We start from the raw sequence: 114,112 nt of genomic DNA, 5'->3' as shown, positions 1-114,112 counted from the left end.
GATACCAGCGGAAGTCGCGTGAATCGAGGTCGCGGTTGCCGCGCTTGATCAGGTGGCGCACGACGATTTCCTGACCCTCCGGCACCTGAAAGCCGGCTTCCCGCGCGGCCTGGGCGGTCATGGTCTCCGAGCGTGCGAGTTCGCCCATCACCCCCCGGGGCTCGCTGTCATCCGCGGGCTGGTATTCGAACTCGATGACCTCGGACGGCCAGAAGAACGACAGGCCATTCACCGCGATCATGGTGATCAGCCCGAAGACCATCACCAGTGAGGCGGCGATTGCCCCGGCATTCAGCCAGATCCACGGGGTGCCGGACTGGAACCAGTGTTTCATCGTTGTTCCTTACAGGGTGCTGTATTTGTTCCGCAGGCGCTGGCGCACGATCTCGGCGATGGTGTTCACCGTGAAGGTGAGGGCGAACAGGACCAGCGCGGCCAGGAACAGGATGCGGTAATGGGTGCCGCCCACCGCGGTCTCGGGCATCTCCACCGCGATGTTCGCGGAGAGCGTGCGCATGCCCTCGAAGATGTTGAAATTGACGACCGGGGAGTTGCCGGTCGCCATCAGCACGATCATGGTCTCGCCGACGGCGCGGCCGAAGCCGATCATCACCGCCGAGAAGATCCCCGGGCTGGCGGTCAGCAGCACCACGCGTACCACCGTCTGCCACGGGGTGGCGCCCAGTGCGAGCGAGCCCTGGGTGAGGTGCCTGGGCACGTTGAATACCGCATCCTCGGAGATCGAGTAGATGGTCGGGATCACCGCGAAACCCATCGCGATCCCGATCACCAGGGCGTTGCGCTGGTCGTAGGTGTAGCCGGCGTCGGTCAGCCACTGACGGGCATCCCCGTTGAACATCCAGATTTCCAGATGCGGGCTGATGAACACCGCGAACCAGCCCACCAGCAGGATCACCGGGATCAGGATCGCGGCTTCCCAGCCTGCGGGGATCGCACGGCGTACGCCCTCCGGCAGGACCCGCGTCCAGATATAGGCCATCACCAGCATGGCCAGCGGGAGCAGAATCAGGATGCTGGCTACCGCGGGCAGATTGGCCTCGATGAACGGGGCCAGCCACAGGCCCGCCAGAAAGCCCAGGATGACGGTCGGCAGGGCCTCCATCAGTTCGATGCTGGGCTTGGTCAGGCTGCGCATGCGGCTCGACATGAAATACGCGCTGTAGATCGCCCCCATGATGGCCAGCGGGGTGGCGAACAGCATGGCGTAGAAGGCGGCCTTGACCGTTCCGAGGGTCAGCGGCACCAGCGAGAACTTGGGTTCGAATTCGTCGGTGGCGGATGACGACTGCCACACGTAGTCGCCGCCGGAACGGCCCTCGTACCAGACCTTTTGCCACAGCACGTGGAAGGAGACTTCCGGGTGCGGGTTGGACAGGTCGTTCACGAACCAGCTCTCGGCGTCGTCGATCGCGATCAGCATGCGATTGCGCGGGTCGATGTACGCGCGGTAGAGGGGACGGTCGCTGATCGTTTGCTGGAGCAGGGTGCGCTGCGAGGTCGGGTAATGGACCGCCAGGGCGCCCGAGGCATCGGTGGTGGCGAACCCCTTGCGGATGTATTCCGGCTGGGTGTTGGTGACCGCATCGGTATGTTGCGGGAAGTCGCGGACGCGGGTGATGCGGTTTACGTTGTCTTCGTCGCGCACCAGCATGTACTGGGCGACCGAGCCATCCGAGCCCCCGACCACGACGGAAACCGTCCCCAGGATGTATTCCAGCGAGGTCACCTCGGCATCGTCCCCGCGCACCACGCGCTGGCTGTCGACGAGCCGGGCGTCGCGGGGAGTGCTGATGTCGTAGAAATGCAGCCGGCCCCGGTCGTCGCCCACCATCAGGTTGCGTCCGGTAATGTCGACCAGGATGCGGGTCGGTGTCGCGTCCCCGGGCAGGGAGGGCAGGTCGTGGGCCGAACGGGTGACCTCGGTCTCGCCGGTCATCATCGAGGTGCGTTCCTCGAAGTTGACCAGTCGCAGGTCACCGTCCTCGGTGGCCGCGGCCACCCGCACGCCGCTGGAGCCTCGCTGGATGCCGACCACGTCGATGGCCCGGCCCTCGGAATCCACGTCCAGCAGCGCCGAATCCTCGTCTCCCAGGGGGTACACCAGGCCCGGATCGTATTCGCGACCCTGCGGCGTGAAGCGTTCGTTGTATTCGTATTCGATGGCCAGCACCTGGCCGTTGTCCAGGCCGGCCGCGACCAGGCGCGTGCGCGGTTCGGCCATGCTGAAACTGGTGACCCGTACGTCATCCGGGATCGGCAGCGGCTGTTCGCTTACCACCTCGCCGCTGTACGGGCGGAAGAAGACCGCCCGACGGTCCTCGGTCAGGCGCACGGCCATTTCGCGATGCCGATTGACCGCCAGGTGGATGGTCCCGGTGCCAGCCCCGCCGGGTGCATCGTAGGCCGCGCGTTCCTCCAGCGAGGCGCCCTGGAACATCGGCAGGGTTTCGCTCAGGAGGTAGACGAACATCAGGGTCAGGGCGCCGATCACGGCCAGCCCGAAAAATCCGATCAGGTAGCGGGCCGAGGTGTCCTTGGCGCGGCGCCAGCGCTGGAAGCGGTCGAGAGTGGTGTTCGCGATGGTGCCGGGCATTCGGTTCCCCTGAAATATCGACGGGCGCGTGACGGTCGTTGGCATGGATCCTAAGGGCGCGTTGTGACAGTCCGATGACACTGCGGTGACAGGCATTTGAACGCGCAGCCGGCCGGGCGCAGGCGCATAAACGAAAAAAGGCCCGGACATTGTCCGGGCCCTGATGCCTCCCCATTGCGGGAGATGCACCGGTTATTCGAGGCCGAGGGCCTCGCGCTGGCGCTTGGCGACCGTCTCGGGCAGCGGGACGAAGCCGTCGCGCACCACGACGTCCTGGCCTTCCTTCGACAGCACCATCTTCAGGAACTCCGCCTGGCGCGGGGCGAGGCCGTCTTCCGGGTGGTTGTTGACCGCGACGTAGAGGAAGCGCGACAGGGGGTAGTCGCCGGAAGCGGCGTTCTCGGCAGTCGGCTCGTACAGGGCATCCTCGCTCTCGCCGAGGGCGATGGCGCGCACCCCGGAGGTGTTGTAGCCGATGCCGGAATAGCCGATGCCGTTGAGGGACTCGGCGACACCCTGGACGACCGAGGCGGAACCCGGCTGCTCGTTCACGGCATTCTTGAAGTCACCGTCGCACAGGGCGTGCTGGCGGAAGTACCCGTAGGTGCCGGAGACCGCGTTACGCCCGTAGATGGTGATGTCGCGGTTGGCCCAGGAGCCTTCCAGGCCGAGCTGGCCCCAGCGGTTGATGTCCTCGGCACCGCCGCAGCGGCGGGTGGACGAGAACGCCGCGTCCACCTGTTCGATCGACATCCCCTCGATCGGATTGTCGCGGTTCACGAACACCGCGATGGAGTCGATGGCCACCGGCACCAGGGTCATCTCGTAGCCGTGGCGCTGCTCGAACGAGGCCTGCTCGCTGTCGCGCGGCTGGCGCGACATCGGACCGAAGTCGGCCGTGCCCTCGGTCAGGGTGGGCGGGGCGGTGGAGGTGCCGGCACCCTGGATCTGGATGTTGACGTTGGGGTAGAAGTCCTGGAACTCCTCGGCCCACAGCGCCATCAGGTTGTTCAGGGTGTCCGAGCCTTCGCTGGACAGGTTGCCGGAGACGCCGCTGACGGTCTGGTAGGCCGGCAGATCCGGGTCGACATCGGCCATCGCCGGTGTGACGGCAAGGGCGGCGGCCGCGGCGGCGGCCAGAACACTACGCTTGAACAGCATGGGTCACTCCCTCGTGCTTGCTTGACGGTGCGTCGGACCGGTGGGTCCTTGATGCCGGATTATCGGGAGCCATGCTTGCAGTTTGGTGACGGCGACGTGACAGAAGCATGACAGGGGGCTGTAACGGGATTGTCATCGGCGCTTCATACAGTGCACCCATGAAAGCTGATCGTCCCCTTCGCGTCTGGCCCCTGGCCGCCCGTGTCCTGGTGCGTCCGGGACCGGTGCTGCGCTCGCTCGCCGGTCACGGTCCGCTGCCTTCGTGGCAGGCCGTGTTCCTGCGTTTCTCGCTGCCCCTGGTGCTGACCAGCGTCATCCTCAGTCAATGGCTTTACGGGCTGATGCCGCCCGCGCTGCCTCCCGAGTCCGTTCCGGATCCGGTGGGCTTCGGCGTCTACAGCGTGCTGGCGATGACGGTGGGGGTCGCGGGGCTGACCCTGTCGGCTCACTATCTGGTGGAGCTGTTCCAGGGGCCGGCGGGTCCCGAGCGGGCCGCCATGGCCGTGACTCTGGGGCTGGTTCCGGCGTGGCTCGGCAACGTTGTCGCGGCGTTCCCCTGGCCCTGGGGCAACGGCCTCGCGCTGGTCCTGATCCTGTACAGCCTTGCGCTGCTGTATGTGGCACTGCGCGAACTGCTGGGACTGAAACGCGGCAACCGGATCGGCCTGTGGGCGGCCACGCTGTTCTCCGGGGCGTTCATCACGCTGGTCTTTGGCTGGGCGTTGATGGACCTGATCCCCGGGGCTGCCCCGGAGCTGCGTCTCGGCACGACCTGGTTGATCTGAGTTCAGTTTTCGCAGCGCCGCACCGCATGCGGCGGGAAATGGCAACTGAAGCGGCTGCCGACGCCGAGTTCGCTGTCGATCTGCAGCTGTCCCTGGTGGCGCAGCAGCACATGCTTGACGATGGCCAGACCCAGGCCGGTGCCGCCGCGATCCTGGCTGCGGGCGTCATCCACGCGGTAGAAGCGCTCGGTCAGCCTCTCCAGATGGTGGCTGGCGATGCCGGGCCCGTTGTCGTCCACGGCGAGGGTGGCGCCGCCGTCGTCGGTTGCGGACCAGCTCAGGGTGACCCGGGTGCCTGCCGGAGTGTACTTGATCGCATTGAACAGCAGGTTGGCAAAGGCCGATCGCAACTCGGTCTCGGTGCCGAGGATCTCCAGATCGGGCTCGGCATCCAGTGCCAGGTGGTGGCCGCGGTCGCCGGACAGCAGTTCGGCCTCGTCGATCAGGCTGCGCAGCATCTTGGTCGGGTTGAACCAGGTCTGCTCGCCCTGTTCCGATCCGGTCTCCAGCCGCGAGAGCATCAGCAGGTCGTCCACCAGCAGTTTCATGCGCTCGGACTGTTCGCGCAGCAGGCGTACCGAGTCCATCAGTTCCGGGTGGTCGACCAGTTCGTCCTCGAGGGTTTCGGCCACGCCGTAGAGCACGGTCAGCGGGGTGCGCAGTTCATGGGACACGTTGGCGATGAAATCCCGGCGCATCACCTCCAGACGGTGCAGGTGCGTGGTGTCGCGCGCCAGCAGCAGGTACTGGTGCTCGCCATAGGGCACCAGACGGATCTCCAGCCGCCGGTTCGCATCCAGCGGCGACGGCATGTTGAGGCTCTCCTGTGGCGGGCTGGCGGGGTCCATGAAACGCAGGAAATCCGGATGGCGCACCAGGTGGGTGATGCGGCGACCCTCGTCGGCCGGCCATTCCAGGGCCAGCAGGCGCGCGGCGGTGGGGTTCGCCCATTCGATCCGGTGCTCGGGGTTGAGTACCACCACCGCGTCGGGAAGGGCGCTGGCCGAGTCGCGGTAGCGTTCCAGCGTGCGCCGCAGACCGGCCACCCGGCGCAGTCGCCGCTGGCGGCGCTGGTGCAGGTTGGTGAAGATCTCGCCCCATATGCCGCGGGCATCCGGGGGCTCGCTGCGGCCGCCGCGACGGGCCCAGTTTTCCAGACGGTAGAGCTGCAGGAGGTTCCAGCCCAGCGCGGCGGTCAGCAGGGCCGTCGCGGTGATCCACGGGTAGCCGAGGGCCCATCCGGTGCCGAGAATGATCAGGCCGGCGAGCAGGTTGCGGGCAATAACCCGTGGCCAGGGATTGAAGGGGGGCTGCAAGGGGCGGGTCCGGTCAGGGCTGGTCGGAGAAACGGTAACCGGAGCCGCGCACCGTCTGCACCAGGTCGTCGTGTCCGGTTTCGGCCAGGGCCTTGCGCAGGCGACGGATATGCACATCCACGGTGCGTTCCTCCACGTAGACGTTGGTGCCCCAGACCTTGTCCAGCAGCTGCTCGCGGGTGAAGACCCGGTCGGGGTGGGTCATGAAGAAATGCAGCAGGTTGTATTCGGTGGGGCCCAGACTGACCGGTTGCCCGTTGCCGCTGACCCGGTGCGAGACCGGATCGAGCGCCAGACCGCGGACCTCCACCGGCTCCTCCGAGCTGGTGGGTGTGGTGCGCCGGAGCACGGCCTTGATCCGCGCCACCAGCTCGCGCGGCGAAAACGGTTTGACGATGTAGTCATCGGCGCCGACGTCCAGCCCGCGGACGCGGTCTTCCTCCTCGCCGCGCGCGGTCAGCATGATCACCGGGATGTCCTTGGTGACGGGGCTGGCCTTGAGTTCCCGGGCCCAGTCGAGCCCGCTGATGTCCGGCAGCATCCAGTCCAGCAGGACCAGATCGGGCGGGTCCTGGAGCAGGTCGGTACGCGCGCTGCGGACGTCGCCTGCCTCGCGCAGATCGTAGCCGGCCCGGTTGAGGGGCAGGCGGAGCATCTCGCGGATGGCGAGGTCATCCTCCACAAGCAGGATCGAAACAGCCATGTCGGCCTCCGGTTGCGTGATGACCGCATTGCATAACAGGTGTGTTACAGACGGTCGTCGCCGTGGCTGGCGGTGATGCGCGCGTGCATGCGGCGCAGGGCATACCACACGCCGCCGATCACCACCGGGACCGATGCGCCGATGGCGATGTTGACCGGGATCGGCAGGGTGCCGGCATCGTCCATCCCGCGCAGGAAATAGGCCAGCAGGCTGGTCAGATAATAGGAGATCACCACCACTGAAAGCCCTTCGACGGTCTCCTGCAGGCGCAGCTGCAGATGGGCGCGCCGGTTCATGGAGCGCAGCAGGTCCCGGTTCTGGTTTTCCACGGCGACGTCCACGCGGGTCCGCAGCATGGAGGTGGTGCGGTGAATCCGGGTCGCGAGGTTGTTGAGCCTTTCGTCCTGCGAGCGGCAGGTGCGCATGGCCGGGTCAAGGCGGCGGCCGAGGTATTCGCACAGGGTCTGCAGGCCCGGGATACGCACCGGGCGCAGTTCCTCGGCGCGCTTGTCCACCATGGAGGCGTAGGCGCGTGCGGCGTGGAAGCGGGTCGCCGTGTGGCTGCCCATGCGCTCGACATCGGCGGCCAGGTCGGACAGCGCGGCCAGCAGCCGCTGTTCGCGGTCCGTGCCGTGGAAATATTCGGAGATCCCGGCCATTTCGTCGTTGATGTCGTTGAGGCGGCCTTCCAGTTCGTTGAGCTCGGGCATCAGTTCGCGTGCCAGCGGCAGTGCCAGCAGGGCCATCAGGCGATAGGTCTCCAGTTCGAGGACGCGCTGCACCAGGCGCCCGGCCTGACGGCGGGAGAGGTCCACGTCGCGTACCAGGAAGCGCTCGAAGCCGTCCTCGCGCACACGAAAATCGCTGAACACCCGACCGTCGCCGCCGGAGACGCCGTTGCCGGCGAACGAGTAGGGGGCGAACAGTTCGCCCAGCTCCTGCATGCTGCGCACCGGAGCCTCGCGCGGCTCCAGCTCCAGGTGGATGGCGGCAATGGTCTCCCCCGGCAGGCCGGTCAGCCAGTCGATGGGCACCCGATGGATGGCGGGATGGGTAAACGGTTCCTGCCGGGGTTCGTTCACAACGAAGAACGCCCAGGTGGAGAATTCGTTGTGGCGTTCCCAGCGCAGGCGGAACTCGCCCAGGTCCACGGCTACGAAGTTCTCGCCGTTCAGCGGGGGCTCGATTCCGTGCCGCCGGCACAGATCGGCGACACATTCACGTTCCCGGTCGATGGCTTCGCGCGGGCTCAGCAGGGTCAGCCAGGAGACCCGTGCCGGCGGATCCAGGGGCTCGTAGAAACGGGTATGGATCTCTTCCTGGATGGACTCGCGCAGGGGGTGGTTGCCGGGCAGCAGCGGGTTGGTTTGCATGTCAGTAGTCGGGTGATCGTTCGGAGTCGGAGTCGGAGTCGGAGTCGGAGTCGGAGTCGGGATCGGGTCGGGGTGGACGTTCAGGCACCGCGTCCCCGTCGGCGCGGCCGCAGACTGTGCCACAGGGCCACCGCCATATCGCGCGCGCCCAGGCGGGGGCGGGCGAAGGCATCGTTCTCCTGGCGCAGGCGCCAGAGCACGCGCGCGCCGCCATTGACGATGGCACGGATCTCGAGACCGAGCCGCCCGCCCAGGGTTCCGCCCAGCGGCGCGCCGGCGCGCAGCAGGCGGTCGGCGCGGGCGTACTGGAACTGCATCAGGTTCTGCAGGGGCAGGGTGTTGAGCCGCTCGCGCAGCATCACCTCGGTCACGCCGTAGCGGGCCATCTCGTCCTGCGGGAGATAGATGCGGTCGTTCTCGCTGATGTCCTGGTGCAGATCCTGGTAGAAGTTGATCAGCTGCAGGGCGGTGCAGATGGCATCCGACTGGCCCAGCATGGCGTCATCGGGTTCGCCCTGCAGGTGCAGGATCAGGCGGCCGACAGGGTTGGCCGAACGTCGGCAGTACTCCATGACCTCGCCGATGTCCGCATAGCGGGTCTTTTCCAGATCCTGGATGAACGCGTCCGCGAGGTCGACGAAGGGCTCGGCGGGAAGGTCGAAACGCTTCTTCGCGTCCGCCAGCGCGATCCATTCGGGGGTGCTCTCCGCGGCCGGGTCGTCCAGTGCCCGAATGTGCTCCTGCATCGCCTGCAGATCGGCGCGGCGGACCTCGGGCGCGCGCGGATCCTCGTCGGCGAGGTCGTCAGCGTCGCGCGCGTAGCAGTAGATCGCGGCCACCGGGTCGCGCATCGGGCGCGGCAGCAGGCGCGACGCGACCGGGAAGTTCTCGTAGTGCGACCGGGCACGCTGGCGGCAATGCCGATAGGCAGCGGCGATGTCGGGGCGGGCCATGTCAGCTCCAGTCGGGGATCTTGGTGCACCCATTATGCCGGTTTTGTCCCTGTGGGAGGCCGGCCCTCCCGCCGATCGGACGGGCGGCGAGCGATCGCCGGGGACTCGGCTCCCGCAAGGCGGTGCCGGTTTCTCAGCCGGCGGCGCGGGTGAACGTCTCGCGCCAGCCCCAGAAGTCGTCGGGCTGGTGCAGGACACCGTCGGCGCCCCAGCCGTCGGTGTTCTGACCGGCGTCAATGTAGCCCCAGGCGGCGATCAGCGTGCTCATGCCGGCGGCACGGCCGGCAGCGATGTCGCGTTCTGCATCGCCCCAGTAGCAGTGGTGTGCGGGCTCGAGCCCGGTCTGGCGGGCGGCCAGCCACATGGGGTCGGGGTCCGGCTTGCGCCGATTGAGGCTGTCGCCGGAGACGATCGCGCTCATGCGCGGGGCGAGGCCCAGGGCCTCCAGCAGCGGTTCGGTCAGCCACGCGGGCTTGTTGGTGACCACGCCCCAGCGCCAGCCGCGCGCCTCGATCTCGTTCAGCAGGGCGTCCATGCCCGGGAACAGCGCGGTGGCGATGCACAGGTCGCGCGCGTAGATCTCGAGGTAACGCTTTTTCAGGGCCTCGGTCCGGTCTTCCGGCGCGTCGGGGAAGGCCAGGGTGACCAGGGCGTGCGAGCCGTGCGAGACATGGTTGCGCACGGCATCGAAGGGCAGGGGCGCGCGGTCGTTCTCGGCCAGCAGCCGGTTGAGAGCGGCATGCATGTCGGGTGCGGTGTCGAGGAGGGTCCCGTCCAGATCGAACAGGACCGCGCCCGGTTCGTGGCTCATGCGCGTGCGGCCATCAGGTAGTTGACGTCGGTGTTCGGGGTCAGGCGGTAGCGCCCGGACAGCGGCGACCAGGTGAGCCCGGTCAGGTCGGCCACCTCCACGTGATGCCGGCGCAGCTGCGCGGCCAGCTCCGAGGGGCGGATGAAACGGCCGTACTCGTGGGTGCCAGCCGGCAGCAGGCGCATCACGTATTCGGCGCCCACGATGGCCTCGGCAAACGCGCGCGGGGTGCGGTTGATGGTGGAGAGGAAGATCCAGCCGCCGGGCCGGACCAGTCGGCACAGGGCGTCGATCACGTTCTCCGGGTCCGGCACGTGTTCCAGCATTTCCAGGCAGGTGACCACGTCGTATTCGCCGGGGTGCTTTTCCGCGTGCTCCTCGGCCGTTACGTGCAGATAACGCACGGAAACACCGCTGTCGTGGGCGTGCTCGCGAGCGACTTCCAGGTGTTCGGCACCGGCGTCGAGCCCGGTGACCTCGGCCCCGCGCACGGCCATCGCTTCGGACAGGATTCCGGCGCCGCAGCCGACGTCCAGCACCTTCTTGCCGGCCAGGTCGGCATGGCCGTCGATCCATTCCAGGCGCAGCGGGTTGATCGCGTGCAGGGTGGCAAAGGCCCCGTTGGGGTCCCACCATTCATGCGCGCGATCGGTGAATTTGTGGATCTCGGCCTGATCGACGTTGGAATGGATCTGGGTCATGGGCGGTTCAGCTCTCGCAGGCTTGCAGGGTCTCGGCCACGCGGCCCTGCCACCGGACGGCGCTGGCGTGGATGGCCTCAAGGTCCAGCGTAAGCAGTTCGCGGTCGGCGAGCAACGCCCGGCCGTCCACCCATACGTCGCGCACGGCCTCGCGGGTGGCGGCATAGACGATGCGTGCGTGCGGATCGTGTTCGGGCTGCAGCTCCGGGGAGGTCAGGTCGAGGCTGATCAGATCGGCGCGCTTGCCCGCTTCCAGCGAGCCGATCTCGTGGTCCAGCCCCAGGGCGCGGGCGCTGCCCAGGGTCGCCATCTCCAGCACGCGCTCGGCCGGCAGCGCGGCCGCATCGCCGCTCACGCCCTTGGCCAGCAGGGCCGCGGTGCGCATCTCGCCGATCATGTCGAGGTCGTTGTTGGAGGCGGTCCCGTCGGTGCCCAGCGCGAGGTTGATCCCGGCCTGGTCCAGGCGTGCCACCGGGCAGAAGCCGGACGCCAGTTTGAGGTTCGATTCGGGGCAGTGCGTGATCGACACCGGCCGGCCTTCCAGCAGGGCCAGGTCCTCGTCGCTGACCTGGGTCATGTGGACGGCCATGAACGGCTGGTCCAGCAGGCCCAGACGGGCGAGCCGGGCCAGCGGGCGTTCACCGCCGTTGCTCACCGCCTCGTCCACCTCGCCGGCGGTCTCGTGGACGTGGGTGTGCACCGGCACGCCCAGCTCGCGGGCGCGCTCGCCCACCCGCTGCATGCTCTCGTCACCGACGGTGTAAGGCGCGTGAGGAGCGACGGTGAAACGGATGCGGGGGTGATCACCCCAGGTCTCCACCACCTCGCGGCCGCGCTGGAAGTATTCGTCCGGGGTCTGCGCCCAGGGGGTGGGAAAGTCGAACACCGTCAGGCCCATCACCCCGCGGATGCCGCTGGCATCGACCGCGGCGGCGGCGTCCCCCACGAACAGATACATGTCGGAGAAGCAGGTGGTGCCGCCGCGCAGCATTTCCGCGGCAGCCAGCCGGGTGCCGTCGTTGACGAACTCCGGCGACAGCAGCCGGCCCTCCACCGGCCATACGTAGCGCTTCAGCCACTCCATCAGCGGCTGGTCGCTGCCGATGCCGCGCAACAGGGTCATCCCGGCGTGGGTGTGGGCGTTCACCAGCCCCGGCATCAGGGCGTGCCCCTCGCGATGTTCGTGGCGGGCCTCGGGATGCTCGGCGAGGGCCTGCTGGCGTGGCTTGACGGCCAGGATCGCACCGTCGCGAACGACTACCGCATGGTCTTCCAGGACGGCCCCCCGTGGAACCACGGGCAGCACCCAGGAGGCGCTCAGGATCAGCGTGGCTGCTTCGGACATCGGTACTCCGCGGTGACGGTTTGAAGATCGGGTTTCGGAATCCGCGCATGGTAAGGAAACGTGGATCAATGTACACGTTCGCGGTCCGGCTGAGGGACCGCTCCGATACTCGGAAAGGATGGGGCCGGAACTGTGGAACATGCCCGCACCGAGCTGTATCCTTGCGGCCTTCAGAGATCGCCAAACCCGGGTGCAGTTGCCAATGATCGCAGCAGGAAGCTGGAAAACCGCGGTGCCTCTCGTGGTCGCCGTCGCCCTGTCGGGCTGCGGGTTTGCGCCGGGTGGTTTCATTCAGGAGCGCGCCGAGAGCGAACCACTGCACGACATGGTGGAAGTGAAGCCGATCACCCGCGGTCTGGTTCGTCAGGAGGCCGAGGATCCCGTCCAGCCGGATCTGGAACAGGCACGCGAGGAGCTCGAGGCGGATGACACGCGGTACGACTACCGGATCGGTCGCGGCGACGTGCTCAGCATCATCGTTTATGACCATCCCGAACTGACGATCCCGGCCGGTTCGGAACGCTCGGCGGCCGAATCCGGCAATACGGTGCATTCCGACGGGACCATCTTCTATCCGTTCGTCGGCCGTGTGGAGGTCGAGGGTCGAACGGTAGCCGAAGTGCGGGACATCCTCGCGGAAGAACTCGCCGCGGTCATCAATGACCCGCAGGTAGAAGTGCTGGTGGCGGATTACCGCTCGCAGCAGGTACACGTGACCGGCGAGGTGCGCGAACCGGGGCGCCAGCCGGTGACCAACGTTCCGCTGACGGTGCTGGACGCGATCAATGATGCCGGTGGACTGACCGAGGAGGCGAACTGGCACAACGTACGTCTGACACGCGATGGTGAAGAAGTGCCGCTGTCGATGTACGCGATGCTGAGCGAGGGCGATCTGTCCGAGAACCGCGTGCTCCGGGATGGCGACGTGCTGCACGTGCCGGACACCACAGACCAGAAGGCGTATGTGCTGGGCGAGGTGGGCGAACCGCGCAGTATCCCGATGGGACGCGGACGGATCTCGCTGACCGACGCACTTACCGATTCCGGTGGCTTCAACGAGGCGACGGCGGATGCCAGCGGCATCTTTGTGGTCCGTCAGGCGCCGCCGGACAGTGACCTGCTGGCGACGGTTTACCAGCTGGACGCCCGGGATGCCACGGCCCTGGTGCTGGGGACGGAGTTCGAGCTCGAACCCATGGATATCGTCTATGTGACGACGACACCCCTGGGGCGCTGGAACCGTGTGATCAATCAGTTGCTGCCGACTGTTAACGCTGTTTATCGTGCCTCCCAGGCGACGCGCGACGTGCGCGAGCTGCGCGACGACTTCTGACCGGGCAGGGTGGAACGGATGTTTGAACGGATCCTGGTGGTATGTACGGGCAACATCTGTCGCAGTCCGGTGGCCGAGGCGATGCTGCGCCGGCATGCCCCGGAGCGCAGCATTGGCTCGGCCGGTCTGGGCGCGCTGGTCGGCGAGGGTGTCGCGCCGCAGGCCCGGGCACTGGCGGAGGCCGATGGCCTGGACGTGTCCGGTCACCAGGCCCGGCAACTGACCACCGGCATGCTCGAGCAATCGGATCTGGTGCTGGTGATGAGCGACGGGCAGCGCCAGGCAATCGGTCGCAACCACCCCCGTGCCCTGGGCAAGACCATGCGTTTCGGCCACTGGCTGGATGACGGTCGCGGGCGCGATATTCCCGATCCCTATGGCAAGAGCGACGAGGCATTTCGGCAAGTGCACGCGCTGCTGACCGAAGCCGCACAGAGCTGGGCGGAGCGACTGGGCTGATCTCCCGGCCGCGCCACGACAGGAACAGGTAACCCATGACGCAGACCCCCGCTTCCCCGCCGCCGGCGGATGACGAGATCGACCTTGGCCGGCTGCTCGGACTGCTGCTCGATCACAAGTGGTGGATCGTCGGCATCACCTTCCTGTTCATGCTGGGCGGTGGGGCGTATGCGACCCTCTCGACGCCGGTCTACCAGGCGGATGCGCTGGTCCAGGTGGAGGATACCGGCGGTGTCAGTGCACCACTGAACGACATGCGCGAGATGCTGGGGCGCGAGCCGCGTGCATCGGCGGAACTGGAGATTCTGCGTTCGCGCATGGTGCTGGGTCAGGCGGTGGATCGCGAGCGCCTGGACCTGATCGTGCGTCCGGTGCGCCTGCCGGTCATCGGAGATTTTCTGGTCCGCCGGGACTGGGACCGGAGCCGGGCCGCCGTGTTGGGCGGCGTCGCCGAGCGCTATGCGTGGTCCGGAGAATCGCTGACGGTGGGCGATCTGCGGGTCACGCCCGCGATGGAAGGGGAAACCCTCACACTGCAGGTCACCGGCGAGGATCAGTTCCGCCTGTCCCACGACGATCGGGTCCTCGGAGAAGGCCGAACCGGGGAGGAGGCGAGCTTCCTCGACGGGCAGATCATCCTGTTTGTGGAGGACATCTCGGCCGGGGCCGGGGCCCGCTTCGAACTCCAGCGCCGCGCTCGGCTGGCCGCGATACGCGATCTGCGCAACCGTTTCCAGGCCACGGAACAGGGCAATGAGAGCGGTGTCTTCAGCCTGACGTTCACCCATACCGATTCGGAACAGGCTCGGCGCGCCCTGAACGCGATCAGTGACATCTATCGCCGCCAGAATGTCGAACGGCAGGCCGCGGAGGCGGAACAGAGTCTGGAGTTCCTGGAAGAACAGGTACCCCAGGTGCGAGCACGGCTGCGGGAAGCGGAAGACGCCCTGAACGAGTATCAGGTGGAGCAGGAAAGCGTCGATATGTCGATGGAGACGCAGGCGGTCCTCGACCGGCTGGTGGATCTGGAGCGCCAGATCACCGAGCTGGAATTCGAGGAGGCGGAGATCTCCCGTCGGTACACGCAGAACCATCCCACCTACGTCACCCTGCTGGAAAAGCGCGAGCAACTGGAGAACGAGCGCCGGGAACTGCAGCAGGAGATCGGTGGGCTGCCGGAAACCCAGCAGCAGGTGCTCCGCCTGCAGCGCGATGTCGAAGTGAACCAGGAAGTCTATGTCCAGCTGCTCAATCGGATGCAGGAGATGGACATCACGCGAGCCAGCACGGTGGGGAATGTTCGCATCCTGGACGATGCCGCCGTTCTGCCGTCACCGGTGGAGCCACAGCGGGGGCTGATCGTGGCGCTGGCCACGGTCCTTGGCGGCATGCTTTCGGTGGCGCTGGTGCTGCTGCGCGGGATGCTCAACCGGGGCGTTGAATCACAAGAGCAGATCGAGGAACTGGATTTACCGGTCTATGCGACCGTACCGCTGTCGGACGTGCAGCAGAAACTCGTCAAGCGGCTGCGTCGGCGGCGTGATCTGAAAAGCGGGCGTCGACGCGGGGCCGCCGCGGAAAAAGGAATCGTGACGGGGGTGCTGGCCTCGTATTCCCCGACGGACGGGGCCATCGAGGCGCTGCGTGGGCTGCGCAGCAGCCTGCATTTCGCGATGCTCGAGGCGGCGGACAACCGGCTGGTAATCACCGGTCCGAGTCCGGGTGTCGGCAAGAGTTTCATCTCGGTGAACCTGGCGGCCGTGTGTGCGCAGGCAGGCCAGAAAGTCCTGGTGGTCGACGCCGACATGCGCAAGGGCCACGTCCACCATGCATTCGGCGAGGGCAGCGCGGGCGGGCTGTCCGATCTGTTGTCGGAGAAGCTGACGCCGGGAGAAGCCATCCGGGAGACCGATATCGAGGGGCTGGACTACATGGCCAGGGGCTCGGCACCCCCGAATCCCGCCGAGCTGCTGATGAACGAGCGTTTTACCCGGTTCCTCGATCAGGCGAGCGGGCAGTACGACCTGGTGCTGATCGATACGCCGCCGATCCTCGCGGTGACGGACGCCTCCGTGGTGGCGCGCCACTGCTCGACCACCCTTATGGTGGTGCGTTTCCAGCTCAACCCGCCGCGCGAGATCGAGGCGGCGCGGCGTCGTCTGGAGAGTGCGGGCGTGGAGACGCGGGGTGCGATCCTGAATTCCATGGAAGCCACCGCCAGTGCCAGTTACGGCTACGGCTACTACCACTACTCGTACAAGTAACGGAAGCCCCGGTTCACCCGGCGGGACGATATTCGGGAACGATCTCCCGCAGACATGCGCGGGTCGCCGCGGCATCCATGGCCTGGTCGGCGCGTTCCAGAGCCTCCAGTGCCTCGCTCAGGGCATCCGCCGGTGCCCGGTCTTCGCGGGCCTGCATGATGCGGGGGTGGCGCGTGCTCTCTACGTTGTCGCCAATGAGCAGTTCTTCGTAGAGCTTTTCGCCCGGGCGCAGCCCGGTGAACTGGATGGCAATGCCGTCGGGCGGGTTGCCGTTGTCATCCCGGACCTGGCGGCCGTGCAGGCGGATCATGCGTCGGGCGAGATCCTGGATTCGTACGGGCTCGCCCATGTCCAGAACAAAGACCTCACCGCCGCCGGCCATGGTGCCGGCCTGGATCACCAGCTCGGCGGCCTCCGGGATGGACATGAAGTAGCGCGTGATCTCGGGGTGGGTCACCGTGACGGGGCCGCCCTCCCGGATCTGGCGATGGAACAGGGGCACTACGGAACCTGACGATCCGAGGACGTTGCCAAAGCGCACCATGGAGAACAGGGTAGCCGGGGCGCCGGCTGCCCGGTCCTGCAGGATCATTTCCGCCAGCCGCTTGCTCGCGCCCATGACGTTGGTGGGGCGCACGGCCTTGTCGGTACTGATGAGGATGAATCGTTCCACGCCGGCCGCGATCGCGGCGTCGGCCAGCACCCGCGTGCCGAGGACATTGTTGCGCACTCCCTCGACGGCATTCTCCTCGACGATGGGTACGTGCTTGTAGGCGGCCGCATGGTAAAGGGTCTGGATTCGGTGCCGGTCGAGGACGGATTCCACCCGCCGGGGCAGGGTGACCGACCCCAGAACGGCATGGATCGGGCAGTCCACGCCGAGCTCGTCGCGCAGGGCCTGCATTTCCTGTTCGATACGGTAGAGCGCGAATTCGTTGCGTTCGAACAGGACGAGTTCGGCCGGTCCCTGGCGGAGGATGCGCCGGCACAGCTCCGAGCCGATGGAGCCGCCGGCACCGGTGACCATTACGCGGCGATCCACAATGCTGCATTGCAGCAGGTCCGGCTGAGGCGGGACCGGGTCGCGTCCCAGGAGATCCGCCACGTCGATATCTTCGAGCTGGTCCAGGCGCGCCTGGCCGGAGACGACGGCCTCCATGGAGGGTACCGACTGTACGTGCAGGGGATAGGGCTCCAGGCGCTCCAGGATGGCCTTGCGCGCCGAGCGGGAGGCCGAGGGAACGGCCAGCAGGATGCGCCGGATGCCGTACTGGTGCATCAGCGTCCCGATCATCCGCGGGGGGTGGACCCGAATGCCGTTGATCGCCTGCCCCTGCAGGGCCGGGTTGTCGTCGATGAAGGCGACGATGCGGAACTGCCCGGTGGTGCCAAGGCCGGCCGCGAGCTGCATCCCGGCGGCTCCGGCGCCATAGACCAGTACGGGTTCCGCGTGGCGGCGCAGTTCGTTCACGTTCTGGTACCAGCTGCGCACGAGAAAACGGCTGCCGCCCACGTAGATGAAGGCCAGGAGGGCGAAGGCCACCGGGACCAGGCGAGGGAAGTCGTCCAGCCGGCCAATCGCCGCGGCCGCCCACAGGAATCCGGCGAGCAGGATGACCCCGGTGGCCACGGACCATACCGCGCGGGTTCCCATGAAACGAACCACGGCACGGTAGAGGCCCAGCCGGGCGAAGATGAAAACACCGACCACCGGCAGCAGGGGAAACAGCCACCAGGCATTGATCAGGGCTTCGGGCAGGGGTTCGGCCAGACGGAGGGCGAAGGCCGTCCACAGGGCGAGCGGGAGCATGACCACATCGGCCGCGACCATCAGCCAGCGCTTGGTTCGGCGCGGCAGGTTGACGAGGGAGCCCAGCCAGCGGGTGCGGTGGTCGCCCGGTTGATCCTTGGGGTTGCCCATTCTTCGCTGGTCCCGGCGCGGGGTGCGCGCCATACGCGGAGCCGATGTAAAAAAGGGCCGCGAGGGCCCTTTTTTGCCGAGTTCCGGCGTTGCCCGCTGCGGGCGCCGGAATACCCCCTGAAATCTGGCGGAGAGGGAGGGATTACTCGCCACGCTGTGGCTCGCCCTCCGGGCCATCGCCTGCGGCGATGTTCGGGTGCCGCGGTGCGGCACCCGTCGAACCCGGCTTGTCCGATTCCTCGGGTTCGAATCCCTCGTCCGACCGGGATTTACATGGAATCAGGGGCCCGGTTGCCCCTTGATTCTGAAATCTGGCGGAGAGGGAGGGATTCGAACCCTCGATACGGGGTTACCGTATACACACTTTCCAGGCGTGCGCCTTCGACCGCTCGGCCACCTCTCCGTAAGCTGCGAAAGGTTAAACGACATCGGCGCCGTGTGCAATCGACGAAACCGCTCGGTCCCGAAGGCAGGCCCCCGCCGGAGTGTGCCGGCATTACTCGTTGATCTGCATCACGAACTCGCTTTGTGCCGACGCTACACTCGAACTGTCCGCTTTCTGCGGTGGTGGTCGCCGGCAGGCTCTCTGCCCCGGGCCGGGCACCGTCAAGTGGTGTATGTCGCGTGTTGGCCCCTTCAGGACGAAGGGGCCTTTTTTGTGTCCCCTTCCTGTGTGGGCGTTTTGCGACGCAGGCGGCGTTCCGCGTCACGCTGTAGCTATGGTCGGTGTCCGGACGGAATAACGGATGTCGGGCCGACGTCTTTTGGTTCACCAGGGCGTCTGTCGGCGCGATCCGGCAGACAGCTTTCTTCATTCAGGTCCTAACACTCAGGAGTGGTATATGAACCTCACGCGGAGGGAATTCCTCGAAGTCATGGTGGCCGCCAGCGCGGCCGGCCTCGCCACCAATGCCTGGGCGGGCGAGAGCATCGACTGGCAGCGCGCGCCGTCGGATTTCTACGACATTTCTCCGTTCGGGAACGTGTCTCTGCTGCACTACACCGACTGCCACGCGCAGCTGCGCCCGGTCTATTTCCGTGAGCCGGACGTGAACATCGGCGTGGGGGACATGCAGGGCAAGCCGCCGGTGCTGGCCGGCGAGGCGCTGCTTGACCACTTCGGGGTCGAAAAGGGCACGCCCGAGGCCCATGCGCTGACCTTCCTCGATTTCGCCGAGGCGGCCGAGAAATACGGTCGGGTCGGCGGCTTCTCGCATCTGTCGACGCTGGTGAAGCGCCTGCGTGCGGACCGGCCGAACTCCCTCCTGCTGGACGGTGGCGACACCTGGCAGGGTTCGGCGACCTCGCTGTGGACCGGCGGGCAGGACATGGTCGACGCGCAGAAGCTGCTGGGCGTGGACGTGATGACCGGTCACTGGGAGTTCACCTTCGGTGACGAGCGGGTCAAGGAAGTCATCGAGAACGACTTCAAGCCCAACGGCATCGACTTCGTCGCGCAGAACGTCGAGGATCGCGACTGGGGTGACCGGATCTTCGAGCCCTACACCATCCGCGAGATGAACGGCGTCCCGGTGGCCGTGATCGGACAGGCCTTCCCGTACACCTCGGTGGCCAATCCGGATTACATGTTCCCGGAATGGTCGTTCGGCATCCGTGACGACAAGATGCAGCAGATGATCGACGAGGTGCGTCAGAAGGGCGCAAAGGTCGTGGCGATCCTGTCGCACAACGGCATGGTGACGGACATCGAAATGGCCCGCCGGCTGCGCGACGTCGACGTGATCATGGGCGGCCACACCCACGACGCGATCCCGGGTGCGCTGGAGATCGAGAACGCCGCGGGCGAGCGCACGCTGGTGACCAACGCCGGTTCCAACGGCAAATTCCTGGGTGTGCTGGATCTGGATGTGAACGACAGCGGTATCAAGGACTACCGCTTCAAGATGCTGCCGGTGTTCGCCAACATGCTGGACGCGGATCCGGAGATGGAGGCGCACATCGAAGAGGTGCGCAAGCCGTTCGAGGACCAGCTGCGGGAAGAACTGGCGGTGACCGACGATGTCCTCTACCGCCGCGGCAACTTCAACGGTACCTTCGACGAGGTCATCGTGCAGGCGATGATGGAAGAGATGGACGCCGAAGTCGCGCTGTCGCCGGGTTTCCGCTGGGGCGTGAGCGTGCTGCCGGGCCAGCCGATTACTTTCGAAGAGCTGATGACCCAGACCGCAACGACGTACTCCGAGACCACGCGCAACGAGATGACCGGCGCGGATCTCAAGCACGCGATGGAAGACGTGGCCAACTCGATCTTCAACGAAGATCCGTATCGTCATCGCGGTGGCGACATGGTGCGCACCGGCGGTATCCGCTACACCATTGACCCGCACAAGCCGATGGGCGAGCGCATCACCGACATGGAGATCAATGGCGAACCCATGGATCCGGAACGGCGCTATGTAGTGGCGGGCTGGGCCGACGTGCATCAGCCGCATGACACGCCCCCGGTCTGGGAAGTGGTGGGTAACTGGCTGCGCAACCAGGATACGGTCAACGTGGGCGAGCCCTACCTGCCGAAGCTGAAGAATGTGGAGGGCGATCCCGGCCTGGCTCGATAAGGCCGCCAGTTGCTTCGGATCCTTGCGATCCGGAGCCGTATTGTGAAGGGCCGTCCCGCGAGGGGCGGCCTTTTTTGTTGCCCTTGAGAGGCTCCGAGTGAGAGGTCCCGGAAAGGCTCCCGGGGTGGCTTCGAGGTACCCTTGGTGGGAGCGTGCTTGCACGCGAACAACGCGGGGTGTCGACTGGCGCCGCGATTCGCGGACAGGGCCGCTCCACAGGGCGCCGAAGGGGCGCGTAGTTACTTGGGGAGGATCATGGAAGAACTGCTTTTTTATTGCCGGGCGGGGTTCGAAAAGGACCTGGCCGGCGAGCTGGCCGCGGAAGCCGCGCGGAAAGGTCTGGCCGTCTATCCACGGTTCGCTGAAGGGGCGGCCTTCGTCCGCCTGTTGCCGGCCGATGGCGATCCGGCACAGCTGCGCGACGCGTTTCCCCTGGATGAGCGGATCTTCGCGCGCCAGCGCCTCCCGGCGCTGCATCCGCTGGAGGGCCTGTCACGCGAAGATCGGGTGAGCCCTGTCGTGGAACGGATCCGCGCGAGCGGTTGGTCGTTTGAGGCCATCTGGCACGAGACACCGGATACCAACGAGGGCAAGGAGCTGCACCGCCTGGGAAAGGCACTGGAGCGCCCGCTGGCCTCGGCGTTGCGCAAGGCGGGCGCGCTGCGCGGACAGGGTGAGGCACAGGGTTGTCGTCTTCATTGTTTCTGGACGGCCGGGGACCGTGTGCAACCGGGCCTGGCCGCGCCGGCGAGCAGCAGCGACCGTCCGGGGGGCATCCTGCGCCTGAAGGCCCCGCGCGCGGCACCCAGCCGTTCCGCACTGAAACTCGAGGAAGCCTGGCACCAGTTCCTGACACCGGAGGAGCGCGAACAGCGACTGGCGGAGGGCATGACGGCGGTGGATCTGGGGGCGGCGCCGGGGGGCTGGACCTGGCAGCTGGTGCGGCACGGCCTGCATGTCCAGGCCGTGGATAACGGTCCGATGGATGCCGACCTGATGGCCGGGGGCCAGGTGGAGCATGTCCGCGAGGATGCGTTTACCTGGATGCCGTCGCGTCCGGTGCACTGGCTGGTGTGCGACATCGTGGACCGGCCCGGGCGCGTCGCGGACCGCATCGGCGACTGGCTGGAAGCGGGCTGGGCGGAAGAGGCAATCTTTAACCTCAAGCTGCCAATGAAGAAGCGCTACGAGACCGTGCGTGAATGTCTTGATCGACTGGAGGGCCGGCTGGCCGGGCACGGATTTCGCCTGCGCGCGCGCCAGCTGTATCACGATCGCGAGGAAATCACCGTGCACGCCCGTCCGGCCCGTGGTGCGGCCGGCTGAAGAAAACCGGGTTATTCGCCCTGCACGGTCACGGTGATACGACGGTCGTGTCCGGCGTAACGGTGCTCCCAGAGGAAGACCCCCTGCCAGGTACCCAGAGCGGGGCGGCCGCGGGTGACCGGGAGAGTGAGGTCATTGTGGGTGAGCATGGCGCGGGCATGGGCGGCCATGTCGTCGTCGCCTTCCATGTCGTGGCGGTAGGCGGGGTCGCCGTCGGGCGCCAGCCGGGCCAGTATCGTCTCCAGATCGCGCCGGACGTCCGGGTCGGCGTTCTCGGTGATCAGCAGCGACGCACTGGTGTGGTGCTGGAAGACGTGGCAGGTGCCGGTGGTGATGCCGGAATCGCCGATGATTCGGGCAACCTCGCGGGTGATGTCCAGGCTCTGGCGCCCGCAAGTGTGGAAGGTCAGTGGCTGCTGGTACACGGGCATCCCGATCTCCTTGCAAGGGTTACCTGGGCGGGGGTGGGGTGTTTATACCGCATGCGGGACCATGATCCTACCGGGACGGCGCAACGCTCGGGTGCTCCCTTTCGTGGAAGACCGGAAGCCGGGCATGATTGGCAAGGGGATGCCGAGGGAACCGGCAGAAACCATTATTGGTCAATGGGAACAGGGTTCAATCCAGCAACCGACAAGGAAGCATGACATGGACTCAGTGACACGTGACGCCGACCCATCCACGGTCGCCGGGGAGCTGGAACGGGTCTCCTCCGGCGTTCCCGGCCTGGACCAGGTTCTTGACGGAGGGCTGATCGCCCGCCGCGGCTACCTTCTGCGTGGTGGTCCCGGGCTGGGCAAGACCACCATTGGTCTGAGTTTTCTCCTCGCGGCGGAGGAGGAAGAGCGAACACTTTTCATCGGTTTTCAGGAGCCGGAGGCGGAGCTTCAGGCGAATGCGGCCAGGGTCGGTCTCGATACCCGCCGCATCGAGTTCCTGAGCCTGGCCCCATCCGAGGAATTTTTTACCGGCGCCGAGACCTACGATGTCTTCGCTGCCTCCGATGTCGAGCAGGCCCCGATGATCGATACGGTGGTCGAGGCGGTCGAACGCATCCAGCCGCAACGGGTTTTCATCGACTCGCTGACCCACCTGCGGCTCATGTCCGCCGACCGCTACCAGTTCCGCCAGCAGGTGGTTTCATTGCTGCGGTTTCTCGTCGATCGGGGCGCCACCGCGATGTTTACCTCGGAGTTTTCGGCGGAGAGCCCCGATGACGACCTCCAGTTTCTGGCGGACGGTGTCATCACCCTGGACCCGGGCATCTCCAGCCCCACGGTCGAGGTGTCGAAGCTGCGCGGCTCGCAGACCCGTCGGGGGCCGCACCAGTACCGGGTGGACGAGAGTGGCGTGCAGGTGTTTCCGCGCATCCTGCCGCCAATGCGACGGCTGACGAACGGCGCGGGCAGCGTGCAGTTCCGCAGCGGGAATGGCGGTCTGGACGAGATGCTCCATGGCGGCCTCGAGAGTGGCACCATCACACTGATCACCGGCCCCAGTGGTGTCGGAAAGTCGACCGTGGCGGCCATGATCGCGGCCGTGGCGGCCCGGGACGGTCATCGCGCCAGCGTGTTCCAGTTCGAGGAGGAGCTGGATGGCTATCTACGGCGGCTGCGGAACCTGGAAATCGACGTGGACGGTCCGCTGGAATCGGAGAACCTGCGGGTGGAACAGATCGAACCGCTGCGATATCTCGCCGAGGAGTTCATGGCAGACCTGCTGCAGCGGATTGAGGAGGAAAACATCGATCTTGTGGTGATCGACAGTGTTACCGGCTTCGACATGGCCCTGAACCCGGACGAGGCCGTTCACCGCCCGCTGCACACGCTCGCCAAGTCGCTGTCGAGGCGCGGCATTACGGTGCTCCTGGTCAACGAGAACCATGCCTTCGGCGAAGATTTCCAGATTTCGTCGCGCGACATCAGCCATCTGGCGGACAACGTGATCTTTTTCCGTTATGTCCATGGGGGCGACACCCTGGAAAAGCTGATCGGGATCCTGAAGAAACGGATGTCCAATTTTGAACGGGTTCAGCGCCGCTTCGAGATCGCTCCGGGTGGTTTCCGGGTCGGGCAGCCGGCCAGTGCGGTACTTCAGGGCGATGTTGGCCGGAAGAACAAGGCATGACCGCGGAAACCCCGCTCGGCGTGATCCTGATCGTGTATCAGCCGGGCAATGCACGCGTGCTGGCCCGGGCCGCCGAGGAAGCGGGCATGGCGGCAGCCCGGGCATCCACGGCGGACGAACTGCGGGCACTGCTGAATCAACGGGAAGGCCACTGGGTTGCGCTGGTCGATCCATCGGGCTTCGGCGAGACGGTCTGGCCGATGTGTCAGCGACTGCAGGACCATGGCATCCCGTTCGTCGTCCTTTCCACCAATCGCCATCGTGATGCCGGGACCCGTTCGCTGCAGTACGGGGCGGCCAGTGTGTTGTACAAGCCGGTCGCCAAGGAGGCATTGCTGAATCTGCTCCGGAGCCTGCAGCCGGGGACGGGATCCACCAGGGAGGACGCGGATGACGGACAGGCCTGATCCGGGTGATTCGGGGACGAATGTCCCGCCCCCCGCCGCCTGGCGGCCGGTGGCCTCGCAGGCCTCGGCCACTGACGTCGGGAAGCCCCCCCGCATCCTCTCGCTGATGGACGGACGCGGCAATCGCCAGCAGGTGGAGAATCTGTTGTCGGCGCGTTACCAGGTGGTCCATCCAGACAATATTGAACTGCCGTCAGACGGCTTTGACCTGGCCATCGGCGACGGCCCGGGGCTGGTGCGCTGGCATGATGCGCTGTACGAGGCGAAGAGCGCCCAGCAACCGGTGTTCCTGCCCGTGATGCTGATGCTCCCGCGTGCCGACCTGCGCAGCCGGGCAGGCCGCCTGCGTTCCATCGTCGACGAGTTTGTCATCAGCCCTGTCGACCGCTCCGAATTCCTCGAACGCGTGGAACTCCTGCTGAGTGCCCGCCATCAGGCTCAGACCCGGCACGAGGAGCTCGTGCGCATCGTGAACTATGACCGCGTGACGGGCCTGCCCAACCGCCTGCTATTCCATGAAAGGGTGCGCAGCGAGCTGGAAAGGGCAAGGGGAGAGGGCGTATCGGTTCACGTGGTGGTGATCCACACGCCGTTCACCAGTGTGCTCGAGACTTTCGGTCATCGCGGCCTTGACCGTGCCGCGGTCGCCTGTACCGAACGATTCGGGCATCTGTTGGAGGAAGGGATGGAGCTCGCCCGGCTGGATACCGAGGACTGGGGTGTTCTGGTTGTCGACGATACGTTGCCCATGGACCGGGTGATGCCGCTGTGCAGCCACCTCGGGCAGATGGAGCGTCGGCCGATCCGGATCGCCGGCGAGTCGGTCCACCTCAGGGCCCGCATTGGCATTGCCAGTTACCCCGAAGACGGCAGCGACGCCGAAAGTGTGATCAACGCGGCGATGATGGCCGCGGCACAGGCGGGCGAGGGCGAGCCGGCGTTCTATTCGGAGAACCGGCGCGAGGCCATGCTGCATCATCTGCGCACCGAGGCGGCGCTGCATGATGCACTGGCCGAAGACCAGTTCGAGCTGTGGCTGCAGCCCAAGCTATCGCTCACGGACAACCGGATTGCCGGTGCCGAGGCCCTGATCCGTTGGCGTCTGCCTTCCGGCGAGCTGGTGCCGCCAGGGCGGTTCATCCCGGTCGCCGAATCCAGCGGTTTCATCCGCCGGATCACGCCCTGGGTCCTCGCCACTGCCTTTCGCATCGCCGCGGAGCTGCGCGACGGCCGGGAAGGCAGGTTCGTGCTGGCGGTGAACATCACGCCGGCGGATCTCGCCGATACGGATTTCGTCAATCAGATGCGAGCCCTGTGCGCCGAGCACGGACTGCCACCCGAAGCGATCGAGATCGAACTCACCGAGACCATGCTGTGCGAGACCGGCACCGATACCATCGGGCGCCTGCAGTCGCTGCGCGAGGCCGGGTTCCGGGTTGCCATCGACGACTTCGGCACCGGTTATTCCTCGCTCGGCTACCTGCAGCAGTTGCCGGTGGACACCCTCAAGATCGACAAGCAGTTTGTCGACGGCGTACCCGGCGAGGCGGGCAGCGATACGGTGATACGCGCAATCATTCACCTCGCGCATGACTTCGGCCTCAAGACCGTTGCCGAAGGCATCGAGAACGAGGACCAGCTCGCTTACCTGCGGGATGCCGGCGTGGCCCTCGGGCAGGGCTTCCACATCGCCCGACCAATGCCCACCGGCGAGTTCGCCGGATGGCTGGAGCAGTGGAACAGCTGAAGCCCCCGTGAATTCACGGAATAAGCGCAACCCCTGAACCCGTATGGGGTGGCCAGCTGCCGCTTCAGGGCCCCATGCCTCGTTTCCCGAACGGAGGGATTGAGGCAGATCATGTCCGAGCCAGTGCATCCGCGTTTCCGCGCCTCCCGGGCTTGTTCGGGCTCGAGAAATGTGAAAGCTTCAATAGGAAGGCATGTTACCGGTATATGCAAGGGGCTGCCGGGCCGGTTCCTGGAAGCACCCGGGAGGGGGAATAATGAAGGGTATCGTTTTCACGGAATTCCTGGAAATGGTGGAGGACGTCTTTTCGCCCGACGTGGCCGACGCCATTATCGAACACGCGAATCTCCCCAGCGGCGGGGTCTACACTGCCGTCGGGACCTACGACCACTCCGAGATGGTGCGGCTGGTGACCGCTCTTTCGCGCGAGACCGGAACGGAAGTGGACGACCTTCTGGAAGTATTCGGGAAATACCTCTTTGGGCGATTCAGGGCACTCTACCCCGACTTTTTCACCGGGGTAGACAGTGCCTTTGGTTTTCTGGAAAACGTAGAGGACTACATCCACGTGGAAGTGCGGAAGTTGTATCCCGATGCGGAATTGCCCACATTTGACACCAGACGTCTTGATAGCGAAAGGCTGGTCATGGAGTACTCCTCGGCGCGGCCTTTTGCCCATCTGGCCAATGGACTCATTCACGGATGTCTGGAGTCTTTTGGTGAGACGGCCGAAGTCGACTTTGAGGATCTTTCCCATGGGGAAGATACCCACACGCGGTTCACGCTGCGGCTAGTCGACAATGGATGACGGGAGCACCCTGCAACGCAGGCTGGATCGTGAACGGGCGGCGCGCAAGCAGGCCGAACGTATAGCCGAAGAAAAGACACGAGAGATTTTCGAATCCAATCGTGAACTGCGCAGGCTGAATGAAAACCTGGAGAACGAGGTCGCCAATCGGACGGCCGAACTTCAGGCGGCCCGTGACGAGGCGGTGGAAGCGAATCAGGCCAAGAGTCTCTTTCTGGCCAACATGAGCCATGAGCTGCGTACTCCGCTGAATGCCATTATCGGTTACAGCGAGATCCTGCTGGAGGAGGCGGGGGATGACGGGGCGAACGAGCTCCTTACGGATTTGCACCGGATTCTCTCGGCAGGCAAACATTTGCTCAGCCTCATCAATGACATCCTTGATCTGTCCAAGATCGAAGCCGGAAAGATGGACATTCATCTCGAAAGCTTCGTGGTTGGCGAACAATTGCGTGAGGTGATGGCCACGGTGGAGCCGCTGGCGGAGAAAAACGGTAACCGGCTGGCGCTGGACGTGGATCCGGGCATTGAAGCGATGACCATGCATTCGGATCTGACCAAGTGGCGCCAGGGTGTTTTCAATCTTCTCTCCAATGCCTGCAAATTCACGGAACAAGGGGTGGTCACACTCTCGGTTTTCCATGAGCCAGATTCCTCCGGGGGACAGTTGCGGTTCTCGGTGAACGATACGGGGATCGGCATGACTCCGGATCAGATGAAGCGGCTCTTCCAGGCGTTCTCCCAGGCAGATGCCTCCACTACCCGCAAATTCGGCGGTACAGGGCTGGGACTGGCCATCACGCGGCATTTCTGTCAGATGCTTGGTGGCGAAATCCGTGTGGTCAGTGAATACGGGGAAGGTTCTACGTTCACGATGGAGTTGCCGGTGACAACGCCGTCCGGCGAGACCCCTCCGGAGGTTCGGGGCGGTGAGTCGGCGACCGGCAATGCCACGCACGGGACGACCATACTTGTGGTGGATGACGACCCCTCCGTACGCGATCTTCTGACCCGGCAGTTGCGCAGCGAGGGGTACTGTGTCGAGGTCGCGACGGACGGCGAACAGGCGCTGCAGAAGGCCAGGGAAATCCGTCCGGTGGCGATCACGCTGGATGTAATGATGCCGCAGATGGACGGCTGGGCGGTGCTGAGCCGGATCAAGCGCGATAGTGTTCTGACCGATATACCCGTGGTGATGGTCACGATCATGGATCAGAAGACCACAGGATTTGCGCTGGGGGCGACGGACTATGTCACCAAGCCAGTGGATCGAAAGCGACTTGCCACCGTGCTCTCGAAATTGACGACGTCCGAGCCGCGTAACCGGATTCTAGTGGTGGAAGACGACGCCGGGACACGGGATGTTCTGCAGCGTACTCTGCAACGGGACGGGTGGATGGTTTCTCTGGCCAGCGATGGAGTCGAAGGCCTGGAGCGCCTTCGGTCCGAGCCGCCAGCTGCAATCCTCCTGGACCTGATGATGCCCCGTATGGATGGTTTCGATTTCCTGGAAGAGATTCGTCGAAACCCCGACTGGAAGGACATCCCGGTTATCGTGGTGACAGCCAAGGAGTTGTCGAATGCCGAGGTTGAACGCCTCCACGGCCGCGTCAGTGAGGTAATCGGGAAAAAGCCTCGCGAGCTGGAAGAGCTCTTTGGGCACATCCGCTCCGTGATCAGCGAACACCAGGCGGCAGACTGAAGACATCCCCGCTCACACGCGAAAGCGGCTCGAGGTCGCACGTGTGGCTTGATCGGCGTTTCCCTGTCTCATCGTGATTGGGCAGGTGCTGAAGCACAAGAAAAAGGCACCCGCAGGTGCCTGATTTTACAGCTTAACTGGTGGAGGCGGCGGGAATCGAACCCGCGTCCGCAGGCCCTCCGCCCTCGGCTCTACATGCTTATCCTGTCTTTGCGTTTAACCAGCCGCTACCCGACAGGCAGGGAAGACGTCTGGCGATCCCGGTTCAGTTTTAACGGATCCGCGCCGGGCACGCTTCACCGCGAGCTTGTGAGAGTCGACGCCCGATACTGGACGCACAAGCACGGCTCCAGTCGGACGGCACCCTACCGGGTTTTAAGCGGCGAGTGCGTAGTTGTCGTCGTTGGCAACTATTTTTTTGCAGTGATTTTTACGAGGCTCACTACATCCTCGGCATGCACCTCAGGTTTCGCGACCCGCGTCGAATCCAGGTCGCCCCCTTTGCAACTACTGGGACAGGGTACCGCAGTCGGAGTTCCCGTGCACCTCCGACATTCTCCCGGAGGTGGCGGTGCTCCGGTACAATGCGCGGCTCGAAACAGGTCCAACCACGGCACACCGGGTGAAGATGATGCGGGTTTTTGAAGGCGGCACGGCGGTTTCCTCCTTTCGACTGCGGACGCTGGAAACGGCGCTGGAGGAGCGCACCGGGGTGCCGGTCCGTCTGGCGGCGCGTCATCTGTATTTCGTGCAGTTGCACCGCCGGCTCCATGCGGGCGAGGAGAAGCGTCTGGCTGCGCTGCTGGACGAAGGCGAGGCCTGGTCCGCTCCGGCATTCGAGCCGGTGCGCGAACCCGTGGTGATCCCGCGCCCGGGCACCATCAGCGCCTGGTCATCCAAGGCCACCGAGATTGCCCGTCATGCGGGGCTGGAATCCGCCGTGGAGCGGATCGAACGGGGTACCCACTGGTATGTGGGTGGTGAGCTTCCGCAGGGGCTGAACCTTGTGGACATGGCTGCGCCGCTGTTCGACCGCATGACCGAGGCGGTCATCGAGGATCCCGCGGACGCGGGCGCCCTGTTCCGCGCGGAGACGCCGCGTTCGCTGCAACGGGTGAGCCTGGAGCCGGATGCCCGGAGCGCGCTGGCGCGCGCCAACGGGGAGCTGGGGCTGGCGCTGTCGGAAGAGGAGATCGATTACCTGGCCGAAGGCTATCGAGCGCTGGGGCGGGCCCCGACCGATGCCGAGCTGATGATGTTCGCACAGGCGAACTCCGAACACTGCCGGCACAAGATCTTCAACGCCCGCTGGGTGGTGGATGGCGAGGAGCAGGACCGTACGCTGTTCGGGATGATCCGCGAGACCCATCGGCTCCATCCGGACGGGGTGCTGTCCGCCTACAGCGACAATGCCTCGGTGATCGAAGGCCACCGAGGGGTGCGGCTGATGCCCGGGCCCGATGGCGAGTACCGTCGCGAGGACCTGGATCTTCCGGTGCTGATGAAGGTGGAAACCCACAACCATCCGACCGCGATCTCGCCGTGGCCGGGGGCGGCCACCGGCTCCGGTGGCGAGATCCGGGACGAGGGCGCCACCGGGCGCGGGTCGAAACCCAAGGCCGGGCTGACCGGTTTTACCGTGTCCAACCTGCGCATCCCGGCGCATCCACAGCCTTGGGAGCGGGATTTCGGACGGCCCGATCGGATCGAGAGCGCGCTGAACATCATGCTGGAGGGGCCGATCGGTGCCGCGGCCTTCAACAACGAATTCGGACGACCGGCGCTGTGCGGGTATTTCCGCACGCTGGAGTCCGCGTTGCCGCAGCCGGACGGTGGAGAGGTCCTGTACGGTTACCACAAGCCCGTGATGCTGGCAGGCGGCGTGGGGTCGATACGCGCCGAGCACGTGCACAAGGGCGAGGTGCCCGCACAGACGCCGATCGTGGTGCTGGGCGGTCCCGCCATGCTGATCGGACTGGGCGGTGGGGCCGCGTCGTCGATGGCCAGCGGCTCGAGCAGCGAGGCCCTGGATTATGCCTCGGTGCAGCGTGGCAACCCCGAGATCCAGCGGCGCTGCCAGGAGGTGATCGATCGCTGCGCCGCGCTGGGCGAGGACAATCCCATCCGTTCCATCCACGACGTCGGGGCCGGCGGACTGTCCAATGCGATCCCGGAGATCCTGGATGATGCCGGTCGCGGCGGGCGCATGGAACTGCGCGAAGTGCCCACCGCCGAGCCGGGCCTGTCGCCGATGGAACTGTGGTGCAACGAGGCGCAGGAGCGCTACGTTCTGGCGGTGGACGCCGCGGCCCTCGAGACCTTCCGCGCGATCTGCGAGCGCGAGCGCGCGCCGTTCGCGGTGGTGGGGCAGGCGACCGATGACGGCCACCTGCGAGTGGATGACCGGCTGTTCAACGAGCCGGCGGTGGACATGCCGATGGGCATGCTGCTGGGCGCCACGCCGAAGATGACGCGCGAGGACGCGCGCCGGGCCGCGCCGGTCACGACGCTGGAGACGGCCGGTACGGATCTGGTCGAGGCGCTGGAGCGAGTCCTCAATCTGCCGGCGGTGGCCGCCAAGCACTTCCTGATCAGCATCGGTGACCGTTCGGTGGGCGGCCTGGTGGCGCGGGATCCCATGGTCGGCCCCTGGCAGGTGCCGGTGGCCGACTGCGCCGTGACGCTGACCGACTTCGACGGATATACCGGCGAGGCCATGGCCATGGGTGAACGTTCGCCGGTGGCGATCCTCTCGGGGCCGGCCTCCGGACGCATGGCGATCGGCGAGGTGGTGACCAACCTGGCCGCCGCGGACATCGAAGGCACCCGGACGATCCGCCTGTCGGCGAACTGGATGGCCGCTGCGGGGGTGTCGGGCGAGGAGGCCGCACTGTTCGATACCGTTCGGGCGGTTGCCGAAGATCTGTGCCCGCAGCTCGGCATCAGCATCCCGGTAGGCAAGGACTCGCTGTCGATGCGCACGGTCTGGCAGGACGCCGACGGTCACGAGCGCCACATGCATGCGCCGGTAACCCTGGTGGTATCGGGCTTCGCGCCGGTGACGGACGCGCGCCGGACCCTGACCCCGGAGCCGGATGCCCGCGAGGGGGGCAGCCTGTGGTTCGTGGATCTGGCGGCCGGCCGGATGCGGCTGGGCGGCTCGGCCCTGGCGCAGACGGCGGGTGGCATCGGTGAAGTGCCCCCGGATGTGGAAGATCCGGCGGCGCTGCGCGCATTCGTGGACGCGGTCGGCCACCTGCGCCGCGAGGGGCTGCTGTGTGCCTACCACGACCGCTCGGACGGAGGCCTGATCACGACCCTGCTGGAGATGGGCTTTGCCGGGCGTCTCGGCCTGGACATCGACGTGCCGGCGGGGATGGACCCGGCTGCCTGGCTGTTCAACGAGGAACTGGGGGCGGTCCTGCAGGTGCGGGCCGGGGCGGAGGAGGCCCTGCGCGAGGCGATGCAACAGGCCGGTCTCGGCGCGCATCTGCACGAGGTGGCCCGTCTGCGCAGGGACGAGACGGTCACGGTCGCGCAGGCCGGGCAGAACCTGCTGGAGTCGACGCGCGCCGGGCTCCAGCGCCAGTGGCAGGCGACCACCCGACACATGCAGCGGTTGCGCGACAATCCCGAATGCGCCGACGAGGAATACGCACGTATCGAGGCCGATGACGGACTTACCGAACGCCTGCATTTCGATCCCTCGGAAGATATCGCGGCGTCGTTCATCGCGACCGGGGCGCGTCCGCGCGTGGCGATCCTGCGCGAGCAGGGTGTCAACGGTCAGCTGGAGATGGCGGCGGCCTTCGAACGGGCGGGCTTCCAGCCGGTGGACGTGCACATGACGGACCTGCTCGAGGGCCGGCGGGATCTGGCCGACATGCAGGGCCTGGCCGCCTGTGGCGGGTTCTCCTATGGCGACGTACTGGGGGCCGGTGGCGGCTGGGCCCGCACCATCCTCAATCACGATGGCTTGCGGTCGCGGTTCGCGGCGTTTTTCGAGCGACCGGAGACCTTCAGTCTGGGAGTATGCAACGGCTGCCAGATGCTTTCGCGTCTGGCCCCGTTGATCCCCGGAGCCGGGCACTGGCCGCGTTTCGTACGCAACCGTTCGGAACAGTTCGAGGCACGGCTTTCGCTGGTACGCGTGGAACCGGGTCCGTCGGTTCTGCTGGATGGCATGGGCGGCTCGGTGCTGCCGGTCGTGGTGTCGCACGGCGAGGGGCGCGTGGAGTACCCCGGTGAAACGCCGGTGTACGATCAGGCGGCACTGCGCTTCGTGGAGGCCGACGATTCGCCGGCGGAAGCGTATCCCGCCAATCCGAACGGTTCGCCGCGCGGCGCTACCGCCTTTACCAGCGAGGACGGACGGGCGACGATCATGATGCCCCACCCCGAACGCGTATTCCGCACGGTGCAGCACAGCTGGCATCCGGCCGAGTGGGGCGAGGACGGTCCGTGGATGCGGCTTTTCCGCAATGCACGGGTGTTCGTCGGTTGAGCCTGATCAGGAATCGAGCGGGGGAGTGACACCATGAGTGAACGGGACTGGAGTGACTGGCTGGGCGAGACCCTGACGGTTAGTACGTCGCTGGCGGTCGGGCCAACCATGCGTCCCGTCACCCACGGCGAGCTGGCCGCGCGACTGGTGGACGGAATCGAGCTGTTCGAGGCCAGTGGCAGCCGCAACCACCCCGCACACGGTGCGGCGGACGAGACCGCGCTGGAACTGCAGCGCCTGGAGCGCAAGCTGGACCTGCTCGTTCACCTGCTGGCCGAATCCCTGGATCCGGAACGGCCACCGGTTCGGCAGGTGGTCATCAGCCGCGGTGGCGTGGTACTCCCGGCGGGCACGCTGCCTGATGATGCCGATCGCCTGGCGTTGTATTTGAGCGACTTTCTGCCGCAGCCGCTGGTGCTGGGTGTGGAACCTCCGACACGTCATGACGAGGCCCAGTTGATCCACTGGAGCCCGCATGATGACCGCATGCACGACGCCCTGGGGCGCTGGATTTTTCGTCTGCATCGACGCGACGTCGCGGAGAAACGACAGAAAGTTGACGGGGGTGGGTGATCGCTATAATACTGTGATCGGCTTCACGCATGAGGCCACTCATACTCCGACCCGGGCCTTACAGCATGGCGACATCCGCGGACGACGAACACGGACTCCACATCGCCCTGGGCGGCGAACCCGAAGCTGCCCGTGATACACGGGCCATCCTGGCCTCCATGGGCTGCGAGGCCGAGACCCGCATTGACGCACACGGCCTGACCGACAGTACCCGCGAACCCGCCGCGATCTGGCTCTGCGGCCCGGCAACGGCGGTTGCGGCGCAGGCCGCCGTCGCCCCGGACAACCTGCCGGTGGTGGCCCAGCCGACCGATGGCGGAAAGGTGGAGCACCAGGCGGTCGACTGGGTGGTGGAACACCCGTTATCGGTATCGCGGGTTACGCAGATTCTGCAGTGGCTGCGCTTCGGCGGGGAGCGCGTCCACGACGACGTACCGGGTCTGGTCGGGCACCACCCGACGATGGTTGGCGTGAAGCGGCTCGTAGCGCAGGTGGCGCGCACGGATGCCACCGCACTGATCCTCGGCGAGACCGGCTCGGGCAAGGAAGTGGTCGCGCAGGCCATCCATGACGCGTCGGACCGTGCCGACAAGCCGTTCGTTGCGGTCAACTGCGGCGCGATCCCCCCGGATCTGCTGGAAAGCGAGCTTTTCGGTCACGAGAAGGGTGCGTTCACCGGAGCCTTCACCGCCCGCACCGGACGCTTCGAACTGGCGCAGGACGGCACGCTGTTCCTCGACGAAATCGGCGATATGCCCCTGCCCATGCAGGTCAAGCTGCTGCGGGTGTTGCAGGAACGCGTTTTCGAACGGGTCGGGTCGAACAAGTCCATCACCACCCACGCGCGCATCATTGCGGCGACCCATCGCAACCTCGACGAGGCCGTGGCGGAGGGGAATTTCCGTCAGGACCTGTTCTTCCGTCTCAATGTCTTCCCCATTGAGCTGCCGCCATTGCGCGAACGCGCCAGTGACATTCCGCAGCTGATCACGGCGCTGGAGGAGCGGCTGCGCGAACAGGGGGGCAGCCCCGCGCACCTGACACCGGCGGTGGTGGCTCACCTGGAACGTCTGGACTGGACCGGCAACATCCGCGAACTGGGCAATCTGCTGGAACAGCTGTCCATCATGTACCCCGATCTGCCGGTGGACCTGGGTCAGCTGCCGCCGCGCGTGCGCCCGGAAGGGGTGGAGGATCGCAGCGGTGCGGCGGCGGAACCGGGCGGGGCATCGGCCGGGTCGTCGGCATCGGCCACCGGCCCGAACATGCCGGGACCGGATGGCCTGCCACCGGAAGGCGTCGATCTGCGTGATTATCTCAACGACCTGGAACGCTCGATGATCGAAGCGGCGCTGGCCGATACCGGTCATGTGGTGGCGCGGGCCGCGCGGCGGCTCGGCATGCGGCGGACGACGCTGGTTGAGCGCATGCGCAAGTTCGGGCTGGGACGGGATTCTGACGGCTGAGCCTCCGTGGCAAGGCCTTGCCGCTGTCGAGATCCCGACGAAAACCGGCAACCTTGTTTGCAGGTCCCTGAATAAAAGGGATTTATTCATAGTGGCACACTAACTGCTTGAGGCAGTCCGAATCCCATCGACAGGACTGCACCGATGCCTCGAGCGACCCTTCTTCTGGTCAATGCCGACGCCGCCATGCGTGAACGCGTGGTGCAGGTGCTGGCCACCATCCCGCGGGTTCGCCTCCAGGACTGCACCGACGGAGAGCTCGAGCGCTCCCTGGAAGCGCAGCGCCCCGAGGTCGTCCTGATCGCCCATCCCGCGACCGCCGCGCTGCGTGAACGGATCCCGGCACGGTTGCCGGTCGCGGTGATCAGTCCGGATGCGACCCATGACAACGAGATCGCCGCCATGCGCGCCGGCGTGGATGCCCATTTCGGCCTCCCGGACATGGCGGCGCCGCTGGCGCAGTGGCTGCGCGATCAGCTCCCCGGCCCCGGCACCCGAGCCCGGATCCCGGAAATGGTGGCGCACAGCGAGCGCATGCGTTCGCTGGATGCCTTTGCCGAACGGATCGCGCAAACCGCTGCGACGGTCTTCATTACGGGCGAGTCGGGGGTCGGCAAGGAGGTGCTGGCGCGGCAGATCCATGCGCGCTCGGCCCGTGCGCAGGGGCCGTTCGAGGCGATCAACTGCGCTGCTCTGCCCGAGGCCATGCTGGAGGCCCTGCTGTTCGGGCACGCGAAGGGGGCCTTTACCGGTGCGATCGAGGCGCGGCCCGGCAAGTTCGTACAGGCGGACGGGGGCACGCTGCTGCTGGATGAGGTGACGGAAATCCCCGTCCATCTGCAGCCCAAGCTGCTGCGCGTGCTGCAGGAACGGGAAGTGGAACCGCTGGGCGGGCGGCGCACCCGTCCCGTCGACGTGCGGGTGATCGCAACCTCCAATCGTGATCTGCGCGAGGCGGTGGCCGAGGGGGTACTCCGCGAGGACCTGTATTACCGCCTGAGCGTGTTCCCGGTGCGGATCCCGCCGCTGCGCGAGCGGCCGGAGGACATCCCGTCGCTGGCGCGGGCGCTGCTGACCCGCGCCAGCCAGGGCCGGCTGGTGGAACTGGCACCGGAGGCCGAATCGCGGCTGATGGGGCATGACTGGCCCGGGAATGCCCGCGAGCTGGCCAACGTGATGGAGCGGGCGGCCACCCTGGCCGGCGAGCGTAGCGACGGTCGGGTCACCGCCGAGTCCATCTGGCTGGATGCCGACATGCTGGAGCACGGCGAAGGTGTCAGTGCTGCTGGCGCTCGCTGCGCTCCCACGGCTTCGGATGACGACATCCCGTCGGCCCCTCTGCTGGAACAGACCCTGCAGACCCAGGAAAGCCGGGTGATCCTCAACGTGCTGCGAGAAGCGGGAGGGCGCCGCAAGGAGGCCGCGGAGCGGCTGGGAATCAGTCCGCGCACCCTGCGCTACAAGCTCGCGCGACTGCGCGAATCGGGCATCCAGGTCCCCCGCACCGGAGTGGTCTGAGAACTGGCCCGGAATTTGCTTGGGATTGGGTTGAGCGGGGGCGAGGCACCGTCGTCCCGTGTGGAAGCCGGAGGTAACGCATGAGTGAAATGCAGATCCAGAACGTGTTACAGCAGATGCGGCAGCTCTCGGAAAGCGGGAGCGTCGAGGCTCCTGCGTCCGGAGGTGGAACCGGTCAGGCCGGTGGCGCCGACTTCCAGAACGTCCTGCGTGACTCGCTGCGCAACGTGAACGAGGTGCAGCAGGAGGCGACCGATCTGCAGACCCGTTTTGAACTGGGCGATGAAAACGTGTCCCTGCCGCAGGTGATGGTGGCGATGAACAAGTCCAGCCTGGCGTTCGAGGCCACCAATCAGGTGCGCAACCGCCTGCTGGATGCCTATCAGGAAATCATGCGGATGCAGGTGTAGGCCTGTAATCCCTCCGGAGAGACGTGATCATGGCCGCAGCACAGCAAAGTCTGCCCGCCGTCGTCAGCGGCGGCATCAAGGATTTCGGCACCATGCCGGCCGGCCGACAGCTGGCCCTGATCGGCATGCTGGCCGGTGCGCTGGCCGTGATTGCGGGGATCGTATTCTGGGCGATGAGCCCCACCTTCGTCCCGCTGTATTCGTCGCTCGACCAGGACGAGGCCGCGGAGGTGGTGACCGCGCTGGACGGGGCCGGCATCCGCTACCGTATTGATACGAATACCGGTCAGATCAAGGTGCCGCGCGGCGATGTGGGTGAAGCCCGCCTGCATCTGGCCGGTGAAGGGCTGCCGCGTTCCGGGGATGTCGGCTTCGAGCTCCTGCAGGAGGACACCGGGATCGGCACCAGCCGGATGATGGAAAGCGCGCGCCATCGCCGGGCGATGGAAGGCGAGCTGGGCCGTACCGTCTCTTCGCTGGACGCGGTCGAGCGTGCCCGCGTGCACATCGCCGAAGGACAGGATTCGGTCTTCGTGCGTGAACGCACCCCGGCGACCGCCTCGGTAACCGTGCACCTGCACGGGGGCCGCTCCCTGAGCGAATCGCAGGTCCGGGCCATCGTCCACATGGTGGCCTCCAGTACCTCGGACCTGTCGCCCGAAAACGTGACCGTGGTCGACCAGCAGGGCCGGCTGCTGACCGAGGACGGAATGGAAGAGGGCGGCATGCGCAGCAGTGGCGACCGTCTGTCGTTCCAGGGCCAGGTGGAGCGCCGTTATGCCGAGGCGATCCGGGACCTGCTGTCGCCGCTCGTTGGCGGCGACCGCGTGCGGGTGCAGGTGTCGGCGGACATCGATTTTTCCGAAATCGAACGTACCGAAGAACTCTACGACCCCGACACGATCGCGCTGCGTTCGGAGCAGATCTCCGAAGATGTTCGCGGGGACGCCGGCGAAGGGCCGATGGGCGTGCCGGGCGCGCTGACCAATCAGCCGCCCGCCGGGGGCGCCGTGGGCGAAGAAGAAGGCGAAGGCGCGGAAAATGGTGAGAATGGGGCGGCCGGTCAGCGCTCGGGGTCCGCGACGCGCAACTACGAGGTGGATCGTCGCATCGCCCACATCCGCGAAATGCCCGGCGGCGTCGAGCGGCTGTCGACCGCCGTGGTGGTCGATTTCCGCGAGGAAGTGGGCGAGGATGGCGAGGTCCAGCGCGTCGCACGCGACGCCGAGGAGATCGAGCGTCTGGAGAACCTGGTCCGCCAGGCGGTGGGCTTCAGCGAGCAGCGCGGGGATTCGATCAACGTGGTCAGTGCTCCGTTCGAGGCGCCGGTGGAGGAAGAAATCGTCGAGGCAGAACGCCCGTTCTGGACCCAGGCCTGGTTCATGGAGCTGGCCAAGCTCATCGGGGCGCTGCTGCTGGCCCTGATCATCCTGCTGACCGTGATCCGTCCGGCCCTGAAACATCTGATGAGCGGTGCAACCGCGCGCCCGGCGCAGCAGCCGCAGGCGGAGTCGGACGAGAATCTCGCCCTGACCGACCAGAGCGGGGAATCCGCGGCCGGTGGTGGCGGTCCCAGCGGTGAGGGCTCCGCGGTGGCTTCGCTGACCGGGCCGGAAGAGGATCAGCAGGAGATGGACCTCGAGGCCGTGCGGGGGATGGTGAAGGAAGATCCCAAACGCGTGGCGCAGGTAATGAAGACCTGGTTGAACGAAGATGGCCGATAGCAAGAAGTCCAAACTGGATGGCGCGGAACGGGCGGCCGTGTTCATGATGAGCCTCGGTGAGGATTCCGCCGCCGAGGTCATGCGCCACATGGGGCCCAAGGAGGTCCAGAAGATCGGCGCGGCCATGGCCAACATGGAGCGCATCTCGCGCACCGACGTGAACGCGGTGCTGGAGGACTTCTCCGGGCACGTGCGCGAGCAGACCGCGCTGGGTATCGGCGCCGACGATTACGTGCGCAGCGTGCTGCAGAACGCGCTGGGCGAGGACAAGGCCGAGGGCCTGATCGACCGTATCCTGCTGGGACGCAACTCCAAGGGGATCGATGCCCTGAAGTGGCTGGACCCGCGCGCGATTGCCGACATGCTGCGCAACGAGCACCCGCAGATCGTCGCCATCGTGATGTCGCACGTGGACGCGGATCAGGCCGCCGAGACCCTCAGCTATCTGCCCAAGCGGGTACAGTCCGACGTGGTGATGCGCATCGCGACCCTGGACGGGGTGCAGCCCTCGGCACTGCAGGAGCTGGATGACATCCTCGACCGTCAGCTGTCCGGCAACAACACCGCCAAGACCTCGATGGTCGGCGGCGTAAAGACGGCTGCGGACATCATGAACCTGATGGACGGGTCGCGCGAGGCGGAGATCATGGATACGGTCAGCGAGATGGACCAGGATCTGGCCGGCCGTATCGAGGAGCTGATGTTCGTCTTCGACAACCTGATCGACGTCGACGACCGCGGGATCCAGACCCTGCTGCGGGAGGTGTCCACCGAATCCCTGGTGCTGGCGATGAAGGGTGCCGACGACGACCTGAAAGACAAGATCTTCAGCAACATGTCCAAACGCGCCGCCGAAATGCTGCGCGAGGATCTGGAAGCCAAGGGGCCGGTGCGCGTGTCCGAGGTCGAGGGGGCGCAGAAGGAGATCCTGCAGGTCGCTCGCCGCCTGGCGGAGAACGGTGAAATCGTGCTTGGCGGCAAGGGCGGGGAGCAGATGCTGTGAGCGTGCACGACGCCGGGTCCGCCAGTGCCGCCTCCCTGTGGGAGCCGCCGGAGTTCGACGAGAACGGCAACGAGCCGGAACAGCGGCGCCTGCCCACCGCCGCCGAGATCGAGGCGATCGAGGAAGAGGCGCGCCAGAACGGTTTCGAGCGGGGCTACGCCGAGGGCCATGAACTGGGCAAGCAGGAGGCCGAAAAGGCGGCGCGGGCGCGCGAGGAAAAGAAGCTGCGCGAGGCCGTGGCGGCCCTGGAGTCGGTGGGTCAGGGGCTCAGCGATCCGCTGGCCGATGCCGCGGATTCCCTGGAACCGGAACTCCTGGCGCTGGTGACCGCGCTGGCGCGCCAGGTGATCCGGGTGGAGCTGCAGACCCGTCCGGAGATCATCCGCGAGGTACTGGATGAGGCGATGCGGCAGTTGCCGGGGCGCAACCGCAGCGTGCGGGTGCACCTGCATCCCGAAGATCAGGCCCTGGTGGAGCAATGGGGGTCCGCGCAGGCGGGCGAGATCACCTGGATCCCGGACCCGGAACTGGCGCGCGGTGGCTGTCGGGTTGAGGCGGGTGCGTCCGAAGTGGATGCCAGTCTGGAGCGCCGTCTGCGGCAGGCCGTGGAGGCCATCTGGGACGGCCACGCGAACGTGCCGGACACGGATCCGGAGCCGCGCGAGCCGGTCGCGACCCCGGCGCATGACAGGGCGGCCCCGGAGAAGCGAGAGGAACCCGGGGACGATGCGTCGGCCCCTGATGAGGAGGATCCGGCATGACCGCCAGTATTCGCGATGCCCATACACGCCAGCGCGACGGGCTCACCGCGGGCCTGCGCGAACGGCTGGAGCAGTCGCGCGGGCGGGTCGAACGGGTGGCAGCCCCGCAGTCGCAGGGGATCCTGTCGCGAGTGACCGGGCTGACTCTGGAGGCCGAAGGGTTGCGCCTGCCGCTGGGTGGGCGCGCGCTGATTCATGGCGAACGGGGTGAAACCGTGCCGGCCGAGGTGGTGGGTTTTCAGAATGACCGCACGTTTCTGATGCCGGAGGAGGCCGCCGCGGGGCTGGTCCCGGGGGCGCGTATCGAACCGGTGGAAACCCAGCGTTCGATTCCCGTGGGCGACGGGCTGCTGGGGCGGGTGATCGACGCCCGGGGCGAGCCGCTGGACGGCCTCGGTCCGATCCGTACGCATGACCATGCGACCCTGAACGGTCGGCCGATCAATCCGCTGTCACGCGCACCGGTGCGCGAGCCGCTGGATACCGGCGTGCGGGCGATCAACGCCCTGCTGTCCGTCGGGCGCGGCCAGCGGCTGGGGTTGTTCGCCGGTTCCGGCGTGGGCAAGAGCGTGTTGCTGGGGATGATGACCCGGCACACCAGCGCCGACGTGATCGTGGTCGGGCTGATCGGTGAACGCGGGCGCGAGGTCAACGACTTCATCCACGAGATCCTTGACGAGGAATCCCGCCAGCGTACGGTGGTGGTGGCGGTCCCGGCCGATCAATCGCCGCTGCTGCGCCAGCACGGGGCCTGGGTGGCGACCACGGTGGCGGAACAGTTCCGTGACCAGGGGCTGAACGTGCTGCTGCTGATGGACTCGCTGACCCGCTTCGCCCAGGGCGCGCGCGAGATCGCGATGGCCATCGGCGAACCGCCGGCCTCCAAGGGGTATGCGGCCTCGGTGTTCGCGCGCCTGCCGCAGCTGGTGGAGCGTGCCGGCAATGGTGACGTGGGCGGGGGCTCGATCACCGGATTTTATACGGTGCTGGCCGAGGGGGATGACCCCAACGATCCGATCGTGGACGCTGCGCGCGCGATCCTTGACGGGCATGTAGTGCTCTCGCGCGAGATCGCCGAGACCGGTCGCTACCCGGCCATCGATGTCGGTGCATCGATCTCGCGCGTGATGAGTGCGCTGACGACGCCCGAGCACGAGAAGGCGGCACGGCGGTTCCGTGATCTGGCCGCCACCTATCAGCGCAACCGCGACCTGATCTCGGTGGGGGCCTACCGCAAGGGTGCCGATCCACACCTCGACCAGGCCGTGGCGATGCATGACCGGCTGGAGCAGTTCCTGGCACAGGGCACGACCGAGGCGGTGGATTTTGCCACCGCGCGGGATCAGCTGGTCGCACTCACCGGGGGCGGGGCATGAATCCTCAGCGCATCGAACGGCTGTTGCGCATCCGCCAGATCGGCGAGACCGAGGCGACTCGCGAACTGGGCGAACGCATTGCTCAGCTGAACGCCGCCGAGGCCCAGCGCGAGCAGCTGGAAACCTTCCAGCAGGAATACCTGGCGGCCTCCATGCCGCAGGACCCCAACACCCTCAAGTGGCTGGCCGGCATGCGGCAGAAGCTGCGCGAGGCGCTGGAACAGCAGGCCCTGCGCATCCAGGCGGCCGAAAGCCAGGTGGAGACGGCTCGCGAGCAATGGCTGGAACACCATCGCGACTGCATGTCGCTGGAAAAGCTGCTGGAACGCACGCGAGCCGAAGACCAGCGTCATCAGGCCCGGCGGCAGCAGGTGGAGCAGGACATGTGGGCGACCCGCCAGGCCTTCGCACGGGAACCGGAATCCGGTGAACGTACGGTGAACTGGCAGGAATCTTGAAAGGCACGAGTACGCAGCCCCCGCAGGGGCGGACGCGCGCGGTGCGCGCAACAGGCGAGGACGGGACATGATCGCAGCACAGGCATCGGGACAGGGGCTGGGAGCGCTGGCGCAGCTGCTCGACGGCGGCGAGGGTATGGATCGGCTCAAGGAATTGAAAGACAAGGGAAAAGGCGGGGAAGACGGTTTCCTGAAGGCACTCCGCCCGCAGCTGGAAGCGATGCTGGGCGCGCTCGGGGTGGATGATTCCGAGCTGGCCGAGCTGGATCTGGAAGGACTGATCCAGCGGTTCCAGGATCTCCTGCAGGGGCAGGATCTGACCGCTGTGGACGGCATGCAATTGCCGCCCGGCTGGCTCACCGGCGAGGAAAGTGACGGAGAGATCGACGGCCGCGAGCTGCGCAGTCTGCTGGAAGACGGGCCCGAGTCCGGAGCGGCGGGCGACGGCATCCCGGTTTCCCTGATGCGCCTGTTCCTGCAGGCCGGCCCGGAAGGGCAGAACCCGGGGTCGCGGCTGCAGGAACTTGCTCCGGGGGCGCTGACCGGCGGTGGCTCGCGTGAAGGGACCACCGAGGTCCTGGCCCAGTGGCTGACGCAGGCCTCGGAATCGGCGCGCAGCGGCCGTGAGAATGCGCAGGCACTGGCCCAGCCGGCGACCCAGGCCTCCGATGCCGAGGGCGCGCGGGGCGGCGGGATGCGGCTGGATCTGACCCGTCTGCTGCAGACTTCGGGCGATCGCCAGCTTGCGGAGCAGATCCAGATGATGGCGCAGGCCCGTGGCGGGCGCACCGAGATGAAACTGCATCCGCCTCAGCTGGGGGTCCTGGATGTGCGGGTCAGCATGGAGGGGGATCGTGCCAGCGTACAGTTCTTCAGTACCAACCCCGTGACCCGCGAGGTGCTGGAAGCGGCAATGCCGCGCCTGCGTGACAGTCTGGCCGACAGCGGGCTCGAGCTCGCCGATGCCTCGGTGTCGGATGAACCGCCGGAGGATTCCGCGGATACCGAGATGGCCGGCGACGGTTACGGCGGCGGGGATGAGCCCGGTGTCGCCACGGGTGCGGATGGCGAAGGGAGCGATGAAGAAGAAGGCCCCGTCGCCCCCGGCAGCACCCTTTCCTTCCTCAACCGTCGGGTGGACCTCTTTGCCTGAGGCCCGTTCCGGCAGACCGCCCGCCAGAATTTCGACGCGTCGCTCGGACGAACAACCGGTTCGTTGACGCATGAATCGGGCGGCGCCTTGACCCCGCGGGGTATCTTTTCCACTGAAAAGACCACAACCTGCTGTTTCTAAAATAATCTTTGTTCATGGCACCGCGCTTGCTTGGGTTCGGGCAGCGAATCCACGCAACGCGGGTGTGTCATGGCGGAGAAGGAAGTCGAACTCGAGAACAAGGGGGGCGGCGGCAAGAAATGGATGATCATCATCCTCCTGGTCGTCGCCGTTCTGCTCGCCGGCGGCGGAGGCGCGGCCGCCTGGTTTCTGCTGTCTCAGGAGGCTGACGAAACGGCGGAAGATCTGCCGCCCGAGCGCCACTATTCATCGCTCGATCCCATGACGGTGAACATCGATGCCCCGGGAAGCGTGCAGTTCCTGCGCGTGCAGATCGGTCTGGTGTCCACCGACCCGGCGGTCCTGGAAGCCGTGGAGGATCATCTTCCCGTAGTCCGCAACGACATCCTCGGCGTCCTCTCGGATCAGGAATATACCGAGCTGAACACGCGGGAAGGCAAGGAAGCGCTGGCGGAGGACCTGACGGCCACCGTCCGTGTGATCCTGGAGTCGCGCGAAGCGCCCTTCGATCTGGAGCGCGTGGTGTTCACCGAACTGGTCATGCAGTAAGGCGCGCGTCATGGCACAGCAAACCGACATCCTGAGCCAGGACGAGATCGACGCGCTGCTGCACGGCGTCGATGCCGGTGACGTCGAGACCGAGGAGGAAGAGTTCCCCAGCGACGGTCAGGCGCGCGAATTCAACTTTGCTACCCAGGACCGGATCGTGCGCGGGCGCATGCCCACGCTCGAGATGATCAACGAGCGCTTTGCCCGGCATCTGCGCGTGCGGCTGTTCAACATGCTGCGGCGTTCGGCCGAGATCTCGGTCAGCGGCACCCGGCTGACCAAGTTTTCCGAGTACATGCACTCGCTGTTCGTGCCCACCAGCCTGAACCTGGTGCGCGCGCATCCACTGCATGGCACCGGACTGTTCGTGTTCGATCCCAAGCTGGTGTTCATCCTGGTGGACAACTTCTTCGGCGGCGACGGGCGCTTCTACACCCGCATCGAGGGCCGTGACTTCACCCCGATGGAAATGCGGGTGGTGCACAGCATCCTCGAGGGCGCGTTCGAGGACATGACCAAGGCCTGGGAGCCGGTCATGGACATCGACTTCGAGTTCCTCAACTCCGAGGTCAATCCCCAGTTCGCGAACATCGTGAGCCCCACCGAGATCGTGGTGATCAACGAATTCCACATCGAGCTGGATGGCGGCGGCGGCAATCTCCACGTGACGCTGCCGTATTCGATGATCGAACCGATCCGCGAGCAGCTGGATACCGGTATCCAGTCGGATCGCTCCGATGTCGATCAGCGCTGGATGAACGCCCTGCGGGAAGAGGTTCAGGACGCGGACGTGGAGATCGCCTCGGTGCTCACCGAGGCGGAGGTCACCGTGCAGGAGCTGCTGGACATCAAGCCGGGCGACATCATTCCGGTGGACATCCCCGAAGAAGTCACTCTGAAGGTCGAGGACATCCCGCTGCTGCGCGGCAAGTTCGGGGTTTCGAATGGCCAGAACGCGATCAAGATCACCGGTCGCGTACAACGATAGGCAAGAGGACAGGACGATGGCAGACGACGACAAGCGTCCGGATCAGGAAACCGAACAGGGCGACGGCGAGGAGTCGGTGGATCAGGATGCCCTGGCCGATGAATGGGCTGCGGCCCTGGCGGAGCAGGATGACAGCTCCGGGGGCGAGGCGGAGGACCCCGACGCGCTGCTGGCCCAGGCGCAGTCCAATTCGCACGAGAGCGATGCGGCCAACGCCGCCTCCACTGGCACCGGCGGCCGCAGCAAGGCGGCTGCCGGGGGCGAGCGGGAACGCAAGCACAAGCCGGATCCGAATGCGCAGCCGCTGGAACCGGATGAACTCACCGATTCCGGGGGCGGCGAAGAAGAAGACGTGAATCTGGACATGGTGCTGGACGTGCCGGTGACCATCTCCATGGAGATCGGCCGCACCCGCATCCCGATTCGTAATCTGCTCCAGCTCAACCAGGGTTCGGTGGTGGAACTGGAACGCCTGGCCGGGGAGCCGCTTGACGTGCTGGTCAACGGGACCCTGATCGCGCACGGCGAGGTCGTGGTGGTGAACGAGAAATTCGGGATCCGCCTGACCGACGTGATCAGCCCCAGCGAACGCATCCGGAAGCTGAAATAGTCATGTGCTCGCGTGTTCTTTCCGGATCGCTCTGGCTGCTGGCGTGGCTGCCGGCCGGCGCCCTGGCCGACGAGGACGGCGGCGCAATGAACGCCGCAGCCTACCTGACGCAGCTGATTGGCGGGCTGATGATCGTGATCGTGGCGATCGTGGTGCTGGCCTGGGTGCTCCGGCGCACCCAGGGGAGCGTGGGCCACGGTCGGCAGATGATCGATGTCCAGTCGGTCCGCTCGGTGGGTGCCCGTGAACGGCTGATGCTGGTTCGCGTGGGTGATGAACAGGTGCTGATCGGCGTGGCGCCCTCGGGGATCCGTACGCTGCACACCATGGAGACGCCGGTCGAGGTGCCCGCCGGCGGCGAAGGCCCCGACTTTTCCGGCGTGCTGAAGCGCGCGGTACGTTCGCGCCGCGCCAGCGGGGGAGGACAGGAGTCGTGAGTCTGCGGAGCTTTTTGCCCTGGCTGCTGCCGGGGTTGTGGCTGCTGCCCGGCCTGGCGGGCGCTCAGGTGGGGCAGGGCATCGAGGCGGTGACCATCACCACGGACGAGGACGGCGGCGAGACCTGGTCGGTGACCCTGCAGATCCTCGTGCTGATGACGCTGCTGACCCTGCTGCCGGCAGCGCTGATCATGATGACCGCCTTCACCCGGATCCTGATCGTGCTGGCGATCCTGCGCCAGGGCCTGGGCACGTCCCAGACACCGTCCAACCAGATCCTGATCGGCCTGGCGTTCTTTCTCACGCTGTTCGTGATGGCGCCGGTGTTCGAAGAGATCCACGAGGTGGCGGTGGAGCCCTACCTGGCCGAGGAGATCGGCACCGAAGAGGCCCTGGAAACGGGTATCCAGCCGCTGCGGGGTTTCATGCTGGAGCAGACCCGCGAAAGCGATCTGCGCATGTTCGCGGAGATCAATGGCATCGACGGCTTCGAGGATCCCGACGACATCCCGCTGTCGCTGCTGGTGCCGTCGTTCGTGACCAGTGAGCTGAAGACGGCGTTCCAGATCGGCTTCCTGATCCTGATCCCGTTCCTGATCATCGACCTGGTGGTGGCCTCGGTGCTGATGTCGATGGGCATGGTGATGCTGTCGCCGCTGATCATCTCGCTGCCGTTCAAGGTGATGCTGTTCGTGCTGGTGGACGGCTGGGCCCTGCTGATGAACACGCTGGCAACCAGCTTTTTTGTTTAGGAGAGGCGGATGACACCCGAAACGGTCGTGGATATCGGGCGCGAGACGCTGATGGTGGTGGTGCTGCTGGCGGCGCCGCCGCTGCTGACGGCGCTGGCCGTGGGCCTGGCGATCGGCATGCTGCAGGCGGCGACCCAGATCCAGGAAATGACCCTGTCGTTCATTCCCAAGCTGCTGGCCATGTTCGCCGCGTTGCTGATCAGTGGGCACTGGATGCTGTCGCTGGTGATCGAGTTTACCGAGCGCCTGTACGAGAACGCGCCGGGGATGGTGGGCTAGGGGGCCTCGTGGAGATCAGCACCGACCAGATGCTGGTGTGGGTGGCCGCCGTGATGTGGCCGCTGGCCCGGATTGGCGCGATGCTGGTGGTCATGCCGATCTTTGGCGGCGACCAGCTGAACGCGCGCATGCGCATGGGTCTGGCGCTGGTGCTGGCGGTGGTGGTGGCGATGCAGGAGCCTGCCCTGCCCGAGGTGGATCCGATCAGCCTGGAGGGGGCGATCGTGACCCTCCATCAGGTCCTGATCGGTCTGACCATGGGTTTCATCCTGCAGCTGGTGTTCTCCGCAATGACGCAGGCGGGGGAGGTAGTGGCCCTGTCGATGGGGCTGGGCTTCGCCTCGGTCATGGATCCGGCGCAGGGCGTTCAGGTACCGGTGATCTCCACGGTTTTCGTGACCATGGCGACCCTGATCTTTCTCGCCCTGAACGGCCATCTGATCCTGTTCGAAATGCTGCTGGCGAGCTTCGAGACCATGCCGGTTGCGCCGTCCGGACTGGATGCGGAGGCCTTCATGCAGGTGGCGCTGTTCGGCCAGACGATGTTTGCCGGGGCGGTGCTGGTGGCGCTGCCCGCGGTCGCCTCGCTGCTGGTGGTGAACATCTCCATGGGAGTGATCACACGGGCCTCGCCTCAGCTCAACATCTTCGCCGTCGGCTTCCCGATGATGATCCTGATGGGCTTCGTTCTCCTGCTGCTGATCCTGCCCGGGCTGCCCGAGCGCGTGGGCGAGCTGGCCATGGAAGGTTTCGGACTGATGCAGGTCCTGCTGGGGTTCTGACATGGCCGAGAACGAGAACGGACAGGAAAAAACCGAAGAGCCGACCCAGAAACGGCTCCGCGAGGCGCGCGAAAAGGGTCAGGTCCCGCGCTCGCGGGAGCTGTCGACCTTTCTGGTGCTGATCACCGCCGGCATCTTCATGCTGTTCTTCGGGCCTACCCTGGGCGGGCAGCTGGCCAACCAGACCCGGGCGCGCCTGGATTTCGAGCCGGAGCTGGCCCATGACCCGGATCTGCTGCTGCCGTACCTGGCCGATCAGATCTTTCAGACGCTGATGGCGCTGCTGCCATTGTTCGGGATCCTGATGGTGGCGGCGGTGATGGCGCCCATCCTGATCGGCGGCGCCAATTTCTCCTGGCAGGCGGCGGCGCCCAAGGCGTCGAAGCTGAACCCGATCAAGGGCCTGCAGCGGATCTTTTCCTGGCAGGGGCTGATGGAGTTCGGCAAGACCCTCGCCAAGTTCACGCTGGTCGGCACGGTCGCGCTGCTGACCTTGTGGACGTTCTCCGACCGTCTGCTGGGACTGGGCTACGAGCCACTGCACCAGGGCGTGTCGCATGCGGCCCAGATCGCGCTCGGCACCTTCATCGCGGTGTCGGCGGCGCTGATCATCGTGGCGGCGATCGACGCGCCGTTCCAGATGTGGAATCACCAGAAGCAGCTGCGGATGACGCGGCAGGAGCTCAAGGACGAGTACAAGGAGACCGACGGCAAGCCCGAGGTGAAGCAGAAGATCCGCCAGCAACAGCAGGAAATGGCCCAGCGCCGGATGATGGAAGAGGTGCCGAAGGCCGACGTGGTGATCACCAACCCCACGCACTATGCCGTGGCGATCGTCTACGAGGCCTCGAAGATGTCGGCGCCGAAGGTGGTGGCCAAGGGCGTCGACGAGGTCGCGGCGAATATCCGCGAGATCGCCGACGAGCACGAGATCATCCGGGTCGAGGCGCCGAAGGTGGCGCGCGCGCTCTATTTCACCACCGATCTCGACCGCGAGATTCCCGACGGGCTGTTCGTGGCCGTGGCGCGCATCCTCGCCTACGTTTACCAGCTCAAGCGGGCCGACCAGGGCGTGGACATGCCGGACGACCTGCCGGTGCCGGACGAATATCTCGATCCCCACCAGGGACGCCACGGCCGGCGCCGGGAGGATGACGCATGAGCTTCCTCGATCGCCTGAGCGGCATGGGCCGCTGGGGGCTGGGCGCCCCGCTGCTGCTGATCGCGATGCTGTCGATGATGGTGCTGCCGCTGCCGCCGGTGGCGCTGGACGTGCTGTTCACCTTCAACATCGCGCTGTCGCTGGTGGTGATCATGGTCGCGGTGTACACCCCGCGGCCGCTGGAATTCGCGGTGTTTCCCACGGTGCTTCTGGTGGCAACCCTGCTGCGTCTGGCGCTGAACATCGCCTCCACCCGGGTGATCCTGCTGGAAGGGCATACCGGAACGGACGCGGCCGGGCAGGTCATCCAGGCCTTCGGCGACTTCGTGGTCGGCGGCAACTACGCGGTCGGCCTGGTGGTGTTCGCGATCCTGATCATCATCAACTTCGTGGTGGTAACCAAGGGTGCGGGGCGCGTGTCCGAGGTCAGCGCCCGCTTTACCCTGGATTCGATGCCGGGCAAGCAGATGGCGATCGATGCCGACCTCAATGCGGGCCTTCTGACCCAGGAAGAGGCGCGCCGACGGCGTGACGAGATCGCCCAGGAGGCCGACTTCTACGGTTCCATGGACGGGGCCTCGAAGTTCGTGCGCGGGGACGCCATCGCCGGGATTTTGATCCTGTTCGTGAACATCATCGGCGGACTCACCATCGGCGCCCTGCAGCACGGGATGTCCATCGGCGATGCCGCCACCAACTATGTCCTGCTGACCATCGGTGACGGCCTGGTGGCGCAGATCCCGTCGCTGGTGCTGTCCTCGGCCACGGCCATCATCGTGACCCGCGTATCCACCACTCAGGACATGGGCCAGCAGGTCATCGGCCAGATGTTCTCCAACCCGCGCGTGATGTACGTCGTGGGTGGGGTGATCGCGTCGCTGGGCATGGTGCCGGGGATGCCCAATGCGGTGTTCCTGGGCCTGGCTTCGCTGGTCGCCGGCGGCGGTTACCTGATGTCGCGCCGGCGGCACGAGGAGGCAGCCGAGGTGGAGCGTCTGCCGGAGGCCGAGCAGGAACCCTCGCCGGAGAACCGCGAGCTGTCGTGGGAAGACGTGCCGCCGGTGGACCTGGTGGCGCTGGAGGTGGGTTACCGCCTGATTCCGCTGGTGGACCGGACCCAGGACGGCCAGCTGATGGGGCGGATCAAGGGCGTACGCCGCAAGCTGTCGCAGGAGCTGGGTTTCCTTCTGCAGCCGGTGCATATCCGCGACAACCTCGAATTGAGCCCGAACACCTACCGTATCGCCCTGTTGGGCGTGACCGTCGCCGAGGCGGAGGTGTTCCCGGACAAGGAGCTGGCGATCAATCCGGGCGAGGTCTTCGGCGAGGTGCCGGGCACGCCGACCAAGGACCCGACGTTCAACCTGGATGCCCTGTGGATCGACCCCGAGAACCGCGAACAGGCGCAGGGGGCCGGCTACACCGTGGTGGACGTGTCCACGGTGATCGCGACCCATCTGTCGCAGGTGTTCCGCGAAAACGCGCACCGGCTGATCGGCCACGAGGAGGCCCAGCACCTGCTGGACCAGCTGGCGCAGCGTTCGCCCAAGCTGGTGGAAAACCTGGTGCCGAAGACGCTGTCGCTGAGCGTGATCCTGAAGGTGCTGCAGAACCTGCTGGCCGAGCAGGTCTCCATCCGCGATCTGCGCACGATCGCCGAAACCCTGGCAGAGGAGGGTGCCAAGAGTCAGGATCCCGGCACTTTGACCGCCGCGGTGCGGGTCGCGCTGTCGCGCTCCATCGTCCAGGACCTGGTGGGACCGGAGGAGGAGCTGCCCCTGATCGCCCTCGACCCTTCGTTGGAACAGCTTTTGCATAAGTCTCTGCAGGGCAGCAATGGCGACACCGTCGGACTGGAGCCGGGCCTGGCCGAACGCCTGCAACGATCGGTGGGCGAGGCCGCCCAGCGCCAGGAGGCGGCGGGACAGCCGGCGGTGCTGGTGGTGGCCCCGGAAATCCGCTCCTGGATCGCCGGGTGGCTGCGGGGCGCGGTGCGCAACCTGACCGTGCTCGCATTCACCGAGATCCCGGACAACCGGCGGATCCGGGTGGTGGCCACGGTGGGACAGGATGAAGCAGACAAGAAGTCGGCGTGATGTGCGAACGGGCATGGCCTGAAGCACCAGTCAACGATCGGCGGGAGAGCGAACGATGAATGTCAGACGATACCGGGCACGGGACATGCGCGACGCGATGCGCCAGGTCCGCGAGGAGCAGGGCGAGGACGCCGTGATCCTGTCCAGCCGCCGGGTCGACGGCTGGCTGGAGGTGGTCGCGGCCCTCGATGGCGGCGAGGCGCCCGCCGGAACGGCGGAGGGTGACGGCCGGGGTGCCCCGCGGCAGGACGACGCCGGTAGCGGGGCACGCTCCGCCCGGGAATCAGCGCGACAGGGTGTGCGCGATGAATCGGCCCCGCGCGGTGAGCACCCCCGCGCGCCGGAGCCCGCAGCGGCTTCCGCCGGCGGGGGGTCGGGTGCCGGGTCCCGGCAGCGACCGGCCCCGCAGTGGCCCACCGACCCCGAGGTGTCCGCGATGCGTCAGGAACTGCGGGATCTGCGCAGTCTGCTGACGCGGCAGTACGAAGAGAACGAGCAGGCCCGCTGGGCGGCACGGCATCCACTGGCGGCCGAATGCAAGGCGCGGCTGATGGATCTGGGCTTCCGCGAGCCGCTGGCGCGCAGCCTGGCCGGCAGCATCCTCGACGATCACACCTCGGAGGAGGCATGGGAGCGCCTGCGGGCGCGCCTGTCTGGTGCCATCGTGACCGCGCGCGCCTCCATCCTCGACGAGGGCGGGGTGCTCGCGCTGGAGGGACCGACGGGGGTCGGCAAGACCACCACCATTGCGCGGATTGCACTGCGCCAGATCCGCCGCATGGGGCCGGATTCGGTCACCCTGGTCACCATGGACGCCCAGCGCATCGGCGCGACGCGGCAGTTGCAGGCCTTCGGCCAGATGGCGGGAACCGCGGTGCGTGTGGTGGAAACCGAGGCCGAGCTGCGCGAGATGGCGCGTCGTTCGGCGGGCAGTGGGCACCTGATCCTGGTGGATACCGCCGGGCAGTCCCCCCGAACCGCTCCGCGGGAACCCCTGCTGACGGACATGCCTGCGGACGTGCGCGCGGAGACCTGGCTGGTGATCGCGGCCACCACCCAGGGCATGGCCCTGCGGCGGGTGCTGGAGGCATTCGCCCCCACGGAACCCTCGGCCCTGGTGCTGACCAAGCTGGACGAGGCGGAACAGCTGGGGGAGGTGCTTTCGGTACTGCTGGACCAGCCGCTGGGTGTCGCGTTCATGAGCGACGGCCAGCGTATCGCCGAGGATTTCCATCGCGTGGACACTGGCCACCTGACGCGCCTGGCGCTGCAGGAAGAGCCCGAACACGGCGAGGCCGACGCCTGGGTCGACGAGGCGATGCAGGCCTGGCGGCGGCGCGAGGCCTCGGAGCGCGAGGCCCGGCGGCCCCGATCCGAAGATGAACCCGCCGCGGGCGAGGAGCCCGCGCCGCTCGAAATGATTCAACCGGTGCTGAAGGGACATCATGTCACACAACACTAAGCCCCTGAAGGTCGTCGCGGTGGCCTCGGGCAAGGGCGGGGTCGGCAAGACCAATGTCTCGGTCAACCTGTCGGTCGGACTGGCCCGACTGGGACGCGAGGTCATGCTGTTCGATGCCGACCTGGGGCTCGCGAACGTCGATGTGCTGCTGGGCCTGCGTCCGCAGCGGACGCTGCACGACCTGGTGACCGGGGACGTCGAGGATCTGGAAGACGTGATCATCGAGGGCCCGGAGGGAATCCGCGTGGTGCCTTCCGCGTCCGGGATCGCGACCATGGCCAACCTGAGCCGGCCGGAACATCACGGCCTGATCCAGGCCTTCAGCATGTATACGCGGCCGCTGGACGTGCTGGTGGTCGACACCGCCGCCGGGCTGCAGGAGTCGGTAACCAGTTTCTGTCAGGCCGTGCAGGAGACCCTGGTGGTGGTCACCGACGAGCCGGCATCGATGACCGACGCCTATGCGCTGATCAAGGTCCTGCATCGGGATCATGGCGTGAGCCGGTTCCGCGTGGTCGCGAACATGGTGCAGGGCCGTGCCGGGGCGGAACGCGTGATGCAGAAGCTGCAGGCGGTTTGTTCCACCTATCTGCCGGAGGTCATACTGGATCTGGTGGGCGTGATTCCGCTGGATGATGCCCTGCGCCAGGCGGTGCAGAAACGGGCGCCGGTGGTGCAGCAGTCCCCGGGCAGCCCGGCGGGACGGGCGTTCCTCGAGCTCGCGCGCAAGGTCGACGGCTGGCCGGTGGCCCGCGGCGCCAGCGGGGGGGTTGGATTCTTCGTCGAGAGGATGCTGCAAAGCGCATGAACACGCCAAAGAACAGACTTTCGGGATACGCCCGGGCGGGGACCGGGGGACCGGATCAGCTGGTCGCGGACCACGTCGAGCTGGTGAATCGGATCGCCCATCACCTGATGGCCCGGCTGCCGGCCTCGGTGCAGGTGGATGACCTGGTGCAGGCAGGCATGGTGGGGCTGATCGAGGCCGCGCGGCAGTTCGAAGGCGGCCAGGGGGCGACCTTCGCCACCTACGCCGGGATCCGCATCCGCGGGGCGATGATCGACGAGCTGCGTCGCAGCGACTGGACGCCGCGCTCGGTGCACCGCAACAGCCGGCGGATCTCCGAGGCGATGCAGACGGTGGAGGCCCGCGAGGGCCGCGCCGCTCGCGCTCCGGAGATCGCCGAGGAGCTGGGCGTCCCGGTGGAAACCTACTACCAGATGCTGGATGATCATGCCGGTGCCCATCTGTTCGCGCTGGACGAGGTGGGCGGCCCGGAGGGCGAGGCGGATCGCGTGCTGGAAGGGCAGGAGCAGTCCCCGTCGCGGCGCATCGAGGCCGGGGAGTTCCGCGAGGAACTGGCCGGCGCACTGGGCGATCTGCCCGAGCGCGAACGACTGGTGCTCAACCTGTACTACACCGAAGAACTCAACCTGCGCGAGATCGGTGCGGTGCTGGACGTGACCGAATCGCGCGTCAGCCAGATCCGCAGCCAGGCGGTGCACCGTCTGCGGGCGCGTCTGGGCTCGTGGCTCGAAGACGTCGAGTCCCTGCAGATATTCTAAGGTTCAAACACATTCCCGGAGCGAACTGTGGACAAGGGTATGAAAATCCTGATCGTGGACGACTTCTCCACGATGCGGCGCATCATCAAGAATCTCCTGCGGGATCTTGGCTTCAACAACACCATGGAGGCCGACGACGGGAGCACCGCCCTGCCGATGCTGCAGAACGGCGACTTCGATTTTCTGATCACCGACTGGAACATGCCCAACATGCCGGGCATCGACCTCCTGCGCGAGGTGCGCAAGGACGAGCGGCTGAAATCGTTGCCGGTGCTGATGGTCACGGCCGAAGCCAAGCGCGATCAGATCGTGGAGGCGGCAGAGGCCGGCGTGAACGGTTACATTGTGAAGCCCTTCACGGCCGAGACGCTCAAGGAGAAGATCGAAAAGATCTTCGAACGTATTGAAGCTCAAGGCTGAATACCGCGACCGGCTGACACGGCAAGAGAGACCCGATGACCGAACAAGAGAATGCCTCCGGGGAAGACCGGCTCGCGCTGGCGCGGGAGCTGGTGGGCGCTCTGGAAGGCGGTGACGAGGAGGCTTCGCGCCGCCTGATCCAGGAGCTCGCGCGGCCTTACGAGCGCGAACTGTTCGACGAACTGGGCAAACTGACCCGCGAACTGCACGAGGCCCTGGAGAGCTTCCGGGGCGATTCGCGTCTGGTCGAGCTGGCGCAGGACGAGATTCCGGATGCACGCGAGCGTCTGAGTTACGTGGTGACCCAGACCGAACAGGCCACGCACGAAACCCTGAATGCGGTGGAATCGTCCCTGCCGATTGCCGAGGCGTTCGCCGGGCGTGCCGCGGAACTCACCGAGAAATGGACCCGGTTCCGCAACCGCGAACTGTCGGTGGAGGAATTCCGCGAGTTCGCGCGCGAACTCGATGCGTTTTTCGAACAGACCGGCAAGGACACCGAAGAACTGCGCCGGTTGCTGTCGCAGGTCCTGATGGCACAGAGCTACCAGGATCTCACCGGGCAGGTGATCCGGCGGGTCATCCGTCTGGTCACGGACCTGGAGGAAAGCCTGGTCTCGCTGATCCGCCTGTCTTCCGGGCGCCTGGAGAAGGATGCCCGGGCGGCGGCCGAACAGGCCCCGGAGGCGGAAGAAACCGCACGCGAGGAGGACCGCCGCGGGCATGGACCCGCGGTGCCCCACACTCAAGATTCCGGCACGGATGTCGTTCAAGGACAGGACGAGGTGGACGATCTGCTGTCGAGCCTGGGGTTCTAGGGTCCGTCCCGGGATCCCCTTGCACCGGCAGCCATCTGCCGACGATTCGAGTCACCGGAACGGAGAGACCGCATGGCCATCGACCCCAACGACGAAATCCTCCAGGACTTCCTGATCGAGGCGGGGGAGCTGCTGGAAGGCCTGAACGAACAGCTGATCGACCTGGAACAGCATCCGGACGATACCGATCTGCTGAATGCGGTCTTCCGCAGTTTCCATACCATCAAGGGCGGGGCCGGTTTTCTCGGGCTGGACCCGCTGGTGACGGTCTGCCACAACGCCGAAGACGTCTTCAACCTGTTGCGCAATCACGAACGTCAGGTGGACGGTCATCTGATGGACACGATGCTGCGGGTCCTGGACTCGCTCAACGTGATGTTCGGCGAGCTGCGCGACGGCCAGGAGCCGACGCCGGCGCCCGAAGATCTGGTCGACACCCTGCGAAGCATGGCGCGCAACGAAACGGTCCCCGCCGCCGGCGGCGGGGACGAAGCCGCCCCGGTCGCGGAAGAAACGCCGGACGCGGCTCCGGCCGGGGAGGCAGCACCGGGATCGGCCGACGACTGGCCGGAGGAGGCGCTGAAGGAAGCGGCCGAGCCGGCGCCGGCAGCGGATGACGCGCCGGGCGACGACGAAGTCCGCGTGGGTGCCGGGGACGAGATCACCGACGACGAGTTCGAGGCCCTGCTGGACAGCCTGCACGGAGACCAGCCACCGAAACCGGTGGATCCGGGCACGGCAGCGGAGTCGGCCCCGGATGTCGCGGCCACGGATGGCGGTGACGCGGGTGGTGGCGACGACGAGATCACCGACGATGAGTTCGAGAGCCTGCTCGACGAACTGCAGGCGAAAGGAGCCGGCCCACCCACCACGCCGGCCGAACCGGCCGAGCCGGGCCCGTCCGCCGCTGCGGAACCGGTTCCGGAAGGTTCGGCGTCCGCCGCCGGGGCCGGCGGCACCGAACACGCGGACACCGCGCCTGCCGCAGAGCCGGCGGCAGCCTCGCCCGGAGGCACGGGCGGGAAGGAACAGAAGGCGGAAAGTTCCGGTCCGGCGCCCACGTCCGGCGGTGGGCGCGGCGGTGCTTCCGGCGGGGGTGCCGGGGGCGGCGGCCAGGGCGGTGGCGGAAATCAGGGCGAGACTTCGGTGCGCGTGGATACCGAGCGCCTCGACGAGATCATGAATCTTGTGGGCGAGCTGGTGCTGGTGCGCAACCGGCTGAGCATGCTGCGCTCCGAGCACGTGGACGATGAACTGGGCAAGGCGATCAGTTCGCTGGCGCTGGTGACCTCCGACCTCCAGGCCTCGGTAATGAAGACCCGCATGCAGCCGGTGAAGAAGGTCTTCAACCGTTTCCCTCGCGTGATCCGCGATCTCTCCCGGAATCTGGGCAAGGAAATCGATCTGGAGATCTTTGGCGAGGAGACCGACCTCGACAAGAACCTGGTCGAGGCCCTGTCGGACCCGATGGTGCATCTGGTGCGCAATGCGGTGGACCACGGGATCGAGATGCCCGACGAGCGCGAGGCAGCCGGCAAGCCGCGGCGCGGCACGGTGGTCCTCGGGGCCGCCCAGGAGGGCGACCATATCGCCCTGATCATCAAGGACGACGGACGTGGCATGGATCCGGATGCGCTACGCCGCAAGGCGGTGGAAAAGGAGCTGATGGAGCCCGCGATGGCCGAGCGCATGACCGACCGCGAGGCCTTCAACGTGATCTTCATGGCCGGCTTTTCGACCAAGGCCGAGATCTCGGATGTCTCCGGCCGGGGCGTGGGCATGGACGTGGTCAAGACCAGCCTGAACCAGCTCAACGGCACCGTGGAGATCGAATCGGAGGTCGGCGTCGGCACGACGTTGCGGGTGAAGCTGCCGCTGACCCTGGCGATCCTGCCGGCGCTGATGGTGATCCTGGGCGAACGCCGTTTCGCGATCCCGCTGGCGGCGGTCTCCGAGATCCTCGATCTGGACCTCACCCAGACCCATTACGTGGACGAGCAGGAAGTCATTGTGGTGCGCAACCAGACCCTGCCGATCCATTATCTGTCGCGCTGGGCGAAGCCCGGCGTGGAACCGGAACCCCGCGAGAACGCCCATGTGGTCGTGGTCCATGCGGCCGACCGCAAGGTCGGCCTGGTGGTCGACGGTCTGGTGGGGCAGGAAGAAGTTGTCATCAAGCCTCTGGGCCAGAATCTTCAGGGGGTCAAGGGCCTGGCGGGCGCTACCATTACCGGCGATGGTGGCATTGCACTCATTCTGGATGTCTCGGACCTGGTCACCCTGCTGGTGAATCAGGTACCGGGCAGAGGGCGCGCGCGCCGGGCCGCCCGACGAGCTGAGGGCTGAGGATGCCGGTCAAGGTTCTGGTGGTGGATGATTCCGGGTTTTTCCGACGCCGGATTGCGGAGATCCTGAACGCGGATATCGGGATCGAGGTCGTGGGCACGGCCGAGGATGGCCAGAAGGCGGTCGACGCCGTGAAGGAACTGGACCCGGATGTCGTGACCATGGACATCGAGATGCCGGTGATGGACGGCATCACGGCGGTCCGCAAGATCATGGCGGACCATCCGCGACCGATCCTGATGTTCTCCAGCCTGACCACCGAGGGTGCCCAGGCGACCCTGGACGCGCTGGAGGCCGGGGCGGTTGACTTTCTGCCCAAACGCTTCTCCGACATGGCCGGGGACGAAGACAGTGCGCGTGCCCTGCTGCGCCGGCGGGTCCGCAGTCTGGCGCGCAGCCGCGCTCGTTCCTCCAGTGCGCCGGGAGGGGACCGGCCGAAAACCGAGGCACCCGTGTCGGAACGCCGGCAGGCGGCGGACCGCAAGGCGAGCGAAACCGCGCGCGAGACGCCCAAGCCGCCGGTGGCCCGTCCGCCGGCACCGCTCAGTTCCCTGCGCGCGGTACTGATCGGGACCTCCACCGGCGGCCCGGTGGCGTTGCAGGAGGTGCTCAAGCACCTGCCGGCGAACTTCCCGCTCCCGGTGGTGCTGGTCCAGCACATGCCGGCAAGCTTCACCCCGGCGTTCGCCGAGCGGCTGGACGCGATCTGCCCGATCCGCATCAAGCAGGCGGTGGACGGCGACTTCCTGCGTCCGGGCACGGCTCTGCTGGCCCCCGGTGGCCAGCAGCTGACGCTGGAACGCGGTTCCCAGACCCGCGTGCGGGTGACCGAGAGTCCGGCGGGCACCATCTACAAGCCGAGCGTGGACGCGGCCTTCGAATCGGCCGTCGATGCGCTGCGCGGCCAGGTCCTGGCCGTCATCCTGACCGGCATGGGGGCGGACGGCCGCGAGGGCGTGCGCGCGCTGAAGGGTTGCGGGGCCCAGGTGTGGTCACAGGATGCGGCGACCTCGGTGGTGTACGGCATGCCGGCGGCCGTCGCGGAGGCCGGATTGACGGACCACGTGTATCCGTTGCAGGAGATCGGGCCGGCACTGGTCAAGGGGTTCTGCTGACGTGGATATCCTGAGCCTCATCGGGATTCTCCTGGGGCTCGTTGCGGTGCTGGGCGGCAGCATCGCCAAGGGTAGCGGGATCGGTGCGCTGTGGAATGCCGCGGCGTTCATCATCGTGGTGCTGGGAACCCTCGGCGCGACGCTGGTGCAGGCGCGCCTGGGAGTCTTCATGCACGGCATGAAGATGCTGCCGTGGGTCTTTCGTCCGCCGGCGATCGACAACGCTGCGATGATTCGCCGCGTGGTGGAATGGTCGAACATCGCGCGCAAGGAAGGACTTCTCGGACTGGAGAGCGTAGCCGAAGAGGAACGCGACCCGTTCGCCCGCAAGGGGCTGCAGCTGCTGGTGGACGGATCCGAACCGCAGGTGATCCGGCAGATCCTGGAATCCGACGTGGACAACCGCGAGGCCTTCGATCTGCAAGGCGCCAAGGTCTTCGAGAGCATGGGGGTGTATGCGCCCACGCTCGGCATCGTGGGCGCGGTCATGGGGCTGATGGCGGTAATGCAGAACCTGACCGATCCGGATCGCCTGGGCGCCGGGATCGCGGCCGCGTTCGTGGCCACGGTCTACGGGATCGCTTCGGCGAATCTGCTGTTTCTGCCGGTGGCAAACAAGCTGAAGGCACTGGTGCAGGAGCGCTCCCGTCATCAGGAGATGCTGATGGAGGGTCTGATCGCGATCGCGGAGGGAGAGAACCCGCGCAATATCGAGAGCAAGCTCGGCGGCTACGTGCACGGGTAGGACGAACATGGCCCGGCGCAAACATCAGGAGGAGGAAGCCAACCACGAAGCCTGGGCAATCCCCTACGGCGATCTTGTGACGCTGCTGCTCGCGTTTTTCGTGGTGATGTATGCGATCTCCTCGGTCGACGAGGGCAAGTACCGGGTGTTGTCCGACTCGCTGGTGGAAGCCTTCGGCACCCCGGGGCAGCTGGAGCCGATCCAGGTCGGCGATCCCGGTGTGGTCGCGCCACCGTCGGACGCGGACGTACCGCGTTCGCTGGCGCCCATCGACATCCGGCCGGGGCTGCTGGATGACGGCCCGCAAGCGCTGGACCGGGCGGCCTCGGGGCTGTTCGAGGAACGCGGCGATGAAGACCTGCAGGGCCTGCTGGACGAGATCGCCGAGGTGGCCGCCGAGATCGAATCGGCGATGGCACCGATGATCGAGGACGGGCAGGTGGACGTGACGCGGGACACGTACTGGCTGGAGATCGAGATCACCAGCCAGCTGCTGTTCCCCAGCGCCGAGGCCACCCTGAACCCGGACGCGGAGCCCGTGCTGGAAGATATCGCGGGGGTGCTGGCGCCGCGCGCGGCGCGCATTCACGTCGAGGGGCATACCGACAATGTGCCGATTACCACCGCGGTCTATCCTTCCAACTGGGAACTGTCCGCCGCGCGGGCGGCCACAGTGGTCAGGATGTTCGAACAACAGGGCATGGACCCGGCCGACATGGTGGCGCTCGGGCACGGGGAATATCGACCGGTGGCGGACAACGAGACCGCGGCCGGGCGGGCGGAAAACCGCCGGGTGGCGATCGTGGTGCTGCCCGGGGCGCCCCCGCGCGAAGACGGACAACGGGAACCGGAACAGCTGCGCGACGAATTGCCGTCGCCGTAGCCACGAGAGGACGTCGCATGAAGATCTGGGCAGTGGCCAACCAGAAGGGCGGGGTGGGCAAGACCACCACGACGGTGACCCTGGGCGGACTGCTGTCCGGTCCGGACCAGCGTGTGCTGCTGGTGGACATGGACCCTCACGGCTCGCTCACCGCGTATTTCGGACACGACCCCGAGACCGCGACGCGTGGCGTGTACGAACTGTTCAATCAGGCGGTGGAAGGCGAGCGTCCGGACCCGGCCGGGCTGATACGCGAGACACCGTTCCCGGGACTGGATCTGCTGACCGCGAGTACCGCGCTGGCGACGCTTGACCGTCAGCTCGGTACGCGGGGCGGCATGGGGCTGGTGCTGCGCCATGCCCTGGAGGGCGTGCAGGACGACTACGACTATGTCCTGATGGACTGCCCGCCGATGCTGGGCGTGCTGATGGTGAACGCCCTGGCGGCCTGCGACGAACTGCTGGTCCCGGTACAGACGGAATTCCTCGCCCTGAAGGGGCTGGAGCGCATGATCAACACCCTGACGATGGTCCAGAAATCGCGCAAGGCACAGCTGAACTACCGCATCATCCCGACCCTGTTCGACCGGCGAACCCGCGCGGCGCACGAGGCGCTGGCCGAGTTGCGGCGGCAGTACGGCGACGAGGTCTGGTCCGGAGTGATTCCGGTGGATACCAAGTTCCGTGATGCCTCCAGCGCAGGACAGCCGCTGTGCTTCATGATCCCGGATGCCCGCGGCGTGCTGGCCTATGCCGACCTGCTGGAAACCATCGGCGGACGGCTGCCCCGGACCCATGGGGAGAGGAGACAGGCAAAATGAGCCGTCACCGGCAACAGAACGGGCCGCTGCTCGCCGAGCCGCAGGCCCTCGAGGACTACTTCGGCGACCTGCTGGATGCGCCGGAGCCGGCCCCCGCCGAGCAGAAGGAGGAACGATCCGCGCAGAACCCCCGTACTCGGGTGGCGGAGGCGCCGCCGGGTCCGCGCAGCCTGATGCGCGACGACATCCTGGAGCCGGTAGACACCCCGGTGGAGGTTCCGGCGAGCGAACTGGCGCCGGTTTCCGGCCCCGCCGCACCGCCGCCGGAAACTCCCGTGGGTCCGACGTATCCCCGGCCGGAAAAGCCGTTTTCGGCCCTGGTGATCGAAGCCGGGCCCCTGACCCTGCTGGCACCCCTGGTGGACCTCGGAGGCGTGACGCCGCTGGATAAGTTGAACATCCGCCCGACGCCGGCGCATTCCCCCTGGTATCTGGGGATCGCGGACAGCAAGCAGGGGCGGGTGCAGTTGATCGACCTGGCCGCCATCGTGACGCCGTCGGACCGGGAGTACGAACCGGACACCGCGCGTCAGGTGGTGTTCCTCGCGAACTCGCGCTTCGCGCTGGCCTGCCGGGCGATCCACGGGACCCGCACGATCGATCCCGAGCAGTTGCGCTGGCGCAGCGAACGGCGCCGGCTGCCGTGGCTGGCGGGCGTGGATCGGGAGAAGATGGCGACCCTGCTGGACCTGACGGCATTGCACGGCAGTCTCGAGGCCGGGGACTGGGAGTCCGGCCAGGAGTGAACCACCGGCCGGAGCAGGTGGCATTCAAGTCGCCGGGACGTCGGCCGTTACATTGAAAAAGAATCCATGTTGCGTGTCCGTCCCGCGGACACGACCGCTCCAAGAGGATGAGCATGAGCGCACAAGACGTTGAATCCATGGCCAAGGCCGATACCGCTCCGTACGTAACCTTCAGCCTGGCCGACGAGACCTACGCCATCGACGTGCTCCAGGTCCAGGAGGTGCTGAAGGTGTCGGATATCGCGCCGGTGCCCGGCGTACCGGATTACATCCTCGGCATCATCAACCTGCGCGGCAACGTGGTCACGGTGATTGATGCGCGTCGGCGCATGGGGCTGGAGGATCGCGAGCCGGACGATGCCTCGCGTATCGTCATCATCGACGTGGACGATCAGAACGTGGGGATCCTGGTGGATTCGGTGTCCGAGGTGGTACGGATTTCGCCCGACAGCGTGGAGGCGGCGCCGGAGGTCGGCAACGACGAAAGCAGCCGTTTCATCCAGGGCGTAACCAGTACCGAAGCGGGTCTGACCATCCTGGTCGACCTGAACAAGCTCCTCTCCGACGAGGAGTGGGCGCAGCTGCGGGAGCTGTAGCTCGGCGCTGGCTTCGCCCGGTCGGGCGGGACGGCGCACCGATGCACGGGCAGACCGTGCGGGAGGTGAAAAAATGGTGGACGAGCTCCAGCACGACCGTTCCGTACGGCCGCTTTACCCGGTCCTCAGGCCACCTCGCGACGTGCGTCCGGTGCACACCAGTGTGGCCGGCCACGCCCTCAGCGACGACCATGATCGCGACCCGATCCTGCGCCCCGGGATCCCCCCGGCCCAGCAAAAACCGCCACGCCTGGCCGAACGCGAACGGCGCCGGGGCGGGAGGATCGACGAATACGCCTGATTGCCGTCGCATCGCATCTCCGGACTGGCCTCGGACCGTGACTTCACGCGACAATCGGGCCAGCCAACGGGGAGCACGGGTTGATGGGAGAGAATCTACTGGTCTGGCTTGCGGCGGGGATCGCGCTGCTGGCCACCATCGTGGCGGGATTCGCCGTTGCGCTGGTGCTGCTGCTGCGGCGGCAGCTCACGGCTCTGCGGCAGGACTACCAGCGCCAGGCGACCTCCCTGATGGCCCTGCAGGGGGCGATGAAGGTCCTGTCCGAGGGGGTAATCAATCACGGTCAGGCGCAGGCTTCGGTACAGCGGGCGCTGGAACGCCTGCACGACCAGCACACCGAGCTGCGTGCGCGTGACCCGGACCAGGGGTCGTACGAGAAAGCCATCCAGCTGGTCCGCGAGGGTTATCCGCGCGAGGAAGTCCGCCGGCTCTGCAGCCTGACCGCCGCGGAACTGGACCTGATCTACAGCCTGCACGGTGCCGGGAGCGCGCGTGACGACGACTGACGGGGGCTGATCAGGATCGTCCGAGGTCCTCCGGCGTGATCCCCGCCAGCAGGAACACGAAGGCCAGTACCTCCGCCACGGCAACGTAAAGCTCCTCGGGGATCTCCTCGCCCAGCGGCACCTGGGCCAGGGCTTCGGTCAGGGCGGTGTCATGATGCAGCGGGATATCGTGTTCCTCGGCGATCCGGAGGATCTCCTCGGCGGTCACTCCGGCGCCCGACGCGGTGATGCGCGGTGCCTGCCGGCGATCCCACTCCAGGGCGACGGCCCGGTCATGCCCCGGTGCCCCCGTGGCCCCGCCCGTTCGCCTGTCGCGGCCACGGGTCATGCTTGTTCGTCCAGCATGCCGTGCGCCCGGTCCGGCCAAGCCTGCGGATCGGTATCCACGTCGCCCTGGCGCACCGCAAGACTCGCCGGTTCCAGGTCGCGCGCGACCAGGTTGTCGCGCAGGGACCCCTGGCCGGCCTGCAGGCGTTCCACGGTCTCCGCACGTTCGGCGGTAAAATGTACGTGCAGTTGTCCGGCCCGTGAATGCAGCACGATGAGGGTCGGACCCAGGGCCGGCAGATCGAGGGTCAGGTGACAGCGCCAGTCGCCTTCGGTGGCCCCGTCGTGCTCGCCGGCGTGTCGTTCGATCTCGCCATGCAGGCCCTGTACCCCCTGCGGGGTGCGAAACGGCAGTTCGAACAGCCAGCGCTGAGGATCCGCTCCGTCGCCGGTGGCCTGCAGCTGGAGACTGGCGAGGCGAGCCAGCATGCCCTCCAGCAGCGGGCCCGTCCCGCCCGCGGGGGCCGACCCGGCACCGCCGCCCGGGCCGGTACCGGGCATCTGCCGCAGGGCGTCGGCCGCCCGCAGCAGCCGGGCCTTGAGGTCGCCCGACACGTTCGGGCCCGCGCTGCCCGGTGTGCCGGACTGGGCCAGCATGGACTCCAGCCACACCCCGGAGGCACGCGTCGCCTGCTGCAGCCCTTCGGGGCGGGTCAGGCCGGAGGCGTCGGGGAGACCGCGCACCAGGGCGTCGATGCGCGTCGAGGCCGTGTCGGCGCGGGTGTCCGGAGGCGTTGCCGCGGCGGAGAGGGCCTGCAGCGTTGGCGCCAGGGCGCGCGCCGCGGGCAGGGTCCGGCGCAGCAAGGCCCCCAGGCGATCCGTCTCCGCCGACGACCCGGTCCCGATGCCCGGTGAACCCGCGGCCGGCAGGAGCCGCACTTCCAGCGAGGGCGAGCTGCGCGTGACCTCGGCCATCAGGCGCTGGCCGCTTTCGGCACGGGCAGCCAGCGCCTCGGACATCGCGCCGGCCAGCCGAGCGACCATCACGCCGGGGCGATCGCCACTACCACCGCTACCACCCCCGGTGGCGGGCACTTGCAGCCGGACGTTGCCGTCCGCCAGGCGCTCGATCATGCGGACCTCCATCCGCTGTCCAACGGCGGCCAGCGGATCGCGGACCCCGCCGGCACGCGCACCGTCCGCGGAGGCGGGGAGGGGTAGCAGAGGACGCGAGCCGGTGAAATCGCCCATGGGAACGCTCTTCTCGCTGGAATGCCGGATCAGCATGGCACAAAGCCCGGCTCGGGCGGAACCTCGGGCACGAGCATGCCTGCTTGTCACAAGGGCCGCGGCCGGGCAGGCTCCTGCCGCGTCGAGTCATTTATTCATCAACAGAGGAAACAACACATGTCCAAGCTGCGTGTACTCATGGTCTGCATGGGTAACATCTGTCGTTCGCCGATGGCACATGGCGTACTCGAACAGCGCCTGCGCGAGCGCGGGCTGGAGAACGTGATCGAAGTCGATTCCGCCGGGACCCATGGCTATCACATCGGCTCCGGGCCGGATCCCCGGGCGCGCGATGAAGCCCGGGGCCGCGGCTACGACATCAGCCACCTGCGCGCGCGCCAGCTGGAGCGCGAAGACTTCGATGAATTCGACTACATCCTGGTAATGGACGAGGCGAACGAGCGGATTGCTCGCCAGTTGCAGGGCAAGGATACGCGCGCCCGCCTGCAACGCTTCCCCGAGTACGCCGTGAACCGGCCGGAAACCGACGTCCCGGACCCGTATTACGGTGGAGGGGAGGGTTTCGTCCATGTGATGGACCTGGTCGAGGCGGCCGCGGACGGCCTGCTCGAGCACTTCGAACGCGAGCACGGCATCCGGCCGCGGAACGGATCCACCGGCTGACCGGGAATCCCGCCTCCACAGGTGCGTGCCTGCGGGGGCGGGATTCATGGAACCGGCCCTCAGTCCTTCTTCGACCCGGAACCGTCTGCGTCCGTCTCGCCGCCGGTGTCCGCGGGCTTGCTGTCCCCGGCGTCCGCCGCCGGGCTGGCGTCGGAGGCCTCGCTCGCGGGTGCGCTCTTGCGGGACCGGGTCGAGCTCGTGCGGCGACGGCGGCTGGACGGGGCCGTGCTGGCCTCCGGGGATTCGTCGGATGATCCGGCTTCGGAAGCCGCGTCGCTGGCGGGCTCCGTCACCGGCTCCGCGCTGCCCTCGTCACTCGTATCGCCCTCCACCTTTTGCGCGGCCCGCGAACGTCCGCGGCTGCCGGAGGAACGCCGCCGACGGCTGCTGCTTCCACCCGCGTCTTCGCCGGTGTCATCGCTGGCCGCCTCCGGAGCCTGCTCCGCCTGTGCCTCGGCAGGGGCCTGGTTGTCCGCGTCCCCTTCGCTGGCGGCGGATTCCTTCTTTTTCGCCGGCTTGCGGGTGCGGGGCTTCCGCCCGCCGGATGCCGATGCCGCCTCGCTGTCTTCCTGCGAGGGGCTTGCCTCCGGAGCTTCGGCGTCCGGCGCGGCGGCTGGCGCCGGTTCGGCGTCGGAGCGGACCGGGGTGGTGGCCTGCGATTCGGATTCGCTGCTGTCGGCCGTGGGCTCGCCGGAGTCGGTGCCGCTGGAGTCGGTGGCGTTGGCGTCCTGGTCGTCACGGGGCTCCTGGCTGTCCGCTGCCGCGTCGCCGCTGCGGGAACGGCCACCGCGACGCCGGCCACCACGGCGGGAACGCCGGCTGCGCGTCCGCCCCTTGCCGTCATCCCCGCTGTCCTCGCCGCTACCGGAGGTCTCCGGCGCACGATCCGCGGCTTCCTGTGTGGTGGCCTCTACGGGCGTATCCGCGCTGGTTTCGGCCGTCTTCGGGCCTTCATTCGCGCCTTCGGGGGCGGTCTTGTCTTCGCTTTTGTCTTCACCCTTGCGGGACTTGTCGGCGCCGCCGGCCTTGCCGGAACGCCCGCCGCCGGCGGACTTGCCCTTGCCTTCGCCGGCCTCGCCAGTCTTCTCCTTGCGCGGCTTGTCATCACCTTCGGGCTTGCCGCCGTTCCGGCCGCCACCCTTGCCGGCGCGCGTTTCCTCCCCGGACTTGTCGGGTTTGTCCGACTTGCGGGACTTGTCACCCTTGCCGCCACGGGAACGGCGGCTGCCATTACCACCGCTGTCGCCGCTCCGGTCGCCGGACTTGCGGTTGCGATCCGCCCCGCGCTCGCCGCCCTTGCCACGGCGCCCGCCACGCGCTTCGCCCTCTACCGGCGTGTCGGCTTCGGTCGGCGTGCCGGCGGTGCTGGCCGGGGGACGGCTGTTGGGGAACAGCGCGGACCAGATGCGTCCGAAGAAGCCAGGCTGGGCCACCGGTTCCGGCGGCGGCCCGGCCGGAGCGGAGGGGGCCGCGCCGGTCGGCGGCGCGGCCGGGGACTCCGGCGGTGGTGCGGATACCCTGACGCCCTGAACCAGCGGCTTTTCCGGCTTCTGCCGGCGCTCCTGGTGCGGGTCCGGGTCTTCCTCCACGATCTCCACCAGCTGGTGGCTGCTGCGATCGCTGACCACGTCCTCGCGTTCGTCGCCGCGCACGCGCTGCACGGTGAAATGCGGGGTAAAGAACTGCGGGTTGGGGATGATGCTGATCTCGACCCCATGACGCTCTTCGATCTCGCCGATGGCCTGGCGCTTCTCGTTGAGCAGGAAGGTGCCCACGTCCACCGGGACCTGGGCCAGGACCAGGCCCGTACGGTCCTTCATGCCTTCCTCCTCCATCAGACGCAGGATGGACAGCGCCATGGATTCCACGCTGCGGATCTGGCCGTGGCCGTGGCAGCGCGGGCAGGTGATCTGACTGGATTCGCCCAGCGAGGAGCGCAGCCGCTGGCGCGACATTTCCAGCAGCCCGAAGCGGCTGATGCGGCCGACCTGAACGCGCGCGCGGTCCATCTCCAGCGCCTCGCGCAGGCGGTTCTCGACCTCGCGCTGATGCTTGTTGGCGCTCATGTCGATGAAGTCGATGACGATCAGGCCGCCGAGATCACGGATCCGCAGCTGCCGCGCGACTTCCTCCGCCGCTTCCAGGTTGGTGTGGAAGGCCGTCTCCTCGATGTCGCCGCCCTTGGTCGAGCGCGCCGAGTTGACGTCGATGGAGATCAGCGCCTCGGTATGGTCGATCACCAGGGCACCGCCGGAGGGCAGCTGCACCTCGCGATCGAAGGCACTCTCGATCTGGCTTTCGATCTGGTAGCGGTTGAACAGCGGGACCGGGTCGGTGTAGTGCTTCAGCTTGCGCAGGCTGTTGGGCATGACCATGCGCACGAACTCGTCGGCCTGTTCGTAGATGGTGTCATCGTCGATGATCACCTCGCCGACATCGGTGCGCATGTGGTCGCGCAGGGCACGGATGATGACGTTGCTTTCCTGGTGGATCAGGGCAGGGGCCCGGGCCTTTTTCGAGGCCTCGGTCACCGCCGACCACAGCGCTGTCATGTAATCGAGGTCCCACTGGAGCTCTTCGGTGCTGCGGCCGACACCGGCGGTGCGGGCAATCAGGCCCATCTCTTCGGGGATGTTCAGGCCCGACAGGGCCTCGCGCAGTTCGGCCCGGTCCTCGCCCTCGATACGGCGCGAGACGCCGCCGGCCTTCGGGTTGTTGGGCATCAGGACCAGGTAGCGCCCGGCCAGGCTGATGAAGGTCGTGAGCGCCGCACCCTTGGTGCCACGCTCTTCCTTTTCGACCTGGACCAGGATCTCCAGGCCTTCCTTCAGGAACTCGCGGACGGGCTTGTCGCTGTCGGCCGGTGCTCCCACCGCCGAATGGGCGATTTCCTTGAACGGCAGGAAGCCGTGGCGGTCAGCCCCGAAGTTGACGAAGGCCGCTTCGAGGCTGGGCTCGACGCGGGTGATCTTCGCCTTGTAGATGTTGGCTTTCTTGCGCTCGCGCGAGGGAAGTTCGATGTCGAGGTCGTACAGCCGCTGGCCGTCGACCATGGCGACGCGCAGCTCTTCCGGCTGCGTTGCGTTGATCAGGATGCGTTTCATGCGATGGACTCGTTGGGGCGTCCCGCTGCTCCCCGGCAGGGCCGGTCGGGCGGGCGGTGACCGTGCGGCACGGATGCTGTGCTGAAAGAGTGCGCGCAGGGGCGGCGCGTAGCGTGAGCCAGCGCGCCAGCCAGGTATTCACCAGCAGCCACGGGATCAGCCGTCCTTCTGGACAGCGACCGGGGAAGCAGGACTGGGTTAAAAGAAATAGTGTCACGCGTTCGCTCTTGGCGAGGGCCGTCCGGCCCCGGCGCCTGAGGCGCGGGCCGGAGCGGTGGATGATTCGTGGCGGCGTACGCCCGAAACGGGGTACCGCCAGCGGGCAATGTAGGATACAAGGCCCTGCCGCGGCAAGTTTTTTGCTACTTTATGATGACGGACGGCAGGATCCGTTCTGTTCCCCGGGTGAGATCGTCGCGGCGTCGGCAAGCACGGCGCGCATGGCCGCGGGCAGGGGACTGCGGTAGCATTCCGCGCATGAAATCCCGATCTTCCGACGCCGGCGCTTCCGGCCCCCGCGAGCTGGTGGTGGGCGAGCGCGCCGACGGCCAGCGTCTCGACAATTTCCTGTTGCGCGAACTCAAGGGCGTGCCGCGGAGTCTGCTCTACCGGCTGATCCGCAAGGGGGCCATCCGCGTGGACGGCCGGCGGGTCAGCGCGCGCCAGCGCCTGGCCACGGGCTCGAAGGTCCGCGTGCCGGACCTCGAGCGTCCGCAGGAGACCGGGACCCCGGATGTGCCGCCGAAGGTGCTGGAACGCCTGCGCGGGGCGATCCTGTTCGAGGACGACGACTACCTGGTGCTGGACAAGCCCTCGGGTCTGGCGGTGCACGGGGGCAGCGGTCTGCCCTTCGGGATCATCGAGGCGATGCGGGTGTTGCGGCCGGATGCGTCGCTGGAACTGGGTCACCGCCTGGACCGCGAGACCTCCGGGTGTCTGGTGCTGGCCAAGGGGCGCGAGCCGCTGCAGGCCCTGCACGAAGCCCTGCGCGACGGGCGCGTGGACAAGCGTTACCTGGCGTTGCTGGTCGGCCGCTGGAAAGATGATCAGCCCATCCATTGCGATGCCCCGCTGGGCGCGGATCGCGGCGACGACGGGCGCCGTCGCATGTCCGCGGCGGGCGACACCGGCGGACGCCAGCGCGCGGCGAACAGTGTGTTCATGCCGCTGGAAGCCCATGGCGCCTTTCAGCTGGCCGAGGTCCGCATCGGCACCGGACGGACCCACCAGATCCGGGTGCATGGCCGCGAGATCGGTCATCCGGTCGCGGGCGATCATGAGTACGGCCTGCCGGATGCCAATCGCAGGCTGCGTCAGCTGGGCCTCGAACGCCTGTTCCTGCATGCCCAGGCGCTGCGCTTCGAGGACGGAAGGGGCGAGGAGCGGATCTTTTCCGCTCCCATGCCGGACGAACTGCAGCAGGTGCTGGAAAATCTGGACACGGCGGACACGACGACATGAAGGCAACGGGCACGGATACGCAGGTGGCATTGCTTCCGCCCGACACCGGGGAGCTCCGCCTGGTGGTCTTCGACTGGGACGGGACGCTGATGGACTCGCCGCGGCGCATCATCCATTGCCTGCGCCGCGCGGCCCGCGAGCACGGCCTTCCCGAGCGCGAGGAAAGCGCGCTGCGTGGCATCATCGGGCTGGGGGTGCAGGCGGCGGTACGTCAGCTCCATCCCGAACTGGACGATGCCGGGATACAGGCGTTCGCCGCGAGCTACCGCCAGTGTTACCTGGAGGCCACGGATGCCCCGGACGAGCCGCTTTACGCCGGCGTGGAGGCGCTGCTGGAGGACCTGGACCGGCGCGAGATCCTGCTGGCGGTGGCCACGAGCAAATCCCGCGCCGGGCTCGACCGGACGCTGGCGGCCAGTGGACTGGGCCCCCGCTTCGTGGCCACCGTGACCAGTGACGAGCAGCCGTCCAAGCCCGGCCCCGCGATGCTGGAGGACCTGTTGCGGCGTACCGGGGTCGCCCGCGAGCGGGCGCTGATGGTGGGCGACAGCATCTACGATCTGCAGATGGCGCGGGCGGCCGGGGTACGGGCAGTGGGGATCACCCACGGGGCCCACTCGGATGCGCGCCTCGCCGCCGAGGAACCGGCGGCGCTGGTGCCGGACATTCCCGCGCTGCACCGCCGACTGATGGAACCGTGACGGACCGCGGCTAGAAGAGGACGAACGAGATGGGATGGTCGAAAGACGACAAGCCGGGCTGGGAACGTGAAACCCTGGAGAACCTGGTCCAGGCGCAGGTCATCGAACAGCGCCGCGCGCGCCGTTGGGGCATCTTTTTCAAGATCCTGCTGTTCGCCTATCTGTTCGCCCTGCTGATCCTGGTGCGGGGCGACGGCTTCGACAGCTGGTTCGAAACCGACAGGAAACCCTCGGAACACGTGGCCGTGGTGGACGTGGACGGCATGATCGCGGCCTCGGCCCGCGCCAATGCGGAGGACCTTACCCGGACGCTCAAGCGGGCGTTCGAGGATGACGGCACGCAGGCGGTGATGCTGCGCATCAACTCCGGTGGCGGCAGTCCGGTGCAGGCCGGGATCATCCACGACGAACTGCTGCGCCTGAAGGAGGAACACGAAGACATCCCCCTGTACGCGGTGATCGGGGACATCGGGGCTTCGGGCGCGTATTACATCGCGGTAGCGGCCGACGAGATCTACGCCGACCGCGCCAGCCTGGTGGGCTCCATCGGCGTGCGTCTGGACAGCTTTGGCGTGGTGGACCTGATCGACAACATCGGTGTCGAGCGCCGGCTGTTCACCGCGGGCGAGAACAAGGCCTTCCTCGACCCGTTCCTGCCGCTGGAGCCGGACCATGTGGATCACATGGAAGGCCTGATCACGGACGTCCATCAGCAGTTCATTGATGTGGTCCGTGCCGGACGCGGCGAACGTCTGGACGAAGACGCCGATATTTTCAACGGGCTCACCTGGACCGGCGAACGGTCCGTGGAGCTCGGGCTGACCGACGGTCTCGGCAATCCGCGCAGCGTGGCTCGCGACGTGATCGGAATCGAGGAAATGGTGGAATTCCGTCCGCGCCGCACGCCCATCCAGCTGTTCCTGGAGGACCTGGGCACAGTGGTGATGCAGCAGGTGCTGAATCTGGAATCCACGCCTCAGTGGCGATGAGCCGGTGAGCCGGAACCGGCCAGGGGCTGGGCCGCCCCGCGGACTCCATGTCCGGCGGGCGCGCGCCTCAGTCGCTGGTGTCGATGCGCGTGACGCGCGCGATCATGCCGACGACCGGGTGATCAAGATAGAACAGGTCGTCGCCCGAGTTCATCCGCTGATGCCCCCGGACGGCAATGGCGCCATCCCCGGCGGTCGCGTCATGGAAGATCAGGTCGGTCTCCAGATGCAGGAAACGACCGACCCAGACCCGCAGGCGGCCTTCCAGTTCGTGACGTTCCTCTGCCGGTTCCTGCAGGATCGGTGAGACCGGACCACGATCGTCGTACAGCGGCGTGCGGCGGTCGAGCGAGCGTCCCTCACTTACCGTCAGCCACGGCGTGGAGGCATGGTCCCGGCCGCGCTGGTCCCACGCGAGGGTGGCAATCAGGCGGCTGTCGCGATCGTCCTCGATGCGCCGGACCACATGGCCAAGGTCGAAGCCCCGGCGCGAACGCCGGTAGGTCCCTTCGCCGATCGGGCCGGAGCCGGGCGACGGCTGCAACGCGGCCCCCGTCGTTTCCAGCAACCGGCGGCTTTCTTCGGTCAGGTGCTGGAAGATCACCAGCTCGATGCGGTACTCACGCCCGACCTGGGCCAGCGCCGGAGCGGCGGGCACCAGCCAGGGCAGGGCCACCAGCGCGCCCAGCAGCCGGCGCCGACCGGGGCTGTGCGGACCGGACCGGACGTCGGTCGACGGGGACTCGCGATGTTTGCGTGACATTCAGGCCGCCTCCTGGTTGCGGCTGATGGTGTTCAAAAGGCGGTGCACCGCCTCGGTTCGGGCTTCCAGCGTCTCCATGCTGCCATGGAAGTGGAAGGCCTTCTGTCCGTCCAGACGATACCCCTGCGGGTCCGACTGCACCAGTTCCACCAGGGCGCCGATGTCCAGATCGGGATCCGTTCCAAAGACCAGGCGACCGCCGGCCGGCCCCATCTCCAGCTTGCGGATGCCCAGAGGGGTCAGCCGCAGGCGCAGCTGCGCCGCAGCGAACAGGGTGCGCGCGGCATCCGGCAGCAGACCGAAGCGGTCGACCAGCTCCACTTCCAGATCGCGCAGGGCTTCCTCGGAATCGGCGTTGCTGATGCGCTTGTACAGGATCAGGCGGGTGTGCACGTCGGGGACGTATTCGTCCGGCAGCAGCGCCGGCATTCCCAGCTCGACCTCGGTGCCGGCGGGCTCGGGGGCCTCCAGCTCGGGCATCTTGCCGGAGCGCAGGGCGCTCACCGCGCGGTTGAGGAGGTCGTTGTACATGTTGAAGCCGACCTCGGTGATCTGCCCGCTCTGCTCGTCACCCAGCAGCTCGCCGGCACCGCGGATCTCGAGGTCGTGGGAGGCAAGCGTAAAGCCGACTCCCAGGTCTTCCAGCGAGGCGATCGCCTCCAGACGCTTCTTCGCGTCCGCGGTGAGGCTCTTCCACGGCGGGGTCAGGAGATAGGCGTAGGCGCGGTGATGCGAGCGGCCGACGCGGCCGCGCAGCTGGTGCATCTGCGCCAGACCCAGCTTGTCGGCGCGGTTCATCACGATGGTGTTGGCGGTGGGCACGTCGATCCCGGTCTCGATGATGGTGGAGCAGACCAGGATGTTGTAGCGACGGTGATAGAAGTCGAGCATCACCTGTTCCAGCTCGCTCTCGCGCATCTGGCCATGCGCCACGCCGACCCGCGCCCCGGGCAGCAGTTCGCGCACCTGCGCAGCGGTCTTGTCGATGGTGTTGACCTCGTTGTGTACGAAGTACACCTGTCCGCCGCGCCGGATCTCGCGCAGGCAGGCCTCCTGGATGACCGCGTCGTTCCATTCGTTGACGAAGGTCTTCACCGCCAGGCGCTCGCGCGGCGGGGTGGTGATGACCGACAGATCGCGCAGGCCGGCCAGCGCCATGTTGAGCGTGCGCGGTATCGGCGTGGCGGTCATGGTCAGCATGTCCACCTGCGCGCGCAGCTTCTTCAGGGCCTCCTTGTGGCGCACGCCGAAGCGCTGTTCCTCGTCGACGATCACCAGCCCGAGGTTCTCGATCTTCAGATCCTTCTGCAGCAGCTTGTGAGTGCCGATCACGATGTCGACCTTCCCTTCGCGCAGGCCCTCGAGCACGGCTTCCTGCTGTTTGGCCGAGCGGAACCGCGACAGCGATTCGATCTGCACCGGCCAGTCGGCGAAGCGGTCGATGAAGTTCTGGTGATGCTGCTGCGCGAGCAGGGTGGTGGGCACCAGCACCACCACCTGCTTGTGGTTCTGCACCGCGACGAAGGCGGCGCGCATCGCCACTTCGGTCTTGCCGAAGCCCACGTCGCCGCAGATCACCCGGTCCATCGGTTGATCCGCAGCCATGTCGGACAGCACCGCATCGATCGCCTGCTGCTGGTCGAGGGTCTCCTCGAACGGGAAACCGGCGGCGAAGGCGTGATATTCGGGGGTCTCGGTCTCGAACACCGTGCCCTGCGTTGCGGCCCGGCGGGCATGGATATCCAGCAGCTCCGCGGCCACGTCACGCGCCTTCTCCGCAGCCTTGCGCCGGGCCTTGCTCCACTGCTCGCTGCCGAGGCGGTGCAGCGGGGCGTGCTCGGCATCGGCCCCGGCGTAACGGCTGATCAGGTGCAGCGAGGAGACCGGCACGTACAGCCGCGCGCCATCGGCATACTCGAGGGTGAGGAATTCGGAGGGCTGGCCGTTGATCTCCATGGTTTGCAAGCCCAGATAACGGCCCACGCCCTGTTCCTCGTGCACCACCGGGGCGCCAATGGTCAGGTCGGAGAGGTTCTGGATCACCGCGTCCGCGTCGCGGGTGGGACGGGCGCGTCGCCGGGTCTGGCGCGCCCGCTCGCCCATCAGGGCCGACTCCGGGACGACAATCAGGTCATCCGGCAGGCGGAACCCTTCGGCCAGGGTGCCCACGGTCACGTGCAGGCCCGGTTCGGCCGCGCGGAAACCCTCCCAGCCCTCTACCGCGTGGTGCTCCAGGCCATGTTCCCGCAGTAAGGTCAGAAGGGCCTCGCGGCGGCCCGCCGATTCGGTCGTTACCAGCAAGCGCGGGCGCTGCGCCATCACGCTCTGCAGTCGGGCGGCCGGTTCGTCCTTCGCGGGTTCCAGGGCCATGTCGGGCGGATCTTCGCACCGGAAGCCCACCTCGCGCCCGCGCCCGGCGGGCAGGGGAGCGGGGTTGGCTCCCAGGGCGAGCCCGGACGTGTCCCCCAGTGCCCCGGCCAGCGCCTCGGGGTTGAGATACAGCTCGTCCGGAGGGAGCAGGGGCCGGTCCACCTGATGACGCAGCTGGTCATAGCGCTGGAAGACCTCGTCGGCGAACTGCGCGGCTGCGGTGGCGATGTCGCCCACCTGCACCACGCGGGCCTGCGGGCAGTAGTCGAACACCGTATCCAGCGCTTCGAAGAACAGCGGCAGGTAGGATTCGATGCCCGGCGGCACAAGTCCTTCCGAGATGTCGCGATAGATCGGGTGGCTGCCGGGATCACCTTCGAAACGGGTGCGGTAGCGGCTGCGAAATTCCCGGATCGCCTCTTCATGCAGCGGAAATTCGTGGCTGGGCAGGATCTCGAGGCGCTCGGTGGTCTCGGTGGAGCGCTGGGATTCCGGGTCGAAATGGCGCAGCGAGTCGATCTCGTCGTCGAGGAACTCGATGCGCACCGGCTGTTCCGCGCCCATCGGGAACAGATCCAGGATCTCCCCGCGTACCGCGAATTCGCCGTGGCCGATCACCTGCTGTACCGGGTTGTAGCCCGCCTGAACGAGGTCCTCGCGCAGCTGCATGCGGTCGAGACGCTGACCCTTGTGCAGCGCGATGCCCTGTTCCGCCAGCCACTGGCGCGGGGGCAGGCGCTGCATCAGGGTGGCCACCGGCATCAGGATGATGCCGCGCTCCAGTCCGGGCAGGCGGTACAGGGTGCGCAGCCGTTCGGAGATGATGTCCTCGTGGGGCGAGAACACGTCGAACGGCAGGGTCTCCCAGTCGGGCAGGCGCAGCAGGGGGATGTCCTGCCCGGCGGTGAAGAACGACCACTCTTCCTCCCACTGGTCCGCGGCCTCGTTGGATTCCGTGATCACCAGCAGCGGGTGCGGGAAATCCCCGGCGGCCTGCGCCAGTGCCAGCGTGCTGGCACTGGGGCCCAGGCCGGTCCAGGTCTCGAACCCGGAGCGGGGAAGGCGGCCGGGATTCAGGGGGTTGCGCAGTTCTTCGGACATGCGGTGTGAAGCTTTCGGAATGGCGGACGCGGCATTATACGGATTCCGCGCTTACGATTCCGGGTCGATGTAGCGCTTCAGGATAGGGTCGTAGGCGTCGATGCGCCGGTCCCGCAGGAACGGCCACATGCGCCGGACGGTGTCGACGCGGGCGATGTCCAGGGTAAACGCCAGGACCTCGGGCGCGTGCTCGCCGGCGCGGGCGAGGAATTCGCCCTGCGGGCCGGCCACAAAGCTGCTGCCCCAGAAATGGGCGCCGGCAGACGCGCCCGACGGGTCGCGTTCGTGCCCGGTGCGATTGCACGCGACGAGCGGCAGACCGTTGGCCACCGCGTGCCCGCGCTGAACCGTGATCCAGGCTTCGCGCTGGCGTTCGCGTTCGTCCGGGGGATCCTCCGGATCCCAGCCAATGGCGGTGGGATAGATCAACACCTCGGCTCCGGACAGGGCCGTGATCCGGGCGGCTTCGGGGTACCACTGGTCCCAGCAGACGAGCACGCCCAGCCGGCCCACGGAAGTATCGATCGGCCTGAAGCCGGTATCCCCGGGGGTGAAGTAGAACTTTTCGTAATAGCCCGGGTCGTCGGGGATGTGCATCTTGCGGTACGTGCCCACCAGGCGCCCGTCGCTTTCCAGCACCACCGCGGTGTTGTGGTAGAGCCCGGGCGCGCGGCGCTCGAACAGCGACCCCACCAGCACCACGCCGTGGCGCCGGGCGATCTCGCCGAGGCGGCGGGTGGAGGGGCCAGGGATCGGCTCGGCGCGATCAAAGGTCGCGGCATCTTCCGTCTGGCAGAAGTAGGGGCCGGTGTGCAGCTCGGCCAGCACGACCAGCCGCGCGCCACCGGCCGCGGCCTCGGCCACCGCGTCCTCGGTAACCTGCAGGTTGGCGTCGACGCTGCCGGTATCGCGATGCTGGACCAGTGCGGCCTGCAGGGGCGCCCGGCGATCGGGACGGGGTGCGGCGGTCATGCGTTGGCGGCTTCGTCTTCCTCCGGGATGCCGAGGGCGCCCCGCGGATAATGCATGGTCAGACAGTGCAGACTGCCACCCTGACGCAGTACCGCGCGGGCGTCCAGCAGCAGGACGTCGCGTCCGGGAAAGGCCTCGGCCAGACGTTCGCGGGCCACGGCATCGGCCGGATCATCGTGCGCCGGCACCAGCACCGCGCCGTTGAGCAGGACGAAATTGGCGTAGGTGGCCGGCAGGCGCCGGCCGGCATGCTCCAGAGGCCGCGGCCAGGGCAGGGGGATCAGGTGGTAGGGCTCACCCGAGGCCTGATGCAGTGCCTCGAGTTGTCGCTCCATCGCCGCCAGTTCCGCGTAGTGCGGGTCTTCGGGGTCGTCGCAGTGCTGGTAGGCGATGGTGTCCGGGGCGCAGAAGCGCGCCAGGGTGTCGATGTGGCCATCGGTGTCATCGCCTTCCAGGTGGCCGTGCTCCAGCCAGAGGATCCGCCGGGCGCCCAGGTGCTGGCGCAACGCGGCCTCGATGGTTGCATCGTCGAGCTCCGGATTGCGACCGGCGTGGCGCAGGCAGGAGCGGGTCACCAGGAGGGTGCCCTGACCGTCACTATCGATGCTGCCCCCCTCCAGCACCAGGGGGACGTCTTCCACCGGGCTGGTGCCGAAGACCCCCTGCGCGGCGAGGGCGGCGGTGATCGCATCGTCCCGGTCGGCGGGATATTTGCCGCCCCAGCCATTGAAGGTGAAGTCCAGCAGATGTGGCCGACCCTGGTGATACACCGTGATCGGGCCGTGATCGCGCGCCCAGGTGTCGTTGGAATCGGCGAGCGCGAACCACAGACGGTCGCTGCGGATGCCGGCTTCCACCAGCAGCCCGGAAAAAGACTCGATGTGTTCGGGATCACGGGCCACGATCAGGACCGGTTCGTACTGGCTGATGGCGGCCGCAAGCCGGGCGAACACCGGCTCGACCTCTTCCAGGCTGTCGGCCCAGTCGCTGTCCGCATGCGGCCAGGTCAGCTGAATACCCGCATGCGGCTCCCATTCCGCCGGCAGCCGGCGGAGGTTTTCGTATCCCGTTTCCAAGGCGGCGTCAGTCGTCGTTGCCGTGCACGATGGTGTGGATCACCCAGCGGTCCTCGAACACCACCGAAAAGCGGCCGTAGTCCCAGCGGGTGATCGGTGGCTCGCCCACGGTCGGATGCCGGGTTGCCGGCTCGCCGTAACGGCCGCGTACCGTTTCCTTGGTCTGCCCGCGAGTTGGCACGCTCTCGCGTTCCTTGATGGTGAATGAACCGTCCTCGAGCCGCAGGATGTCGGCCTGGGCGGTTCCGGCAAGCCCCGCGCCGCCGGCGAGAAGGAGGGCGGCAAGCACTCCGGTCGCACGGTGGATCGGGGATCGGGAGGCAACGCGTTTCCCTGGCATGGCCATGTCTCCGTCTGGAAGTGGGTCCCGGGGTCGGACCGGGCTGGCTCGCACTTATAGTAGGGGAATATGGGATTTTGTGCATCCGCGTTGCGGCCCTTGCCGGTAGAACCACTACCGGCTGCGTACCGCGCCTTGTCTCGGAAAACCCGAGGTGCCAGCGCGAGCGTGTACATCGATCGGTGTTTCCTCGGGGGATGGGCGGACGTTCGCAGTTCTGGCATGCTTGCGGGATGTTCCGACCCCTGTCCGTTGCGATCGGCCTGCGCTATACGCGCGCCAAACGTCGCAATCATTTTATTTCGTTCATCTCCGTGGTCTCGATCCTTGGCCTGATCCTGGGCGTGATGGCGCTGATCACGGTGCTGTCGGTGATGAACGGCTTCGAGAAGGAGCTGCGCGAGCGGATCCTCGGCATGGCGTCGCACGCCACGCTGGAGGAGAGCCGACGGGCCCTGGCGGACTGGGAAAGCGTGAAGGAACGCGTGCTCGCCGCCGACGAACGCGTGCTGGCCGCGGCCCCCTACGTTCAGCGCGAGGCCATGCTGAGTGCACGCAACCGGATTTCCGGCGGCATGATCCGGGGAGTGGATCCGGCACTGGAACTGGAAGTGGCACCGATTGGCGAGCACATGGAGGAGGGTGCGCTGGAACAGCTCGAAGGCGGCGCCTACCGCATCATTCTGGGCCGCGAACTGGCCGCGGAACTGCAGGTGCGGGTGGGTGAATCGCTGATCCTGATGGCCCCGCAGGCGAGCGTGTCTCCCGCCGGGGTAATGCCGCGCATGCGGCGCTTCGAGGTGGTCGGGCTGTTCGAGGTCGGCATGTATGAATACGACCGGGGTACGGCCTTCATTCATCTGGACGACGCCCGCGCGGTGTTCCGCACCGGCGAGGATGTCTCCGGGCTGCGCCTGCGCGTGGACGACATGATGCAGGCGGGCCGGATCGCTCAGGACCTGACGCGCGAACTCAACGGCGCCTATTTCATCTCCGACTGGACCCGGCAGCATGCGAATCTGTTCCGGGCGATCCAGATCGAGAAGATGGTGATGTTCATCATCCTGTCGCTGATCGTCGCCGTGGCGGCCTTCAACATCGTGTCCACGTTGATCATGCTGGTCACCGACAAACAGGGCGATATCGCGATCCTGCGCACCCTCGGGATGCCGCCCTCCGGCATCATGGCGGTATTCGTGGTCCAGGGGATGGTAATCGGTCTGTTCGGGATCCTTCTGGGGACGGCGGCGGGTGTTGCGCTGGCGCTCAACATCGACGTGGTGGTGCCGTTCATCGAACAGGTGACCGGGGTCGAATTCCTGTCCGCCGATGTCTATTACATCAGCGATTTGCCATCGGAACTGGATCCGGCGGATGTGCTGCGCGTGGGCGGGGTGGCGTTCCTGCTGACCGTACTGGCGACCCTGTTCCCGGCCTGGCGCGCGGCACGGACTCAGCCAGCGGAGGCGCTGCGCCATGACTGATCACGACGTGCATGCAACGGTGCTGGAGGCGCGGGGTCTGGAACGCCGCTTTCGCGACGGCAAGCTGGACGTGACCGTGCTCGGCGGGGTGGATTTCACCCTGGAGCCCGGCGCGCTGGTCGCGATTATCGGCGCCTCCGGCAGCGGCAAGAGCACACTCCTGCATCTGCTCGGCGGCCTGGACCGTCCGACCGCCGGCGAAGTCCGGCTGCTGGGCACGCCCTGGTCCGGGATGAGCGAGGCCCGGCGCGGGCGCCTGCGCAACCGGCATCTGGGCTTCGTGTACCAGTTCCACCATCTCCTGCCCGAGCTGACGGCGGCCGAAAATGTCGCCATGCCGCTGCTGATCCGCCGGACCCCGGGGCCGCAGGCACGCCGCGAGGCACTGCACTGGCTGGAACAGGTGGAGCTGGGTGATCGTGCGGAGCACAAGCCCGCGGAGCTTTCCGGTGGCGAGCGGCAGCGCGTTGCCATTGCCCGCGCGCTGGTGACACGCCCCTCGGCGATCCTCGCGGACGAGCCCACCGGCAACCTCGACCAGGAACGGGCACAGCACGTCTTCGCTCTGCTGCGGGAGATGAACCGCGCCACGGGCACGGCGCTGGCCCTGGTCACCCACGACACCACGCTGGCCGCGCAGATGGACCGTTCGGTTCACCTGGTCAAGGGCCACCTGCAGGGTAACGGCGACTGAGGGAAACACTGATCAATGCGGGCGCGAACGGTCGTCGTCGCCGGAACGCGTGCCGGAAGCCTGCGAGTCCGCTTGCCGTTCGACGGCCTTCGTCTCGCGTGATTCCCGCGGCGCTTCCGGATCGACCGGGCTGCGGGAGAAGACCTCGCGCAGCTCGGCCTCGCGCTCGCGCCGCTGGCGTGCGAGGTACCGCCGATGGCGCACGCGCTGGATCACGTTCAGGCGCCACAGACCCCGCACCAGCAGATAGCCGGCCAGTCCTGCCGCTACGCCCAGTACCAGTGACCCGGTCATCAACGGCTTCCACACCGTCAGCATCTCGGTGGCGAACCATTCCCAGGTGATCTCGGTGCTGAATTGGCGCGGTTCTTCGCCCAGGAGCTTGCGGCCCACGGTATAGGCCGTATACAACATGGGGGGCATGGTCACCGGGTTGGAAATCCACACCAGGATGACCGAGATGGGCAGGTTGACCCGGGCCAGGATAGCGATCGCACCCGCGATCAGCATCTGCATCGGGAGTGGCAGGAAGGCCACGAACAGCCCCACGGCAAAAGCACCGGCCACGGAGCGGCGGTTGAGATGCCACAGATCCGGCGAGCGCAGGCGGGGCCCCAGCGGGGCCAGCGCACGGTGTCCCCGCAGGCGGTCCATGCCGGGGAACAGCTTCTTGATGATGTGTCGGGCCATGGTCTCGGGTTCGACTCCTGCCGGCCTTGCGCGTCACCGCCTCGGGCAGGCGGACCCTACCCCGTGGATGCCCCGGGGACAATGCCGGGGCAGGCATGATTCCCTTCGCAGCGGGTTTTGTGGCCGCTCTGTGGCTGGTGCACCAACTGCCGGCCCTGCCGCCACCGTGGATCTTCGCGGCGCTCGCCACCACTCTCGTCGCCTCCATGGTAACGCGCCGTCCGGCAGCACTGCCCGCGATCCTGGCGGGGACCCTCGCGGGGCTGCTGCTGGGGACCGTTCATGCCACGACCTGGCTGGACCGGGTGGTGACGCAAGCCGAACCGGAGGCCACGCTGAGTGGCCGGGTCGTGGACCTGCCGCGCCACGGCGAACGCAGCTCGCGATTCCATCTGGCGACGCACGGCGACCCACCGCGCCGGCTGGAGGTCTCGGTCTATCCCCCGCGGGCGGATGTTGAGGCCGGGGACGTGCTGCGCCTGAAGGGGCGCCTGTATCCACCGCAGGGCCGTGCCAATCGTGCCGGCTTCGACCGTGAGGCGTGGTTCTATCGCGCAGGCCTCCATGGTCGCCTGAACGTCTCGGCCGCTGACCTGCGTCATGCGGTCGATGACACGGCCCCGGGGGCCCTGCGCGGAGCCCTGCACCGACAGCGCGCCACGCTCCGGGACCGCCTGCAGGCCGCCGCTCCGGAACTGCGCCACCCGGGACTGGTGCAGGCGCTGGTGATCGGCGAGCGCAGCGGCATGACGGATGCCGAATGGACTGCCTTCCTGCAGACCGGCACCAATCACCTGATGGCGATCTCGGGGTTGCACGTGGGCCTTGTGGCGGGGTTCGCGGCCCTGCTGGCCACGCTGCTCTGGCGTCATGTGGCCGGCGTACGGGAACGCTGGCCCCGCCGCGTGCTGGCGGCCACCGCGGCGGCCCTGGCCGCGCTGGGATATGCGGCGCTGGCGGGTTTCAGTATCCCCACCCAGCGCGCTCTGCTGATGCTGCTGGCGGTGCTGGCCGCGTTGCTGCTGGGGCGGGGCGGGACCCCGTGGCGGGCGCTGGTGCTCGCAGCGCTCATCATCCTGATCCGTGACCCGCCCGGCGTACTGGCGCCGGGCTTCTGGTTCTCGTTTGGTGCCGTGGCGGTGATCCTCGGCCTGCTGCAGGGGCGCCGCAGTCGCCCCGGGCTGCGTGAAGCCATGGCGATCCAGGTGCTGCTGGCGCTCGCCATGCTGCCGCTGGCGCTGGCATGGTTCCAGCTGGGATCGTGGATCGCGCCGCTGGCCAACATCGTGGCCGTGCCGTTGATCTCCTTTGTGGTGCTCCCGGTACTGCTGACAGGGGCCGGACTGGCCATGCTGTGGCCGCCCCTGGGCGGCCCGCCGTTGTGGCTCGGCGATGCGGTGCTGGGGCTGCTGGTCACGCTGCTGCAGGCCCTGGCCGACCTGCCGGCCGCGGTGGCCGAACAGGGCGTTCCGCTTGCGGCGGCCCTGCTCGCCGGCCTGGCGGTGATCTTTCTGCTCCTGCCCGGACGTCGCCGGATGGCCCCCTGGGTGCTGCTGGCGGCCCTGCCGCTGGGTTTACCCCTGCGCCCGGACCTGTCCCACGGCGAGCTGCGGGCGGAATTGCTGGATACCGGGCGCGAGGCGGTGGTCCTGCTGGAGACCCGCAACCACGTGGTGGTCTACGGCCCGGGGCGTGCCCGCGACGTGGAATCGGCCTTGCTGCCTGCCCTGCGGGCACGCCAGCGAAACCGGATCGACCGGGTCATCGTGGCCGACGGGTTGCTTGACGACAGCGGGTCGCGCGCCGCCGCACTGCAGGCCCTGACCGCGGCCGTGGAGGTCGAGCGGGTGCTGCACCGCGACGAGCGACACCCCCGACGGATCCGCGAGTCCGGTCCGGTCTATCGGGCCTGCCGGGCCGGGCAGCAGTGGCAACGGGACGGGGTGGTGTTTCGCGTCCTGCATCCACCACGCGGCTGGGATGCCTCGCGCGCCGCCAGTTGCGTGCTGCGGATCGAGACCGCCGGTGGCGCATTGATGCTGACCGGCGGGTTGCGCGGCCTCGGTGCGGCGGTGCTGGGCCACGAAACGCCCGACGAGGACCTGCAGGCACGCCTGCTGGTGACCGCCGAACCCGCGAAGGCCGTCGACGGCGAAGAGGGGCTGGCCGGGGTGCGGGCACCCACCCGCTGGGTAGCGGGCACGATGCCCGACGGGCCCGTCGGGCCGGGCGCTGGCGGCCTGCGTGCCACGTCCACGGACGGGGCCCTGCGCCTGCGGGCCGGAACCGCCTGGGAGCCGGGAGCGGGTTGGCGGAACGAACGTCGCCGGTTCTGGCAACGGCCGCACCCCTGAACGGCCGAGGCAATCCATGTCAGTCCACGATAAACTGGGCGGATGAACGATTTTGTCTCCGATACGATTCGCCCCGTCCGCTTTGCCGACGACCGTCTGTGGCTTCTGGACCAGCGCCGTCTGCCCGCGCAGGAAACCTTCCTGCCCCTGGATGACGCCCCGGCGGTGGCAGACGCGATCCGCGAAATGGTGGTACGCGGGGCACCCGCGATCGGCATCACCGCGGCGTTCGGCGTGGTGCTGGCCTGCCATCAGGCACTGCAGGCCACGGACTGGCGCGAGCGCGTGGGCGCCGACATCGCGACCCTGCGGGCGGCACGACCCACCGCCGTGAACCTGTTCTGGGCGCTGGACCGGATGCAGGCGGTGGTGGCGGCCGCCGGAAGCGCCCGGGCCGCGCTGACCGCGACGCGCGAACAAGCCATGGCGATGCTGGAAGCCGACATCGCCGGCAATCGCGAGCTCGGCGCCCATGGCGCCGCGCTGATCGAACCGGGCCGCGCCGTGCTGACCCATTGCAACACCGGCTCTCTGGCGACCGGGGGCTACGGGACCGCGCTGGGAGTGATTCGCGCCGCCTGGGACCAGGGGCGCATCACCGGGGTCTACGCCGACGAGACCCGTCCCTGGATGCAGGGCAGCCGGCTGACGGCCTGGGAGCTGGTGCATGACGGGATTCCGGTGACCCTGCTGTGCGAAGGCGCCGCGGCGCGGCTGCTGCAGAGCGGGGAGGTCGGCTGCGTGGTGGTGGGGGCGGATCGCATTGCGGCCAATGGCGACACCGCCAACAAGATCGGCACTTACGGGCTGGCATTGCTGGCACGCGCGCACGGCGTACGTTTCATGGTCGCCGCTCCGGTCGCCACCATCGATTATGCAACCCCCGCCGGCGATGCCATCCCGATCGAACAGCGCGATGCCGGTGAAGTACTGACGCTCGCGGGCCAGCCCCTGGCAGCCGCCGGGGCCGCCGCCTACAACCCGGCATTCGATGTCACCCCCGCCGGGCTGATCGACGCCATCGTGACCGAGCGGGGTGTGGTCGAGAACCCCGACGCCGAACGGCTGGCGGCGTGGCGGCCGCACCCCGGAGATACCCCCGAACCGCGAGGCGTTCACGAGGGAACCTGACCGCCCCGGCAGGGCTCCTCCGGCGGGGGAATATGGTATGATCGCGGGCTTGTTCTAACGGACGGCGTGACCCATCAATGGCTGAATTCGCCAAGGAAATCTTCCCGGTCAATCTCGAAGACGAGATGCAGCAGTCCTACCTCGATTACGCGATGAGCGTGATTGTGGGACGCGCGCTCCCCGATGTGCGCGACGGCCTCAAGCCCGTCCATCGTCGTGTGCTCTACGCCATGCGCGAGCTGGGCAACGACTGGAACAAACCGTACAAGAAATCGGCCCGCGTGGTCGGTGACGTGATCGGTAAATACCACCCGCACGGCGACTCGGCCGTATACGACGCCATCGTCCGCATGGCGCAGTCGTTCTCGATGCGCTACATGCTGGCCGACGGGCAGGGCAACTTCGGTTCCATCGACGGCGACTCGCCGGCCGCGATGCGTTACACCGAAGTACGCATGGCGCGGATCGCAACCGAGCTGCTGGCCGACATCGACAAGGAAACCGTCGATTTTGTCGACAACTACGACGGTTCGGAACAGGAACCTTCGGTCCTGCCGGCAAAATTCCCGAATCTGCTGGTCAACGGCTCCTCCGGGATCGCCGTGGGCATGGCCACCAACATCCCGCCGCACAATCTGCGCGAGGTCATCAATGCCTGCGTAGCGCTGATCGACCACCCCGAGATCGACATCGACGGCCTGATGCAGTACCTGCCGGGCCCGGATTTCCCCACTGCCGGGATCATCAACGGCCTCGAGGGGATCCGCGAGGCCTACCGCACCGGGCGCGGTCGGGCGGTGATCCGTGCGCGTTCGCACGTGGAGCCGCTGGAAGGCGGGCAGCGCGAGGCCATCGTGGTCACCGAGCTGCCGTACCAGGTGAACAAGGCGCGCCTGACCGAGAAGATCGCCGAGCTGGTCAAGGAAAAGCGCATCGAGGGCATCTCCGAGCTGCGCGACGAGTCCGACAAGGACGGCATGCGCCTGGTCATCGAGCTCAAGCGCGGCGAAATGAGCGAGGTGGTGCTCAACCATCTGTACATGCACACCCAGATGCAGAACGTGTTCGGCATCAACCTGGTGGCGCTGGTCGACGGTCAGCCGAAGGTGCTGAACCTGCGTCAGATCCTCGAGGCGTTCCTGCGCCACCGCCGCGAGGTGGTGACCCGCCGCACCATCTACGACCTGCGCAAGGCACGTGAGCGGGCCCATGTACTGGAAGGGCTGGCGATCGCGCTGGCCAACATCGATCCGGTGATCGAACTGATCCGCAACGCACCCAATCCGGCCGAGGCGAAGGCCGGACTGCTGGCGCGCAGCTGGCCGCCAGGCATGGTGGAGGGGATGCTCGACCGCGCCGGGGCTGCGGCCTCGCGCCCGGAAGACCTGGAAGCCGAATTCGGCATGGGCGAGGACGGCTACCGCCTGTCCGAGACCCAGGCCCAGGCGATCCTCGACCTGCGCCTGCACCGCCTGACCGGGCTGGAACAGGACAAGATCGTCGACGAATATCGCCAGCTGCTGGATACCATCGAGGACCTGCTGGACATTCTCGGCTCGCCCGAACGCCTGCAGCAGGAGATCCGGGGCGAGCTGCTGGGCGTGGCCGAGCGCTTCGGCGACGAGCGCATGAGCGAGATCCGCGAGCAGCAGGCCAACCTGACGCTGGAGGATCTGATCGGCGAGGAGGACGTGGTCGTTACGCTGTCGCACGCCGGTTACGTGAAGTACCAGCCGGTGGCGGACTACCGCGCACAGCGCCGCGGCGGACGCGGCAAGGCGGCGGCCAGCTTCAAGGAAGAGGACTTCATCGACCGCCTGCTTGTGGCCAACACCCACGATACGGTGCTGTGTTTCTCCAGCCGCGGCCGGGTGTACTGGCTGAAGGTCTACGAGCTGCCACAGGGCTCGCGCGCATCCAGGGGCAAGCCCATCGTCAATCTGTTGCCTCTCGAATCCGACGAGCGCATCAATGCGATCCTCCCGGTGCGCAGCTACGATCCGGATCATTACGTGTTCATGGTCACGGCCCAGGGCACGGTCAAGAAGACCCCGCTGACGGACTTCTCGCGGCGGCGCGCCAGCGGCATCATCGCCGTGGATCTGCGCGAGGGCGACCACCTGGTGGACGTGTCGCTGACCGACGGCAGCCAGGACGTGATGCTGGTGACCACCGCGGGCAAGGCGGTGCGCTTCTCCGAGACCGACGTGCGCGCCATGGGCCGCACGGCCTGCGGGGTGCGCGGCGTGCGCATGGACGACGACCAGCGGGTGATCGCACTGCTCAACGTGGACGAAGGCGCGGCGCTGTTTGCCACCGAGAACGGCTACGGCAAGCGCACCCGCTTCGACGAGTTCCCGGTTCACCGGCGCGGCGGCCAGGGCGTGATCGCGATCCAGACCGAAGGGCGCAACGGCCCCCTGGTAGGGGCCGCCCGGGTGCAGGAAGACGACGAGGCGATGCTGATCACCAATGGCGGCACGCTGGTGCGCATGCCGGTGGAAGAGATTCCGCTGATCGGCCGCAACACCCAGGGCGTACGCCTGATCCGTCTGGATTCCGGCGAACAGCTGGTGGAACTGGCACGGGTGGCGCGCTTCGCCGGCGACGAGGACGACACTGACGCGGAAGCCGACACGGAGAATCAACAGTCGGCCGCCCCGGAAACGCACGAGGACGAGCCGCAGGGCGGCCGCGAACCCAGCGAAAAGGGAGATGAAGAATGAGCCGAATCTGGAACTTCAGCGCCGGTCCCGCGGCCCTGCCGCAGGCGGTGCTGGAACGGGCACGCGACGAGATGCTGGACTTCCACGGTACCGGGATGTCCGTGATGGAGATGAGTCATCGCGGCAAACCCTTCATGGAAGTCGCTGAAAAGGCGGAAGCCGATCTGCGCAAGCTGATGGGCATCCCCGACGACTACGCGGTGCTGTTCCTGCAGGGCGGGGCGACCGGTCAGTTTTCCGCGATCCCGATGAACCTGCAGCCGGGTGGCCAGCCGATGGACTACATCGATACCGGGGCCTGGTCCGGAAAGGCGATCAAGGAAGCGCAGAAGGTGGGGCCGGTCAACATCGTTGCCAGTTCGCAGGCCGAGGGCTATGCGTCCATCCCCGAGCGTTCGACGTGGAAGCTCGATTCGAACGCCGCCTACGTGCACTACACGCCGAACGAGACCATCGGCGGAGTGGAATTCCACGAGGTGCCCGACGTGGGTGACAAGCCGCTGGTCGCGGACATGTCCTCCACCATCCTGTCCCGTCCGATCGATGTCTCGAAGTTCGGCGTGATCTACGCCGGCGCCCAGAAGAACATCGGTCCGGCCGGCGTGACCGTGGTGATCGTGCGCAAGGACCTGCTGGAACGCGAGAAGGGCCAGGTACCCGCCGTCCTGGACTGGAAGCTGCAGGCCGACAACGACTCCATGTACAACACCCCGCCGACCTTCGGCTGGTATTTCGCCGGCCTGGTCTTCGAATGGCTGCTGGAGCAGGGCGGGCTGGAAAAGATGGCCGAGATCAACCAGCGCAAGGCGGACAAGCTCTATCGTTTCATCGACAACTCGGCGTTTTATCGCAACCCGGTGGAGCCCAGTGCGCGTTCGTGGATGAACGTGCCGTTCATCCTCGCCGACGACAGCCTCGACGGTCCGTTCCTGAAGGAAGCCGACGCGGCTGGTCTGTCCTCGCTGAAGGGCCACCGCTCGGTGGGCGGCATGCGCGCGAGCATCTACAACGCAGTGCCTGAAGAGGCCGTCGACGCCCTGATCGAATTCATGGCGGATTTCGAGGAACGCCACGCCTGAAAAGGAGGTCGTGATGTACCGCGTCAAGACCTACAACAACATTGCGCTGCGGGGGCTGGAACGCTTCCCGCGCGAAACTTACGAAGTCGCCTCCGGTCTGGAAGACCCGGATGCGATCATGCTCCGTTCGCATGACCTGCACGGGGAGACCATCCCGGATTCGGTGCTGGCCGTGGGGCGCGCCGGCAGCGGTGTGAACAATATCCCGGTGCAGGATCTCACCGAGCGCGGCGTCGCGGTCTTCAATGCCCCCGGAGCCAACGCCAACGCGGTCAAGGAGCTGGTGATCGCGGGGCTGCTTCTCGGAGCGCGGAATCTGGTGCCGGCCGCCGGTTATGTGCAGTCCTTGGATCCCGATGATTCAGGGTTCACGGCCGCAGTAGAACAGGGCAAAAAGCGCTTTAGTGGCTTCGAACTCCCGGGGCGGCGGCTGGCCGTGCTCGGCCTGGGGGCGATCGGGGTCAAGGTGGCGAACGCCGCCCGGTCCATGGGGATGGAGGTCGTGGGCTTCGACCCCAAGATCACCGTGGAGAGCGCCTGGCAGATGGCGTCGGACATTGAACGTGCGCGTTCGGTGGATGCGGCACTGGAAGGGGCGGATGCGGTCACGGTGCACGTACCCCTGACCGAAAACACGCAGAATCTGGTCAATGCCGAGCGCATCCGTTCGATGAACCCCGGCGCGATGGTGCTGAACATGGCCCGCGACGGGATCGTCGACGACGCCGCGGCCGGCGAGGCCCTCAATGAGGGCCACCTGCACGCCTACGTGACCGATTTCCCGGTCCCCGGCCTGCTGGATCACCCGCGGGTGATCACTCTGCCGCACCTGGGGGCGTCGACCACCGAGTCGGAAGAAAACTGCGCGGTGATGATCGCCGACCAGATGCGGGACTATCTCGAGAACGGCAACGTCGTCAATTCGGTGAACCTGCCAACCCTGGTACTGGAGCGCAAGGGGCAGGCGCGCATCGCCGTAATCAACCGCAACCTGCCGGACCGTGTAGCGCAGATCTCGCACGTCATCGGTGAATCGGACATCAATATCCTGCATCTGATGAACGACTCGCGTGGCGACATCGCCTACACCATGCTGGACGTGGACGGACATCCCAGTCCGACCACGCTGGATGCGCTCTATCGCATCGACGGTGTACTGCGGGCGCGGGTGCTCTAGGTCGTGAGCGAAGGGGAGTCCCTCGCATCGCTGCGCGCGCGGATCGATGCGATCGACGGCGAGTTGCTGGCCCTGCTCAGCGAGCGGGCCCGCTGCGCGGAATCGGTCGCGCGGGTCAAGCGCGACAACGGCGAGGAGCCGGTGTTCTACCGGCCGGAACGCGAAGCCGAGATCCTGCGTCGGGTGCGGGAGGAGAATCCGGGGCCGCTGGCGGATGACGTGATCGTCCGGCTGTTCCGGGAGATCATGTCCGAATGTCTGGCCCTGGAGCATCCGCTGACGGTAGCCTATCTGGGGCCGGAGGGGACGTTCACCCACCTGGCCGCGCGCAAGCATTTCGGCCATGCGGTCACGACCACGCCGCTGGCGTCCATCGACGCCGTGTTCGGCGCGGTGGAAGCCGGGCGGGCGCAGTTCGGCGTTGTTCCGATCGAGAACAGTTCCGAGGGCGTGGTCACGCATACGGTGGACTGCTTCATGGACTCGTCGCTGCAGATCTGCGGCGAGGTCGTGACGCCGATCCACCATCACCTGCTGTCGCAAAGTGCCGATCTCGGCGAGGTCCGCCAGGTACTGGCCCACGCCCAGGCCCTGGCGCAGTGCCGGGAGTGGCTGGATACCTGGCTGCCGCACGCCGAGCGCCATGCGGTGGCCAGCAACGCCCGCGCGGCGGAACTGGCGGCCGGGGATGGGTCCGCGGCGGCGATTGCGTCGCGCGTGGCGGCGGAGCACTACGGGGTTCCGGTGCAGGTGGAGCACGTGGAGGACCGCGCCGACAACACCACCCGGTTCCTGATCATCGGCACGGCCACCACCCGTCCCAGCGGCGCGGACCGTACGTCGATCATGCTGAGCACGGCCAACCGGCCGGGCTCGCTGTACGCGTTGCTGAAGCCGATCGCCGAGGCCGGCATCAGCCTTACGCGCATCGAATCCCGTCCCTCGCGCTGTGCGCAGTGGACCTACGTGTTTTTCCTCGACCTGCTGGGACACCAGGAGGACCCGGAAATCGCCGGGTGCCTGGAACAGCTGAGGGAGACCGCCGACACGGTGAAGATCCTGGGCAGCTACCCCCGGGCCGCAACCTGAGAGGCATCCATGGCAACGAATCCTTCCGAATCCGCAGCCCCCGGGCCGGGTCCGGCCGCCCGGGCCGTGTCCGGCGTGCAGGGACTGCAGCCGTATCAGCCGGGCAAGCCGGTGTCCGAGCTGGAACGCGAGCTGGGCATCAGCGAGGCGGTCAAGCTCGCTTCCAACGAAAACCCGCTGGGGCCGTCGCCGCGCGCCGTGGAGGCCGCCCGGGGCGTGCTGGGCGAAGCCCATGTCTACCCCGACGGTAACGGGTTCGAGCTGAAGGAGGCGCTGGCCGCGCGTCATGGGGTGGACCCGGCGCAGATCACGCTGGGCAACGGCTCCAACGAGGTGCTGGAGCTGATCGCGCGGACCTGGCTGGCACCGGGACGGGCCTCGGTATTTTCCGCCCATGCCTTCGCGGTGTACCCGCTGGTGACGCAGGCCACCGGGGCCGAGGCCCGCGTGGTCCCGGCCGTGTCGGCGGACGATGCCCGCCAGCCGTTCGGGCACGATCTGGATGCGATGCGGGCCCGGGTGGATGACGACACCGCGGTGGTGTTCGTGGCGAACCCGAACAACCCGACCGGTACCTGGCTGGATGCGCAGGCGCTGGAGGCCTTCGTGGCGGCGATGCCGCCGCAGACCATCGTCGTGATCGACGAGGCGTATGCCGAATACGTGGAAGAAGACGGTTATCCGGACGCCACACGCTGGCTGGACCGCTATCCCAACGTGGTCGTCACCCGGACTTTTTCCAAGATCCAGGGGCTGGCGGGGCTGCGCCTGGGCTATGCCGTGAGTTCGGCGCCGGTGGCCGACATGCTCAACCGCGTGCGTCAGCCGTTCAACGTGAACGCGGTCGCTCAGGCGGCCGGTCTGGCCGCGCTCGAGGACAGCGACCACATCCGGCACTCGGTGGCCGTGAACCGGGAAGGCCTGGTGCAACTGGGGCGCGAACTGCGGGCCATGGGCCTGCGGGTCATCCCTTCGGTCGGCAATTTCATTACCTTCGACACCGGCACCGACGTCAACGCGGTGCATGACCGCCTGCAGCGGCGTGGGGTCATTGCCCGGCCGGTGGAAAACTACGGGCTGCCCGGGCATCTGCGCGTCACGGTCTCGACCGCGGAGGATAACGAACGATTCCTGGCCGCCCTGCGCGAGGCCCTTGCATGATCGACCGGCTGGTCATTTTCGGAGTCGGCCTGATCGGCGGTTCGCTGGCCCTGGCGCTGCGCGAGGCCGGGGAGGTGGGGACGGTCGTGGGCTGTTCGCGCAATCCGGACAATCTGCGCGAGGCCGAACGCCTGGGCGTGATCGACGAATGGACCAACGATCCGGCCGAAGCGGCCCGGGGTGCCGACATGGGCGTGCTGGCCGTGCCGCTGGGCGCCATGGAAGGGCTGGCGGCATCGCTCGCCGGGATCTGGCCGGAGGATGCGCCGCTGACCGACGTGGGCAGCAGCAAACAGGCGGTGCTGGAGGCCCTGGCGCGGGGGTTCGGCGAGGTTCCGCGGCAGTTCGTCCCCGGGCATCCGATCGCCGGCACCGAGCAGAGCGGGGTGGCGGCCGCCTTTCCCGAACTGTTCCGCGAACGGCTGGTGATCCTGACGCCGGCCGACGCCACCAGCGTAATGGCGACCAACCGCGTGACTGCGATGTGGCAGACCGCCGGCGCGCGGGTCGAATTCATGACGCCGGCGCATCACGATCACGTGCTGGCAGCCACCAGCCACCTCCCGCACGTGCTGGCCTTTACCCTGGTGGCGTCGCTGTCGAAGATGAGCGACCGCGACGAGATCTTCCATTATGCGGCGGGCGGTTTCCGCGACTTCACCCGCATTGCCTCCAGCGATCCGGTCGTCTGGCGCGACATCTGTCTTGCCAACGGGCCCTCCATCCTGGAGGTGATCGAACGTTACCAGGCCGATCTCGAATCCCTGCGGCAGGCGATCGAGCAGGGCGACGGACAGCGCCTGGAGCAGGAATTCACCCACGCCAAGACCACGCGGGATCGTTTCTGTGATCCCGCCCGAGCTCAACTGGATACCTGAACCGATGGATACCCTGACCGTTCAACCCGGCGGCGTCCTCAGCGGGACCCTGCGCGTCGCCGGCGACAAGTCGATTTCGCATCGGGCGATCATGCTGGGGGCGCTGGCCGAAGGCACCACCCACGTGACCGGCTTCCTCGAAGGGGAAGACTGCCTCGCCACCCTGGAAGCATTTCGCGCGATGGGTGTCCCCATCCGCCGCGAAGGGCCGGGCGAAGTCATCATCGAGGGGGTCGGGATGCACGGCCTGCGTGCGCCCGAGGGTCCGCTGGACATGGGCAATTCGGGTACCGCCATGCGACTATTGTGCGGTGTGCTCGCCGGGCAGGCGTTCGACAGCGAACTCACCGGCGACACCTCCCTGTCGCGTCGGCCCATGCGCCGGGTCACCGAGCCGCTGGCGCGCATGGGCGCGCGGATCGACACCGCCGAAGGCGGCACCCCGCCGTTGCGGGTGCGGGGCGGACAGCCGTTGCAGGGCACGGAATACGCCCTCGAGGTCGCCTCCGCCCAGGTCAAGTCCGCACTGCTCCTTGCCGGCCTGTGGGCCGAGGGCCGCACCTGCGTGACCGAGCCCGCGCCAACCCGCGATCACACCGAACGCATGCTGGAAGGTTTCGGCGTCGAAGTGGAACGCGACGGGGCCACGGCCTGTGTGGCCGGCGGCGGGCGCCTGCGCGGTGGCGACGTGGACGTACCGGCGGATATCTCTTCGGCCGCCTTTTTCATGGTCGGGGCGTCGATCGCGCCAGGTTCCCACGTGATCCTGCGCCACGTCGGGGTCAATCCGACCCGGACCGGCGTGATCGAGATCCTCCGCCGCATGGGCGCCGATATTCGTCTGCTGGATCTGCGCGAGGTCAGTGGCGAACCGGTGGCTGACATCGAGGTGCTGTCGCACGAGCTGCGCGGGATCGAGATCCCGGAGGATCAGGTGCCGCTGGCCATCGACGAATTCCCGGCCATCTTCATCGCCGCCGCCTGCGCCCACGGCGAGACCGAGCTGACCGGCGCCGAGGAATTGCGCGTCAAGGAAAGCGACCGCATCCAGGTGATGGCCGACGGCCTCGCGGCCCTCGGCGTCGACTGCGAGGTCCGGCCGGACGGTATCCGCATTCAGGGGGGCGACGGTTTTCAGGGTGGCGAGATCCAGAGCCACGGAGATCACCGCATCGCCATGGCCTTCGCCATGGCTGCACTGCGCGCCGACGCGCCCGTCACCATTCACGATTGCCGCAACGTCGCGACGTCGTTCCCCGACTTCGCCGACCTGGCGCGGCAGACCGGACTGCACCTGGAGGCCCAATGACCCCGGTACTGACCATCGACGGTCCCGGCGGCGCAGGCAAGGGTACCGTCTGCATGCGCATCGCGGCGGCCATGGGCTGGCACCTGCTCGACAGCGGCGCGCTGTACCGCCTGGTGGGCCTGGCCGCACGCCGGCAGGGTGTGGAGCCGGATGATGCGGCGGCCGTCCCCGACCTGGCTCAGGCGCTGGACGTGCGCTTTGAAATCGACCGCGATGCCACACGGGTCACAACCCTGCTGGAAGGCGACCCCGTCGACGAGGAGCTGCGCACCGAGCAGGCGGGCAACGACGCCTCGCGTGCAGCGGCCATTCCCGCCGTACGCGAGGCACTGCTGCAGCGCCAGCGCGATTTCGCGGTGCCGCCGGGCCTGGTCGCCGACGGGCGCGACATGGGGACCATCGTGTTCCCCGAAGCGGATCTGAAGATCTTTCTCGATGCCAGTGCCGAGGAACGTGCGCGGCGTCGCCAACTGCAGTTGCTGGAACAAGGACTTAGTGCTAGCCTTGAAGATCTTCGGGAAGAGATGGAAGAACGCGACCGTCGCGACCGCGAACGCAGCGTGGCGCCGCTCAAGCCGGCCGAGGATGCCTGGGTCCTGGATACCACGGATCTGGACATCGTCGCCGTGGTCGATCTCATCCTGGAGCGCCTGCGGGACGTACTCCCGGAAGACCGCCCCCCTGCCGACGAAACCCCGGGCAGCGGGATCGACAACACTTGAAACCGGTTTCAGGAAGTTTCTGTAACCGCATTTAATTTTACAGGTTTTTAAATCCATGAGTGAAAGTTTCGCGCAACTGCTCGAAGAGAGCATGGCCTACACCCAGATGCAGCCGGGTGCCATCCTCAGTGCCACCGTCATTGAGGTGAACCCGGAAGTCGTCGTGGTGAACGCGGGCCTGAAGTCCGAGGGGGTCATCCCCACCGAGCAGTTCATGAACGACGAAGGGGAACTCGAAGTCGCCGTGGGCGATGTCGTGGAAGTTGCCCTGGAAACCCCGGAAGACGGCTTCGGCGAGACCCGCATGTCTCGCGAGAAGGCCAAGCGTGCCAAGGCCTGGGATCGCCTCGAACGGGCGATGGAAGACGAGGAATACGTCACCGGCAAGATCTCCGGCAAGGTCAAGGGCGGCTACACCGTCGAACTGGGCGACATCCGTGCATTCCTGCCGGGTTCACTCGTGGATGTCCGTCCGGTGCGCGATACCGCGTATCTGGAAGGAAAGGAGCTGGAGTTCAAGCTCATCAAGCTGGACCGCCGACGCAACAACGTGGTCGTGTCGCGTCGCGCCGTGGTCGAGCAGGAATACAGCGCCGAGCGCGAGGAACTGCTCAAGAACCTGCAGGAAGGTGCGCAGGTCAAGGGTATCGTCAAGAACCTCACCGACTACGGTGCGTTCCTGGATCTGGGCGGCATCGACGGCCTGCTCCACATCACCGACATGGCCTGGAAGCGCGTCAAGCATCCGTCCGATGTCGTTGAAATCGGCCAGGAAGTCGAAGTCAAGGTTCTCAAGTTCGACCGCGAGCGCATGCGTGTCTCGCTGGGCCTGAAGCAGCTGGGCGAGGACCCGTGGGAGAACATCACCCGCCGTTACCCGACCGGCACCCGCATCTTCGGCAAGGTCACCAACATCACCGACTACGGCTGCTTCGTCGAGATCGAAGACGGCGTGGAAGGCTTGGTGCACGTCTCCGAAATGGACTGGACCAACAAGAACGTCAACCCGGGCAAGGTCGTGGCCATTGGCGACGAGGTCGAGGTGATGATCCTGGACCTGGACGAAGAGCGCCGCCGCATTTCGCTGGGCATGAAGCAGTGCCAGTCCAACCCGTGGGACGACTTCGCCGCCAACCACAACCGTGGCGAGAAGGTCCGTGGCCAGATCAAGTCGATCACCGATTTCGGCGTGTTCGTGGGCCTGGAAGGCGGCATCGACGGCCTGATCCACCTGTCGGATCTCTCCTGGAGCGAGTCGGGCGAAGAGGCTATCCGCAACTTCAAGAAGGGTGACGAGGTCGAGGCCGTGGTCCTGTCCGTGGATCCGGAACGCGAACGCATCTCTCTGGGCCTGAAGCAGCTGGACCGCGACCCGTTCGCCAACTTCGTGGCCGAACACAGCAAGGGCAGCATCGTGAAGGGTACGGTCAAGGAAGTGGACGCCAAGGCCGCCGTGATCGAACTGGCCGATGGCATCGACGGGATCCTGCGCGCCGCCGACATCTCCCAGGACCGCGTGGAAGACGCGCGCACGGTGCTCAACGTGGGCGACGAGGTCGAGGCCAAGTTCATGGGTGTGGACAAGAAGACCCGTGCGATCAGCCTGTCCATCAAGGCGAAGGATCGTGCCGAGGAGGCCGAAGCCGTGTCCGAATACGGGCAGGGCGGCGGCGCCACCACCTCGCTGGGCGACCTGCTGAAGGAACAGATGGGCAAGAACGACTAAGCCCCGTTCCACCGCCCGCATCCGCGTCGCCATCGCGGGTGCGGGCCTTTTTTTGTCTTTCCTCCCCCTTTGCTGCGAGTGCCAGATGACCAAATCGGAATTGATCGACAATCTTGCCCGCAAATCACCGCACCTTCCGCCACGCGACGTCGAGCTGAGCGTCAAGGCCCTGCTGGAGCGGATGAGTCAGGCACTGGCCAGTGGCGAGCGGGTGGAAATTCGCGGATTCGGCAGCTTTGCGCTGCATTTCCGGCCCCCGCGCATGGGGCGGAATCCCAAGACCGGCGAGGGCGTGGCCCTGCCCGGCAAATATGTCCCTCACTTCAAGCCCGGCAAGGAATTGCGGGAACGCGTCAATGACGGCGCGCAAAAGGACCAGTAGGCGGATACGACGAATGGCCGAGCGCGGAAAGTCCCGGCTGCGGCACTGGGTCGCATTCGTGGCCCTGATCCTGATCTCCTCGAGCATCGGGATCCTGGTGGTGTTCAACGAGGGCGCTGCCACCCTTCATCTCCCCGGTCTCACCCTCGAGGCCCCCTTGATCGTGCTCCTGGGCCTGAGCGCCCTGGCGGGCGTACTGATTGCATCCCTGATCTTCTGGCTGAGGCTACGGCGTCTGCAACGCAAGATCGACCGGCTGCGGGATGAGAACCGTGCGCTGCGGGTCGAAGTGGAACAGCTGCGGACCGCGCCGATGCGGGATTTCTACTGAACCGGAATGATTGAGGACTGGTTCTGGCTGCTGTTGCCGGTTGCCGCCGCCAGTGGCTGGTGGGCCGCGCGCCGAGGTGTTCCCGAGGAGGAAGAAACCCGCGATCCCGCGCTGGACCGCTATCTCCAGGGCGTACGATATCTGCTGGACGATCGTACCGACGATGCCCTGCAGACCTTCATCGAAATGGTCGAAGTCGACCATGAAACCTTTGAAACGCACGTGATCCTGGGGCGCCTGTTCCGGCGGCGGGGCGAAGTCGACCGCGCGATCCGCATTCACCAGAACCTGGTGGCGCGCCCGGCGCTGACCGACGCCCAGCGGGCACAGGCGCTGTGCGAACTGGGCCAGGACTTCCTGCTGGCGGGGGTGCTTGATCGGGCCGAGGGGGTGTTCCGCGAACTCATGAATTCGCCGAACCAGGCCTCCGAGGCACTGGAAGGCTTGCGGCACGTATACGAGACGCAGCGCGAGTGGGGCAAGGCGATCGAGGTCGGCAACCGGCTGCGCGCCGAGGGCTCGCCACAGGAACCCCTGCGGGTTGCGCATTACCATTGCGAACTGGCGAGCGAGGCGCTGGAACGCAATGACCTGGCCGAGGCCTCCGAACGGGCAGGCCAGGCCGAAGCCCTGGTACCGGGCCTGTCGCGGGCCCTGCTGCTGAAATCGGAAATCGCCGAACGCGAGGGACGCATTCGCGAGGCCATTGATCACGGCAGCGACGCAGTCGCCCGGACGCCGCGGCTGGCACCGTTGCTGGTCCCGCGGCTGGAGCAGTTGCATCAGGCCCTGCCGGGCGAGCATCGTCTGGCGGCGCTGGAACAAGTACTGACCGACCTGGCCGAGGAACGCGGCGTGACCATGGCGCGTATCGCACTGATGCGGCTGTATCGACGGACCGGACGCATGGACCGGGCGCTGCATGAGCTGGGGGTCATCCTGGCCCAGCGTCCGGTGCCCACCTCGGGGCTGCTGGAGGCGGTGCGCTGGATGAAGGTACTGCCCGCGGTGCAGAGCTACGTGAGCGAATTCACGGCCTTCGAGAAGGCGCTGTCGGATCAGCTGCGCAGTCAGCACCTGTATCAATGTACCAACTGTGGCTACCAGGGCCGCGGCCATGTCTGGCAATGCCCCAGCTGCCGGCGCTGGGACACCCTGCGCGGGCTGGATTTCGATATCGATCAGACCACCGAAGACGCCGAAGCGGCACTGATTCGCGAGGAGAGCCACTGAATGGACCCGGTAACGGAAACCCCGAACCTGCAGGAGCCGCGGCTGATCGTCGCCCTGGACTTCGCCTCCGGCGACGAGGCGCTGGCCTTTGCACGCGGTCTGGACCCCCGCCAGTGTGCGCTGAAGGTGGGTTTCGAGCTGTTCGTGGTCGCCGGACCGGACCTGGTCGAACGCCTGCACGCTCTCGGCTTCCGGGTATTCCTGGACCTCAAGTTTCACGACATCCCCAACACGGTTGCGGCCGCCTGTCGCGCGGCTGCCCGCATGGATGTGTGGCTGGTGAACCTGCACGCTTCCGGCGGCCTGGCGATGATGCGGGCGGCCCGTGACGCGGTCCGCGAGGTCAACGAACAGACGGTCCTGCTGGCCGTAACGGTGCTGACTTCCAGTGACCGCGCAACCCTGGAGGAGACCGGCGTACAGGACACCCCGGATGGCCAGGTCATGCGCCTGGGGCGCCTGGCGGTGGAGCAGGCGGGGCTGGACGGGCTGGTCTGCTCGGCGCGCGAAGCTGCGATGCTGCGCCGGGAGCTGGGAGCGGCGCCCAGGCTGGTGACGCCCGGGATTCGCCTGGAGACGGCCGGGGGCGACGACCAGAAACGGGTGATGACGCCGGAACGGGCACTGGAGGCCGGCGCCAGTGCCATTGTGGTCGGCCGGCCGATCACCCGTGCGCAGGATCCCGCCGCGGCGATGCGGACGATCGCGGGACGCATGCAGGGGGTTTCCCCGACGCAGTGATCGGGCTAGGATCCATGGTGAGCGCACGGAAGATGGCGCTCGCCACCATTGAAAAAACAAGGAGGTTCACCATGATCCGTACTGTATCCATGTTCCGTTTTGCCCGGATGTTGCTGCCCGCCATGGCGCTGGGGCTGAGCCTCGGCTCGCCGGTCACTGCCGGCGAACAGGTGCCCGTCAACGTCAATTCGGCACCGCTGGAGGAGCTGGTCACCCTGAGCAATGTCGGTGAGGTCACGGCGCGTGCCATCCTCGAACACCGGGAAGAACACGGTGATTTCGAATCCGTGCAGGCCCTGACCGAGGTGTCCGGCATTGGCGAACGGACGGTGGAAATGAATCTGGATCGGATTGAACTGGAATAGGGAGAGCGGCCGGGGCATGACCGCCATCGTGCGGCCATGCCCCGCAGCCCGGAGGGCACATGACCGAAAAGAGCAAACGAATCCGTACCGCGGTCTTTCCCGTGGCCGGCATGGGGACGCGCTTTCTGCCGGCGACCAAGGCCAACCCCAAGGAAATGCTCCCGGTGGTGGACAAGCCGCTGATCCAGTATGCCGCCGAAGAGGCCGTCGCGGCGGGGATCGATACCCTGGTGTTCGTCACCGGACGTAACAAGCGCGCCATTCCCGATCACTTCGACAAGGCGTACGAGCTGGAGAACGAGCTGGAGGAACGGGGCAAGACCAAGCTCCTCGAACGCATCCGCAACATCGTTCCATCGAGCGTCACCTGCGTGTATCTGCGCCAGGCCGAAGCCCTGGGGCTGGGGCATGCGGTCGCGTGTGCGCGCCCCGTGGTGCGCGAAGAACCGTTCGCCGTGATCCTGGCGGATGACCTGATCGAGGCGGTCGATGGCGGGGCCACCGCGCAGATGGTGGAACAGTACAACAGCCATGGTTGCAGCGTGCTGGGCGTGGAAGAGGTGCCCGAAGACCGCACCCATCAGTACGGCATCATCGATCCGGAACGCACAGCCCCCCGCAGCTGGGACGTGAAGGGCATCGTGGAAAAACCCGATCCGGCCGATGCGCCGTCGAACGTGGCCGTGGTCGGGCGCTATGTGCTGACGCCGCGGATCTTCGATCTGCTGGAACGGCAGGAACCCGGGGCCGGCGGCGAGATCCAGCTGACCGATGCCATCGATCGCCTGCGCGAGGAGGAGCGCGTGACGGCCTGGGAGTTTTCCGGGCGACGTTTCGACTGCGGCAGCAAACTCGGCTACCTCGAAGCCACAGTCGAGTTCGCGCTCAAGCACCCCGAACTCAAGGACGATTTCCGCGACTACCTGCGCACGCGGACGGACAGCTGACGCGTCCGGGCCCGGCGCTCACCACCAAAGCCGACGATGCCGGGGCCGAACCGGCAACCGCCCGCGCCAGTACTGGATCATCAGCAGGCCGACCACCATGCCGCCCAGATGCGCGAAATGGGCGATCCCCGACATGGTCCCGGACACCCCGAGATACAGCTCCAGGATGCCGTAGCCGATCACGAAATACTTGGCCTTGATCGGGATGGGCAGGAAAATCAGGAACAGGCGCTGGTTGGGGAACATCATCCCGAACGCCAGGAGGACCCCGAAGACCCCGCCTGAGGCGCCCACCGTCGGGTAGATGGCATCCCCGTTGCCGCCCGCGGTGACCACCAGCTGCACCAGCCCGGCGCCGATCACGCAGATCAGGAAATAGGTCGCGAACATGCGCGAACCCCATGAATTCTCGACCTGAACGCCCAGCATCCACACCACGAACATGTTGACGAACAGGTGCAGCGGGCCACCGTGCAGGAAACCGTAGGTCACCAGCTGCCATACCTGGAAATCCGGCACGCGCATCATCGACCCGTCCTGCATGATGGTGGACGGGGTGCCGATCGGCCACAGGGCGAAATGGGCCATCAGCCAGTTGCCCAGCGCGGGCATGGCCAGGAACAGCAGGACGTTGGTGACCAGCAGAAAGCCGATCACCGGAGGCATCATGCTGAAGCGCGGCGAGCGCGGGTCAGGATGGGTCATGCGGAGGCTGCGCCGGTCCGGCTCAGAAGTCGTCGGTCACGGCGCCGCGGCTGGCCGAGCCCACCGTGCGCGCGTATTTGGCAAGTACGCCGCGGGCCACCGGGGGCTCCGGGGCCTTCCAGGCGGACCGGCGGCGCTCCAGTTCCTCGGGGTCGATGTCCAGATCCAGCTGGTTCCGGTCGGCGTCGATCACGATCGGGTCGCCTTCCTGCACCAGCGCGATGGGACCACCCGCGGCCGCCTCGGGCGCGACATGACCCACGACCATGCCGTAGGTGCCACCGGAGAATCGCCCGTCGGTGACGAGACCCACTGCATCTCCCAGACCGGCACCGATCAGCGCCGCGGTGGGGGCCAGCATCTCGCGCATCCCGGGCCCGCCGCGCGGTCCTTCATGGCGAATGACGATCACGTCGCCCTCGCGGATCTTGCCGGCGAGAATCGCGTCGAGGCAGGCCTCCTCGGAATCAAATACCCGGGCGGGTCCCCGGATGCTGCGCCGCTTGAGGCCGGTCACCTTGGCCACGCCACCTTCGGGGGCCAGGCTGCCCTTGAGGATCGCCAGGTGGCCCTGTGGATAGAGCGGGTCGGCCGGGGTGCGGACCATGTCGGCGGCCTCGGCCGGAGGTGCGGTCGGCGCGTCGCGCAGGGTTTCGGTCAGGGTTTCCCCGCTGATGGTCAGGCAATCGCCGTGCAGCAGTCCGGCATCCAGCAGCAGCCGCATGACCAGCGGTGTGCCGCCGGCCTGGTGGAAGGCGGTGGTGACGTAACGCCCGGAGGGCTTGAGATCGCACAGGACCGGGGTGCGACGGCGAATCCGTTCGACATCGTCCAGATCCAGGGGCACCTCGGCGGCGTGCGCGATCGCCAGCAGGTGCAGCACCGCGTTGGTGGAGCCGCCCAGGGCCATGACCACCGCGAGGGCATTCTCGAAGGCCGGGCGGGTGAGGATGTCGCGCGGCTTGCGATCGGCATGGATCGCCTCCAGCAGGACCTCGCCGGAGCGTGCCGCGGATTCGCCCTTTTCCGGATCCTCGGCGGCCTGGGTCGAGGATCCGGGCAGGCTCATCCCCAGCGCCTCGAACGCCGAGGACATGGTATTGGCGGTATACATGCCCCCGCAGGAGCCGGCGCCGGGACAGGCGTTGCGCTCCACGCCCTGCAGGTCCTCGTCGGACAGCCGACCCGCGCCGTGCTGCCCCACGGCCTCGAAGGCACTGACAATGGTCAGCTCCTGTCCCTTGTAATGGCCGGGCTTGATGGTGCCGCCATAGACGAAGACGGCCGGCACGTTGAGGCGGGCAAGGGCGATCATCGCCCCGGGCATGTTCTTGTCGCAGCCCCCGGTGGCCAGCACCCCGTCCATGCTCTGCCCGTTGACCACGGTTTCGATCGCATCGGCGATCACCTCGCGCGAGACCAGCGAGTACTTCATCCCCGGCGTGCCCATGGAGATGCCGTCGGAGATGGTGATGGTGCCGAAGGTCTGGGGCATGCCGCCGGCCTGACGCACCGCCCGTTCCGCGCGTTCGGCAAGCGCGCCGATCCCCGTGTTGCAGGGGGTGATCGTACTGTGCGCGTTGGCGATCCCGACGATGGGACGCTGGAAGTCGTCGTCCCCGAACCCGACGGCACGCAGCATGGCGCGATTGGGTGTGCGGCGTGGCCCTTCGGTGACCACGCGCGAGCGGCGGTTGTCCTGACTCATGGTGTCCTCAGTGTGTCCGGGTCTGGTTCTCGCGACTGTAACGCCCGTTCATGAAGCGGTCGAAGAACTTGCCCAGGTCCGGGTGATCGATCTGTTCGCCCGAGGTGTCGCTTTCCAGATGGCGCTCGGCCACATAGGTGCTGTGGGTGTAGCCATCCACCAGCACGTGGTACCACGGTTGGTCCTTGGGCGGCCGGCTCTTCGCGACCGTCTCGTACCATTCGTCCGAGCCGTTGTAGACCGGGTCGACATCCACGATGACGCCGCGGTAATCATACTTGAGGTGATGGACGATCTCGCCCACCGAAAAACGGGTGCCGCTGGCCATGGTGCAATCTCTCTGCTCGCAGGGGTGAAAACGAAAGAATAGACCGGGCGAGCCCGGGGCGCGTCACGCCGTCTCAGGGGTCGTCCGGTTCCTGTCCGGATCCGTTCGGGGCCGCCTCCCGCCGCGGGCCGTACTGCTTGAAAGCCTCCCGCACGCGCTGCATCTCCGCGGCATCCAGCAGGGCGGGGCCGCCGATGGACAGGCTCAGCACGTACTGCTGCGCCAGCAGTTCGACCTCCTCGGTGAGCCACAGCGCGCGTGCGAGGTCCGGCCCGGTGGCGATCATCCCGTGGTTCGCCAGCAGACAGGCGTAGCGGTCATCCAGTGCGGCAAGCGCATGTCGCGAGAGTTCCGGGGTCCCGAAGGTGGCATACGGGGCACAGCGGATGGAGTCGCCGCCGGCGGCCGCGATCATGTAATGCAGCGGCGGGATGTCGCGCTGCTGGATCGCGACCACGCTGGCGTACACCGAATGCACGTGCACCACCGCATGGATATCTTCGCGTTCCCGCAGGATCGCGCGATGAAAATGCCATTCGCTGGAAGGCTTCTGGTGCGCGGGCCAGCGTCCCTCGGCATCCATGTACACCAGATCCTCCGGCGCCAGGTCCTCGTACGCCACGCCGGAGGGGGTGATCAGCAGGCCGTGACCGCAGCGTACACTGACGTTACCGGATGTACCCTGGTTGAGGCCGCGCCGGTTGGTTTCGAGCGCCGTGTCGATCACCGCCTCGCGCAACTGTTGCTCGGTCATGCGCCTGCCTTCGTCCGGAACCGTCCCGCGCATTCTGCCTGACACGGACCCGCGGGGCATCCACCCGCACCCGCCCGCGCGACGCCGTTTTATGCCCCCGCCATCGCGAGTCGCGAGGCTCGTTCCCCTAGTAAGTGCGGGGCTCTCTCCCGTCATCGCGAGTCGCGAAGCGACGTGGCGATCTCCGTCCAGAGCCACCGGTCCCGGCGCGTCGCCAACGTCGGCCGATTGCCGCGTCGCCTTCGGCTCCTCGCAATGACGAGGACGCTATGGGATGGACGAAAAGGCCAGCGCGAGCGCCAGCAGCAGGATCATCGTGGTGGCCACACGCCCGATGACCGGCCAGCGATGCAGCTGGCGTTCGGTCAGGGTCCACCAGTGAGCCAGCCGGCCCATGCCGGGCAGGGGGCGCGGGGCGCTTCGGCCGGGTGCGGGTGGCCGCGCCGCGGCCACGCCGATCCCGGGCCACAGGGATCGCAGCCACCATGCCCCGCCTGCCAGTACCCCGGCCAGTAGCAGCGGCCAGAGACCGTTCCCGATGGCCGATGTGGTCAGGACGTATTCGCGCAGGGAAGCATCGGCCACCCACCAGGGCAGCACAAGCCCGGCCGCGAGGGTCGCCCACCAGAGCACCATGCACCCCATCATGCCCCGGTGGCGGTCATTGCCGCGGGTCGACCGCTCCGGTTCTGGATCCGGGGTGTGGCTGGCCGTGTGCCGCAGGAAATGCAGCATCAGCAGGGCGGTGGCGGTGCCGGTCACCCCCGCCAGCCAGCCGGGCATTCCGGTCGTGAGGGCGGCCTTGGCCAGGGCGCCGCCGGAGAGCGGCGCGGCCGCGAGCGCGGACCCGGCCAGCGCCAGGCCAAACAGCAACGCCCTCCGGGTGCACCGATCCGCCGCCGTGGCCAGCAGCCCCGTTCCGAGGAACAGCGCCCCCTTGGCCAGACCGTGATGAGCGAGCATCACCGCCAGGCCCGCCCAGACCGCGGCCGGCGACGTCCCGGCCGCGGCCATCCCGAGCAGGGCGACCACCAGACCCATCTGACTGACGCTGGACCAGGCGAGGATGGTCTTGGGTTCGGACTGGCGCAGACCCGCGGCCACGGCATAAAAGGTGCCCGTGAGGCCCAGCGCGGTCAGGATCAGGTCGCCGTGCCCGGGGATCTCAAGACCGCCTTCCAGCAGTCGCCATGCCCCCAGGGCGCCGACCTTGATCATCACCCCGCTCAGCACCGCACTGGCCGGCACCGGCGCCACCGCGTGGGCCCGGGGCAGCCAGGCATGCAGCCCCGGCGCGCCCAGCTTCAGGCCGAAGCCGATCGCGAACAGCAGGGCGGCGGCCGGTTCCATGCCCGCACCCAGTCCGACGAGATCCGGCGAATTCCCCGGACCGGCGAGCATGGTGGTCCAGGCCACCGCCGTGAACAGCGCGACCTCGCCGATCAGCATCAGGCCGAGGTAGAGCCGTCCGGCCCGCAGGGCCGTCACGCCGCCGGTGTGGGTGACCAGACCGTAGGCCGCGAAGGTCATCAGCGCGAAGCCGGCATAGAAGGTGAGCAGATCCGCCGCCAGCACCAGCAGCAGGTAGCCGGCCAGGGTCAGCAGCCAGAACACGGCAAACCGCAGCGGGTGTGTCAGCGGGTGCCGATGGGCGTACGCCCCGGCGAGCACCCACAACAGGGCGCCGGGCAACAGAAAGGTGCGGGCGGTACCATCCAGCGCCAGACGGGCCTGATCCAGCAGCCCGGGCAGCACGATCCCGGCATCGGGGTCGGGGCCTGCCAGGGCCAGCAAGAGCGCCGGCAGGGCCGCCAGCGGCAGCAGGATGGTGGCCCGGCGACGCAGGGCGGGGAGCGCGAGCGCGGTCAGGGCCAGCCATGGTGCCAGCACGGCAAGCAGCAGTGCGAGCTGCGTGGCGTTCATGCGGCCAGCCCCCCGGCCTCAAAGGCCGAGCGCAGCGCCGTGGCGAACAGGCCGCTCGCGATCGCCGCCAGGGCCAGCAGCAATGCGGCCCGGGGCATGGCGAGCGGAATGGGCAGCGGTTGCGCCCGTGCGGGGACCGCGGCCGCATCAACGCTTCCCGCACGCAATGGATCACGCAGGATGCGCCACAGGTATCCGGCGGTGATGAACGTCCCGAGCACGATCACTGCCGCCCAGGGCCAGGCGCGCGCGGCCAGGGCCGATTCCAGCAGCCACCACTTGGCAACGAAGCCCCCGCTGGGCGGCAGACCCACCAGACTCGCCGCCGCCAGCGCGATCGCGATCCAGGCCAGCAGGCTGCCGCCGGCCATCGGCGGGCCGATACGGCGCAGGTGGTCGCTGCCCCACTGCCAGGCCAGACAGCCCGCCGCAAGGAACAGGCTGCCCTTGGCCAGGCCATGGGCCAGCAGCAGCATCAGCATGCCTGCATGGGCCTGCTCGGGGAGGGCGCCGGCGGCGGCCAGCGGGAACACCAGCAGGGCGAACCCCAGCTGCGACACCGTGGAATAGGCAATCACCATCTTCAGGTGGCGCTGGAGCATGGCCAGCACACCGCCCCAGATGACCGCCGCCGCCCCCAGCAGGCCCAGCAGCTGTGCGGACAGCCCCGGAAGCATCCCGCCAAACGGACCGAACCACAGACGCACCAGCAGATAGAACGCCGCGGTCACCACCACAGCGGAAAGCACCGCACTGACCGCCGCATGCGCTCGCCCATGGGCCGAGGGCAGCCAGAAATGCAGCGGGAAGATCGCCCCCTTCAGCAACAGACCCAGGGTGATCATCACCGCAGCCGCCAGGGTGACGGGCTCCTCCGCGGCCCGGCCGGTCAGCAGGGCGATATCCAGCGCGCCGTACTGGCCGTAGAGCAGGGCGACACCCAGAAGATACAGCGTGGAGCCCAGCAGCGTTGCGAGGAAGTAGCGCCATGCCGCGGCCAGCGCCGGCCCGCCGGCGGCGGCGATCAGCGCCACCGCCGCCAGCGCCACCATCTCCAGGATCACGTAGAGATTGAACAGATCGGCGGACAGGAACAAGGCGTTGAGCCCGCCCCACAAAAACAGCCACAACGGCCAGAAATACCGTCTCTGGCGACTTTCCGGCACCAGACGGCGCTCGGCAAGGCGATAGATCGCCGCGGCCAGCGCGACCACAGTGGTCAGGACAAGCAGGGTCAGGGCGAGGGCATCGATCTGCCAGCCGATTCCCAATGGCGCGGCCCAGCCCCCCAGGTCCTGGCGCCAGGGGCCGGTGCGCAGGTTTTCGAGGACCAGAACGGCCAGTACCGGCAACAGCAGCAGTCCGGTACCCAGCGTCGCCATGCGGCCCCGTCGCGGATGCGCGAAGGCGACGGCCGCCGCCATCAGCGGCAGCCCCACCACCATGGCCGTGGCCAGCGCGATGCTCACGGGTCGCGCGAGTCCCGGCCGTGGTGGCCGTTCGCGGGCCCGCCACGCCGCTCCAGCAGGCGAACCATCAGCCCCAGCGCCACCGCCGTGGTCGACACCGTCACCACGATGCCCGTCAGCACCATCGCGTGAGGCACGGGGTCCAGTACCTCGGCGGCATGCGCCAGCGCCACCAGCAGCAGGAAGACCGCGGTGGTCAGGACGTTCAGCGCGAGGATCTTGCGCATCAGCTGCGCACGGACGCACAGCCCGTGCAGGCCGATGATCAGCAGCGCGATGGCCAGCAGCAGATACAGGGTCATGCCGGCCTCCGGGTGTCCCAGTCGGCCGGGGGCTCGCCACCCAGATACAGCGCGAACAGCAGCAGCGCGATGGAGAGCCCCGCGGCAAGCTCCAGCAGCAGGATCAGCCAGCCGGCCAGCTCGACCGGGTACTCGAAGAACCCGTGCCCCCCGGCCATCACTGCGAAGGCCACCCCCAGCATCGCGGTCATCCCCAGCGCAAGCGCCCAGCGCCACGGGCCGTAGACGTCACCCGACAGCCAGGGCCGGGCGCCGGCCAGCAGCATCAGCACCCCACCGGCGCCCATCACCGCGCCCGCGGGGAAGGCACCCCCCGGCGCATGACTGCCGCGCCACAGCAGATAGGCCGAGACCAGCACGAAGGCAGGGAACAGCACCCGGCCCAGAGCGGGCAGGGCGGGCGACACCAGTTCGGGCGAGGAAGGCCAGGGGGTAGGACCCAGCGACCACAGCACGACCACGCCCAGCAGCAGAATGGCGATCTCCAGCAAGGTGTCGAAGGCGCGGAAGTTGAGCAGTACGGCGGTGACCGGGTTTTCCACCCCGGAGCGCCCGAGTTCCGCGGCCACCGGTTCGCCCAGCCCCGGGGCCGGGAGCAGCCACGCCGCCCCGCCCAGGCCGGCCAGCAGCAACAGCCCCATCGGCAGCCAGAACGCCCGGTCGCGCCCGCGCTGGCACACATCCGACGCGCGCCCCGCCTCCCAGTCCAGCCGCCCCAGCGCGGACAGCAGCAGCGCACCGGTGATGCCCGCGCCGATTGCCGCTTCGGCCAGAGCGATGTCCGGCGCCTCCAGGCGCACCCAGGCCAGCGCCATCAGCAGCCCGAATACTATGAAACTGACCACCGCGCGGAACAGGCCTGCCGCGTGGATCGCCTGCCAGGCGGTCCACAGCAGCGCCGTGACCAGAATCCCGTCGAATGCCAGACCCAGGGCGCCCATTCACAGCCCCCACGGCCGGATACCGCGGCGCAACGCGGCGCGTGCGATCAGACCCGCCCCCACGGCCGTGGCGACCAGCATCAGCAGCCACACCAGCAGCAGCTTCAGGGTCAGGGTCAGACTGCCCGAATACACCCCCAGCCCCAGGCAGATCATACCCAGGCCGATGTTGTCGGCCTTGGGCTGGGCATGCAGGCGGGTATACACATCCGGAAAACGCAGCAGCCCCAGCGTACCCAGCAGCAGGAACAGCACACCGCCCACCGTCAGGATCCCCCCGATCACGCCCGTCAGGCTCACGGCCGGTGCTCCTCGTCGCTGGAACGGGTGCGGCCGGACCAGGCGCGGTTCACGAACGTGACCACCGCCAGCGCCGACAGCAGCGCAAACACCAGCGCCAGATCCACCAGGGCCTCGCGCTGCGTCAGCACTGCCAGCAGCAGCGCGATGGCGATGGCCGAGGTCGCGAACATCTCCGCGGCCAGCATGCGGTCGGCGGCCGTTGGACCGCGCAGCACCCGCATCAGCCCCACCACGATGTTGAGCATCAGCAGGATCACCAGGAACGGGAACAGATCAGTCATTGGGCGATTCTGGCTGAAACATGTTCATCACATGCCCCTCCAGACGCTCCAGCATGTCCTGGGTCCGGCGGGGACGGGCCAGCACATGCAGCGTAATCGCCTGTTCCGAGATGCGCACGCACAGGGTCCCGGGCATCAGATTGACCAGATTGGCGAACATCAGGCGCGGGGTCCCCGCCGGCAGCGCCCAGGGGTAATCCAGCAGGGCCGGCTCCAGCGGGCAACGGGGATGCACCGCACGCCAGGCCACATCCAGCGCGCTGCGCAGCGAAAAGAACAGAAACACCGGCACGAAGGCGATGATCCCGCGGATTCGCCAGCCCCCCGTCCATCCCGGCGCGAAGGGATTGAGCCAGGCCGCCGCCAGGATCGCCGGCACGCCCCACCACCAGGCCCCCGGATCGCCCTCGGTCAGGATCCACCAGATCCCGGCGTAGCCCGCCACGCGCAGTACCCACCCCGAACAGCGCGCCCGGGCCACCCCCGCACGGTTTCCCCGCAGCCCGCCACCGGATCCGTCCATGCTCCATCCCCGCACCACAGTCGCCAGTGCCCGCCAGTTTCCCCCACCCGGGCACGATCGCGCCAGCGGGCAGAGCAAGGTCGCCTTCGCCCGGAATACACCGAAATTCTGGCGTCCTCGCGATTGCGATATTCCCTCCTGATATTTAGGGTTTGGTCGGGAATGCCAGCCCTTTCTGTGGTGACCCTGGATACGGGTCGACATCACCGCGAGAGACGACGGGTACGGGGGAGATGTGGGTGCAGGAAGAGGCAACGATACCGATTACGGGCCGTACGATGCGCAAGACATGGGGGCGCACTGCGGCGGTCGCTGGCGACCGACCGGCTGACGCTGGGCGTGCGGCTGGCCACCCTGGTGGTGTTCTACGCGCTGGCTGCCCGGGCGGTGGCCGACGGGCTGCCCGCCAGCCACCTGCTGATACCTCTGGTGTTCGAGTTCGTTTTCATGCTGTGGCTCGGCCTTGTGATTTCGCGCACCGTGGTCGACTGCCCGGACTTTCGCGCTGCCAACGGAATCGGACTTGTCCCGTTGTTCTGGACGCTGGCCGTGGCCGGAGGAGCGCTGATCTGGCTGGCCTGGGGCGAGGATGGCCTGTCAGCCGCTCGCGTGCCCGATGCGGCGCTGCAAGCCTGGCAACACATCGTCGAAACCGGTCTGGTCTGGGCAATGCTCGCCGGCGTCATCGGGCTGACCGCCGCCAGCGCGCACGAGATCGCCGAGTGGCGACGCACCGGGGGAGCTTTCATATGGACCTCGACGCTGTTTGCAACCATGCGGATTTTGCTGGCGATATTCGTGCTCCCGCTGGTTATTTTCCTCCTTCTGCCCCTGTTGATCCCGCTGATCACACAGATGATCCACGGGGAGCTCAATCCCGCCTGGGCGGTGTGGACGGTACTCCTGGTGCTCGACCTCGGCGTGGTAGTGACGGGCGCATTGCTGCATCGTCACCTTGAGCAAAAGGCCGCTCAGGAGGCCTGATTCGTTATGGGAAAGCGGATGCGGGGCGGCCCCGCGAGTTGCTGTAAATGAGGATGTACGGCCCGGGCGCGAGGGCGTGACGGCCTCCGCATGATCGGGGTGCGCGGCTGCACGCAAGACCGGGCGACGGGTGGTGGCTGGACTTCCCGGATCGGTTCCCGGGGCGGCATGGTGGCGAGCCCGTGTCCTGACGGAGGAAAGTGCTTGCGCGCCCCGCGGCCGGGGCATGGTCCGGTCGTGGCGGGGTGGAATCGGGATCGATACCATGACGCTCGGCCGGGCGACGGGCGTTGTCGTCACGTCGGGCGAACATGGCCGGTGCAAACGGCGGATGCGACGCCACCCCCTCACGCGACTCAAGGATGGCCCCTGCATGATCCTCACCCTGAACCAGCTCGAACGGCACCTGTTCGCGGCGGCGGACATCCTCCGCGGGCGCATGGACGCCTCGGAGTTCAAGGAGTACATCTTCGGCATGCTGTTCCTGAAGCGCTGCTCGGACGTCTTCGAGCAGCGGCGGGAAGAGGTGCGCGACAACCTGCGCGCCAGCGGCAAGAGCGAGGACGAGATCGCCAGGCTCGTCGAGATGCCGAGCTGGTACAAGGCGGACTTCTACGTGCCGCCGAAAGCGCGCTGGGAGTACCTGCTGAACGAGGCCCACCAGGGCGTGGGCAACGAGCTGAACAAGGCGCTGGCCGGACTGGAAGAGCACAACCCCAGCCTGGCCGGGGTGCTGGAGCACATCGACTTCACCCGCAAGGTGGGCTCCACCACGCTGCCGGACAAGAAGCTGCGCGACCTGATCGTCCACTTCAGCGAGTACCGCCTGCGTAACGAGGACTTCGAGTTCCCCGACCTGCTGGGGGCCGCCTACGAGTACCTGATCCGCGATTTCGCCGACTCGGCCGGCAAGAAGGGCGGCGAGTTCTACACCCCGCGGCCGGTGGTCCGCATGATAGTGCGGCTGATGGATCCGCAGGAGGGCCACAGCGTGTACGACCCGTGCATGGGGTCGGGCGGGATGCTGATCCTGTCCAAGGAGAACCTGGAAGAGCAGGGTGGCGACACGCGCAAACTCAACCTGTTCGGTCAGGAGGCCTCCGGCTCGGTCTGGGCCATCGCCAAGATGAACATGCTGCTGCACGGAATCAGCAGCGCCGACCTGCGCAACGACGACACCCTGACCGATCCGCAGCACGTGGAGGGCGGCGAGCTCAAGCGCTTCGACCGCATCCTCACCAACCCGCCGTTCTCCATCGGCTACACCTCCAGCCCGCACTTCCCGGAGCGTTTCCACTACGGCAGCGTGCCCGAGGGCGCCAAGAAGGCCGACCTGATGTTCCTGCAGCACATGGTCGCCAGCCTGAACGCCAACGGTCGCCTGGCCACCGTCATGCCCCACGGCGTGCTGTTCCGCGGCGGCGACGAGAAGCGCATCCGCGCCGGCCTGCTGGAAGACGACCTGGTGGAGGCGGTGATCGGCCTGGCACCCAACCTGTTCTACGGCACCGGCATCCCGGCGAGCATCCTGGTGCTGCGCGCCAGGGGCGCCAAGCCCGGGGAGCGCAAGGGCCGCGTCCTGTTCATCAACGCCGACCGGGAGTTCCACGAGGGGCGTGCCCAGAACCACCTGCTGCCGGAACACATCGAGAAGATCGTCAGCACCTGGGATGCCTTCGAGGATGTGCCCGGCTTCGCCCGGGTCGTGCCCCTCGAGGAGCTGCGCGAGAACGACTACAACCTGAACATCCGCCGCTACGCCGACAACACCCCGCCGCCCGAGCCCCAGGACGTGCGCGCCCACCTCAAGGGCGGCGTGCCGCTGAAGGAGATCGAGGCCCGGCGCCCCCTGTTCGACGCCCAGGGCCTCGACCCGATGCACCTGTTCACGCCCCGGGCGGACGATCCCGACTACGTGGACTTCGCCGACCACCTGAGCGAGAAGCGCGACCTCAAGCCGGCCATCGAGGCCGACACCGGCCTGCAGGAACGCGAGGCCCGCGTGCTGGCCGCCTTCGAAGCCTGGTGGGCCGAGCACGGCGCCAGCATCACCGCGCTCTCCGGCAACGGCGGCCGCCTGACGCGGCTGCGCGATGAATTGCTGGGCAGTTTCTCCGCCGCCCTGGAGCCCACCGGCATGCTCGACCGCTTTGCGGTGCGCGGCATCATTGCCGGCTTCTGGTTCGACAACAAGAACGAGTTCCGCACCCTGCAGACCCGCGGCTGCCGGGGCGTGGTGGACGCCTGGCGCACCACCATCATCAGCCAGCTGGAGGACGATCAGAACAAGGCCAACCCGCTGGACCACCGCCTGGTGCACTTCCTGCTGCAGGACTACGTGGCCGAGCTCGAAGAGCTGGCCACCCGCAAGGCCGAGCTGGACGCCCGCATCAAGGCCGCCGAGGCCAAGCCCGAAGGCGACGACGACGGCGAGGGCGAAGCTACCAGCGAGGACGACGAGGCCCCGACCCCGGCCGAGATCAAGGAGTGGAAGAGCGAACGCACCCAGGTGAAGAAGCAGCACAAGGCCAAAGTCGCCAGCTTCGAGACCCACCTGAACGCCGCCGTGGACGCCCTGGACGAGCCCGCCGCCGCCGAGCTGGTCGGCACCATCCTGCACAACGACCTCAAGGGCATCCTCGAACGTCACATCCGCCAGCAGCGCCAGCAGGTGATCGTCGCCTTCGAGACCTGGTGGGACAAGTACCGGGTGACGCTGGCCGATATCGAGGCCAAGCGGGATGCCGCCGCCCAAGAACTGCAGCAGTATCTGGAGGGTCTGGGGTATGTGTCAGGTCACGCCTGATTGCATACCGCGAGAGAAGGCACCCCTGTTTCATGCCCGGGAGTGGATGAGTATTGTGCCCGATGAGCGAACGGGAGGCTGACCGCATGGCGAGTACCATCCATTCCAACGCCCGCACCACACCCCGGATCCGGCAGGAACTGCAGGAGGCGCCGGCCGGCGTCAGCGACCCGGAACTGGCCCGGCGCTACGGCATCAGTCGCATGACGGTGCGCAAGTGGCGCCGCCGGCGCACCGAGGTGGAAGACCGGACCCATCGTCCGAAGACGATGCACACGACGCTCACAGCGGAACAGGAGGCGATCGTGG

Annotated in this window: 102 protein-coding genes, 1 tRNA gene, 2 other RNA genes and 1 pseudogene (1 of these 106 cut by a window edge); 71 read left to right on the top strand and 35 right to left on the bottom strand. The window is 67.2% G+C overall.

Translation table 11 applies throughout. The annotated features are described in order from the left end of the window. From pstA to G020_RS0105660, 3 genes are all read right to left on the bottom strand, one after another. On the bottom strand, positions 1-334 hold the 5' end (the start) of the coding sequence (gene pstA, locus G020_RS0105670) for a phosphate ABC transporter permease PstA (RefSeq protein ID WP_024328935.1). 1,334 nt of this gene lie to the left of the window's left edge; the window shows 334 of its 1,668 coding nt (coding positions 1-334); the start codon lies at positions 332-334; the stop codon falls past the left edge of the window. A gap of 9 nt (positions 335-343) precedes the next feature. Beyond that, positions 344-2,614, bottom strand: coding sequence for an ABC transporter permease subunit (locus G020_RS0105665; protein WP_024328934.1), 2,271 nt, complete (start codon positions 2,612-2,614; stop codon positions 344-346). A 192-nt stretch (positions 2,615-2,806) separates the two neighbouring features. After that, the gene (locus G020_RS0105660) at positions 2,807-3,775 is read right to left on the bottom strand and encodes a PstS family phosphate ABC transporter substrate-binding protein (protein ID WP_024328933.1); all 969 of its coding nucleotides are present in this window, start codon (positions 3,773-3,775) and stop codon (positions 2,807-2,809) included. A gap of 158 nt (positions 3,776-3,933) precedes the next feature. Here G020_RS0105660 and G020_RS0105655 point away from each other — a divergent pair, with 158 nt between their 5' ends. Beyond that, positions 3,934-4,560, top strand: a complete 627-nt coding sequence (locus tag G020_RS0105655) for a YIP1 family protein (RefSeq protein ID WP_024328932.1) — start codon at positions 3,934-3,936, stop codon at positions 4,558-4,560. Positions 4,561-4,562: 2 nt separating this feature from the next. On the opposite strand, the gene phoR is transcribed toward G020_RS0105655, so the two are convergent. From phoR to G020_RS0105620, 7 genes are all read right to left on the bottom strand, one after another. Beyond that, the gene (phoR, locus tag G020_RS0105650) at positions 4,563-5,876 is read right to left on the bottom strand and encodes a phosphate regulon sensor histidine kinase PhoR (RefSeq protein ID WP_024328931.1); all 1,314 of its coding nucleotides are present in this window, start codon (positions 5,874-5,876) and stop codon (positions 4,563-4,565) included. A 13-nt stretch (positions 5,877-5,889) separates the two neighbouring features. Then, complete coding sequence (phoB, locus tag G020_RS0105645; protein WP_018869552.1) at positions 5,890-6,579, bottom strand: phosphate regulon transcriptional regulator PhoB; 690 nt, start codon at positions 6,577-6,579, stop codon at positions 5,890-5,892. A gap of 44 nt (positions 6,580-6,623) precedes the next feature. Next, a complete protein-coding gene (locus tag G020_RS0105640; protein ID WP_024328930.1) occupies positions 6,624-7,952 on the bottom strand; it encodes a DUF3422 family protein in 1,329 nt (442 codons plus the stop codon). 80 nt (positions 7,953-8,032) lie between these two features. After that, positions 8,033-8,905, bottom strand: coding sequence for a squalene synthase HpnC (gene hpnC / locus G020_RS0105635; RefSeq protein WP_024328929.1), 873 nt, complete (start codon positions 8,903-8,905; stop codon positions 8,033-8,035). A gap of 133 nt (positions 8,906-9,038) precedes the next feature. Further along, positions 9,039-9,716 (bottom strand): phosphoglycolate phosphatase, encoded by a 678-nt coding sequence (gene gph / locus G020_RS0105630; RefSeq protein ID WP_024328928.1) that lies wholly within the window; start codon positions 9,714-9,716, stop codon positions 9,039-9,041. Further along, a complete protein-coding gene (gene ubiG, locus G020_RS0105625; RefSeq protein ID WP_024328927.1) occupies positions 9,713-10,417 on the bottom strand; it encodes a bifunctional 2-polyprenyl-6-hydroxyphenol methylase/3-demethylubiquinol 3-O-methyltransferase UbiG in 705 nt (234 codons plus the stop codon). The genes gph and ubiG overlap by 4 nt, the downstream gene beginning before the upstream one ends. A gap of 7 nt (positions 10,418-10,424) precedes the next feature. Then, positions 10,425-11,762 (bottom strand): TRZ/ATZ family hydrolase, encoded by a 1,338-nt coding sequence (locus G020_RS0105620; protein WP_024328926.1) that lies wholly within the window; start codon positions 11,760-11,762, stop codon positions 10,425-10,427. A gap of 202 nt (positions 11,763-11,964) precedes the next feature. Between G020_RS0105620 and G020_RS0105615 the strand changes: the two genes are divergently transcribed. The 3 genes from G020_RS0105615 to G020_RS0105605 are packed head-to-tail and all read left to right on the top strand — an operon-like array spanning position 11,965 to position 15,818. Next, positions 11,965-13,095: a polysaccharide export protein gene (locus G020_RS0105615; RefSeq protein WP_024328925.1), complete on the top strand. Its 1,131-nt coding sequence runs from the start codon at positions 11,965-11,967 to the stop codon at positions 13,093-13,095. An 18-nt stretch (positions 13,096-13,113) separates the two neighbouring features. Further along, positions 13,114-13,554: a low molecular weight protein-tyrosine-phosphatase gene (locus G020_RS0105610; RefSeq protein ID WP_024328924.1), complete on the top strand. Its 441-nt coding sequence runs from the start codon at positions 13,114-13,116 to the stop codon at positions 13,552-13,554. A 35-nt stretch (positions 13,555-13,589) separates the two neighbouring features. Further along, positions 13,590-15,818 (top strand): polysaccharide biosynthesis tyrosine autokinase, encoded by a 2,229-nt coding sequence (locus G020_RS0105605; protein ID WP_024328923.1) that lies wholly within the window; start codon positions 13,590-13,592, stop codon positions 15,816-15,818. Between the two features lie 13 nt (positions 15,819-15,831). On the opposite strand, the gene G020_RS0105600 is transcribed toward G020_RS0105605, so the two are convergent. The 3 genes from G020_RS0105600 to G020_RS0105595 form a co-directional block, all read right to left on the bottom strand. Further along, the gene (locus G020_RS0105600; protein ID WP_024328922.1) at positions 15,832-17,739 is read right to left on the bottom strand and encodes a nucleoside-diphosphate sugar epimerase/dehydratase; all 1,908 of its coding nucleotides are present in this window, start codon (positions 17,737-17,739) and stop codon (positions 15,832-15,834) included. A gap of 125 nt (positions 17,740-17,864) precedes the next feature. Next, positions 17,865-18,011: non-coding RNA, RtT sRNA (locus G020_RS14905), on the bottom strand. A 40-nt stretch (positions 18,012-18,051) separates the two neighbouring features. Beyond that, positions 18,052-18,142, bottom strand: a tRNA-Ser gene (locus tag G020_RS0105595). Positions 18,143-18,581: 439 nt separating this feature from the next. Between G020_RS0105595 and soxB the strand changes: the two genes are divergently transcribed. Further along, the gene (soxB, locus tag G020_RS0105590) at positions 18,582-20,315 is read left to right on the top strand and encodes a thiosulfohydrolase SoxB (RefSeq protein WP_018869542.1); all 1,734 of its coding nucleotides are present in this window, start codon (positions 18,582-18,584) and stop codon (positions 20,313-20,315) included. Between the two features lie 255 nt (positions 20,316-20,570). Next, a complete protein-coding gene (gene rlmM, locus G020_RS0105585; protein WP_024328921.1) occupies positions 20,571-21,641 on the top strand; it encodes a 23S rRNA (cytidine(2498)-2'-O)-methyltransferase RlmM in 1,071 nt (356 codons plus the stop codon). 11 nt (positions 21,642-21,652) lie between these two features. Here rlmM and G020_RS0105580 read toward each other — a convergent pair whose 3' ends face one another. Continuing rightward, positions 21,653-22,072 (bottom strand): secondary thiamine-phosphate synthase enzyme YjbQ, encoded by a 420-nt coding sequence (locus tag G020_RS0105580; RefSeq protein WP_024328920.1) that lies wholly within the window; start codon positions 22,070-22,072, stop codon positions 21,653-21,655. Positions 22,073-22,289: 217 nt separating this feature from the next. Here G020_RS0105580 and G020_RS0105575 point away from each other — a divergent pair, with 217 nt between their 5' ends. The 5 genes from G020_RS0105575 (at position 22,290) to G020_RS0105555 (ending at position 28,432) form a co-directional block, all read left to right on the top strand. Next, complete coding sequence (locus G020_RS0105575) at positions 22,290-23,768, top strand: ATPase domain-containing protein (RefSeq protein ID WP_024328919.1); 1,479 nt, start codon at positions 22,290-22,292, stop codon at positions 23,766-23,768. Continuing rightward, positions 23,765-24,175: a response regulator gene (locus G020_RS0105570; protein WP_024328918.1), complete on the top strand. Its 411-nt coding sequence runs from the start codon at positions 23,765-23,767 to the stop codon at positions 24,173-24,175. The genes G020_RS0105575 and G020_RS0105570 overlap by 4 nt, the downstream gene beginning before the upstream one ends. Further along, positions 24,159-25,922, top strand: coding sequence for a bifunctional diguanylate cyclase/phosphodiesterase (locus G020_RS0105565; RefSeq protein WP_024328917.1), 1,764 nt, complete (start codon positions 24,159-24,161; stop codon positions 25,920-25,922). The genes G020_RS0105570 and G020_RS0105565 overlap by 17 nt, the downstream gene beginning before the upstream one ends. A 256-nt stretch (positions 25,923-26,178) precedes the next feature. Next, positions 26,179-26,730: a heme NO-binding domain-containing protein gene (locus tag G020_RS0105560; RefSeq protein WP_024328916.1), complete on the top strand. Its 552-nt coding sequence runs from the start codon at positions 26,179-26,181 to the stop codon at positions 26,728-26,730. Beyond that, the gene (locus G020_RS0105555) at positions 26,723-28,432 is read left to right on the top strand and encodes a response regulator (protein ID WP_024328915.1); all 1,710 of its coding nucleotides are present in this window, start codon (positions 26,723-26,725) and stop codon (positions 28,430-28,432) included. The genes G020_RS0105560 and G020_RS0105555 overlap by 8 nt, the downstream gene beginning before the upstream one ends. A 138-nt stretch (positions 28,433-28,570) precedes the next feature. Here G020_RS0105555 and ssrA read toward each other — a convergent pair. Next, positions 28,571-28,932, bottom strand: a transfer-messenger RNA (tmRNA) gene (ssrA, locus tag G020_RS14900). Between the two features lie 131 nt (positions 28,933-29,063). On the opposite strand from ssrA, the gene purL reads away from it, so the two are divergent. The 34 genes from purL (at position 29,064) to G020_RS0105385 (ending at position 63,499) form a co-directional block, all read left to right on the top strand. Then, the gene (gene purL / locus G020_RS0105550) at positions 29,064-32,936 is read left to right on the top strand and encodes a phosphoribosylformylglycinamidine synthase (protein WP_024328914.1); all 3,873 of its coding nucleotides are present in this window, start codon (positions 29,064-29,066) and stop codon (positions 32,934-32,936) included. Between the two features lie 33 nt (positions 32,937-32,969). Next, positions 32,970-33,509, top strand: coding sequence for a PilZ domain-containing protein (locus G020_RS0105545; protein WP_024328913.1), 540 nt, complete (start codon positions 32,970-32,972; stop codon positions 33,507-33,509). A 65-nt stretch (positions 33,510-33,574) separates the two neighbouring features. Next, complete coding sequence (locus G020_RS0105540) at positions 33,575-34,975, top strand: sigma-54-dependent Fis family transcriptional regulator (protein WP_024328912.1); 1,401 nt, start codon at positions 33,575-33,577, stop codon at positions 34,973-34,975. Between the two features lie 144 nt (positions 34,976-35,119). Then, a complete protein-coding gene (locus G020_RS0105535) occupies positions 35,120-36,493 on the top strand; it encodes a sigma-54-dependent Fis family transcriptional regulator (RefSeq protein ID WP_024328911.1) in 1,374 nt (457 codons plus the stop codon). A gap of 80 nt (positions 36,494-36,573) precedes the next feature. Next, positions 36,574-36,903 carry a flagellar hook-basal body complex protein FliE gene (gene fliE, locus G020_RS0105530; protein WP_018869492.1) on the top strand — a complete coding sequence of 110 codons (330 nt, stop codon included), beginning with the start codon at positions 36,574-36,576 and terminating at the stop codon, positions 36,901-36,903. 29 nt (positions 36,904-36,932) lie between these two features. Beyond that, on the top strand, positions 36,933-38,627 hold the full coding sequence (gene fliF, locus G020_RS0105525) for a flagellar basal-body MS-ring/collar protein FliF (RefSeq protein ID WP_024328910.1): 1,695 nt from the start codon (positions 36,933-36,935) through the stop codon (positions 38,625-38,627). Next, positions 38,617-39,630, top strand: coding sequence for a flagellar motor switch protein FliG (gene fliG, locus G020_RS0105520; RefSeq protein ID WP_018945934.1), 1,014 nt, complete (start codon positions 38,617-38,619; stop codon positions 39,628-39,630). The genes fliF and fliG overlap by 11 nt, the downstream gene beginning before the upstream one ends. Further along, positions 39,627-40,391, top strand: a complete 765-nt coding sequence (locus G020_RS0105515; RefSeq protein ID WP_024328909.1) for a FliH/SctL family protein — start codon at positions 39,627-39,629, stop codon at positions 40,389-40,391. Before fliG ends, G020_RS0105515 begins: the two co-directional genes overlap by 4 nt. After that, complete coding sequence (gene fliI, locus G020_RS0105510; protein ID WP_024328908.1) at positions 40,388-41,767, top strand: flagellar protein export ATPase FliI; 1,380 nt, start codon at positions 40,388-40,390, stop codon at positions 41,765-41,767. The genes G020_RS0105515 and fliI overlap by 4 nt, the downstream gene beginning before the upstream one ends. Next, positions 41,764-42,225, top strand: a complete 462-nt coding sequence (gene fliJ, locus G020_RS0105505; protein WP_018945937.1) for a flagellar export protein FliJ — start codon at positions 41,764-41,766, stop codon at positions 42,223-42,225. The genes fliI and fliJ overlap by 4 nt, the downstream gene beginning before the upstream one ends. 67 nt (positions 42,226-42,292) lie before the next feature. Then, positions 42,293-43,378, top strand: a complete 1,086-nt coding sequence (locus G020_RS0105500; RefSeq protein WP_024328907.1) for a flagellar hook-length control protein FliK — start codon at positions 42,293-42,295, stop codon at positions 43,376-43,378. Between the two features lie 210 nt (positions 43,379-43,588). After that, positions 43,589-44,068 carry a flagellar basal body-associated protein FliL gene (fliL, locus tag G020_RS0105495; protein ID WP_024328906.1) on the top strand — a complete coding sequence of 160 codons (480 nt, stop codon included), beginning with the start codon at positions 43,589-43,591 and terminating at the stop codon, positions 44,066-44,068. 10 nt (positions 44,069-44,078) lie between these two features. Next, positions 44,079-45,056, top strand: a complete 978-nt coding sequence (gene fliM / locus G020_RS0105490) for a flagellar motor switch protein FliM (RefSeq protein WP_024328905.1) — start codon at positions 44,079-44,081, stop codon at positions 45,054-45,056. A 16-nt stretch (positions 45,057-45,072) separates the two neighbouring features. Further along, entirely contained in the window at positions 45,073-45,666 is a 594-nt protein-coding gene (fliN, locus tag G020_RS0105485; protein ID WP_019570011.1) for a flagellar motor switch protein FliN, read from the top strand. 2 nt (positions 45,667-45,668) lie between these two features. Continuing rightward, a complete protein-coding gene (gene fliO / locus G020_RS0105480) occupies positions 45,669-46,103 on the top strand; it encodes a flagellar biosynthetic protein FliO (RefSeq protein ID WP_019570010.1) in 435 nt (144 codons plus the stop codon). Next, positions 46,100-46,855: a flagellar type III secretion system pore protein FliP gene (gene fliP / locus G020_RS0105475; protein ID WP_051130321.1), complete on the top strand. Its 756-nt coding sequence runs from the start codon at positions 46,100-46,102 to the stop codon at positions 46,853-46,855. The genes fliO and fliP overlap by 4 nt, the downstream gene beginning before the upstream one ends. Positions 46,856-46,864: 9 nt before the next feature. Beyond that, positions 46,865-47,134, top strand: a complete 270-nt coding sequence (gene fliQ, locus G020_RS0105470) for a flagellar biosynthesis protein FliQ (RefSeq protein WP_018869480.1) — start codon at positions 46,865-46,867, stop codon at positions 47,132-47,134. 29 nt (positions 47,135-47,163) lie between these two features. Next, entirely contained in the window at positions 47,164-47,916 is a 753-nt protein-coding gene (gene fliR / locus G020_RS0105465; protein WP_369772470.1) for a flagellar biosynthetic protein FliR, read from the top strand. Between the two features lies 1 nt (position 47,917). Next, a complete protein-coding gene (gene flhB, locus G020_RS0105460) occupies positions 47,918-49,078 on the top strand; it encodes a flagellar biosynthesis protein FlhB (protein WP_024328903.1) in 1,161 nt (386 codons plus the stop codon). Beyond that, a complete protein-coding gene (flhA, locus tag G020_RS0105455; RefSeq protein WP_024328902.1) occupies positions 49,075-51,174 on the top strand; it encodes a flagellar biosynthesis protein FlhA in 2,100 nt (699 codons plus the stop codon). Before flhB ends, flhA begins: the two co-directional genes overlap by 4 nt. Before the next feature lie 55 nt (positions 51,175-51,229). Further along, entirely contained in the window at positions 51,230-52,636 is a 1,407-nt protein-coding gene (gene flhF / locus G020_RS0105450; RefSeq protein WP_081647391.1) for a flagellar biosynthesis protein FlhF, read from the top strand. Then, on the top strand, positions 52,620-53,444 hold the full coding sequence (locus tag G020_RS0105445) for a MinD/ParA family protein (RefSeq protein ID WP_029681221.1): 825 nt from the start codon (positions 52,620-52,622) through the stop codon (positions 53,442-53,444). The genes flhF and G020_RS0105445 overlap by 17 nt, the downstream gene beginning before the upstream one ends. Beyond that, positions 53,441-54,202 (top strand): RNA polymerase sigma factor FliA, encoded by a 762-nt coding sequence (locus tag G020_RS0105440; RefSeq protein WP_018945948.1) that lies wholly within the window; start codon positions 53,441-53,443, stop codon positions 54,200-54,202. Before G020_RS0105445 ends, G020_RS0105440 begins: the two co-directional genes overlap by 4 nt. Before the next feature lie 39 nt (positions 54,203-54,241). Then, positions 54,242-54,622: a chemotaxis response regulator CheY gene (locus tag G020_RS0105435; RefSeq protein WP_018945949.1), complete on the top strand. Its 381-nt coding sequence runs from the start codon at positions 54,242-54,244 to the stop codon at positions 54,620-54,622. 35 nt (positions 54,623-54,657) lie between these two features. After that, complete coding sequence (locus tag G020_RS0105430) at positions 54,658-55,440, top strand: protein phosphatase CheZ (protein WP_018945950.1); 783 nt, start codon at positions 54,658-54,660, stop codon at positions 55,438-55,440. A 72-nt stretch (positions 55,441-55,512) separates the two neighbouring features. Continuing rightward, entirely contained in the window at positions 55,513-57,786 is a 2,274-nt protein-coding gene (locus G020_RS0105425; protein WP_024328899.1) for a chemotaxis protein CheA, read from the top strand. Between the two features lie 2 nt (positions 57,787-57,788). Next, entirely contained in the window at positions 57,789-58,901 is a 1,113-nt protein-coding gene (locus G020_RS0105420; protein ID WP_018945952.1) for a chemotaxis response regulator protein-glutamate methylesterase, read from the top strand. 1 nt (position 58,902) lies between these two features. Beyond that, positions 58,903-59,646, top strand: coding sequence for a flagellar motor protein (locus tag G020_RS0105415; protein WP_018945953.1), 744 nt, complete (start codon positions 58,903-58,905; stop codon positions 59,644-59,646). 7 nt (positions 59,647-59,653) lie between these two features. Continuing rightward, the gene (gene motD / locus G020_RS0105410; protein WP_024328898.1) at positions 59,654-60,529 is read left to right on the top strand and encodes a flagellar motor protein MotD; all 876 of its coding nucleotides are present in this window, start codon (positions 59,654-59,656) and stop codon (positions 60,527-60,529) included. 17 nt (positions 60,530-60,546) lie between these two features. Then, positions 60,547-61,350 carry a ParA family protein gene (locus G020_RS0105405; RefSeq protein ID WP_018869467.1) on the top strand — a complete coding sequence of 268 codons (804 nt, stop codon included), beginning with the start codon at positions 60,547-60,549 and terminating at the stop codon, positions 61,348-61,350. Beyond that, positions 61,347-62,096: a chemotaxis protein CheW gene (locus G020_RS0105400; protein WP_024328897.1), complete on the top strand. Its 750-nt coding sequence runs from the start codon at positions 61,347-61,349 to the stop codon at positions 62,094-62,096. Before G020_RS0105405 ends, G020_RS0105400 begins: the two co-directional genes overlap by 4 nt. Before the next feature lie 137 nt (positions 62,097-62,233). Continuing rightward, positions 62,234-62,692, top strand: a complete 459-nt coding sequence (locus G020_RS0105395; protein ID WP_018869465.1) for a chemotaxis protein CheW — start codon at positions 62,234-62,236, stop codon at positions 62,690-62,692. Positions 62,693-62,765: 73 nt separating this feature from the next. Continuing rightward, entirely contained in the window at positions 62,766-62,993 is a 228-nt protein-coding gene (locus tag G020_RS0105390) for a hypothetical protein (protein ID WP_018869464.1), read from the top strand. An 83-nt stretch (positions 62,994-63,076) separates the two neighbouring features. After that, positions 63,077-63,499, top strand: coding sequence for a DUF2802 domain-containing protein (locus tag G020_RS0105385; protein WP_018869463.1), 423 nt, complete (start codon positions 63,077-63,079; stop codon positions 63,497-63,499). 10 nt (positions 63,500-63,509) lie between these two features. On the opposite strand, the gene G020_RS0105380 is transcribed toward G020_RS0105385, so the two are convergent. Beyond that, positions 63,510-63,827, bottom strand: coding sequence for an EscU/YscU/HrcU family type III secretion system export apparatus switch protein (locus G020_RS0105380; RefSeq protein WP_018945956.1), 318 nt, complete (start codon positions 63,825-63,827; stop codon positions 63,510-63,512). After that, on the bottom strand, positions 63,824-65,017 hold the full coding sequence (locus G020_RS0105375) for a flagellar hook-length control protein FliK (protein ID WP_024328895.1): 1,194 nt from the start codon (positions 65,015-65,017) through the stop codon (positions 63,824-63,826). The genes G020_RS0105380 and G020_RS0105375 overlap by 4 nt, the downstream gene beginning before the upstream one ends. A 156-nt stretch (positions 65,018-65,173) precedes the next feature. On the opposite strand from G020_RS0105375, the gene G020_RS0105370 reads away from it, so the two are divergent. Beyond that, positions 65,174-65,680, top strand: coding sequence for a low molecular weight protein-tyrosine-phosphatase (locus G020_RS0105370; RefSeq protein ID WP_024328894.1), 507 nt, complete (start codon positions 65,174-65,176; stop codon positions 65,678-65,680). 59 nt (positions 65,681-65,739) lie between these two features. Here G020_RS0105370 and G020_RS0105365 read toward each other — a convergent pair whose 3' ends face one another. Beyond that, complete coding sequence (locus G020_RS0105365) at positions 65,740-68,784, bottom strand: Rne/Rng family ribonuclease (RefSeq protein WP_024328893.1); 3,045 nt, start codon at positions 68,782-68,784, stop codon at positions 65,740-65,742. Positions 68,785-69,261: 477 nt separating this feature from the next. On the opposite strand from G020_RS0105365, the gene G020_RS0105360 reads away from it, so the two are divergent. The 3 genes from G020_RS0105360 to G020_RS0105350 are packed head-to-tail and all read left to right on the top strand — an operon-like array spanning position 69,262 to position 71,935. Continuing rightward, complete coding sequence (locus tag G020_RS0105360; RefSeq protein ID WP_018945960.1) at positions 69,262-70,245, top strand: RluA family pseudouridine synthase; 984 nt, start codon at positions 69,262-69,264, stop codon at positions 70,243-70,245. Beyond that, positions 70,242-70,946, top strand: coding sequence for an HAD family hydrolase (locus G020_RS0105355; protein WP_018945961.1), 705 nt, complete (start codon positions 70,242-70,244; stop codon positions 70,944-70,946). The genes G020_RS0105360 and G020_RS0105355 overlap by 4 nt, the downstream gene beginning before the upstream one ends. A 29-nt stretch (positions 70,947-70,975) precedes the next feature. Continuing rightward, the gene (locus G020_RS0105350) at positions 70,976-71,935 is read left to right on the top strand and encodes a S49 family peptidase (RefSeq protein ID WP_018945962.1); all 960 of its coding nucleotides are present in this window, start codon (positions 70,976-70,978) and stop codon (positions 71,933-71,935) included. A 67-nt stretch (positions 71,936-72,002) separates the two neighbouring features. Here the strand turns inward: G020_RS0105350 and G020_RS0105345 are convergent, their stop codons facing one another. Genes G020_RS0105345 through G020_RS0105325 form a run of 5 tightly spaced genes read right to left on the bottom strand, consistent with a single transcriptional unit; the run spans position 72,003 to position 78,506 of the window. Further along, positions 72,003-72,698 (bottom strand): CsiV family protein, encoded by a 696-nt coding sequence (locus tag G020_RS0105345; RefSeq protein ID WP_024328892.1) that lies wholly within the window; start codon positions 72,696-72,698, stop codon positions 72,003-72,005. Next, positions 72,699-76,169, bottom strand: a complete 3,471-nt coding sequence (gene mfd, locus G020_RS0105340; RefSeq protein ID WP_024328891.1) for a transcription-repair coupling factor — start codon at positions 76,167-76,169, stop codon at positions 72,699-72,701. Positions 76,170-76,220: 51 nt separating this feature from the next. Continuing rightward, complete coding sequence (locus G020_RS0105335; protein ID WP_024328890.1) at positions 76,221-77,141, bottom strand: carbon-nitrogen hydrolase; 921 nt, start codon at positions 77,139-77,141, stop codon at positions 76,221-76,223. Then, positions 77,138-78,217, bottom strand: coding sequence for an agmatine/peptidylarginine deiminase (locus G020_RS0105330; RefSeq protein WP_024328889.1), 1,080 nt, complete (start codon positions 78,215-78,217; stop codon positions 77,138-77,140). Before G020_RS0105330 ends, G020_RS0105335 begins: the two co-directional genes overlap by 4 nt. Before the next feature lie 7 nt (positions 78,218-78,224). Next, positions 78,225-78,506, bottom strand: coding sequence for a hypothetical protein (locus tag G020_RS0105325; RefSeq protein WP_018945967.1), 282 nt, complete (start codon positions 78,504-78,506; stop codon positions 78,225-78,227). Between the two features lie 284 nt (positions 78,507-78,790). Here G020_RS0105325 and G020_RS0105320 point away from each other — a divergent pair, with 284 nt between their 5' ends. Both G020_RS0105320 and G020_RS0105315 read left to right on the top strand, forming a co-directional pair. Continuing rightward, entirely contained in the window at positions 78,791-80,041 is a 1,251-nt protein-coding gene (locus G020_RS0105320; RefSeq protein WP_024328888.1) for a lipoprotein-releasing ABC transporter permease subunit, read from the top strand. Next, the gene (locus G020_RS0105315) at positions 80,034-80,735 is read left to right on the top strand and encodes an ABC transporter ATP-binding protein (RefSeq protein WP_018945969.1); all 702 of its coding nucleotides are present in this window, start codon (positions 80,034-80,036) and stop codon (positions 80,733-80,735) included. The genes G020_RS0105320 and G020_RS0105315 overlap by 8 nt, the downstream gene beginning before the upstream one ends. A gap of 12 nt (positions 80,736-80,747) precedes the next feature. Here the strand turns inward: G020_RS0105315 and G020_RS0105310 are convergent, their stop codons facing one another. Beyond that, positions 80,748-81,425 (bottom strand): DUF2062 domain-containing protein, encoded by a 678-nt coding sequence (locus G020_RS0105310; protein WP_018945970.1) that lies wholly within the window; start codon positions 81,423-81,425, stop codon positions 80,748-80,750. 95 nt (positions 81,426-81,520) lie between these two features. On the opposite strand from G020_RS0105310, the gene G020_RS0105305 reads away from it, so the two are divergent. From G020_RS0105305 to galU, 17 genes and pseudogenes are all read left to right on the top strand, one after another. Next, positions 81,521-83,779 (top strand): ComEC/Rec2 family competence protein, encoded by a 2,259-nt coding sequence (locus G020_RS0105305; RefSeq protein ID WP_024328887.1) that lies wholly within the window; start codon positions 81,521-81,523, stop codon positions 83,777-83,779. A 42-nt stretch (positions 83,780-83,821) separates the two neighbouring features. Then, positions 83,822-84,910, top strand: a complete 1,089-nt coding sequence (gene mtnA, locus G020_RS0105300) for an S-methyl-5-thioribose-1-phosphate isomerase (RefSeq protein ID WP_024328886.1) — start codon at positions 83,822-83,824, stop codon at positions 84,908-84,910. A 77-nt stretch (positions 84,911-84,987) separates the two neighbouring features. Next, positions 84,988-87,511: pseudogene (gene gyrA / locus G020_RS0105295) on the top strand (DNA gyrase subunit A); the annotation flags it as partial. A gap of 121 nt (positions 87,512-87,632) precedes the next feature. Continuing rightward, entirely contained in the window at positions 87,633-88,715 is a 1,083-nt protein-coding gene (gene serC / locus G020_RS0105290; RefSeq protein WP_024328884.1) for a 3-phosphoserine/phosphohydroxythreonine transaminase, read from the top strand. Positions 88,716-88,728: 13 nt separating this feature from the next. Further along, complete coding sequence (locus G020_RS0105285) at positions 88,729-89,892, top strand: phosphoglycerate dehydrogenase (RefSeq protein ID WP_018945975.1); 1,164 nt, start codon at positions 88,729-88,731, stop codon at positions 89,890-89,892. Between the two features lie 3 nt (positions 89,893-89,895). Further along, positions 89,896-90,981 carry a prephenate dehydratase gene (gene pheA, locus G020_RS0105280; protein ID WP_024328883.1) on the top strand — a complete coding sequence of 362 codons (1,086 nt, stop codon included), beginning with the start codon at positions 89,896-89,898 and terminating at the stop codon, positions 90,979-90,981. A 9-nt stretch (positions 90,982-90,990) separates the two neighbouring features. Beyond that, positions 90,991-92,142, top strand: coding sequence for a histidinol-phosphate transaminase (gene hisC / locus G020_RS0105275; RefSeq protein ID WP_024328882.1), 1,152 nt, complete (start codon positions 90,991-90,993; stop codon positions 92,140-92,142). Then, the gene (locus tag G020_RS0105270) at positions 92,139-93,020 is read left to right on the top strand and encodes a prephenate dehydrogenase/arogenate dehydrogenase family protein (RefSeq protein WP_024328881.1); all 882 of its coding nucleotides are present in this window, start codon (positions 92,139-92,141) and stop codon (positions 93,018-93,020) included. The genes hisC and G020_RS0105270 overlap by 4 nt, the downstream gene beginning before the upstream one ends. Before the next feature lie 4 nt (positions 93,021-93,024). Beyond that, a complete protein-coding gene (gene aroA, locus G020_RS0105265; RefSeq protein ID WP_024328880.1) occupies positions 93,025-94,329 on the top strand; it encodes a 3-phosphoshikimate 1-carboxyvinyltransferase in 1,305 nt (434 codons plus the stop codon). Beyond that, positions 94,326-95,051 (top strand): (d)CMP kinase, encoded by a 726-nt coding sequence (cmk, locus tag G020_RS0105260; protein ID WP_018945979.1) that lies wholly within the window; start codon positions 94,326-94,328, stop codon positions 95,049-95,051. The genes aroA and cmk overlap by 4 nt, the downstream gene beginning before the upstream one ends. Positions 95,052-95,106: 55 nt before the next feature. Further along, the gene (gene rpsA / locus G020_RS0105255; protein WP_018869437.1) at positions 95,107-96,777 is read left to right on the top strand and encodes a 30S ribosomal protein S1; all 1,671 of its coding nucleotides are present in this window, start codon (positions 95,107-95,109) and stop codon (positions 96,775-96,777) included. 85 nt (positions 96,778-96,862) lie between these two features. Next, the gene (locus tag G020_RS0105250) at positions 96,863-97,159 is read left to right on the top strand and encodes an integration host factor subunit beta (protein WP_018869436.1); all 297 of its coding nucleotides are present in this window, start codon (positions 96,863-96,865) and stop codon (positions 97,157-97,159) included. Between the two features lie 13 nt (positions 97,160-97,172). Then, positions 97,173-97,490, top strand: coding sequence for a lipopolysaccharide assembly LapA domain-containing protein (locus tag G020_RS0105245; protein ID WP_018945980.1), 318 nt, complete (start codon positions 97,173-97,175; stop codon positions 97,488-97,490). Positions 97,491-97,496: 6 nt separating this feature from the next. Beyond that, positions 97,497-98,723, top strand: coding sequence for a tetratricopeptide repeat protein (locus G020_RS0105240; protein ID WP_024328879.1), 1,227 nt, complete (start codon positions 97,497-97,499; stop codon positions 98,721-98,723). Beyond that, complete coding sequence (pyrF, locus tag G020_RS0105235; protein WP_024328878.1) at positions 98,724-99,464, top strand: orotidine-5'-phosphate decarboxylase; 741 nt, start codon at positions 98,724-98,726, stop codon at positions 99,462-99,464. A gap of 107 nt (positions 99,465-99,571) precedes the next feature. Beyond that, the gene (locus G020_RS0105230) at positions 99,572-99,829 is read left to right on the top strand and encodes a helix-hairpin-helix domain-containing protein (RefSeq protein ID WP_051130322.1); all 258 of its coding nucleotides are present in this window, start codon (positions 99,572-99,574) and stop codon (positions 99,827-99,829) included. Between the two features lie 59 nt (positions 99,830-99,888). Beyond that, positions 99,889-100,776, top strand: a complete 888-nt coding sequence (gene galU / locus G020_RS0105225) for a UTP--glucose-1-phosphate uridylyltransferase GalU (protein WP_018945984.1) — start codon at positions 99,889-99,891, stop codon at positions 100,774-100,776. Positions 100,777-100,794: 18 nt separating this feature from the next. Here galU and G020_RS0105220 read toward each other — a convergent pair whose 3' ends face one another. From G020_RS0105220 to G020_RS0105170, 11 genes are all read right to left on the bottom strand, one after another. Then, positions 100,795-101,481 (bottom strand): rhomboid family intramembrane serine protease, encoded by a 687-nt coding sequence (locus G020_RS0105220; protein ID WP_018945985.1) that lies wholly within the window; start codon positions 101,479-101,481, stop codon positions 100,795-100,797. A gap of 22 nt (positions 101,482-101,503) precedes the next feature. Continuing rightward, entirely contained in the window at positions 101,504-103,189 is a 1,686-nt protein-coding gene (gene ilvD / locus G020_RS0105215; RefSeq protein WP_024328876.1) for a dihydroxy-acid dehydratase, read from the bottom strand. A gap of 7 nt (positions 103,190-103,196) precedes the next feature. Next, the gene (hspQ, locus tag G020_RS0105210) at positions 103,197-103,517 is read right to left on the bottom strand and encodes a heat shock protein HspQ (protein ID WP_018869428.1); all 321 of its coding nucleotides are present in this window, start codon (positions 103,515-103,517) and stop codon (positions 103,197-103,199) included. Between the two features lie 73 nt (positions 103,518-103,590). Continuing rightward, positions 103,591-104,271, bottom strand: a complete 681-nt coding sequence (locus G020_RS0105205; protein ID WP_024328875.1) for a class II aldolase/adducin family protein — start codon at positions 104,269-104,271, stop codon at positions 103,591-103,593. A 267-nt stretch (positions 104,272-104,538) separates the two neighbouring features. Next, positions 104,539-106,194 (bottom strand): complex I subunit 5 family protein, encoded by a 1,656-nt coding sequence (locus tag G020_RS0105200; RefSeq protein WP_029681218.1) that lies wholly within the window; start codon positions 106,192-106,194, stop codon positions 104,539-104,541. Then, entirely contained in the window at positions 106,191-107,663 is a 1,473-nt protein-coding gene (locus G020_RS0105195; RefSeq protein WP_024328874.1) for a complex I subunit 5 family protein, read from the bottom strand. The genes G020_RS0105200 and G020_RS0105195 overlap by 4 nt, the downstream gene beginning before the upstream one ends. Beyond that, positions 107,660-107,965 carry an NADH-quinone oxidoreductase subunit K gene (locus G020_RS0105190; protein WP_024328873.1) on the bottom strand — a complete coding sequence of 102 codons (306 nt, stop codon included), beginning with the start codon at positions 107,963-107,965 and terminating at the stop codon, positions 107,660-107,662. The genes G020_RS0105195 and G020_RS0105190 overlap by 4 nt, the downstream gene beginning before the upstream one ends. Next, positions 107,962-108,906 (bottom strand): hydrogenase subunit MbhD domain-containing protein, encoded by a 945-nt coding sequence (locus G020_RS0105185; protein ID WP_024328872.1) that lies wholly within the window; start codon positions 108,904-108,906, stop codon positions 107,962-107,964. The genes G020_RS0105190 and G020_RS0105185 overlap by 4 nt, the downstream gene beginning before the upstream one ends. Beyond that, positions 108,907-109,206, bottom strand: coding sequence for a monovalent cation/H(+) antiporter subunit G (gene mnhG, locus G020_RS0105180; protein ID WP_018945992.1), 300 nt, complete (start codon positions 109,204-109,206; stop codon positions 108,907-108,909). After that, positions 109,203-109,490, bottom strand: coding sequence for a monovalent cation/H+ antiporter complex subunit F (locus G020_RS0105175; RefSeq protein ID WP_018945993.1), 288 nt, complete (start codon positions 109,488-109,490; stop codon positions 109,203-109,205). Before G020_RS0105175 ends, mnhG begins: the two co-directional genes overlap by 4 nt. Continuing rightward, positions 109,483-110,013, bottom strand: a complete 531-nt coding sequence (locus G020_RS0105170) for a Na+/H+ antiporter subunit E (RefSeq protein ID WP_024328871.1) — start codon at positions 110,011-110,013, stop codon at positions 109,483-109,485. The genes G020_RS0105175 and G020_RS0105170 overlap by 8 nt, the downstream gene beginning before the upstream one ends. Before the next feature lie 339 nt (positions 110,014-110,352). On the opposite strand from G020_RS0105170, the gene G020_RS0105165 reads away from it, so the two are divergent. The 3 genes from G020_RS0105165 to G020_RS0105155 all read left to right on the top strand — a co-directional run. Continuing rightward, positions 110,353-110,997: a hypothetical protein gene (locus G020_RS0105165; protein ID WP_024328870.1), complete on the top strand. Its 645-nt coding sequence runs from the start codon at positions 110,353-110,355 to the stop codon at positions 110,995-110,997. Positions 110,998-111,370: 373 nt separating this feature from the next. After that, the gene (locus G020_RS0105160) at positions 111,371-113,803 is read left to right on the top strand and encodes a class I SAM-dependent DNA methyltransferase (protein WP_024328869.1); all 2,433 of its coding nucleotides are present in this window, start codon (positions 111,371-111,373) and stop codon (positions 113,801-113,803) included. Between the two features lie 86 nt (positions 113,804-113,889). Next, positions 113,890-114,112, top strand: a 223-nt coding sequence (locus G020_RS0105155) for a helix-turn-helix domain-containing protein (RefSeq protein ID WP_196800305.1), incomplete at its 3' end; no start/stop codon positions are given.

The sequence above is a fragment of the Thioalkalivibrio sp. ALR17-21 genome (assembly GCF_000420185.1).
In the GTDB taxonomy this organism is placed as follows: Bacteria; Pseudomonadota; Gammaproteobacteria; order Ectothiorhodospirales; family Ectothiorhodospiraceae; genus Thioalkalivibrio; species Thioalkalivibrio halophilus.
Note: the sequence above shows the minus strand (reverse complement) of the source record. Positions and strands in the feature narration are given on the sequence as shown.

Excerpts from the sequence above, each read along its gene's own strand:
- G020_RS0105375 (WP_024328895.1), bottom strand. The coding sequence starts at position 65,017 with ATGGGCGATTTCACCGGCTCGCGTCCTCTGCTACCCCTCCCCGCCTCC.
- fliF (WP_024328910.1), top strand. The coding sequence starts at position 36,933 with ATGGCCGCAGCACAGCAAAGTCTGCCCGCCGTCGTCAGCGGCGGCATC.
- G020_RS0105440 (WP_018945948.1), top strand. The coding sequence starts at position 53,441 with ATGAACACGCCAAAGAACAGACTTTCGGGATACGCCCGGGCGGGGACC.
- G020_RS0105320 (WP_024328888.1), top strand. The coding sequence starts at position 78,791 with ATGTTCCGACCCCTGTCCGTTGCGATCGGCCTGCGCTATACGCGCGCC.
- G020_RS0105385 (WP_018869463.1), top strand. The coding sequence starts at position 63,077 with ATGGGAGAGAATCTACTGGTCTGGCTTGCGGCGGGGATCGCGCTGCTG.
- fliN (WP_019570011.1), top strand. The coding sequence starts at position 45,073 with ATGGCAGACGACGACAAGCGTCCGGATCAGGAAACCGAACAGGGCGAC.
- G020_RS0105170 (WP_024328871.1), bottom strand. The coding sequence starts at position 110,013 with ATGGACGGATCCGGTGGCGGGCTGCGGGGAAACCGTGCGGGGGTGGCC.
- G020_RS0105360 (WP_018945960.1), top strand. The coding sequence starts at position 69,262 with ATGAAATCCCGATCTTCCGACGCCGGCGCTTCCGGCCCCCGCGAGCTG.
- fliE (WP_018869492.1), top strand. The coding sequence starts at position 36,574 with ATGAGTGAAATGCAGATCCAGAACGTGTTACAGCAGATGCGGCAGCTC.
- G020_RS0105605 (WP_024328923.1), top strand. The coding sequence starts at position 13,590 with ATGACGCAGACCCCCGCTTCCCCGCCGCCGGCGGATGACGAGATCGAC.
- G020_RS0105335 (WP_024328890.1), bottom strand. The coding sequence starts at position 77,141 with ATGACCGCCGCACCCCGTCCCGATCGCCGGGCGCCCCTGCAGGCCGCA.
- hisC (WP_024328882.1), top strand. The coding sequence starts at position 90,991 with ATGGCAACGAATCCTTCCGAATCCGCAGCCCCCGGGCCGGGTCCGGCC.
- serC (WP_024328884.1), top strand. The coding sequence starts at position 87,633 with ATGAGCCGAATCTGGAACTTCAGCGCCGGTCCCGCGGCCCTGCCGCAG.
- G020_RS0105405 (WP_018869467.1), top strand. The coding sequence starts at position 60,547 with ATGAAGATCTGGGCAGTGGCCAACCAGAAGGGCGGGGTGGGCAAGACC.
- G020_RS0105545 (WP_024328913.1), top strand. The coding sequence starts at position 32,970 with ATGAGTGAACGGGACTGGAGTGACTGGCTGGGCGAGACCCTGACGGTT.
- fliJ (WP_018945937.1), top strand. The coding sequence starts at position 41,764 with ATGAATCCTCAGCGCATCGAACGGCTGTTGCGCATCCGCCAGATCGGC.
- G020_RS0105565 (WP_024328917.1), top strand. The coding sequence starts at position 24,159 with ATGACGGACAGGCCTGATCCGGGTGATTCGGGGACGAATGTCCCGCCC.
- G020_RS0105660 (WP_024328933.1), bottom strand. The coding sequence starts at position 3,775 with ATGCTGTTCAAGCGTAGTGTTCTGGCCGCCGCCGCGGCCGCCGCCCTT.
- cmk (WP_018945979.1), top strand. The coding sequence starts at position 94,326 with ATGACCCCGGTACTGACCATCGACGGTCCCGGCGGCGCAGGCAAGGGT.
- galU (WP_018945984.1), top strand. The coding sequence starts at position 99,889 with ATGACCGAAAAGAGCAAACGAATCCGTACCGCGGTCTTTCCCGTGGCC.
- ilvD (WP_024328876.1), bottom strand. The coding sequence starts at position 103,189 with ATGAGTCAGGACAACCGCCGCTCGCGCGTGGTCACCGAAGGGCCACGC.
- G020_RS0105435 (WP_018945949.1), top strand. The coding sequence starts at position 54,242 with ATGAAAATCCTGATCGTGGACGACTTCTCCACGATGCGGCGCATCATC.
- G020_RS0105655 (WP_024328932.1), top strand. The coding sequence starts at position 3,934 with ATGAAAGCTGATCGTCCCCTTCGCGTCTGGCCCCTGGCCGCCCGTGTC.
- G020_RS0105230 (WP_051130322.1), top strand. The coding sequence starts at position 99,572 with ATGTTGCTGCCCGCCATGGCGCTGGGGCTGAGCCTCGGCTCGCCGGTC.
- ubiG (WP_024328927.1), bottom strand. The coding sequence starts at position 10,417 with ATGACCCAGATCCATTCCAACGTCGATCAGGCCGAGATCCACAAATTC.
- G020_RS0105250 (WP_018869436.1), top strand. The coding sequence starts at position 96,863 with ATGACCAAATCGGAATTGATCGACAATCTTGCCCGCAAATCACCGCAC.
- fliR (WP_369772470.1), top strand. The coding sequence starts at position 47,164 with ATGCTGGTGTGGGTGGCCGCCGTGATGTGGCCGCTGGCCCGGATTGGC.
- pyrF (WP_024328878.1), top strand. The coding sequence starts at position 98,724 with ATGGACCCGGTAACGGAAACCCCGAACCTGCAGGAGCCGCGGCTGATC.
- G020_RS0105205 (WP_024328875.1), bottom strand. The coding sequence starts at position 104,271 with ATGACCGAGCAACAGTTGCGCGAGGCGGTGATCGACACGGCGCTCGAA.
- soxB (WP_018869542.1), top strand. The coding sequence starts at position 18,582 with ATGAACCTCACGCGGAGGGAATTCCTCGAAGTCATGGTGGCCGCCAGC.
- G020_RS0105420 (WP_018945952.1), top strand. The coding sequence starts at position 57,789 with ATGCCGGTCAAGGTTCTGGTGGTGGATGATTCCGGGTTTTTCCGACGC.
- G020_RS0105540 (WP_024328912.1), top strand. The coding sequence starts at position 33,575 with ATGGCGACATCCGCGGACGACGAACACGGACTCCACATCGCCCTGGGC.
- G020_RS0105535 (WP_024328911.1), top strand. The coding sequence starts at position 35,120 with ATGCCTCGAGCGACCCTTCTTCTGGTCAATGCCGACGCCGCCATGCGT.
- G020_RS0105400 (WP_024328897.1), top strand. The coding sequence starts at position 61,347 with ATGAGCCGTCACCGGCAACAGAACGGGCCGCTGCTCGCCGAGCCGCAG.
- G020_RS0105570 (WP_024328918.1), top strand. The coding sequence starts at position 23,765 with ATGACCGCGGAAACCCCGCTCGGCGTGATCCTGATCGTGTATCAGCCG.
- G020_RS0105350 (WP_018945962.1), top strand. The coding sequence starts at position 70,976 with ATGGGATGGTCGAAAGACGACAAGCCGGGCTGGGAACGTGAAACCCTG.
- fliO (WP_019570010.1), top strand. The coding sequence starts at position 45,669 with ATGTGCTCGCGTGTTCTTTCCGGATCGCTCTGGCTGCTGGCGTGGCTG.
- G020_RS0105560 (WP_024328916.1), top strand. The coding sequence starts at position 26,179 with ATGAAGGGTATCGTTTTCACGGAATTCCTGGAAATGGTGGAGGACGTC.
- purL (WP_024328914.1), top strand. The coding sequence starts at position 29,064 with ATGCGGGTTTTTGAAGGCGGCACGGCGGTTTCCTCCTTTCGACTGCGG.
- flhA (WP_024328902.1), top strand. The coding sequence starts at position 49,075 with ATGAGCTTCCTCGATCGCCTGAGCGGCATGGGCCGCTGGGGGCTGGGC.
- G020_RS0105355 (WP_018945961.1), top strand. The coding sequence starts at position 70,242 with ATGAAGGCAACGGGCACGGATACGCAGGTGGCATTGCTTCCGCCCGAC.
- G020_RS0105380 (WP_018945956.1), bottom strand. The coding sequence starts at position 63,827 with ATGACCCGTGGCCGCGACAGGCGAACGGGCGGGGCCACGGGGGCACCG.
- flhF (WP_081647391.1), top strand. The coding sequence starts at position 51,230 with ATGAATGTCAGACGATACCGGGCACGGGACATGCGCGACGCGATGCGC.
- hspQ (WP_018869428.1), bottom strand. The coding sequence starts at position 103,517 with ATGGCCAGCGGCACCCGTTTTTCGGTGGGCGAGATCGTCCATCACCTC.
- G020_RS0105200 (WP_029681218.1), bottom strand. The coding sequence starts at position 106,194 with ATGAACGCCACGCAGCTCGCACTGCTGCTTGCCGTGCTGGCACCATGG.
- G020_RS0105390 (WP_018869464.1), top strand. The coding sequence starts at position 62,766 with ATGGTGGACGAGCTCCAGCACGACCGTTCCGTACGGCCGCTTTACCCG.
- G020_RS0105665 (WP_024328934.1), bottom strand. The coding sequence starts at position 2,614 with ATGCCCGGCACCATCGCGAACACCACTCTCGACCGCTTCCAGCGCTGG.
- G020_RS0105310 (WP_018945970.1), bottom strand. The coding sequence starts at position 81,425 with ATGGCCCGACACATCATCAAGAAGCTGTTCCCCGGCATGGACCGCCTG.
- G020_RS0105365 (WP_024328893.1), bottom strand. The coding sequence starts at position 68,784 with ATGAAACGCATCCTGATCAACGCAACGCAGCCGGAAGAGCTGCGCGTC.
- G020_RS0105620 (WP_024328926.1), bottom strand. The coding sequence starts at position 11,762 with ATGTCCGAAGCAGCCACGCTGATCCTGAGCGCCTCCTGGGTGCTGCCC.
- G020_RS0105575 (WP_024328919.1), top strand. The coding sequence starts at position 22,290 with ATGGACTCAGTGACACGTGACGCCGACCCATCCACGGTCGCCGGGGAG.
- rlmM (WP_024328921.1), top strand. The coding sequence starts at position 20,571 with ATGGAAGAACTGCTTTTTTATTGCCGGGCGGGGTTCGAAAAGGACCTG.
- G020_RS0105190 (WP_024328873.1), bottom strand. The coding sequence starts at position 107,965 with ATGACCCTGTATCTGCTGCTGGCCATCGCGCTGCTGATCATCGGCCTG.
- G020_RS0105315 (WP_018945969.1), top strand. The coding sequence starts at position 80,034 with ATGACTGATCACGACGTGCATGCAACGGTGCTGGAGGCGCGGGGTCTG.
- G020_RS0105430 (WP_018945950.1), top strand. The coding sequence starts at position 54,658 with ATGACCGAACAAGAGAATGCCTCCGGGGAAGACCGGCTCGCGCTGGCG.
- mfd (WP_024328891.1), bottom strand. The coding sequence starts at position 76,169 with ATGTCCGAAGAACTGCGCAACCCCCTGAATCCCGGCCGCCTTCCCCGC.
- G020_RS0105395 (WP_018869465.1), top strand. The coding sequence starts at position 62,234 with ATGGCCAAGGCCGATACCGCTCCGTACGTAACCTTCAGCCTGGCCGAC.
- G020_RS0105615 (WP_024328925.1), top strand. The coding sequence starts at position 11,965 with ATGATCGCAGCAGGAAGCTGGAAAACCGCGGTGCCTCTCGTGGTCGCC.
- G020_RS0105425 (WP_024328899.1), top strand. The coding sequence starts at position 55,513 with ATGGCCATCGACCCCAACGACGAAATCCTCCAGGACTTCCTGATCGAG.
- gph (WP_024328928.1), bottom strand. The coding sequence starts at position 9,716 with ATGAGCCACGAACCGGGCGCGGTCCTGTTCGATCTGGACGGGACCCTC.
- G020_RS0105445 (WP_029681221.1), top strand. The coding sequence starts at position 52,620 with ATGTCACACAACACTAAGCCCCTGAAGGTCGTCGCGGTGGCCTCGGGC.
- G020_RS0105500 (WP_024328907.1), top strand. The coding sequence starts at position 42,293 with ATGATCGCAGCACAGGCATCGGGACAGGGGCTGGGAGCGCTGGCGCAG.
- G020_RS0105370 (WP_024328894.1), top strand. The coding sequence starts at position 65,174 with ATGTCCAAGCTGCGTGTACTCATGGTCTGCATGGGTAACATCTGTCGT.
- G020_RS0105245 (WP_018945980.1), top strand. The coding sequence starts at position 97,173 with ATGGCCGAGCGCGGAAAGTCCCGGCTGCGGCACTGGGTCGCATTCGTG.
- aroA (WP_024328880.1), top strand. The coding sequence starts at position 93,025 with ATGGATACCCTGACCGTTCAACCCGGCGGCGTCCTCAGCGGGACCCTG.
- flhB (WP_024328903.1), top strand. The coding sequence starts at position 47,918 with ATGGCCGAGAACGAGAACGGACAGGAAAAAACCGAAGAGCCGACCCAG.
- G020_RS0105555 (WP_024328915.1), top strand. The coding sequence starts at position 26,723 with ATGGATGACGGGAGCACCCTGCAACGCAGGCTGGATCGTGAACGGGCG.
- G020_RS0105220 (WP_018945985.1), bottom strand. The coding sequence starts at position 101,481 with ATGACCCATCCTGACCCGCGCTCGCCGCGCTTCAGCATGATGCCTCCG.
- G020_RS0105640 (WP_024328930.1), bottom strand. The coding sequence starts at position 7,952 with ATGCAAACCAACCCGCTGCTGCCCGGCAACCACCCCCTGCGCGAGTCC.
- G020_RS0105175 (WP_018945993.1), bottom strand. The coding sequence starts at position 109,490 with ATGACTGATCTGTTCCCGTTCCTGGTGATCCTGCTGATGCTCAACATC.
- G020_RS0105345 (WP_024328892.1), bottom strand. The coding sequence starts at position 72,698 with ATGTCACGCAAACATCGCGAGTCCCCGTCGACCGACGTCCGGTCCGGT.
- G020_RS0105240 (WP_024328879.1), top strand. The coding sequence starts at position 97,497 with ATGATTGAGGACTGGTTCTGGCTGCTGTTGCCGGTTGCCGCCGCCAGT.
- G020_RS0105185 (WP_024328872.1), bottom strand. The coding sequence starts at position 108,906 with ATGGGCGCCCTGGGTCTGGCATTCGACGGGATTCTGGTCACGGCGCTG.
- fliI (WP_024328908.1), top strand. The coding sequence starts at position 40,388 with ATGACCGCCAGTATTCGCGATGCCCATACACGCCAGCGCGACGGGCTC.
- fliL (WP_024328906.1), top strand. The coding sequence starts at position 43,589 with ATGGCGGAGAAGGAAGTCGAACTCGAGAACAAGGGGGGCGGCGGCAAG.
- rpsA (WP_018869437.1), top strand. The coding sequence starts at position 95,107 with ATGAGTGAAAGTTTCGCGCAACTGCTCGAAGAGAGCATGGCCTACACC.
- G020_RS0105305 (WP_024328887.1), top strand. The coding sequence starts at position 81,521 with ATGATTCCCTTCGCAGCGGGTTTTGTGGCCGCTCTGTGGCTGGTGCAC.
- fliM (WP_024328905.1), top strand. The coding sequence starts at position 44,079 with ATGGCACAGCAAACCGACATCCTGAGCCAGGACGAGATCGACGCGCTG.
- G020_RS0105160 (WP_024328869.1), top strand. The coding sequence starts at position 111,371 with ATGATCCTCACCCTGAACCAGCTCGAACGGCACCTGTTCGCGGCGGCG.
- G020_RS0105600 (WP_024328922.1), bottom strand. The coding sequence starts at position 17,739 with ATGGGCAACCCCAAGGATCAACCGGGCGACCACCGCACCCGCTGGCTG.
- fliG (WP_018945934.1), top strand. The coding sequence starts at position 38,617 with ATGGCCGATAGCAAGAAGTCCAAACTGGATGGCGCGGAACGGGCGGCC.
- phoB (WP_018869552.1), bottom strand. The coding sequence starts at position 6,579 with ATGGCTGTTTCGATCCTGCTTGTGGAGGATGACCTCGCCATCCGCGAG.
- fliQ (WP_018869480.1), top strand. The coding sequence starts at position 46,865 with ATGACACCCGAAACGGTCGTGGATATCGGGCGCGAGACGCTGATGGTG.
- hpnC (WP_024328929.1), bottom strand. The coding sequence starts at position 8,905 with ATGGCCCGCCCCGACATCGCCGCTGCCTATCGGCATTGCCGCCAGCGT.
- G020_RS0105610 (WP_024328924.1), top strand. The coding sequence starts at position 13,114 with ATGTTTGAACGGATCCTGGTGGTATGTACGGGCAACATCTGTCGCAGT.
- mtnA (WP_024328886.1), top strand. The coding sequence starts at position 83,822 with ATGAACGATTTTGTCTCCGATACGATTCGCCCCGTCCGCTTTGCCGAC.
- G020_RS0105580 (WP_024328920.1), bottom strand. The coding sequence starts at position 22,072 with ATGCCCGTGTACCAGCAGCCACTGACCTTCCACACTTGCGGGCGCCAG.
- G020_RS0105270 (WP_024328881.1), top strand. The coding sequence starts at position 92,139 with ATGATCGACCGGCTGGTCATTTTCGGAGTCGGCCTGATCGGCGGTTCG.
- motD (WP_024328898.1), top strand. The coding sequence starts at position 59,654 with ATGGCCCGGCGCAAACATCAGGAGGAGGAAGCCAACCACGAAGCCTGG.
- G020_RS0105285 (WP_018945975.1), top strand. The coding sequence starts at position 88,729 with ATGTACCGCGTCAAGACCTACAACAACATTGCGCTGCGGGGGCTGGAA.